Here is a 115343-nt window from a genome sequence, read left to right as displayed (position 1 = left end):
TTCCTTTTCCACCCGCCAAAATGATTCCCTTGTTAACCGGCACGCAATTCACCTTGGTCGAAGAACAATGAAGACGGATGAGTAAGTTGTGGTGGACGCCGCACCCTTGATGATCAAGTGGTTGGCGCAGTCGAACGCACGCCAATCCGGCGGTACTCGCCGTTGCGCACTCGTTGAACCCAACTCTGGTGGTCCAAGTACCAGCGTATTGTTTCTTCCAACGCTTGCTCGAACGAGTGTTTTGGTTCCCACCCCAGTTCGTTTTTGATTTTCGAAAAATCAATCGCGTAGCGTTTGTCGTGTCCTGGTCGATCGGCTACGCGCTGGATCAACTGTTTCAGCGGTCGGGATTGACAGGGGGCCTGCAAGCGGTCCAAGCAGTCACAGATGGCGTGCACAATTTCCAAGTTGGTGCGTTCGCAATCACCACCGATGTTGTAGGTCTGGCCACAGGTTCCGCTGCGTAACACCAGTTCGATTGCATCGCAGTGATCGTCCACGTACAACCAATCGCGGACTTGTTGTCCATCGCCGTAGATCGGCAATGGTTTGCCATCCAAGGCGTTCATGATCATCACCGGAATCAGTTTTTCCGGGAACTGATAGGGACCAAAATTATTGGAACAGTTGGTGATCAGCGTCGGCAATCCATAGGTGTGATGATAGGCGTTGACGAAGTGATCGCTGGACGCCTTTGACGCGCTGTAGGGGCTGTTTGGAGAGTACGCAGTGGATTCGGTGAACTTTCCTTGTGGGCCGAGCGATCCAAAAACTTCGTCTGTCGAGACGTGCAGAAAACGGAACGCATCACGGCGGTTACCTTCCAAGGCATCCCAGTACTGAAGGGCCGCGTGCAACATTTTGAACGTTCCCAAAACGTTGGTCACCACAAACGCCTCCGGCGAATCGATACTGCGATCGACGTGGCTTTCTGCAGCCAAATTGATCACAGCGTCAATCTGATGCTCGTTGAGAAGCTTTGCTACCAAGTGCTCGTCGCCGATGTCACCCTGAACAAAAACTACCCTTTCCGAACCGAGTTCCTGTTGGATCGATTCTAGATTTCCGGCGTACGTCAAACTGTCCAACACGACGAAGCGATGTTCCAAACGATGGTGCAACCGTCGTAGCAGTGCGCCGCCGATAAATCCCGCTCCGCCGGTGATTAGCCAAGTCTTCATCTTCGATTCCCGAAAGCGACATCAAACCAATTGCACGATGTCTGAAACAATGAAACGGCCAGCGAGTGTGGCCTAAGCGTACGTTCTTTGATACCGCCCGAGTAGGTACGGGCAAGACAAAAATTGTGGATGGTTGACGGTCCACACTCTGGAATCAAACGGACAAACCATCAATGATGTGGGCGAAAGCGTTGGGACTCTTTCTTTCCATCAACTCACTTGGGCAAACGTCGAATGATTATTTTACTAGGCGCAAGCGGATACGTCGGCCGGGCCATCGCCGGGGCGCTGCGCGACGCCAACGTACCGTTTGCCGGTCATGGACGGTCCACCGTCGATTTGGCGAACACCGATGCAATCGAAGCAATGTTGAAAGAAACCGAAGCCGATTTCGTGATCAACTGCGCCGGCTTCACCGGGAAACCAAATGTCGATGTCTGTGAGGTTCGAAAAACAGAATCGCTTGACGGCAATGCGGTCTTGCCCGGCCGAATTCGTCAAGCCTGTGAGCGGGTGGGGATCCCGTTCGGCCATGTATCTAGTGGATGTATTTTCACTGGTTCGCGGCCCGATGGCAGCGGATTCAACGAACAAGATCCGCCGAATTTTTCTTTTCGCACCAACAATTGCAGCTTCTATTCAGGCACCAAAGCGCTGGGTGAAGAATTGCTGGCTGATTGTGATTCGTGCTACGTTTGGCGACTGCGAATCCCCTTCAACCAAGTGGATTCACCCCGCAATTACCTGACTAAATTGATGAGCTATCCACGGTTGTTGCAAGCCACCAACAGCCTGACTCAGTTGGACGAATTCGCTCGAGTTTGTGTGCAATCTTGGCAAAATAGAATTCCATTTGGCACTTACAATGTCGTCAATTCGGGCAGCATCACGACTCAACAAGTGACGGAATTGATCCGCGATCATTTGGCTCCTGAACGCACCTTCGACTTCTTTGATAGCACGGAAGAGTTCATGCAATTGGCTGCGGTTGCGCCACGTTCGAATTGCATTTTGGACAATTCAAAATTGCTTGCGACCGGAATTGAAATGTCGACTGTCGAAGACGCGATTGTTGGCGCGCTGACCAATTGGCAGCCGCAGCAATCCGTTGCAGCACAGGTTTGATGCAAGTGTGCAGTCAAGCGACGGTGGAGTTGCCGGGCCGCTGCAGCCGGTCTGAGCTGATGACAGTCCATCGACGTGAGAAAAGAACTGAAAGTGTCAGCAATCACAGCTCAGATTTTTGATTTATTGCTGCAAGTCGTTTTGCTAATCGCGTCTTGTCGCCCGTTAGCGGTCGTTACGGGGACGCCGTGGCACCTGCAAGACCGCGTGTTACGGCTGTGCAGCTTGTGTGGTTGCAAGCCACTCCATACTATCTGGCCAGTATTTCCTGCTTCCACTTCTCAAATCTCTGGAGGGATTAGATGAGGAAATTCGTACTCGGGTTATCAATGTTGGTAACCCTCGCGATAGCCACGACTGCATCGGCGATGCCGGTTGTTGTGGGTACCGCAGCAGATAAAGCGAACGTGCTTGGCTTCCTGAACTTTGACTTCACCGGCGTATCGCCAGTGACCATTGACTCCGGAACGCTGACCATCAGTTCGTCGGTAATGGGCACTCCCACCGTGGTATCGGAAGAGGTCGATTTCGGCGCTCCCACCGCGACGGGGACTTTGGACCCAACCAGCGGCCAACCCCCCTTCACGTATGTCTTTGACATCGTGGGTGGATTGATCTCCGCGACGTCAGGCGGGATGTTCCAGCTGGACGCTGTTGGCGCAGCCGGGCAAACCTATCTGGCAATCATCACGGTTCCAGAATCTGGTGGCGGTGGCGGTTCAGTCGTTCCCGAACCCGGCACACTATCCATGCTCGCCTTGGGCGGTTTGGTTGGTTGTTGCGGGCTCGTCCGACGCCGACGCAATTAGAACTTTAACCACTGTTCACAGTGCGTTGATTGAATCTTGTCGAGACTGGCCCTGTTGGGGTCAGTCTCTTTTTTTGACTTATCGCTTGGTGGTTGGGAAGCATATCCCCCCACAACCAGCGCTGGTCACTGCGGTGCATCGGCATTCCCAAGTGTCGCGGAGTCAGCACGTTGGATGCGGTGTTGATAGCACAACTCCAAGGGCGTTGATCTGTTGATTAGTGTCTGTGAACGTTGATCTAGCGCACCGCATTTTGAAAGGCTTAGTGGACGAATTCGTAGTTGTGGACGATGCCCAGTTCGCTTCCTACATTTACCGACGATGCGATGAATGCGAGTGTCGAAACGACCCGGCAAGCGATTCATCAGGGGGGCATCGCTCCCACATCAGAAACCAATCCACGTTGCGCTTCTGGGGACCCATGCGGTCACCCAAGCGGACGAAGTCCAGACCCACAGACCCAATCGATTACTAGCACACCCGTTCAAGACGATGCGCGACTGAAAAGTCACACGCTGTGGTCAATCCCGATCGATGCCGTGACAATGCCTCAAGCCGTCTCACGAATTTTGGGTTGGGTTTACGATTCCAATGCCTGTTGTCGAATCGTGGTCACTCCCAATGTGGATCATGTGGTGCAACTTCATCTCCGTCCGGAGTTGAAGGAGATTTATCGGGCAGCCGACATGACGCTTGCTGATGGATGGCCGTTGGTGTCGATGTCACGCTTGTTCGGCCGACCGCTACCAGAACGCGTGGCCGGTTCGGACTTGCTGCCGGAGTTGTGTCAGGCGTGTGCGGTCAGCGGTTCACCGTTGCGGTTGTTTCTGTTGGGTGGCATGCCAGGCGTCGCTGAGCGGGCAAAGGTGGCAATTGAGTCGAAGTGGACCAACGTCAGCGTCGTCGGCCATTGCAGCCCGCCATTGGGATTTGAAGGTGACGCGGCGATCAATCGTTCGATCTGTGATCAAATCAACGATGCCCAGGCGGATCTTTTAATTGTCGGCCTTGGGTTTCCCAAACAAGAACTTTGGATGGCCGCGCACCGGTCTGAACTGAAGGTGCCCGTGGCATTGGGGTTGGGCGCGACGATTGATTTCTTGGCCGGCGAACAAGTTCGCGCGCCACGCTGGATGCAGCGATCGAAACTGGAGTGGTTGCATCGATTGGCGTCCAACCCGCGTCGTTTGGTAGCCCGCTATGCGACCGATGCGATTTACTTTCCCTGGATTTGCTGGGGCCAGTGGCGGGATCTGAAACGGGAATCGTCGCCGTCCCAACAGCAAGTTGGCGGCCCGCAACAAGATCCAGTCCAGCAACGAGGTAGCGTGTAGTGCCTGCGTTGATCCCGGTCGCACTGTTCGGTTGGATTCCAATCGTGCTGCTGATGTTTCTGTTGTTGCGTCCGCGACTGGCGACGGGAATCGCGTTTGCCGCCGGTTGGTGTTTTCTGCCGATGGCGACCTACGAGTTGCCGGGCCTGCCGGACTATTCCAAAACATTTGCCACGTCCGTTGGCGCGCTGCTGGGGTTGATCGCGTTTCATCCGCAGATGTTGTTTCGGCTACGATTTAGCTGGATGGACCTGCCGATTTCGGTTTGGTGTCTGTGTCCGTTTTTCAGCAGTTTGACAAACGGTCTGGGGCCCTATGACGGACTTGCGACGGTCGTGAATCAATCGATCAGTTGGGGATTGCCCTACTTGATCGGACGGGCGGTTTATCGAACGCCGCAGGACTTGGTGTCTTTGGCAATCGCAATTTTGATTTGCGGCATCTTGTATGTGCCGTTGTGTTTGTGGGAGATCCGGATGAGCCCCCATCTTCACCACAACATCTACGGGTTCCATCAACACAGTTTTGGCCAAGCCAAGCGATTCGGGGGCTGGCGTCCGACCGTGTTCATGCAACATGGTTTACAAGTTGCGCTGTGGATGGCCAGTTGCTTTGTGCTGGCGTTTGCCGGTTGGTACTGCGGGCGCATCCGTCGCTGGCGTGGCTACCCGACGTGGCCGGTTTTGTTGGCATTGGGATTCACACTGATGCTAAGCAAGTCGTTTGGCGCATGGCTGTTGGCTTTTGCAGCGCTGGGAACGTTGCTGATCATGTCGGTTTCGCGAAAGCCCTGGCCGCTGCTGCTAATGGTGTTGATGGTGCCGAGCTATTTCGTTGCTCGAACAACCGGTTTGTTTTCCGGTCGTGCGTTGGTCTCGTTTGTCGAAAACAATCTCAGCGCCGAAAAAGCGTCGTCGTTGGAGTTTCGGCTGGACAATGAAGACCTGTTGATCGAACACGCTTGGAAGCAACCGATTTTTGGCTGGGCCGGCTGGGGGCGCAACCGTGTTCGCGACGAAGCGGGGAACAACCAAACGGTCACGGACGGTTTGTGGATCATCACGTTTGGAATCAACGGTTGGGTCGGGCTGATCAGTCTGTATACCGCCCTGTTATGGGGGCCGTATCGGATGATTCGTCGGTCGTCTCCCAAGTATTGGCGCAAGCAACCGGAGTTGGCGGTCGCGGTGGGGTTGGCGACCGTCTGCATCATCAACACGATTGATTCATTGCCCAACGCAATGGTGATCCCGGTGTTTGTTACCGCCACCGGTGCGGTCACATCGGCCGCATTGTATTCAACCAAACGGCGTCGGCAGTTGGTCGCCAGCACACATTCCTCTCAGGCACCCAGCCCACAAGCTTCGATTCACCACGCGTACCCGAACAATCAAACGTGAGCACTCTTAAACGAATCTATTCACCTGAACCCGCGCTTCAGCATCCATCGATTTTGCTGGGTGATTTGATGGCCGATGTGGTGACCGGTCGTGAATTGGCATGGCGTCTGTTCATGCGTGATTTGAAAGCCCAGTACCGGCAAACCTATTTTGGCTATCTGTGGGCGTTTCTGCCCCCGTTGGTCGCCTCGCTGACGTTTATCTTTTTGCAAAGTCAAGGGATTACGAAAATCGAAGGAACGGGGATTCCATACGCCGCCTTCGCGATGATGGGAACGCTGTTGTGGCAAACCTTTGTCGAATCGATGCAAAGTCCCCTGGCAGCAGTGACCAAGGCCAAGCCAATGTTGGCCAAGATCAATTTTCCACGTGAAGCCATTTTGATGGCCGGCATGTACATGGTCGGCTTCAACTTTCTAATCCGATTGGTTTTGCTGTTCCTGGTGATGGCGGTGTGGAAGGTGGTCCCCACTGCGACGTTGTTGTTGTTTCCATTGCCGATGTTGGGATTGCTGATGGCAGGATTCTGTATCGGTCTGGCATTGGTTCCGGTGGGCGGTCTGTACGGGGACGTGGTCAAAGCGATTCCCATCGTCGCACAATTTTGGATGCTACTGACGCCGGTGGTCTATCCGGCACGTTCGAGCGGACTGGCGGGTGTGTTGGCGACCTGGAACCCGATCTCGCCGCTGATCACAACCGCCCGCGGTTGTCTAACCGGTCAACCGCTGGACCAACTGTTCGAGGCGATCGTTGTCACTTTGCTGTCGATTGTCGTTTCATTGATCGGGTTAATTGCGTTCCGCTTGATCATGCCGCACCTGATCGAACGGATGGGTGGTTAGTCAGCTGGTCCACGCGTCAGAAACCATGAAATCGATTTGTCATCTGTCGACTCGCGATGGTGGCGGTGGCGCTGCATTGGCGACCTACCGACTGCACCGTGGTATCCAACAGCACGGATGGAAGTCAACGATGCTGGTAGCCAAAGGTCCTTGCGAGGACACCACGGTCCAGCGTGTCCACCCGCAACGAAAATCACTGATCCGCCGCGTGATCTCGCGAATCCCTGGGTGTCGGCGGAAACCAGACCCCACGAAGACGTTTAACGTCACCCAAACGACCTCCTTTGAATTCTGTTCGTTACCAAAGTCGCCTTACACCAATTTGAGCGAATACATCGATCCCGATGTGGATCTGGTCCAATTGAATTGGGTCGCGGACTTGTTGGATTGGCAGTCGTTCTTCAAACAAGTTCGTTGGCCGCTTGTTTGGCGATTGGCGGATATGAATCCTTTCACCGGTGTCTGCCATTATTCAGTTGACTGTCGGCGGTTCGCCACGGGATGTAGTCAGTGCCCCCAATTGTTAGATCCTGGGTCCGGCAAAGCGGCTGAATCGCTTCGCATCAAACACGAGGCGTTAGCGCAGATACCCGACGACCAGATGACCGTTGTCACGCAAAGTCAATGGATGCGAGAACTGGTGTCGGAAAGTGTCCTGCGGCGATTCAAGCAAGTCACCATTTCCAACGGCGTGGACAAAAGTGTCTACCGCCCGCTGGATCGAATGCAGATGCGACAGAAACTGGGGATTGAAACGACGAAACCGATTGCGATGCTGTGTGGATTGGGGAAATCCGATCGGGGTGGCGTGAATCGATTGCTGAAGGAAATTGAACATCGTCTAGGTGATTCGATTTACCTGCTGTTGGTCGGTCGATCCACGATCGCCAAGCCGACGTTTACCGATTCGACAGTCACCGCTTCGATTCCCCAAGATCAACTTCCAATGTGGTATTCAGCAGCAGACGTGTTATTGTTTCCGTCACTGCAGGACAACTGCCCGAATGTGGTGCTGGAATCCCAGGCATGCGGATTACCCGTGTTGGCATTTGACGGAAGTGGAACGAGTGAATTGATCCGTGAAGGTGTCAACGGATGGCTCGCGCCATGTGGGGATTTTGCTGAATTCTGCACGCGCCTCGAAACGCTTCTTTCGACCGGTGATCTGGCGCGTGTTCGTCAGCGTCCTGATGAAATTTGTCGATCTGCACGCGACTATTCGGAGATGCTGTCTGACTATCTCGCCCTGTACGACACATTGGTTTGATCCCAATGCAGAACGAAATTGACCACCTGTCGACGGCGTTTCGCCTTGCTAGTTTGAGACCTTGTTTTTCAAGAAGTTGCCAACGATGCCAATGACCATTGCCCCTACAACGGAACGCACTTCAATCATGCCGATTGACCCGCCGCAGGAAGATCCGCTGGTGGTTGTCAGCAATGTGAAAAAGAAGTTCTGCCGCAGTTTGAAAAAAAGTCTGTGGTATGGAATGCAGGACATTGCGCATGAACTCAACCCATTTAGCCGGCGAACCGACCGCGCCGACCATTCATTTGTTGCCGAAGACAGCGATTTGCGTGCGGACGAATTCTGGGCGGTCAACGACGTTTCATTCGAACTCCGACGTGGCGAATGTTTGGGACTGATCGGCCACAATGGCGCCGGTAAAACGACGTTGCTAAAGATGTTAAACGGGTTGATCAAGCCCGATAGTGGCCGCATCGAGATGACCGGTCGCGTTGGCGCCCTGATCGCTTTGGGGGCCGGTTTCAATCCGATTCTCAGCGGGCGCGAAAACATCCATGTCAACGCTTCGGTGTTGGGTCTGAAGAAGGATGAAATCGAAGACAAGATGGAGGAGATCATCGATTTTGCAGAGATCGGCGAATTTATCGATGCTCCCGTACAAAGCTACAGCAGCGGGATGCAGGTGCGTCTTGGATTCGCGATTGCAACCACTGTTAAACCCGACATCCTAATTCTGGACGAGGTGTTGGCCGTTGGTGATGCAGCGTTCCGTGCCAAATGTGAGTTGGCGATTAGCGAGTTGATGGATGACGCCGCGGTGATACTCGTTTCTCACAATGCGTTGCATATTCGCCGCCTGTGCAATCGCGTGTTGTGGTTGCGAAGAGGCCAGACCGAGGGCCTGGGACCGACCGACGACTACTTGGATCGGTACGGAACATCCCTCAGCGAGGAGAAGAAAATTGAACAAACCCTCGTCTATTCTGATAGCGTGCGGCGAGTGGATCTAATCGATTCCCAGGTCCCAAACCAATTCAATCAGCCGTTGAAATTGCAGATCAAGATTGACGCGGCGGAAGAGATTGCGATCAATAACATCGTGATCGGTATTCATGAAGTTGGCGTTCGGCAAGTCGCTCAGTCCGCTATGAAGGTTGACTATCGTGTGGTGGGCGAGCGGATTTTGAACTTTGAAACCGAAGGAATTCGATTGAAGGACGGAAACTATTCGGTGACCATCGCAATGTATGGCGAGCAGTTTTCTGAATTGCATGCTCGCTGGGTAGGGGTGCTTGGATTCAAGCTTGAATCAGGAATCTACGGCGGCACTCCCTACCACTTTGAATCGGTTGTTCATTGATTTGGGGGGATTCGTTAACTTTTATGCAACATCTCAAATCCCAACAGCTGAAAGATTATACGACGTTGAAGGTCGGTGGCACGGCCGACAATCTGTTCATCCCATCCAACCTGGATGAACTGAAGGAGTTGGTCGGCGAGCACCAACGCAAGGGCTATCACTTACTGGGCAATGGGTCCAATATCTTCGTTGCCAGCCGTCGAATTCGTAAGCCGGTGATCTTGATCGGGCAAGCGCTTCAATCGATCGAAATCGATCAGACATCGGGAGTGGTGCGTGCTAATGCGGGCGCGGACATCCGCAAAATGATCACCGACAGTACACGCTGTGGTTTGCGAGCCCCTGTTGAACTGTTGACGATTCCGGCAACCGTTGGTGGCGCACTGTTTATGAATGCGGGCCGCAGCACGCTTAAGACCACGATCTCCGACCACCTGCATTCGGTCGAGGTGTTTGACGGGCGGAATACTTTCACATTGGACAAACAGCAGTGTGAATTTGGGCATCGTCATTCGCTGTTTCACCGGCGCCGTGATTGGACGATCCTGTCGGCTGAATTTCGATACCAGTCGATGCCGTCATCGGAGTTGCAAGCCATTCGCAGGTCGTCACTGGATGCTGCGAAAGACAAATGTTATCGACGGCACGCGAGTGCGGGCACAGTGTTCAAAATCTGTGATGATCGGCTGATCAAAAGAATGCGCGGTCGGCGCTTTTCAGATGCAGCATTTTCCGAATCGACGACCAACTGCATCTTGAACTACGGCTCGGCCAAACCGTGGCAAATCAGAGCTTTGATATCACTCGCGATCGCGTCCCATTGGATTCGTCGCAAGTCAATTCATTTGGAGTTGGAAATTTGGTAGTCACAAACTCACTGCAGAACGCTACCTGAAGTCATGTGGAACTACATCGATGGTGGCAACATCATGCCGGAAGATGGAAGTTTGCGGCAGCGACTGGCATTGTGGTTTGGACGCAAAATGGCGGTGCGCTATCCGCGAGTTGAAGTTCCCAAAAGTTGCAAAATACATCCGCAATCACGTTTTCATCCTCGTCAGGGTCGGATTGTGCTTGGAGAACGTTGTCAGATTGCACCCGGTGCCGCGATTCAGGGCAGCGTGACGATTGGCGACGATTGCTCGATCCAAATGAACTCAATCGTTGTCGGCTATGGATCCAAAACAGATCCAAACGGTCAGATCGAAATTGGAAATGACGTTCGCATTGCTGCACAGGTCATGATCATTGCCGCCAACCATGTTTTTGCCCAACGAGATATGCCGATCCGCAAACAGGGATTGGACCGTCGTGACATTCGAATTGAAGATGATGTTTGGATTGGTGGTGGCGTTTCAATTGCCGCTGGCGTTTCGATTGGAAAGGGTTCGGTGATTGGCGCTCGATCGGTTGTTACACGCGATATTCCACCTTATTCAGTGGCCGTTGGTGCGCCAGCGCGACGCATTGGTGAGCGTGGAGAGACGGTACTCAGTTACGCAATGTTAAACGAATCTAAATGACTAAAATCGGTGTCGTAACGTACCATTACGGTTACAACGAAGGGACGCTATTGCAGGCCTATTCGACCCAGCAACTGTTGGCTCGACATTGTCCCAGTGCAACGGTGCAGTTGGTGGATTGGCGTTGTGCGTCCAAAGAACCCCGCGTGTTCCCAGCGGCCACCGATGACCGTCAACGGGCTATGCGAGCCTTCTTTGACGAAAAACTCGTCCTCAGCGAACAGACACTGTACGACAGTGACCCTGATCTTGTGTTCCGCAAGCTCAAAGGCCAGTTTGATCTGCTCGTTTTAGGAAGTGATGAACTTTGGCGGCTGGATTATTGTCGGGGTCGCAAGTGGCGGATTCCGCGGTTGGTGCAGACCAACGTGATGGCGCCGCCATTTCCGAATGTGTATTGGGCCGATGCTCGAAAGGTCGGCTGCCCCTGTGTTTCTCTGGCATCGAGTATCAGTGAACGAAACCAACTGCAGTTGGTACCACGACGACACCGCTCTCAAATGCGGCATGCCCTCAAGAACTTGAGTGTATTGTCGGTACGCGATTCTCGCAGCCAAGACTTTGTCCGCCAGATTGTTGGAGACAGCACCAAAATTCAATGGTTGCCCGACCCAACGTTTGCGTTACAGTTCGACCGCAAGAGGAAAGCGGCTGATCTGAGGGCCGAAATTGCGCGTCATGCGCCGAATTCGGAGAGGCCGATTGCGTTGGTGATCTCTCACAGCGAATCTGACGCACTTGCCCAAACCGTCCGGATGTGCCGTGATCGGGGGATGCAAACTGTGGGACTGACGCATGCTCAGGCGGATTTGGATGTCGATCTGTCGAAGCAATTCATTGACCCGCTGACCTGGGCCGCTGCACCTGCGATCGCTGACGTCGTGATCACGGATCGATTTCACGGAGCATTATTCTCGCTTCAAGCTGGGACGCCCATCATTGCATTGGATTATCGGCCGCAGCGAAATGGTAGTGAATCGAAACTGGCGGATTTGTGTCGCCGGTTCGATGTAATGGATCGATGCCATCAGATTGCCCATTTCAATTCAGAAACCGAGGCTGTGATCCAGCGGCAACTGACCGGTGATGATTGGGACCGAACCAGGATTGATGAAGTGGTCAGAGAGTTCGGCACAAGATTGGATGAATTTGTTCGCACCCAAATTCTAACATTGTTGCCGGTAGCTCAATGCAATGCATGACACCATGAAACCACTCGAAGAAATCTTTCACCAATTGCCCGAGCCCCCGGAAGGCAAAACAGGTTGGCCGTGGACGTTGGATTCCGATGTTCCGCATCCGCCAACTTCGGCACTCGACGAACTGCCATCGATTTCCATCGTGACTCCTTCGTTTAACCAAGGCCGTTACATCGAAGAAACCATTCGAAGTGTTTTGCTACAAGGATATCCGAAACTGCAATTCATCGTCATCGACGGTGGCAGCACCGATCAAACGGTTGAAATCCTGCAAAAATATGGTTCCTGGATCGACTATTGGGTTAGTGAGTCTGACGAAGGCCAGTCCGATGCGATCAACAAAGGGTTTGCAAGGTGCAGCGGAGATGTCATCAATTGGCTTTGCAGCGACGATTCGTTGACACCCAACGCCGCATGGCACGTTGGGATTGCGATGCGTGATCCAACGGTAGATGTACTGTTAGGTGATTGCAAAAAGATCTTGATTTATGACGATGGTCATAGCGAACCAAAGCTTCATCAGCACACCGATGAAACGTTCGACCGGTTGCCTTATGACAACCAAATTGCGCAACCAAGTTGTTTTTACCGACGCAGCCTGATTTCCAGATCGCCAGCCGTTGATCGATCCCTGTACTACTGTATGGATCGTGAACTGTGGTGTTATTTGGCTGGCCAGTCGAAGCACTGGAAAGTCATCCACGAGGTGCTGAGCGTTTATCCACACTGGCCGGAATCGAAAACCGAGACGCGAGGCCGAGAGGCGGTGTTTGAGCACATTCGTGTGGCACGCCGCTATGGGTCAGCCCCTGTCTCGCTCTTGTACCTGCACGCCCTGACACGTTGGCCGGCGCAACGTCTGATCCACTGGACCGAGTCTGGTCGTGTGGCAAGGGCCAGCCGTTGGTATCTGAAAAATGTCTCACGCGTGCTGGCGAAAATCTACGGTATTCGTAGCGCTCACGCCCTCAGTTGGTGGGGCGGGATTTCATTCAAAAGCCGGCGACAACTGAAATAGTCATGGCAAAATACGTCTATATTTCAAGCGACTGGGACGACGGTTGGTACGTCGATCAAACGGCCGTGGCTTGGCTTTCGGTCCGGAAGATCGATCCAACAGCCCGGTGTGTCGTATTAACCGATGCCAAGACTGCGGAAATGGCACCGAAATCGATCCAACGCCTGCAATCCACCGGTGCCACGGTGCAGATTGAATCGACTGATTTGCCGACAGCAGTCGCGACCAGTCGCTTCTTAAAGACAGGTGTGGTGGGGCTGGTCGAGCCACCGTTTTGGACGCTCGACAGTGACACGTTGATGCTACGACCACTCGGTGAGGTGCGACTGGATCAAGGGCAAGCCATTGCCGCTGTTCATGATCGCAATCATAAATCGGGTGACCTGATCCGTCCGGAAGATGCGTTGTCCGCCATTGACCGGACGTCGTTCGATCAGATGCCACGCCACTATTACAACAGTGGCGTGATCTATTGGTCGTCAAATTCCATGGCAACGGAAATTGGGAATCGTTGGCATCATGATTGGATGGCCCAGTATCAGGCAACCGGTGAGCATCGGGACCAATACACATTTAATTTGTGTCTGGCTGATATGAACGATCCAGTGTGCTTGCTCGATCCGACGTTCAACAGTTTGGCAATCAACCAAGACAACTTTCGTGTTGACACAAAAATCTTGCACTTCTATGCGTCGTTGGCCAAGCGATCGAGTCGTTCGGTGATGAATGCACTGACCGAAACGTTCCGGCAGACCGGCAAGCTAGACGATTCCATTTTGCTGACGGCTACAAAGTCGCACTTGGTATGGGCGAGTGGAGTGCGGTGGGAGCTGGCGCGTCGAAATTGGCGTGGACTGGCCAAGGAATTGCAACGCAAGTATCTGCAGTCAACAGCTGCGACGTCCAACTAATCAGATCGCTTTAGCACGACAAAAATTTCGAAATGCGGATCACGTTTCTTTCTCCTCCACCGAATATGTCTGGTGGCGAACGCGTCGTTGCGATCTACACGCGCGAGTTGATTCGCATGGGGCATGATGTTGAAATCGTATGTTCTCAGCCGCGAACCTATTCGGCAATTGCGAAGATCAAATCAGTTGTTCGCGGGCGTGGGATTCCAGGTCGCAAGTCTGGGATGAATTCGCATTACTGCAATTACGATGTCCCCTTTCGAGTGGTCGATCATCAGGGGGATTTGACTGCCGCAGACGTTCCCGATGCCGATGTTTTGATTCCTACGTTTTGGACCACCGCACACTGGGCGGCCACCATGCCGCCACAAAAAGGGGCACGCGTCTATTTTCTGCAGGACTATGGCATCCCCGGTCAAACCTGGGAGCAAATTCAACCGACTCTTTCCATCTGTCCGCATATCATCACGCTGTGTGACTGGTTGGCCGAAGAAACGCGGCGTCGCTGTGATTCATCCCAGATCTCGATCGTCCGAAACGCTGTCGACTTGGATCATTTTGTGATGGGGGATGTCCAGCGGATTCCTAATCGGTTTGGAATGGTCTACCGAAGTGCGCCCAGCAAAGGTTGTAAAGACGCGTTTCTTGCGCTTGCCAAAGCTGCTGAGCAAACGTCGATTGAACTGCTGACGTTTGGACAACAGCCGTCTCGTGCTGAACGAGAACTGTTTGACAATGTGCAAGTCTTGGGAAGAGTTCCCGAGTCGGAATTGCCGGAAGTGTACGGTTCCTGTCGTGGCTGGATTTTCCCTAGCCGGTTGGAAGGATTTGGGTTGCCGATCTTGGAGGCGATGGCGTGTCACACGCCAGTGATCGGAACGACGGCGGGAGCCGGTCGCGATTTGATCAGCCAAGGCGGTGGCATTCTGGTACCCGTTGCGGACATTGATGCAACGGCGGATGCCATTGTGCGGATGAGCACGATGGACGATGCCGCCTGGAAAAAACTTTCGTCCGTCGCATATCAAACTGCGAGTGGCTACAGCTGGCAAGACGCTGCGACTCGGTTCGAGTCAGTCCTGTTGGCAGCCGCGGTCTGAGACCAAACTGTAATGACAAATCAATCTCTACCTACCGTCGCTGACCAAGTTGACGTTGCAGCCGATGATTCGGTCGCTTCTCAGACTCGGCTAGCGATTGTGATTTTGAACTATCGAACGCCCGCGTTGACCATTGATGCGCTGACGTCGATCGCCAGTGGTCAGGATTTGAATGACGTACAAGTGGTTGTCGTTGACAATCGCTCGGAAGACGGATCGGGCCAGCAGATTCAAACGGCGATCGAGCAAAACGAGTGGAATGATTGGTGCCGACTGGTCCAATCCCCAACCAACGATGGATTTTCTGCTGGCAACAACGTCGGTGTCCGAGCGGTGCACGCAGACGCCTATCTGCTGCTTAACAGTGACACCATTGTTCGTCCCGGTGCACTGGATCGTTTGCAAGCAGAGATGGATCGCAATCCAGATGTCGGTATGTTTTCGCCACGTTTGGAGTGGCTCGATGGAACTGCGCAAGTCAGTTGTTTCCGGTTCTTTCGGCCTGCGACCGAATTGGTCAGGTGTGCGGCGACGGGCTTTGTCACACGGCTGTTCAATTGGGCAGATGTGGCTTGGCAGACAAACGCTGACGGCGGACACGATCGTTGCTCACCGGATTGGACCAGTTTTGCCTGTGTACTGATTCGTCGCGAAGTGTTTGAGACCGTTGGATTAATGGACGACGGCTACTTCATGTATTACGACGACATTGATTTTTGCCAAACTGCAAATCAAAACGGAATTGTACTGTTGCATTGCCCCCAGGCCAGGGTCGTTCACTTGCGGGGCGGATCGTCAGCGGTGAAACAGCTGAAAGCGAAACGGAAACGCCGTCCACGCTATTACTTTGCCGCACGCAGTCGCTACTACGCAAAACACTTTGGGGGTCTGGGATTGCTGTTGGCGAATCTGTTCTGGTCGTTTGGGTTTGTCATTTCAGGGACGCGACATCTGATCACTGGACGGCCACCGAGACATTGCCAACATGAATGGCGTGACATTTGGACCAATTTCTTCCGTCCACTCTCGGGACCAAACCGATGAATCGAACGCCGGACTTTATCATCATCGGCGGCATGAAGTGCATGACCAGCACTCTGCATGAACAGTTGGCGGCGCAGCAGGGGTTCTGCATGTCGAATCCCAAGGAACCGTTTTACTTTAGTGATGATGCGGTCTATCAGCGCGGTCCGCAGTGGTATGCATCGATCTGGGAGGATCCCGCACCTGGTGACCTGTGCGGTGAATCATCCACTCACTACAGCAAACTGCCGACGTACCCTGACACGGTCCAGCGGATGGTGGATGCGGTTGCGGATGTGAAATTGATTTATGTGATGCGTCATCCGATTGATCGACTGGTTTCGCAGTACGTACACGAATGGTCGATGGGACTTGTGACGGATCCGATCGATCGAGCAATTGAAACGCTACCAATTTTGGTCGAGTACAGTCGCTATGCGATGCAACTGCAGCCCTACTTGAATGCATTCCCGCGTCAAAATCTCTTGCCGGTTTTTTTTGATCGTTTACGCAAACATCCCCAATCGGAACTGGAACGCATTGGCCGGTTTCTTGGTTCTGACCAAGTGCCGATCTGGCAACCTGAACTCGGGGCACAAAACATCGGAGCCCAACGGATGCGGACAAGTGTTTGGCGGGATCGAATTGCCTATGCACCAGGGATCAGTACTCTGCGCCGCGTCTGTGTCCCAAAATCCGTTCGCAACAGGGTGAAATCGTTCTGGCAAATGCAGAAACAGCCTACGTTGTCGGAGGAATCGATCACTTCGTTGACGAAGGTGTTTGATACAGACCTGGAACGACTGTCACGATTATTGGATTTGCCCGAGACGTTGTCCTGTGCCACGTTCAAACAAACAGTGGACTGGGATTTGTCCACTGTTCCGCCAGCGGAAACATCGCGTTGCTCGATGACGAGCGAGGTATCCGAATGAGTTCACCACAGCCTTTTTTTGTGGTTGGGTCAGTGCGTTCCGGTACGACATTGCTGAGGTTGATGCTGGACCACCACCCCCAAATCTGTTGTTTCGGCGAGTTCGAATATTCCATCGACCTGCTGAATGAACCCGATCAGTGGCCGACGGGACAACGCTATGCGGAGTGGTTGGCGGACGAGCGACGGTTTCAATCGAATCGATTGTCGGCCGATCCAAATTCCGACTACCAGACGATTGCAAAGGGAATGTTTACCGAGATGACTGGTCGCTGCGGCAAACAGTTGGTCGCCGCGGGAGCTTCGGTTCACCGTCACTTTGATCGGCTACAGCGTTTGTGGCCGAATGCAAAGTATGTCTACCTTTATCGCGACGGACGTGACGTTGCTCGGTCTTGCATGGCGATGGGATGGGCCGGAAACGTTTGGGCAGGCGCACGCTACTGGGAAGAAGCCGAGGACACGTGGGCGAAACTGAAAGGTACGATCCCTGCTGACCGTTGGATCGAAGTGCGGAACGAAGACTTGGTGACCGATACCGAGCATCAGCTGGATCGCATTTGCCAGTTGGTTGGCACCGATTTTGATCCAGCGATGCTGACCTATCCAGAAACGACGACCTATTCGTTGCCAGATCGGTCGCTGTTGGAACAGTGGCGTCGCAAGCTATCTCGACGCGAGCTGCAGCAATTGGAAACGCGGATCGGCGACCGATTGAAAGAACGCGGATACGCCGACAGCGACGTTCCGCCCAAACCAATTGGGCCACTGACAACGGCGCAGTTGAAGCTGCAAAACACGATTGGTAAACATCAGTTTCGCATCCACCGATTTGGAATGCGGCTTTGGGCGCAGGAACTGGCGGCTCGCAAACTGGGACTGCGTTCATTAGAGCGATCTGCAAAGCGGCAGACGCGGCAAATCGCGATCAAGCACCTGAAGTAATTGATGCGCATCGGAATCTTACTGACCGAATTCCCCAACCAGACCTCTGTTGCAATGTGGCGGGTTGCTGTCGCAATGCGGCAACTTGGAAACAAGGTGTTCCTGGTTTCGACGCGCGCGAATTCGAACCCCGAAACGTTTCGAGATACCTTTGGCGCCGACATCGACAATGTTTTCAATGCTTGGCCGCCGAACGTGGCTGCGTCATTGATTTGGATGTTGGCGCGACCTATCAAGTCCCTGCGCTGCTGGGGCTACATTCTGTCGCTTCACAGCGAAACGATTTCCGGGAAACTTAAATTGCTGGCAGTGATGTTGGGCAGTGCTTCGTTGGCACGCTATTGCCAACGCAACAGGATTCAGCATTTGTTAGTTCACTCGATGGCAAACGCGGCCCACTTGGTCTCGATGGCAAAATTGTTAGGCGGTTGTCCCTTCAGTTTGCGTCTGGGGGGAGACCTAGAAGTTTACGGTGGTGATCACAAACAAAAGGTCCGTCAGGCGAGCTTGATCGTTGCTGCGGCGGAAAACAATCGTCAGCAGGTGATCGCGGAATTAGGTGTTGATCCGGCGCGAGTGATTCAGTCCTCGTTGGGCGTTGACACGGAAACGTTCATTCCCATTGTCTCTGATAGAGATCCTCAGCAGCCCATCCGCTTGGTCACCGTTGCTCGATTGAACAAGAACAAAGGACATCAATACGCGATTCAGGCGGTGCGAGAGTTGACCGATCGTGGTGTTGCCTGTCATTACACGATTGTCGGACAGGGACCTTACCGCGAGTCCATTCAAACACAAATCGCAGAACTCGGACTACAGGATTCGATCACCTTGGCGGGAGTGGCAGACCAGGCTGCGGTAATCGGACAGTTGCAATCCGCTGATATTTTTCTATTGCCAAGTGTCGGGCTGGGCGAAGCCACGCCGGTTTCAGTCCTCGAAGCAATGGCGTGTGGATTGCCGGCGATCGTTTCGCGGATTGGCGGAACACCACAAATGATCAATGACTGGGTCGACGGAGTTTTGGTGGACCAAGCGGATGCGAGTCAGATCGCTGATGCGGTGCAGCGGTTGGAGATGGATTCCCCGTTGTATTCAAGCGTGGCGATGGCGGCCAGGCAAAAGGCGGTTGATACGTACGACTGCAAACAAGTCGCTGCAACGTTGTTGGCGTCAATTAAGTCGATCGGTCACGATGGCGAATGAAGTACATCATCCAATGAATTTAGGGATTGTTGCAATCGCGAGAAACGAAGGCGACCGATTACGTCGTTGCCTGAATTCGTTGTTGGATGAAGTCGAATCCGATCGGATTGTTTACGTCGACTCGGGATCGACTGACGGCAGCGTGGAGCTGGCGGAGCAGTTGGGTGTTGATGTCGTGAAACTGGATTTGTCGATCCCATTCACCGCCGCCAGGGCCCGCAACGCTGGGTTTGCGCGGTTGACGCAGCTGCACCCCGAATTGGAATTTGTGCAGTTTTTGGATGGTGATTGTCGTCTTCAGCCGGGCTGGTTGGATGCCGCCTGCTGTGCGATGGAGTCCAACCAAAAACTGGCAGCGGTCTGTGGAAGGCGTCGCGAATCGGCGCCGGAGGATTCGATCTATAACGCGTTGATCGATCGTGAGTGGAATTCTCCCATTGGAATTGCTCGTTCCTGTGGCGGCGATGCGCTTTTCCGTCGGGTTCCTCTAGAGGCCTGCGGCGGATTCAATGAGAGCATCATTGCCGGTGAAGAGCCCGAGTTGTGTTACCGGCTCCGCCAGCGTGACTGGCAAATCGAACGGATTGATTGTGAAATGACGTTGCATGACGCGGATCTACAATCGTTTGCCCAATGGTGGAGTCGTGCCAAGCGGTACGGGCATGCAGCGTTTGAAGGTGCGTGGCGATACGGTGCGACGCCGGAAAAATTCATGCGACGACAAGTTCGCGGGATCGTGTTGTGGGGTGGTGTGGTTTGGATTGCTGCGGCGTTTCTGTCGGTGTTGTTTTGGCCCTGGGGACTACTGGCGTGGGGCATCTTTCCGATTCAAGTGGCGCGGCATTCTATTAAGTTCCAACAGCACGGAGATCGCTGGGGTTTCGCGTTTCGTCGTTCCCTACTGCAATTGGTCTGCAAGCCTGCGGAGTTAGCCGGTGGCATTCGATTTTTGTCCAATCGTCTGTTGGGGCGGTCCAATACGTTGATTGAGTACAAAAGTAGCCCCGCTAGCTAAATCGTGACCGATCAAAATCCTATTGCTCAACACACCGTGTTGTATGTCGTCGCGGCCTATCCATCGGTCAGCGAGACCTTTGTTTGGCGCGAAGTCGAACACTTGCGCCGCTTAGGGATCCATGTGTTGGTTGCCACGCTACGCCCCGTGGATCAGCCAGCCAGTGGTGTCAGAGCAGCCGACATCACGGTCTATGGACCAGCAACAGCGGCGACATTGTGGGCCGCTGCGGGTGAGTTGGTGAGACATCCGATTGCGACCGCAAAGACCCTTCTCACCGCCGGCAAGGACGCGCTGTTTCCGGGAGAACCGACCGCATTGCTGCAGCGATTGAAATCGCTCGTGCAGGCGATCGCATCGATCGGACTTGTCGGTCGTTTGCGCAGCGAGTCCATCGATCACGTGCACGCGCACTTTGCGCATGCCCCAGCGTCGATTGCGATGTACAGTTCACTGCAACTCGGCAAACCCTGGTCCTTCACGGGACATGCCAATGATTTGTTTCAACGCCGCCATTTGCTGCGTCGCAAACTCGAGCGGGCGAGTGGCGTTGCCTGTATCAGTCGTTGGCATCGCGAGTTCTACCAACAGCAACTGGATAATCCGCGAAGCAACTTTGAAATCATTCGTTGTGGCGTCGATTTGCCGACAGCTTCTACGCGCGAGTTGTTCTCGGAGTCGTCCATCCGGATCGTTTCCGTCGGACGCTTGGTGGAAAAGAAGGGTTTTGCCACACTCGTCGATGCTTACTCGGATTTAGCCGTCCGTTTTCCAGGCAAGTTTAGATTGACGATAGCCGGTGATGGCCCGATGTCAGACGTGTTGCGACGCCAATCACAGGCATCCGGTGCACTGCCGCCGGTCGAGTTCACTGGGTCATTGGACCATGCAGAGGTCAAGGACTTGGTTGCCAGTAGCGATCTGTTTGTGTTGGCGTGCCAGCAAGATGCTTCGGGCGACAAGGATGGCATTCCCGTGGTGCTAATGGAAGCGATGGCCGCTGGGATACCAACCATTTCCGGAGACATCGAAACGATTCGCGAATTGATCCAGGATGGTGAAAACGGACGTTTGGTTCCAGGCAAAGACACCGCAGCATTAGCCGACGCGATCACAGATCTGGCATTTGCCCCGGACCGCGCAAGGGCATTGGCCAGCGCCGGTCGCCAGCGGGTGGCCACCGAATTTGCGACGGCTGTCAATCTTCGTCGTCTGCTGAATCTCTTCGATTTTCCAGCCGGTTCGGTGACTCCGCCACCGAGCGCACCATCAGAACAAATTGTCGACGATCTACAAAACCACATCGTCGAAACATCACACCACAGTCACAAGCTTGTCCCATGAACGGCGAATATTGCATCATTGTCCCCTGCCGCGACGAAGAGGCGTACGCGCGGACCACGCTGGACGCGTTGGTCAATCAATCGGTTCTGCCGGCACTGGTCTTGATCGTTGATGACGGGTCGACTGATTCGACACCAGAGATCCTTGCCGAATACGCCCAACGCTATGATTTTGTCCAGGTGATCACGCGGACCAATCGTGGGGCCCGGAAAGTTGGCCCCGGAGTGATCGATGCGTTTTACGCTGGATATGATTCGATTGATCCGCAGCAGTTCGAGTACGTTTGTAAACTCGACTTGGATTTGGACATACCGCACGACTATTTCGAGAACCTGATCCAGCGGATGCGTGACAACCCACGACTGGGTACCTGTAGCGGCAAACCGTTCTACCCGGGTCCGAGCAATCTCGAAAACTCGTTTACGGGTGAACTGATCTCGGAAGCCTGCGGAGACGAAATGTCGGTGGGCATGATCAAATTCTATCGACGCGAGTGTTTTGACGAGATTGGTGGCTTCGTGCGTGAGGTCATGTGGGATGGAATCGATTGTCATCGCTGTCGGATGTTGGGATGGATTGCGGAGTCGTACAACGACCCCGAATTGCGTTTCATCCATTTGCGTGCGATGGGATCAAGCCAATCGGGAATCTTGACCGGTAGAATGCGGCATGGATTTGGGCAATGGTTCATGGGCACCAGTTTGACCTACATGACCGCCAGTTCAATTTTTCGGATGACACGCCAGCCCTACGTGATCGGCGGAATGGCGATGTGGTGGGGCTATGTTCGTAGTCTGTTGAGTGGAAAAACGCGATACGGCGATCTGGAGTTCCGCCGCTACCTGCGGAACTACCAATGGAAATGTTTGATTCACGGAAAATCGCAAACCACAACCACTGTTGATCGTCGAAACGAAGACAGTTGGTGGCAGACACATGACGATGCGGGACGCCGGGTTGATCCGCGGCATGATCGCGCGACCGATCCGGTCAAACGTCTATCGAAGGACCACGTGACGGTACAGTGAACATGTCTAGTCTGTCCTCTGCAACACTCAATCCCAATCAACAACGGTCCAGGATGGTTCAACCCGAGAAGTCCAACTTGCGAGTTCTGCTGGTTGCTGAAGCATGCAATCCGGAAATGATCAGCGTGCCGCTGGAAGGTTGGTCGCATTCAACAGCCATCGCGGATTTGCCGCAGGTTGATGGATTGATCGTCACCCAAGTGCGAAACCGCGAAGCAATCTTGGCAACCGGCCGGCAGGAGCCGGCGGATTTTGTAGCGATCGACACCGAAAAAGTTGCCGTGCCCGCATGGAAATTGGCCAACGCGGTGCGTGGTGGTGCAAACAAGGGGTGGACCACAGTCGCCGCGATTCGATCGATCACCTATCCGTATTTCGAGTCCAAGATCTGGAAACAGTTTGGTGGTCAGATTCGGGGTGGTGAGTTCGATGTCGTGCATCGATTGACCCCGCTGTCGCCGACCACGTCCAGCCTGCTGGCGCGGAAATGTCGCCAAGCCAACGTGCCGTTCATTTTGGGACCGCTTAACGGTGGCGTTCCCTGGCCACGGGAATTTGATTCAGCCAGACGGCGCGAGCGAGAATGGTTGTCCTATGTTCGTGACGGATACAAGCTGTTGCCCGGATTTAAACAGACCCGCAAGAATTCCAGCGCGATCATCATCGGGTCGCAAGACACCTGGAAGCAGATGCCCGCGCGGTATCACGAAAAGTGTATTTACATTCCGGAAAATGGAATCGATCCGGCTCGGTTCACACACCGCCGCCAACGCCATACAGAGGGGCCGCTGAGAATTGTTTTTGTTGGACGATTGGTGCCTTACAAAGGCGCACACCTGTTGATCGAATCTGCGGCGCAACTGATGCGAGATGGGAAAGCGACGTTGACCATTGTAGGCGACGGACCGGAAATGGCGCGTCTAAAAGAGATTGCCGAGCGCGAGCAGGTGCAATCACAGGTTGAATTTGTGGGTCGTGTCCCCCATCAACAGGTCCAACAGCACTTGATCGAATCGGATCTGTTTGCATTCCCAAGTATCCGCGAGTTCGGAGGGGCCGTTGCGCTCGAGGCGATGGCCGTTGGACTGGTGCCCTTGGTCGTCCGCTACGGTGGTCTAGCCGAATTGGTCACCGAAGAGACTGGCTTTTTTGCAGAGATCGGATCCCGCGACGCAATCGTCGACAGTTTCCGCGACACACTTGAGCGGGTTGTGGCGGACAGAGAGTTGATTGAGTCACGAACGAAACCGGCAATCCGCCGCGCCAGCGAACAGTTCTCCTGGCAGGCTAAAGCACAGCAGGTCCGTGAGGTTTATCGCTGGGTCGTCGGGCAGCGGACCGAGAAACCGGACTGGGGAATGCCGCTGGCTCAGCTGTAACGTTCGAAGTTGCATTTTCGCGTTAGGCATTGGTTTTTTGGTAACCCGAAGCGTCAGCGAGGGATCCCGTCAACCGGCTAGATCCCTCGCCCACGCGTTTTGAAGTTGCGCTTTTATGGTAACCCGACCGGGCTGTTGATTTAATTAGCCGGTCGCTAGTTGGTGTGGAGGATTTATCCGACCGGCCTGATTCTTCGCAGAAAACCCTCACCCGAGTCGGATAAATCCTCCACACCAGCGCCGTTGAAGTGACGCGTCGGGTTACCAAAAAACAATGACTCAGGCGAAAGGGCAACTTCAAAACTCACGCGTCGGGTTACCATCCAAGGAAACGAATCACTCCAGGCCAGGCTGTCGCTCGCTCGGTGCATTGTTGCACGGTGCGAACGACCGCCTGGCCTTTACTTCATCCAATCCCAATCACATCATGAAATTCTCGTACCGCAACGTGTCGATACTGGTTGCGATGTTGGTCGCCCTGTCGTTGATCGTCGTGGCGTTTCTGTCACTGCGGTCTGGTTTCCTGTTTGCCGACGATGGCGCGATCGGAAAATCGCAACCGTCCGGCGATGCGATTGCAACCCCGGCGCAAGCCTCGACGCAGATCACCGCAGCAGTGCAAACAGCACCACGACAATCCGCGGCTGAACCGTCTGATCTGAACTTGGAACTGTTGCCGGCCGAGCAAGAACCGACATGGGATCAGGAGAGTGCGGTGATCCACAACGGGCTAGCGCTCTCGCTGGTCTTTCGCTTTCGCTCAGTGCCAGCGAACTACTCTCAGCCGCAGTGGACCGGTCAAGAATTGCGAGTCGTCGTCGGCAGGACCGAGATCTCTGCGCATTTGCATCCGGTTCATTGCCGTTTGCACGACACCGATCCGAAAAACATTCGCTGGGTGTTGGATTGGTACATTGATCCCGAACACCGTATTCAACGTGGACAAAAGGTCTATGTGCGCTGGACCAACCCATTGGCGGCTGACGGCAACGGCAATTCAATCGTCGCCAAAGGCACGCACGAAATCGTCAATCGATCGTTATTGAATGGTTCCGGGACCTACAGTTTTGACGTCCAATCGCAGAGTGAGGCTGTCGTTGCCAAACCCTGGTCAGAGGTTGGCGCTGATGCATTAGTCTCCTTCTTAGATGCTAACCACTGCCAGGGCGACAGTGAAGCATCACTGGTGAGCGGTCAATCGCGGCCGAGTCGTTGGTCGGCAGTTGCCGGACTGGACGCGCCCGCGGAAAACCTGCAAGACAATTCGGTCGAGCGTGGACCGGTCTGGTTTGCTGGCGAGAGCGAGTATGGGATTCATGGCAATGCGGTCTTTGCCGGCGGCGGTGGGAATTCTAGTGACGAAGGGGTGTTCACGCTGAAAAGTAAGCAATCGCCCGAAACGGGATTCACTCGTATGTGGGTCTGTCGGCAAATGGGCAAGGCCTTTCGTCCGCTTAACGCGGTCAATGAGTATGACCCCAAGGGACGCACCATCTCTCAGCATCCAGACGAGTATATCGAAGGGGTCTACGCGGATGGTAGTGTGGTGTTGTTGACGCAGTCCGTGGATGCCGACCGCAAGATGCACTGGCGGTTGAACGGCGAACCACTGGCGTCCATTCGTTTGGATCGAGTGCGTCCAAGTGCAGGGGTATCGCTATTGGCCGGATACAACGGCCGTGATGCAACGCGAGACCATCTGGCGTGTTTTGCACAGTGGAATCGGCCTCTGACCGGCGATGAACTGGCATCCGCTGAACAGTGGGCGATCGATCGCTACGGACTCTCCCGTCATCGTGATCTGTATGTCGCCAACGATGGAGATGATGCCAACGACGGATTGAGCCCAGCGACGGCGAAGAAAACACTGAAAGCGGTCCATGAATTGATTCCGAGATCAGCCGACAAAACGCGTGGAGCGGTCGGTACCTTTGCTCGAGTGTTGCTCAAACGAGGCAGCACATTCCGCGAGCAATTGATTTTCCCCAATTCGGATCAGTTCATTGGCGGCGGAATTTCTTGGGACAAACCGCTCTACTACGGCGCCTACGGCGAAGGTGCCAAGCCTCGCGTGGTCACCGTGAATCACACCGACCGATCCGCGTACATCGTCGTTTCGGACTTGGATATCGTCGACATGCAACGTGTACCACCGGAAGCAAACGGTGGCAGCAATCCACGGTTTCTGGGCGTTAAGGCACCGGATCGAGTGGGGATTCGAATTGGCGACGAACTGTGTCGGGTGCTGTTCACCCACTGTGATATCCGCCATCACGCCGATGGCATCATCATCACCGGCAAATCGTCAGATCGAGCTAGCGAAGTCGTCTTTTCTAGGAACCGAATTCATGGCACGGCGAAGTATCGAAATGTGAATGGGCGCAACGGGCGAGCGTCAGGTATTTTTGTTTCCTTTGAATCGCTGCGATGCGTTTTAAGCGAAAACGTCTGGGACATGAATGGCCACATCGATCCCTCTCGCTATCCGGATCTGGACCAAAGCCCGGCAACGATCTACAGCCACCATCAGTACCTTTCCTCTGCCAACCAAGGCTGCCGGATTGATTCGATCGGTGAGTACCTGACGTCCGCGAGCAACAACGCAACAATGATGCGAACCGCTGGAGGACGGGTTTGGCTGAACTGCTACGAGCGTAATACCATTGATGGCTATTGTGGCGACGGACAACCCGAGCACGTCGACTATGGTGCTCCCGGATCGGTATGGCGGACAATGCATTGGGCCGGAGAAAAACCTATCAATGCGGACGTGAAATCGGGGGCCGTGACCGCGATCAATCAAGGCTTTCATATCAAAATCGGTTCCGATCACCGGCTCAGTGAATGTGTCTTTGATAAAGGTCAGGCGGCGGAATCCGTGGCTGCCAAGTCACTGTTTGTGGAGAACGAATACGGAGCCGACGGGATCTCGCGGGCTGATGTCAGTCGCTGTCTGGTACTCAATGCTCCCGGCACGGCGTTTTCAATCTTCAGTGATTCCAATTACAAACGCGGCACGATTCATGCTCACGGATTAGCGGTTTCCTGCCAGCCAGGGTTTCAAACGGTTCAAACCAATTCGAGTGATCTGATTCATCTGGACGAGAACCTTGAGAGTGGATTCAAGATCGTACAGCGCCGCACTCCGATGGATTTTGAATCGCATCTTGGTGGTTCAGGATCGGTCACGAGAGATAGTTTCCGCGATCGAGTTTCACAGTTGGAATTCGATGATTCGAACAGTCCCATTGCCCTGTCCAACTGGGCCCGACAAGGATATGTCTTGCAGGAACAAAGTGACCACTACGGTGTCCCCAAACTATAGGCTTTGAAGTCGCGCTTTTTTAAGCCCAGCGGGCGACAAAATAGCTGCCGGCGGCGTAAGTCGCCGGATGCGGAAGGAAATGCCGCTACTGGTCCGGAGGGCGACACAATGATGCAAGTGCCCTTGTGCCAGGCTGTCAAAAGCACAACCTCAAAACTCACGCGTCGGGTTGGGATAAAACAACGCCTCAAGCTGCCGGACCGGGCTCACAGAGGCCAGCGAATGACGACGTTTCGCCGCGACCAGTCGTAGGGCGTCGGATTCAGTAACACATTACAATCAGTGGGCGTTTCTGTTGACAACGAACCCTTCCGCTGCATTTGATCTTTTGTGATGCGTACCTGGCCCTGCCTATTTGCCCTACTGTTGCTGTTTCAAATTGATCGCGTTTGTAATGCGACAACCACTTGGGACGGGGCACACGATACCAGCGAGATTGAGGTCACGATGGTCTATTTTGTGCCTTCGGACCGTCAGGCGTTGCCGGACTGGAAAGAGCGACTGGAATATTACGCGAGTCGGATTTCGGCATTTCATGGTCGCGAGTTTCAAGGGCAATCGAAACTGAAGACCGTCATTCATCCGCAACCATTTCGATCGCCGCAAACGACCACGCAGCTGCGGCAGGGGGATGCAAACCGGATTTTCTTTCGCACATTGGGTCAGGTCGATCGCGAATTGGAATTCGCTGCGGAAAAATCATCGGCGTTTCCGATTCTGTTGGTCCTGAGCGAAATCAATTGGAAGCCGTTGGACGATTTCTATCGCCTACATCCTGAAAATGGACAATTGGTTTTCGAAGGGAACTACAACGATGGCCAACATTTTCCCGGCGCGACTTCCGGTGGCGCAAGAGCGACGTACTTGGCCGATCGCGGCGTGGGATGGGGTTTGGTGAGTGCCGATGGTTGGCGGGTGCCGTATCGCGGATCGGATTGTGTGGTCTATCACGAAGGCTGTGGTCACACGGTTGGCCTGCCTCATCCCGAACCTGGAAACGGGTCAGTGATGAGTCTGGGACAGTACCGGGGCTGGATCAGCGAGTCATGGTTGGACCGGGATCAGAAAGCCAAAATGGGTTGGCAGCCTGAAACATCCGAGCCATCAGAGGATGCATTCGCATTGTTTTCAAAGTTCCGAGCGATCCCACAGCCAACTATCCCGCGCCCCGGTCAAACCGTCACGTTGAAGCTCGACTGGCCGCATGATGCCAAATTGAAATCGATGCGGGTTTGTTATCAGACGGCCGTCTCGGGACCCTGGGTCGACGTCCAGCAGCCGGATGATTCCAGTCTATCCGCATCGGTTTCACTCGCCAGTTTTGATCGTCCGACGCCGGTCAGCTACCGAGTTGATGTGGAACTGGAAAATGGTCAATCGACACAGCTGTGGGGCTACTTCCAGGTTCGTGAAGACGACCAAACCGTTCCTCAACCGTTTGACCGATCGATCGATTTGGTGGACCGATCGCAGGACGCCGTGGCAGGTGTTGTTGCGCCACTTCCAGCCGGAACGATCGATTTGTTGGCAAAGTTGGACGTTGATCGGGCATGGTCGGTGGGGGAGTGGACGACCAGCAACGGCCAACTGACATCGCCTAAACAATACGGTGCCAGGGTGGAATTGCCCTTTCAACCAGCGTCGGAATACCAGTTGACGTTGATCGTCCAACCGCTCGATGAACCCAATGGATTGATCGTGGGCGGACGCAGCGGTTCGCATCGTTTCCTCAGCCTGTTTAGCTATCGCCAAGGCGAGTCTCGATTGAGCGCGATCGAAAATGTCGATGGACGAAACGTGGGCAATCAGACGACGTTCACAGGAGACGTTTTTCAGAAGGACCGCCTGTCCGAAGTGATCGTGACGGTCAACCACGACCGGGTGCGGATGCTGGTTGATGGGCATCTGATCGCCGATTGGAAAGGACGCCCCGAGCAGTTGTCATTGGGCGACTACTGGAAGACGCCCAATGAACAGTCGTTGTTCTTGGGGAGTTACGATTGCCGGTATCGGTTTCACCGCATCACGGTGACACCACTCGTTGGTCGAGCAACCGAGCGGGTAAAATGACACCCCATCTACTGTATGGTCGCTCCCAGATCCCGGTCACGATTCCCAGCGATGCCAATGTCACGGTGATTCGCAAACCAAGCATGCCAACGCTGACCGATCCGATTGCGGCAGTGCATGCGGCACTTGGTTCGCCCGTTGCAGCACTGGGGTCCCACGTCTCGCCGTCGTTGATGGAATTGGCACGCGGATCGACGATCGCTTGCATCGCGATTTGTGACATCACCCGTCCAGTTCCCAACGGGCTTTTTCTGAGACCGATGATTGAAACACTGGTCAAGGGAGGGATTTCAATTAGCAACATCACGGTGTTGGTGGCCACTGGATTGCACCGACCCAACCTGGATGACGAACTATTGCAATTGGTTGGCGATCCCTGGGTGATTGAAAACGTCCGTGTGGTCAATCACGACGCCCGCAACGACGCGGACCATGTGGAGTTGGGAGTCACGCCGACTCGGGGCACCGTGGTCAAACTGGATCGCCGCTTCGTGGAAGCCGACATCCGCATTGCCACCGGTTTGGTTGAACCACACTTTATGGCCGGTTATTCCGGAGGCCGCAAAGTGATCGCGCCCGGTTTGGCGCACGCGGAAACGATCACCACCTTTCACAATTGCCGATTCATGGCGGATGCCAAAGCGTCCAATTGCAATTTGGCGGGAAATCCGTTGCACGAAGAACAATTGGAGATCGTCAAACTTTTGGGCGGTGCGTTAGCGCTGAACACTGTGATCGACGAAGATCGCAATCTGGCGATGGTGAACTTTGGCGAGATCCTACACAGTCACGCGCAAGCCGTCGAATTCGTTCAGCAGTATTGCCGTGTCGGTATTGATCAGCGATTTGAAACGGTCGTGACCAGCGCCGCGGGGTACCCGTTGGACAAAACGTATTACCAAACGATCAAGGGAATGGTCGGTGCAATTGGTGCTCTTCAACCCGGCGGCAATCTGATCATTGTTTCAGAGTGTGAAGAAGGATTAGGATCAGACGAATTCGTGTTGGCCCAGCAACGACTGATTCGAGAGGGTGTCGCCGGATTCATGGATTTGATCCGCGACAAATCGCATGCAGCGATTGATGAATGGCAAACCCAGATGCAGATCAAGGCGATGGAGGCCGGATCGATTTACCTGTATTCATCCCTGCCGCCGGATCAGATCCAATTGACGGGAGTGACACCGGTAGATGACTTGGAAGAGACGATCGCGAACTGTGTTGCAACGAGTGCCGAGAAAACGCTGGCGATCATTCCGGAAGGCCCGTATGTGATCCCGTTTTACGATCCGGAGCGTGTTCGGGGTCTGGGATGAGTGGAGAGCAGTGGGTCTGGCACGCTGAAGCGTTAACTCGGGCGGTGGGGAGATGATGGGACGGCGACGCGACGCGAAGAGATCGAAGTGGCAATTTGCTGGTTCGTCTGAAGTTGCGCTTTCGCGTGAGGCATTGTTTCTTGGTAACCCGCCGCGTCAGCGAGGGATCCCGTCAACTGGCTAGATCCCTCGCTGACGCGTCGGGTTGCGATAAAAGCGCAACTTCGAAACGGACCGGCGGGGTAGGATGAATTTGTCGAGGGTCGCCTGAATCGGCGATCGAGCAAATTGAATTCATTGAGGACTAGATCGATGAGTCGTATCAAGTGGAAAGACTCTCCCCATGAAAAACTCTTCTGGGTCGCTGCGATTGTGATCGCCATCGTTTCACTGTTGATCTTTGCCCGGCGAGTCACCGGGTTGTGAAATCGTTCTGTAGCCACATCGTTCGCAATGGCTTGCGAAAAGACGAACCGCTATAGCCGCGGTTTAGGCGCTGTGACAGCGGGTTGCCAAGGTGCGATGCCGGTCATGTTGGTTTTACGTCGATAGACTTCGCCGCCGATCGTGACAAACAGAGTCTTGAAATCGTCACCGGCAAACACGCAATTGGTGAGTTTGGCAGTGGATGGCGGTCGACTGGTGATCACGTGCACACGACCCGGTTGGTCAAAAATCTGCAGCCCTAATTGGGATGCCACGACTAACTGTCCGTCCGCCGTCATCGTGGTGCCATCGGCGCGACTGAGAATTTCATCGGCTGGAAGGTGCAAGTAGCCGTAGGGTTGGCCGGCGGAGAGCGTGCCGTCGGTTTCAATTCGGTAGGACCAAACGTAATGCCCTTCGGAATCGACAACGTTCAGAAATCGTCGGTCTGGCGAAACGATGATGCCGTTGGGTTTGGTGGGACCTTCACCGACTTTGACGGCTGAATAGTTCGTCTTGTCAGCGAGCGAGACATAGTAGATCGCTTTCTCCGGTGGGCAGGTGAAGTAGATGCCGTGGTCGACGACGACCAGGTCATTGCAGCCCAATCCCTCCACAAGTGTGGTTTGATTGCCGCTGGGATCGATCCGAACCAGCGTGGCCTGCTCGTTTCCGGCGCAATACAGATTGCCGTCGGCGTCGAACATCAATCCGCTGCCGCCTTTGATTTTGGCAAACGAGGTCACAACGGGCGTCTCAGAGGTCGGCTCACTGATCTTGAATATTTCGCCACCGCCACCGGCATCAATAAAGTACACGTCCCCGTTGGGAGCCACCGCGGGGCCTTCGTTGTAGCGATGTCCACTGCTAATTCTCTGCCACGTCTCACCGGCCACCAAGCGGTCTTTGAGTTCTGGATGACTGGAGAAGTCGACGGTGATCGGTTTGTCAAAATCTTGCCACAGCCAGCGCATGGCGTCCGGTAAGATGGCGGTTCCGTGCTTGCTGTTGTGGCCGCCGGTCCCCCAAACATGTTGGACCGGATATCCGGCCCACTCCAGTGCGGACAACATTGTGAGGTTTGCGTTCCACCAACTGCCGCCGTAAATATTCAAGTCGTTTTCACCGTCTTGCAAGAAGACCCGCAACGGTTTGGGTTCGCATTTGCGAATCAGGGTCGGATACTCGTTCCCGCCACGCAGCCCCACGAATGTGCCGACGGTGCTGAAGACGCGGCGGAACTGATCGGGACGATGCCAAGCCACCCCAAACGCCGCGATCGCGCCGCTGCTGCTGCCGCCGATGCCATGCAGATTGGGGTCCTCACTGATCGCATAGTTCGCTTTGACTTCGGGCAATAGTTCGTCGATCAGAAACGTCGCGTACCGATCGCTGAGCGTGTCATATTCAAAACTGCGGTTGAAGCGGTCTTGAGCACCGTCGCCGCCCGGAACCACACCGGGATTCACACAGACGGCGATCGTGACCGGCATTTCGCCAGACGCGATCAAGTTGTCGAACACCACCGGAACTTGCCAGCCACCTTTTTCACGCACATAGTTGCGTCCATCTTGAAAAACCATCAGCGCAGCGGGCTGGTCGGCTTTGTACTGGTCGGGGACGTAAACAAAATATTCCCGCTCGGTGCCAGGAAAGACTTTGCTTGATGCAAACGTGAACGATTCAACGGTGCCTTGGGGGACACCGGGTTTCCGCAGCGAATCTGGATGATCGGGATAAGATTCCTGGGCGATCGCGGATCCACAGGATCCGAAAGAGAACGCGATCAAGACCAGCAGTAGCAGACGCAGTGGTTGGCGCATGGTAAAGGTGTGCAACAGAGAGGAGGGAAAGAACCGGCGGATAGGAAAGCGCCATATTCTAGATGCTCCGTCGTGCAGCGACCAGCAACCGCGACTGCGCTATCGATCAAACCATTTTTTGATGGTGTGAATCGTGGTGGCACGTCCGGCCCGAGCGATCGAGGTGGTCAACGGAATTTCTTTGGGACAGACCGCGACGCAGTTTTGGGCGTTCCCGCAACCTTGAACACCACCAGGACTGGTCAATGCATCCAATCGTTCGCCCGCAAGGGCTTTGCCGGTGGGGTGATTGTTGAACAACATTGCCTGTGAAAGTGCATGAGCTCCGACGAAGGCCTGATCAAATTCTCGATCTTGCCGGGCCGCAAACTGCTCATCCGTTTCACCGCTCTCCTGAGTCAGTTCGATCTTGGTGTATTGCGGGCAGGCGTCCAAGCAGCAACCGCAACTCATGCATTGGCTGAGCGGGTAGTTTTGTTCTTGGGTGGCACGCAACTGTCGCTCGCCGGATCCCATGTTGTAGTAGCTGTCCACCGGCACCCAGGCTTTGACCCGTTCCAGGCCGCGGAACAAACGTTTGCGATCGACGATTAGGTCGCGGACCACGGGGAACTTGGACATCGGTTCGAGCACCAGCTCGTCGGCGTTGTCTTCTAACAATCGATCGACCAGTGCGCTACAGCTTTGTCGCACGCGACCGTTGATTTGCATGGTGCAAGATCCACAGACTTCCTCCAGACAACCACAGTCCCAGGAAACCGGCGCGACTTTTTTGCCGTCGACGTTCTCGGCGAGTGCAGCAATTCGTTGCAGCACGCTGATCACGTTCAATTCCGGCTCGTATTCAATCTTGAAAAGTTGCCAATACGGTTGTTTGCCGGGGGCGTCCTGTCGTTTGACGCGAACGTTGATAAATTCGGGGCGTTTCTTGTTGGCGGAATCCATGGCAATCATTCGTTGATTATTGAATGTTATCGAAGCTGTGGTTGGGCAGTGGTCAGTGAGCGCCGTGGGGCATCAATTGGAAGCCATTGCGGGCGCGGCTTTCTTGGCCGCGGCACGTTCTTTCCAGACTTGTTCGATGATGTCGGCACCGACCAATCCGTACAGACGTGGGCGCGGGGGTTCCAGCGACGTATCAACCTGTTCGTAAGAAAGTTGAGGCTGCATGCTGGCCGAGTCCCATTGGGCGATCGTACTTTTCAGATACTTTTCGTTGTTGGCTTCAAAGGCATCGCACCACTCTTCGGCCTGGCGGCGACGTGCCGCGGGATCCTGTTCGGTCAACGATGGTTTTTCGAAGTTCGGTTTGTAGTGTGCACCACGGCATTCGTCGCGTGCTAACGCGCCGGCCAAGATCGATTTGGCGATCGGGAACATGTCCTGGAGTGATTTGGCAAAGATCACGTTCTGGTTGGACCAGCTGCCGGTGTCCGATAGGCTGACCTTCATCGCCCGCTCGTGCAGATCGCTGACTTTGCCAATCGCGTCGGTCAATTGATCGTTGCGGCGAACGACGGTCGCGGCTCGCGTCATGATGTCACCGAGTTCTTGGTGAATCAGATAGGGGTTTTCATCGCTGCCGGGATTGCCGGTCAACAGATCGTCGTGGCGTTTCTGTTGTTGATTGACTGCATCGGCGACCACCGACGATTCCAATTCGGCGTGTCCGCTGGATTGGTTTTCGACATAGTTCAAAATCGACGAACCGGTAAACAATCCGGTGAAGATGCACGACAACAAAGAATTGGCACCCAGTCGGTTGGCACCGTGGTAGTGATAGTCACACTCACCGATTGCATACAAACCTTCGATGTTGGTCATGTGATTGCGAGGGGCGCCTGCTTCCAAACCGCCGTCGGCTGATTTGACATAGTCAGCCCACAGACCGCCCATACTGTAGTGCACCGCGGGGAAGATCCGCATCGGTTCGATACGCGGATCGACGCCCTGGAATTTCTCGTAAATTTCCAGGATGCCGCCCAGTTTGCGGTCGAGTTCGGCTTTGGGGATATGCGTCAAATCCAGGTACACGCACATCTGCTGGTCATCGACGCTAAGTCCGTCATTGACACAGATGTCAAAAATTTCACGTGTCGCAATATCGCGCGGGACCAAGTTGCCGTATTCCGGGTACCGTTCTTCCAGGAAGTAATAACGTTCGCTGGCCGGAATGTCGCGAGGTGCACGGTGGTCGTGAGGTTTACGTGGGACCCAAACGCGTCCACCTTCGCCACGCGCCGATTCGCTCATCAACCGCAGTTTGTCACTGCCTGGGATGGCGGTCGGGTGAACCTGGATGAATTCGGCGTTGCCGTATTTTGCACCGGCTTGAAAGCAGCGACTGGCGGCACTGCCGGTACAGAACACACTCATTGTGCTGCGACCGTAAACCAATCCACAGCCACCGGTGGCGACCACCACCGCGTCGGCGGGAAAGGATCGAATTTCCATCGACACCATGTCTTGGGCGACCGCACCGCGGCAGCGTCCGGTTTCGTCCTGAATCAGACCCAGGAAATCCCAGAATTCAAACTTTCGCACCAGGCCTTCTGATTCACGGCGTCGAACTTGTTCGTCCAACGCGTAGAGCAACTGCTGGCCGGTCGTTGCGCCGGCAAATGCCGTGCGTTTGTAGAGCGTGCCGCCAAACCGGCGACGATCAATAAAGCCTTCGCCGGTGCGGTTAAACGGAACACCCAGACGGTCCATCAACTCGATGACCTTGGGCGCCCAAAACGCCATCTCTTTGACCGGTGGTTGATGATTCAAAAAATCGCCACCGTAGACGGTATCGTCAAAGTGTTTCCACTCGTCATCACCGAGTTGGCGGGTTTGATCATTACAGCTATTGATGCCACCTTGGGCACAAACACTGTGAGACCGTTTGACGGGGGTCAGGCTGATCAAGTCGACTTCGACGCCCAACTCAGTCAGTTTCATCGTGGACGACAGACCTGCGAGTCCACCACCGATGACTACGACACGATGCTTTGACATGACGGATATGATTTTGCGTGGAGAGTTAAATGGATTGTCAGTAGCGGTCGGCGTTAGGAAGCCGGGACCAGGTCGACGTTGGAAACTTGAAGGCCATCGGCTGGTTCGTCGACCGATTCCCCGGGCCGCAGATCACGCTTGTGCGGGTTGTTGGGAACCATGCCGCCTTCGACTGCGCTGTCATACATGCGGTCTTCCACCGCACGCATCTCGGCGATGTCTTCGTCACTGTTGAAAACGGCGGCCGACCAGGCGGACAGCGAGACGATGGTCAGCAGTGCGCCCAGTACCAAGCAGACCTTCGTCGCTCTCGATTGGGCTTTGGGTGTGATCCATAATCCCCAAGTGATCCCCGCGGTCCACAAACCGTTAATGAAGTGGTAGACACAGCACAGGACACCGACCAGGTAAATTGCCGGCCAGAGAACACCAAAACCCACTTTCATGGCCGCAGCCAGCGTGCTGCCGGCATTGTAGGGTCGAAACTGTCCCAGACCGACGCGATTGAGCGCGCTCAGCCAGCCATCGGCGTGAAAACCACCGTGCAGGTGCATGATGTGCAAGAACAGATAGATCAGTGCCGCGAAACCCGTCCAACGCTGCCAGCTGTAGCGTTTATTGCTGGTGAATGGGTATTGGCTACTGTTGATTCGAGCGGATCGGGCGATCCAGATACCAACAGCGGCATGAAAAATCAGGGGCGCAAAGATCCCGCCCCACTCGATCAACGGCAGCAATTGGCCGGGGCTGTGAATCAGATACACCGCCCACTGAAAGGTTTCGACACCGTTTAGCAGACTCGCGTTGGTCGTCAGGTGAATCACCATGTACAGACCGAGCGGGATGATTCCGGTCAGCGAATGCAGCCGCCGGATTGCGAATTCGTGTTTAGTAAAAAACGACAGCTCGCTGGTAGAATCAGTGCTGGAGTCGGACACGTGACTGTTTGTTCGTTACGTTTGGGGGTGACGGACGGCATTTTCGACGCGAAAGGGTTGTGTTCACGCCGCTGCGATGATTTTGCTAAGGTTTCACTTCACTACTTTAGGCTTCAATGGCCCGATCGCCTAGATCGACCAATTGACGCATGGAACTTGCGGGATGCAAAGTCGCAGATGAACATTTGGTGGATCGTGGGCCTGTCGGTCGCTGTCGTGCTGGTCTGTATTTTGGTCTTTCGACTGCACGCGTTTTTGACCCTGTTGTTGGCTGGTTTGTTGGTGGCCGGACTGACCAGCCGCCAAGCATTGGAACAATACGCCGAATCTGAGGTTGCTGCGGAAAGTTTTACCGCCAAGCAGGCAACTGGGTTTACCAATTCGTTGGCGGTGTCTCGGTTAACCACTGCGTTCGGATCGACGGCCGGAAAGATTGGAATTCTAATCGCTTTGGCCAGCGTCATCGGCGGCTGTTTATCAGAATCCGGCGCCGCAGCCACGATCGTCGACCGAATGTTGAAACTGACCGGTCCGAAACGCTCTCCCGAGGCGTTGGCGGTCAGTTCCTTCATCATTGGCATCCCGGTGTTTTTCGACACGGTGTTTTACCTGATGGTGCCCCTGGCCAGGTCGCTCCGCCGTGCGGTCGGCAAAGATTATGTGCTGTTCCTGATGGCGATCATGGCGGGTGGATCGATTGCCCACTCCTTGATCCCTCCCACGCCAGGCCCGTTGCAGGTCGCTGAGATCTTGGACGTTGATGTCGGCGTGATGCTTGGGGTGGGGCTGATCGTCGGTGGGTTCAGCAGTGTGTTGTCGCTGGCGGCCGCCAGAGTGATCAACCATTTCGTTGAAGTTCCGCTGCGAGAATTGCAGGGAGATTCCGAATCGGATTCCGAGCCAAATGCCGCGGCGGCGGGGCTTGCCGAAGGAGATCGCAAGTCCCCGGGGCTAATGGAGTCGCTGTGGCCGATTATTGTGCCCGTGGTCTTGATCACCATCGGATCGGTGGTTTCCTACCTGACCAAATCCGGTCGAATCGAGACCACAGAGATGACACGTTTGCTATTGCTGGTGGGAGACAAAAACATCGCAATCGCGATCGGATTGGCGTTTGCGATGTCGCTGCTGCGATACATTCCCACGGGACCGCGAAGTTCGTTGGTCGGTCGTTCATTGGCATCTGGCGGCAATATCATTCTGATCACCGCCGCCGGCGGGGCGTTTGGAGCGATGCTGCGCCAAGCCGGAATCGCTTCTGCGGTCAGCGATTTGGTCGATGCTGACGCAGGACTGATTCTGTTGCCGTTGGCATTCGCAGTCACCGCGGCGATCCGAACGCTGCAGGGTTCCGCGACGGTGGCAATGATCACCTCGGCCGGCGTGTTGCAAGGGTTTGCCCTGGCCGATGATCTGCCCTTTCACCCGGTTTACTTGGCGATGGCGATCGGGGCTGGCAGCAAGCCAATTTCTTGGATGACCGACAGCGGGTTCTGGATCATGACAAAAATGAGCGGGATGACCGAAGCGGAAGGGCTGAAGGTGATTTCACCGATGACCACCGCTATGGGCCTGGCGACATTGTCGGTGAGTGTTGTGCTGGCCTGGTTGGCACCGGGAATTTAGCCACTTTCGGCCGAAACACGCTATAATTCAGTTCCCTGCCTCTGTTCGTATCCCACCTGTATCAACTCTATGAAACGCCATCACTGTGGTCGCTTTCGCGATTCTGGATTGTCACGTCGTGAAATGTTGGCGTCTGTCGGCAGCGGGCTTGGCAGTCTGGCGGTTGCCAGTTTGCTCGCTGATGATGCCGATGCAGCCACAACGTCGCCACTGGCGCCCAAACCGACACATTTTCAGCCGCGCGCCAAACATGTCATTTTCTTGTACATGGACGGTGGCCCCAGCCAGGTCGACACGTTTGATCACAAACCGCTGTTGGACAAGTACAACGGTGCGGACCCAGCCCAAACGATCGGCAACCTGGCCCCGACACAGTTCGACAACGTCGGCAAAGTGCTGGCCAGTCCCTGGAAATTCAAACGTCATGGGCAAAGCGGCGCGGCTGTGAGCAGTCTGTTTCCGTACCTCGCCGAAGTGGTCGATGACCTGGCATTCGTCCGTTCAATGACCAGCGAGTTTTCCGAACACACCTCCGCGAACTACTTTTTGCACACCGGCAACGGGCTGCAGGGTCGTCCCAGCATGGGGGCCTGGATGGGCTATGGTTTAGGCACCGAAAACGCCCAACTGCCTGGTTTCGTTGTTCTCAATGGCGGTCTGATTCCCCCCGGCGGTTTAGATTGTTTCGGCAGCGGTTTTTTACCCTCGGCCTATCAAGGCAGCGTCTTTTTGCCGGGAAAAAATCCCGTTGCCAATATTCGTCCCCACGAACCAAACGACCGGCTGCAACGCAATAAATTGGATTTGATTGCGTCGTTCGATCAAGGCTTCCTGGCAGAGTCTGATGATGACCCCGAAGTCGAAGCGGCGATCCAAAATTATGAAACCGCCTATCAGATGCAGTCGGCTGTCCCAGAGCTGATGGAGCTGTCCGACGAAGACGCGGCGACCCAGCGAATGTACGGTTTGGAGTCCAGTTTCAAAAACACGAACGTCTTTGGCCGTCAGTGTTTGATCGCGCGGCGATTGGTCGAACGCGGCGTGCGTTTCATCGAATTGACCTGTCCGTCTGGAAACGGCGATCGATGGGACCAACACCACAGTCTGGTCGATGGCCACGAGAAAAATTGCCGCACCGTGGATCAACCGATCGCGGCATTGCTAAAAGATCTCAAACGTCGCGGACTGTTGGATTCCACACTCGTCGTCTGGGCGGGTGAATTCGGCCGCACCCCTTTTGCTCAAGGCAGCAATGGGCGAGATCACAACCCGTTCGGATTCACGATCTGGATGGCCGGCGGTGGCGTTCGTGGCGGCGCGTCGGTCGGGGAAACCGATGAATGGGGATACCATGCCATCCGAGACCGATTTGAAATTCATGACTTGCACGCGACCATGTTGCATTTGTTGGGGATTGATCACACGCGTTCGACGTTTCGATTCAGTGGCCGCGACATGCGTCTGACCGATGTACATGGCCGACTGATCGAAGGGGTGCTGGCATGAGAGGGATCGCGCTGACTTCATTGATGACCTGCGTGTTTTGCGTGTTGCTGACGTCGGCCGGCGCTGCGGAAACGCCTGAAAATAAATCCGGCACTCCAGTTCCTGACGCCGCTGACTCTGGAGGCGCTGACGACACTCAAAACGAGGCCGCCCAAGCCGAGTTTTTTGAGACTCAGATTCGTCCGCTGTTGGTCGAGCACTGCTACGATTGCCATAGCGGTGATGATGTCGAGGCGAGTCTATGGCTGGACTCGCGGCACGGTTGGCAGACCGGTGGCGATTCGGGGGCAGCGATTGTCGCCGGCGATGTCGAGAACAGCATCCTGATCGATGCGGTTCGCTACACGGAAAATGTCATTCCGGGGATGCCTCCCGATTCAAAACTCTCCGACCAGCAGATCAAACTGTTGGAACGATGGGTGGAAATGGGAGCTTTTGATCCACGCGAACCGGAATCCGATTCGGCCTCCGCAGCAATCAAATTTGACCTGGAAGGCCGCCGTCAATCCCATTGGTCATGGCAACCGATCACATCGCCAGCGGTTCCTGATGTTAACGACGCGAGTTGGCCCCGCGATGATCTTGATCGATTTATTCAAGCCAGATTGGATTCAGCCGGACTGGTTCCGGCCGCTGACGCCGACAAGTTGACCTGGCTGCGGCGGGTCAGTTTTGATTTGACGGGGCTGCCGCCGACTATCGATCAGATCCATGCCTTTGAGAATGATGATTCCCAGCATGCCAAAACAACGGTGGTCGATCGGCTAATCGGATCGATGCACTTTGGCGAGAAATGGGCTCGACATTGGATGGATCTGACGCGTTACGCAGACAGCTATGGCCATGAATTCGACTATGCGATTGACCATGCCTATGAATATCGCGACTACCTGATTCGCGCCTTCAACGCAGACGTTCCCTACGACCAGTTGGTGCGTGAGCACATCGCCGGCGACCTGATGACCGACCCTCGGATGAATCCCACCGAATCGTTCAATGAATCGATCATCGGCACGGGGTTCTGGTATCTGCACGAAGCCACACACGCGCCGACAGACGTTTTACAAAACGAAGCGGACATTGCATCGAACCAAATCGACGTGTTTGGCAAAACATTCCTGGGGCTGACGATTGCCTGCGCCCGATGCCACGATCACAAATTCGATGCGATTTCCACGGCTGACTACTATGCCATGTTCTCGCACCTGCAGAGCTCCTGTCGCCAAGATTACCCTCTGGATCCCGGTCAGATCAACGCAGGTAAATTCCAGCAGATCGATGCCCTCCGCGATCAGATTGCCGACAGGTTAAGCGAGTCCTCGGAATCACCGCGACGGCGGGACAGGGAACTCGCCAGCGCCCCAGATTGGCCGCGATTTGAATCGAAGTCCGTTTTGTTGGCCGATTTTAGAGGTGACCGATTACCGACCGATTGGCAGACCAACGGCCATGCGTTTGCACCGATCGATGACAGTCTGCGCTACGCTGTTTCAACCACCGATTCCGAACTGGTTCCTGACACCGTCGATAGCGGTGCCAGAGGCGCTAAAGCGGCAGGGACGTTGCGGTCACCGAGTTTCGAACTGACTGACACTCGGATTCACATTCGACTGCGATCCGACGCCCATCAAATGGTTCGGTTGGTGATTGACAACTATGAAATGAACAAGGTTCAGCAGTTGTTATTTGCCGGCACGATCTTGCAGAAGAAGAACATTGATACGCAAGGGAAGTGGCGCTGGATGACATTGTCCGGTGACATCAAAAAATACATTGGGCATCGCGCCTATTTGGAAATCGTTGATTCCGGGCCCGGTTCGATCGCTGTTGACCAGATTTGGATGTCCGGCAGTGACGCCCCCGCAGACCAACCAACAAAGGTCGTTCCACAAATTGATCTTGCAGCGATCAGCAGTAAAATCCAACAGCTGAAGCAACTCGCAAAATCACTGCGACCGCCTCGTTTCGTGATCGCGATCGCCGAAGGGACTCGCCGGGAGATGCCGATTTACATCCGTGGCAGCCACACCAACCAGGGTGCCAAGGTGCCGCCGCGCATTTTAGAAGCACTTGGTGGACAAACCGGCTCGCGTTTGGATTTGGCCGATCGAATCGCCTCGTTAGACAATCCGCTGACGGCGCGGGTGATGGTCAATCGCATTTGGCATCATCTGTTGGGGAAAGGAATTGTTGCTTCGGTCGATGATTTTGGCCCTCAAGGTATCGCGCCCACTCACCCCGAGTTGCTGGACCATTTAGCGACTGAATTTGCCCGTGATGGTTGGTCCATCCAAAACCTGGTGCGGCGAATTGTGCTCTCACGTACGTACGGTCAATCAAGTGTTGCCAATCCCGCCAACTCGGCGGATCAAATTGCCAACTCGGATCCGACCAATGCACTGTTGCATCGGATGAACATTCGCCGGTTGCCGGCTGAATCCATCCGCGATGGCATCCTGGTGGTGGCGGGAACGCTTGACCCAAAACCGTTTGGTCCGGGTGTGCCGACGCACCGCACGCCGTTCATGACCGGACGAGGCGCTCGCGAAAGCGGGCCACTGGATGGTGATCGCCGCCGAACCGTTTATTTAACGGTGTATCGAAACTTCTTGAACCCGTTCCTGATGACGTTTGACATGCCCAACCCGTTCGGGCCTCAGGGGCGTCGCAGTCGGTCCAATGTTCCCGCACAATCGCTGGCGATGATGAATGATCCGTTTGTGATTGAACAAGCGGAACAGTGGGTGAAACAGTCCATCGCCGCGGACAGGAATTTCGACCAACATCCCAAGCGAGTGATTTCCGACATGGTATTGCGAGCTCACGGTCACCACGCCTCGGACGCGCAAATCGAGCAACTTTGGCAATTTGTGCATTCACAGACCGCTGCACGAGGCGGTGATCAACAGGCCGCCTGGCAAGACTTGGCACAGTCGCTGTGGAATATGAAAGCGTATCTGTTTCTGCGTTAGCCGGGCCACTCGCTTGATTTTCACTGACACGTTATGCTGCGGAGGTTTTATCTCACGCCCCTTCACGCTCAAACTAGCTGCCACTTTCCAAAATGACTGCTCTCGCAAAACTCGCACTCGAAGACGGCACGATCTACACGGGAAACGGTTTCGGAGCTCAAGGCGAGATCACCGGCGAGGTGGTCTTTAATACCTCGATGACCGGGTACCAGGAAATTTTAACGGATCCCAGTTATCGCGGCCAAATTGTGGCGATGACCTATCCCGAAATCGGCAACTATGGCGTCAATTCAATCGACGTCGAACACGAAAAACCGTCCTTGTCGGGATTCATTGTTCGCGAGGAAAGCCGTGTGTTTAGTAACTACCGCGCCGAAGGGCCGCTGGGTGGTTATTTAGCCGATCATGGGATCGTCGCAATTTCTGGTATCGACACCCGAGCCCTGGTGCGACGGATTCGCGAAAAGGGAGCGATGCGAGGCATCTTGTCGACCATCGATTTAGACGACAATTCGTTGATCCAAAAAGCCAAACAGTCCGAGGGATTGGTGGGTCGTGACCTGGTTCGCGAAGTGATGCCGAAACAATCCATTCAATGGGACGGAAAGCTAGACGATTGGACGGCGGTCGAAATCAGCCGTCGCGGCGACGCGATCAAGCCTAACGCATCGCATGTGGTTTGCATGGATTTTGGAATGAAATGGAACATTCCACGCCATTTCGTGTCCCGCGGAAATCAGGTCACCGTGGTTCCTGGTGACACCAGCGCCCAAGCGATTTTGGACCTGGCACCGGATGGTGTGTTCCTCTCCAACGGCCCCGGCGATCCGGAACCGTTGGAATACGCACAAAAAACCATTGCTGAACTGATCGGCAAAACACCGGTGTTCGGCATCTGTTTGGGCCATCAATTGTTGTCACTGGCTTGCGGAGCGAAAACGTTCAAACTGAAATTTGGTCACCGCGGTGCCAACCAGCCCGTGTTGGATTTGGAAACCGGCAAAGTAGAAATCACGACGCAAAACCATGGCTTTGCCGTCGAAGAGGCTTCGTTGCCGGACTGTCTGGAAATCACCCACCGCAATTTGAACGACGACACGATTGCCGGCTTGCGGCATCGCGAATCCGCAGCGTTTGGCGTCCAGCATCACCCCGAAGCTTCGTCAGGGCCGCACGACAGCCACTATCTGTTTGATCGCTTCCAAGCGACGATCAGTGCCTAATTCGCAGCCGATCAATCCCTACCAACCGCCTCGCGATGCGTCGGTTGGGCGGGACTCGGGTTCGCAATTTGATCTGGGCGGTGACAACGATCCACCGCTTCGTTTCCAATCTGATTGGTCCCCTGATGGTCTTCGGGCCAGACGCTCGGTGGGCAGCGCACCCTACATCACATCGCTGGCGCTGCTGTGTCTGCTTTCACTACCGATTGCGATCGGAATGAAGGGTGTGCTGGTGATCACGATCCCGGTCGGTTTGGGTGTGCTGATGTCCTGGATCTTTCAGTCGACGTTTCGTCGTGGGACGCAGTTTCCGAAATTGTTTCCTGCGTTTGACGGCCCGGTTTCTGGATGGGTGAAATCAGACTTTGTTGCCGTCAAGGGTCCGGCCGGATCGCTGACCGCCAAACTGACTCCGGTGCAGGTCCAAACCGACCAGCAATCCATCGACCTGCTGCTGCCGTTCGCGTTCGAACCGGTTCAAATCACGTTGTCGGATCAATTGGGCTCGCTTGCCCCTGATCAGCAACCGGCGAATTGGATTCCACTGGACGTGATGCATCAGTTTTCCAATTTGCAACCGTGCATCGAAGTGTCCGGCCGATTGCTTTCAGGTGATTTGCGTGGCACCCGCTATCACAGCGATTCGGTGTGGTTCAGTCTGGGGATGGGATTCATTTCAGTTTGTTTTTTTGCCGCCGCAGTGTTCCGCTGGGACATGTTGCTGGCGCTGTTAGGCGTCTGCGCCGCATTACCGGCCGGGTGGCGAGTTTTGACGCGACGAGCCGATCTGGGCGAGTTTAAAATCGTTGTTAGTCCCAGCGCTGTGGTGATCACGACCAAGCCCTATCGGACCTGTTACGCCTATCATGGCGATGGCGCCAAACACTTCCGCTGGTCCGATCAAGGGCTGCAAGCAGTCCTGCGTCGCGGAAAATTGGTGATGTTGGTTCCTCGTCAATGGTTCAGTGAATCTGAGCAACAGCAGGTACAACAATGGTATCCGCGTAGCAACTCGGCCGATCGCGATTTCTACATCGAACCGCGAATTTAGCGATCAACGTTTTCAAATGATCCACTGCCGTGGTCGCCACAACACCGATTGCAGTTGAGTTCAAACATGATTGCAGAAAAAACGGATCTCGAAACCTATGTCGTAACGCAACTGCGACGGCGGGAGCGACCAATCGAATCTTATTTTATGACCGGGGCCGTGTCTGGAAGCCTGTGTTACTTGGTGCCATCGCTCATTTTCCTTTGTCTTCCGGAAGTCTATCTCACGCTAAGAAACGGCGGCTACTTCTACTTTTTTCCAGTGAATGCTCTGTGCTTGCTTGCCTTCGGCGGAGCCTGCTTCGGCGTCACCGTGTTCTGGGTCTTATCGATCTCTGTTGCAAAGCTCCGCGTGACATTTGACGGTTCGCGAACCGGTTTCTATGTCGGCTATCTTGCTGGTGCGTTGTTCGGCGCGGTTGTGTTGGCGATTCCACTGCTGGCAACGAATCGCTGGAGTTTTGAGTGGGTGATGTCACTCTACACGCGTGAGATCAACGGTTCCGCCATCCTCTGCGGCTCGCTAGGCGCGGTGCTGGGTTCAATTTTCGGTGGGCTCCTCACTCGCCCCGTTGCTTCGGCTGCACAAACGCCGAAGCCATACTTCGTTGACAATACCGGTCAATGGAGAGAATTAATTCTGCCGTTTTCCCAATCCGATGAACCAATGCGTCGCCAATCTGAGGAGCGGTTCCAATTCAGCATCTGTCGAATATTGTTTCTCACAGCCGCAATCGCTTTGATGTTTTCCATTCCACGATTGATCCGTCTCCAAATGATGGCGATTCCGGCTTTGTCTAGCCTTGCCAATCTAGACCTGATTCTGGCCGTACACTCGGTAGCAGTCTCACTTTTGATCCTGCCCTACCTGGTTTGGGTCACCTTTCGTGGTCCGCAGGCTTTCGCGCGACTGGCATGTGCATGGACCCAGTGCCGGCGCCGTCGCCAAGAATTTTGGACAGGGCCTTTGGGGCGTGACGCTCCCAATCCTTAATGATTTCATGCGCTGGTGAAACTACGCCATAGGGATCGGCAGTTCCATCGGTTTAGTGCCGAGTGGCGCCATCGACGGTTGAAGCCCATATAGAAGACCGTGGCCTGTGCTGGAAACGTTTTACAGTTTCGGCACCGGACGCGTCGGCGCTTTCTTTAACATGCGTTTCATGTCGTCCTTGGGAGGACGGGGGTTGTTGTTATTGCCCGGATTTCGTTGTGCGGGCGGTGACAGATCGGTGAAATCCTCGGTCCACTTCCAGCCAATCGGAACTTCCAGTTCCTTTTCAGCCAATAGTTGCCACGGCGTGCCGGGGTGCTCTTGGACGACCGCTTCTAACAACATCCGCGCGGTTTCCGCTTCGCGTTTCCACTTGCTGCCGACGGTGACTTCATCGCTCGGTTCCAAGATCCAAGTGTTGTTCTTTTCTTTTTCAAACGCCATTCCCAGTTTGGCTTTGGCCAGCATTGCGTTGTAGGTTTCCGTCCGGACCTTTTGTGCCAAGACGCGGCCCATGGCCAGATCGTAGCCCGCGCGCCAGCGTGGACTGGTTTCATTCTCACGCTGTTTCATGCCGGGTTGCAACGTCAACGCCATTTGCATCAGCGGTTGTTCCAGCCGCGCGGCGTCCTGTTGAGCGCGTGTTAGATCCGCAGCCAAACGCGCTTGTTCGGTGCCGATGAAACGCAGACGCGGACGGGTGATGCCGGTCACCGGCTTCATTTGTGCTGCGGTGACCAAGGCATTGCGGAGCGGGCTGGATTTGACTTTGGTGACATAATCGCGAGGCGATAGATAATCCGGTCGGTAGCGAGCCATTGCGACCGGGTCAAAGAAGTATTCCATCTCGGATGCATAGGCCGCGACGTCGCGCTTTTGCACGCGTCGAGCGACGTTCCGGTTGGGGTGAACGTTAAAGTAGATTCCGCCGGTTTCGTAACTCAATCGGGTCAGCGCATAGGGGCCGAAACCACTATCAATCGTCGGTTCTTCTTCAAAGTTCGCGGTGAACGGCAAATTCACCCGTTCCGGCAAAAACGATTCCGGCCCTTGATCGACCGAAGCCCACTGGGGTGTTTGGTCAAATTTGGGGTCCGGGTCGATGTATTTGACCAACGTTTCGCGACGGCCAAATGGGGCGGGGACTCCGATCACATGAACTGGCATACCATACTTGCGACAGACCTCGATCGCGTCTTCGACTTGGTTTTCGTCATCACCTCGTTCGTCGGTCACGACAATCAGCATCACGTTTCGCTGGGGGCCGTTTCCGCCGCGACTTTGACGCAGTGATTTGTAGTTGTCAGCGGCGCTCTTTACAGCCGCAAACACACGTTCGACGCCCGAGGAATCGGTTTCGATATTATCGACGATCTCTTTGACCTCTTGAACGTCTTCGGTCGGCGTTTCCGTGTACAGCGTGATTTTGTCGCCGAAGCCGATCACTGAGTTCAGTAGGCGAGCGTCATGATTCATGCCACGACGTTTGGCAGCGGCCTGTTGGTCATCTTTCGAATGGGCGTCGGCCACGATTCCCAGTTCATCGTAGATGCGATCAAATCGATCGCGAATCTCACGCCGTTGGCGGTGCAACGATCCACTTTGGTCGAACAACCAGACAACCAGGGTCGGGCGTTCTTCCATCGATTTAAGAATTTCAAATGTCAATCGATCCACTGCACCGGCTGCACCGGTTGCCCCTTCGCCGACGGTGCCTTTTTGATTGGTCAGCCGATCCATCGGAGCCATTGGCTGTGAAAAGATCCGATTGACTTCGATCTTGCCTAAATCACTTTGCTCCAGCTCGACCGGGCTGGGGATTTCAGCGACTTCGGCAAACATTTCTGCCGACGCGTCTGCCATGTCAGAATCTGCGGTGCTGTTGGCACCGACTTCGATTTCCGGAATCTCGCTGTAGACGACTTCTTCGATCAGCGGTTCGGACTGTGTTTCCACCGGGGGCGAGACCAACACCACGGCTTGTTCGTCCTTGAACGTCCGCGTCGGCATGATGGCCAGCGAGACGATGATCAAGACGTGCACGGCCATACTACCGAAAAAGGCCGCCGATTCATCGGTCTGTAGAACCGGCTCCTCCTCCATTTCCTCCTCGTCCCAGGCATCGACCGGCTGGGCTTCGGCCGCTGGAATATTTGCGTCAGCGGGCACAGGCGAACCGGCAGACTCCGACGGATTTCCGTCGCGATTGGACCTGGGAGGTTCAGTGCTGCTCATGCTAATATCCGATCCTGGAAGACTTGCCGAGAACATTTGAAACAGTGTTCGCGTGTAAACCTAGTGTGGCTCACTAGACAGTGTCGCTGAGCTTTCACTAACTTTCAACGCAGAAAAGGGTTAATCGACGGCTCACCAGCCCCTCCCTCTGTCGATTGAACGTCGACAAGGGGCGATTTGTACCCATTTTATCGCATTTGGGGGGGCACGGCGATTTGGCCGCTCCATTTGGTTCAACACACCGGCTTGGTAGGAAGATTTGTGACGCATCGATTGATCGCAATTGGAGACATTCACGGGTGTCGTACCGCTTTGGAGACGTTGCTGGAGGCAATTAATCCGGCCAGTTCCGACACGATCGTTACCCTGGGTGACTACGTCGACCGCGGGCCCGATTCCAAAGGCGTCATTGACACCTTGATTGACCTAGGCAATCGCACCCAATTGGTAGGGATTATTGGCAATCACGAAGAAATGATGTTCGAAGTGCTGCAGCGCGGCGGTTCCCACCATGCCTGGTTGCGATACGGCGGTCTGGAAACGCTGGAGAGCTATGGATTCAACGGTGATTTGAATTTTTTGCCGCCGGATCACCAGAGTTTTTTCGATTCACTTGGTGATTATTACTCGGTCGAAGACTTCTTTTTCACCCACGCCGCCTACGACCCCGAGGTGCCGCTGCCCGAACAAGAGATTGAAATGTTGCGCTGGCACTCGTTGACCGATGGCATCCCACCGCAACACCAGGACGGGCAAACCGCTGTCGTCGGACACACGGCGAATCGCGAGGGAGAAATCGTCGATTCTGGCCACCTGATCTGTCTGGACACCTATTGCTATGGCGGCGGTTGGTTGACCGCAATGGAAATGAATTCCAGGCAAGTCTGGCAAGCCAACCAGAAAGGTCAATTGCGGCAGTGAAACCAGCAATCTTCCTGTCGCTGGGCTCTGTGAGCCCGGACCATTGACGATCCATCACATTAGCGACGACGACGCAGGCAAGCTCCGCCGGCGAGAATCGTCAGCAACGCCACGGACGCCGGCTCGGGAATCGCAACCGCACCGACTGTGATGGATCCGGTGTTCGTACTCCAGTCAGTCTCTTCCAAAAATTCATTAAGAAAAACTGAATCATCAGTGTTGACTGAAACTTCGAACTGGTTTCCTGCGGCGTCGGCGGCGGTAGCTGAACCCAAACTGTGCGACAGATCGAAGGATGCCAGTAGCTTTGAAGTGGCTATGGGGACGCCGTTGAGGTCCTCGTCGAAATCATACAGAGTGAGTGTGTTGCCACCGTTAAAGTCAACGGTGCTTCCTCCACTGGCAATTGCATCGCTAGTTAGTGCGAACACATAATCTGTGTCCATCAAGAACGCTTCTGATTGAAGAGCGGCGAACTGCAAGGTCGTACCCACGGTTGCGGCGACCGGGGTGATCTCCAAAAACAATTCAAAATACGACAACGATTCGCTGGGATCGTCGTTCTCAATCATCACATCCAGCGTCAAATTCCCATCGGCTGTGATCGTGCCACTGCCAATGGTCAGCACGAAGTCCGCTCGTGCAGCGGGCGCGGTGAATAAGAATCCGATCGCGACTGTGGCGAGCAGACGAGAGAAAAGTGGTGAGGGCATCTGTGTTATTCCGACGAAAGCGTGACCGTTGACTGCCCCCGCGCAGAACCGACCAATACGAATCTCAACCACGTCAGACTAGTCACTGTCGGCCCCTGAATCGAACGGATTCTGCGGCTCAGGCAAATGTTTCTGCGGCCGGTGGTCGCTAAAATCGATTCTGTTCGTCCCGACACTCACGTCGACGCACTGCTGGCGATTGCGGCGCGCTACACTGGTGAAGCCCTTACGCCCCCGTTTTCACGTTGCGTTTTTATCACAACCCCACGCGACAGCGAGGGATTTAGGGTGTTAACGGGATCCCCCGCCTCCAATTTCCGGTCGTCACGAATGAGTCTCCTTTTGGCACACGCTCTGACGCTTCGCTCTGCCGGTAGAGGTCGGGTCCCCCCTTTGGTGCGGCAGATGAGCGTCGCCGCTGTCGTCCGTGGCTGTTATTTGGCGACGGCCATCGTGCTCGGACTAGGCCAGACGGCGCTGGCTGGGATGAGCAGTGAAAATGTCGTTGTGGTGGTCAACGGTGGCTCAGCCGTCTCGCGCACGCTGGCGAACCACTACGCCGATTTGCGACAGATTCCGACCAAGAACGTGATCGTTTTGAATCAGGTTCCCGAGGGGCTGGTGATCGATTTGGACCCGTTCCGCGATCAGATTTTGAAACCGGTGTTGGCTGAGATCAATGCGCGTGGGATCGCGTCGAGTGCTCGCGTGATCGCTTACTCGGCAGATTTCCCCACTGCCGTGCGGATCCCCACTCATACCGAAAAAATCACCGACGAAGCGACCAAGAAGTACCAGGGGGCGGCGGCATCAATCACCGGGCTGACCTACTTTTATCGCTATGTCTTGTCGGACGAACCAGGGTACCTCAGTTTTGGCGCGAACCTGTATGCCCGCGGGAAATTCATCCGCCACTTTATCAATCCGTTTAGCGGAGAAACGAAAGCGGAATTCGAGCAAGCGAATCAGTTGCTGGAGGAACAAAAGTTTGCCGAGTCAGCAGTGATTTGGCAAAAGCTGCAACAGGCACATCCCGATATGCCTGCGATCGCAATCCGCGCCGCCGAGGCGTTGTCGCAAGACGACCAGTCCGCCAAAGCCGTCGAAATGATTCGCGCGGCGATCAAAGCCGGTTGGTGGTCGGCAAGATACTTGCAAGAAACCCCGTCGTTGCAATCGCATCTGGATGATCCAGCAATCGCCAAAACAATGCCGCTGTTGGATGATAGCCCCACCATCTGGCAGGGACCCGAAGCGTTTTCAGCGAGTGTCGGGTGGACGTTGTCCGGCAGCCGAGTCTCGCTGAAACAAGGCGGCATTCCCTACCTGTTGTCCTGCACCCTTGCCGTTGTCGATCCGCGCGGTTCGACCCTCAGCGGCGCGGTGAGAATCTTGCAGCGATCCAGTGGTTGTGATCGCACCTTCCCCGCCGGACGGTTCGCGTTCGCCGGCGGCAAAGGCGTGCGCGCGACGACTCGCTTTCCCAGCGTGGTCGATGCAATCGTGTATCTGCAAGAGCATCAATTCGAAACCGAGATCTTTCGCGGTGGGTTGCCTACCAAAGCGGGGCCAATCGCTGGACTAATGGTGGGCGCGGCAACCGTCGACGTCTACGCAGCGCCCTGGACGATGGTGCCTGGCGCAATTGCCGACAACCTGACCAGCTATGGCGGAGCTTTCAACGTCGCCGGGCAAACCAAGCTGACGGATTTTCTGAGTGCCGGTGCGGCCATGTCCAGCGGTGCTGTGGCCGAACCCTATTCGTTGCCATTTAAATTCCCGACGCCGATGATGTACGGTTACTATGCACGCGGACTCTCCGCAATCGAATCGTTCTACCAATCGATCGCATCGCCCTACCAACTGTTGATCGTCGGTGATCCGCTGGCCCAGCCGTTTAGTCGTGTTCCCGACGAAATTGTCGACTTTCAATTGATCACCGAAGGCACCAAGCGAATCCGGATGTCTCGTCGGTCGCTGGGTTTGAAGGTTCCCAAAACACCAACGCGGACGATCGAAGTTTCCATCGATGATCGCCGGTTTAAAACCACGCCACCGGTTCCCAACATCGAAGTCAATTGGCCCCCCGATTCGTCCGGTGTTTTTGATTTGCGAGTCACTCTGACGGGGCTAGACCGTACCGAGCCGCGAGTGTCGTTTGTCGCTGAAATCGATGTTCAGGGCGATCATCCCGCGCCGGTTGCCGAACTCGCGCAGCCACCGCAGCGCTCCGAAACTGACGCCGACGACGGCAGCAACGCAGCGCCGATCGAAATTCAGCTCCGCTGTCCTGGGGCTAACAAAATTGACATTCTGCACTGGGGAACAACCGTCGCCACACTGGATGGTGACGATGGAACCGTCACAGTCGAAACCAAATCACTAGGCGGCGGGCCATTGCGGTTTCAACCGCTGGCGCATTTTGATCAGACCAAAGTACGCGGCGCAACCCTCGTCGCACGCTAACTGTAGCTGGCCTGCTGCGTTTTGAAGCCAGCGCTTTTAGCAGGCAGGAGCGACGGTGCTGTGGTCGCCTCCGTTCTTTTAGGCAACCACCTCGGCTGTCCGCCGGTTCTCAATCGCGGCGCGATGGCATTCGTTAGCCAGGGGTGAAACCCCTGGATTTAGCGACGACATACCGCGCAGTCGCGGAGCGAACGACATTCTCTACCGCCCCTCCGGGGCTCGTTGATATTCTTTGACGATCAAGGCCTGGGGCTGACGCCACCAGGCTATCGACTCCCGTCGCTCCGCGACTCAATCACGCTGAATCCGGCGACTAACGCCGCCGGCAGTACATGTGCCGCCCGCTGGGATTAAGAAAGCGCTGGCTTCAAATCCTCTACAGCCAGGCAATTCATTCGATCTCGTTGGATCGACGCAGCGATCGGCGACAATGATTTCAGGCGCCATCTAAATAAGATTTCACGGCGGCACGCAAATCGGCTTGGACTTGTTCCAACGGCTGATCCGCGTTGACCACTGCCGTGCAGCGGCTTGCTGAGGGCAATTGGGTCAAATAGGCTTGGCGGACCGCTTCCATGTACTCTGCGCCACGGGACTCCATCCGATCGGCTGGACGTCCGATGCGTTGCAATGCGGCCGCAGCGGGCATGTCCAGCAAAATCGTTAAATTCGGTCGCAGGCCACCATTGGCCAAATCACCCATTTGCCACAGCAATTCGGGCGAAATCGTCTGCTCCGTTTCACTGACGCTTTGATACACCACGTTTGCCAGCAAAAACCGGTCTGAGATCACGCTGGTGCCTGCCGCAAGCGTGGGTTTGATGGTGCTTTCGACCATCTCACAGCGACTGGCCATAAACAGCATCGCCTCGGTTCGGCGGTGCATACTCAGCCGACTATCGAGCAATAATTCCCGCAATTTGGCTCCAATTTCCGAACTTCCAGGGTCTCTCGTGCGAACATGACTCAGTCCCAGACTGTCCAGATAGTCAGCCAAACCGTCGATTTGGGTTGTTTTTCCAACGCCGTCGATACCGTCGATTGCGATGAAATGGGCGGGTTGTTTTGGCATGTGGCAGCGGGAAAACGACAGAAAAAGAAGTATCACCTCGGCAGCCGCACAATTGCACACTTGCCAGCACGCGATGATAGGGGTTAATGGAGCGTAGCCGGCTTCGGAAATGAAGTGGGCTTATCCAGATGTGGTCAAACAATGGGTTTTGGTAACCCGAAGCGTCAGCGAGGGATCCCGTTAACACCCAAAATCCCTCGCTCACGCGTCGGGTCACAACAAAAGCGAAGCTTCAATATGGAACAACTGCGGTGCTTTTCCAGCCAAACACAAATTTCTCTGTAAACGGCTCATTTTGGTGCCTTTGTAAATTTAAGCTTGATTAATGCCGACTGAAGGGATAGATTCTTTCCCTTGGGGCCGCTCGTCTAAGAATTCTTCTAATCAGGAGTGGGTGATGAATTCAACTAGTCTCGTTCGCTTTATACGATCCTGTCCGACCTGCGGACGCCGAATTCAAATTCGTGGATCACTGTTAGGTCGCATGGTGGCGTGCCGACATTGCAACGCCGAGTTTGTCGCCTCGGCCTCTGATGAGCTAGTCGGTTGCGTTGACGACGCACAACGATTGATGGATCGCGTGGAATCGATGTTGCTCCGCACGGACCCAGGTGCAACTGGCACGACCGACGCGCCTCAAATGACAGGTTGTGATCACTGATCGGTGTGATTTTGCTGATACGTTTCGGCCATCAATCGCACCGCGTCGGCGATGGTGGTACGAAATTCTGCTGGTTCAATCACCTCTGCATCCGCCCCAAGCGACAGCACTTTGGGCAACAACTCCCGCGGATGCGATGCGGGGACCGTCAGGATGGATGATTGATCGTCTGCGTCTTCTAGTAGTTGCTCGGGGTGCCAAGGGTCCTCGCGAACGTAGGCGGCACTGCGTTTGCCCAATTTGATCCGCACCAGAGTCGGGGAGTCGCCAGAAAAGATGCCGATGCTACGACCCAGGTATTTCGACAGATCAATTTCCGGATCGGGTTTGAAGTAATCGTCCAGCAGCGTGGCGTGTTGGAATCGATCGAGCTTCCAGTTTCTTAGCCGTTGATCGCTCTCGGTCACCTCCGGCGCAGCTGCGATCACGTAGATGCTGCTTTGATACACCGCCAAGCCATACGGCTCGATTTTCCGCGTCGAAACCGGTTTGCCGATCGACTGGTATTCGATTTCGACCACTCGGTGCTCCAGAATCGCCCGATTGATCGTTTTCAACATGCCTTCTTGGCGTTCATACGATTTTGTGGGTGACCCAAACACGTGCAGCGCTGCCCGGTAACGCGCGTAATGGTCAAAGACTCCGTTGGGCACGGCTTCCTGAACTTTATTCCAGAAAGTCTCGATTCCCCGCCAATATTGCGTGCCCATCAGTGGATACAGCAGCTCGCGGCCGATCGACAGGGCGATCAATTCGGTTGCCGAAATACCGATTTCGTGGACGTCGGTCGTATTCTGCCCCAGTTTAAAAACGCGTCCGCGTTGCACGGTTTCCGACTGGATGTCAAAACCGGCCGCTTGCAGCGCTTCCAAGTCACGCCGCACCGTTCGTTCATGCAGTTTGGTCAGCCCCAGATCGGCGACCAGGTCCCCGCGCAGCTCTTCCAAAGTGCGGCCGAAGCGCGACAGTTCCAAAAGCTGGAGCAATTTGTGTTGACGAATGAGTTGTTCGTTACGAGCCATCTGGGATTCGTTTCCGTACGTTTCGTGACCGCAAAATGGCTGCGGCTATGGAGATACTGATTTTATCGGTGCAGCGATTCTACGCGGCACAGACCTGGCGGAGCAGTGGTGTGTGCGTCTGAGACCTCAATTCGCTTGCCGTCAATTCGCTTCGGCGTGTTCCCAAACGACTGCAATTACATCATCATGCATCTGACAAAAAGTTTTATTCATTTACGACAGCTAGCCCATGCCACTGGATCCCGATTTCGCCGCAGCCTTGGAAAACCACTCCGTTGAGTTGGATGAGAGTGTTGCCGAGCAGTTGCAAGCCTACGCTTTGGCGATGTGGCGGTGGAACGAGCAATTGAACCTGACGCGTCATACGACCTGGGATCTGTTCGTCGGGCGTGATCTGCGGGATTGTTTGCAGCTGGCGCCGATCTTGGATCCGGCCGAAGAGGTTTTGGATTTGGGCAGTGGAAACGGTATCCCCGGCATTCCATTAGCCATTTTGCGTCGCGACATCGACGTTTCGTTGGCCGAATCGGTGGCCAAGCGTGCCAGCGTCTTAGGTGAAATCATTGCCGAACTTGATTTGCCGGTGCCGGTCTATTCCGCGCGCGGCGAAGATCTGTTGACGGACTTTCGTTTCAGCAGCCTGGTGTGCCGCGCCGTCGGTAGCATCACCAAACTCTGTCGCTGGATCGAACCGCACTGGTCCAGCGTCGATCGGATGCTGTTGATCAAAGGCCCCAAGTGGGTCGAAGAACGAAGCGAAGCACGCCATCACGGGTTGATGGGTAATTTGCAATTACGCAAGATCGCATCGTACCCGTTGGGTGATGACGCCGAAGAAGACCAGGGGGCGATCGTCCAGATCTGGCCCAAGAGTCGCGAACTGCCCATGAAAATCAGCTAAATCGCTTTGGCAGTTCAGCTGTAGTTCGGCGTCGGTGGTCGGTAGTCGCCCAAATCGATCGATTGGAACCACTCAATCGTTTGTTTCAATCCATCGGCCAACTTGATTTTAGGTTCCCAACCCAGTTCTCGTTTGGCCAACGAAATATCTGGGCGTCGACGTGTCGGGTCGTCCGAGGGCAACGGTCGTTGCACCAACTTGCTAGAGGAACCCGAGAGCTCGATCACCAATTCGGCCAGTTCGCGAATCGTGAATTCATCGGGGTTGCCAATGTTCACGGGGCCGACAAAGTCGTCATGGTTCATCATCGCAATGATTGCGGTCACCAGGTCATCGCGATAGCAGAACGATCGCGTTTGTGATCCGTCGCCAAAGATCGTGATGTCTTCGCCGACCAGTGCTTGGCGAATGAAATTACTGACCACGCGACCATCAAAAGGATGCATTCGCGGTCCATAGGTGTTGAAGATTCGCACGATGCGAACGTCAACCCGGTTGCTGCGGTGATAATCCATAAACAAGGTTTCCGCCGCCCGCTTGCCTTCGTCATAGCAAGCACGGATGCCGATCGGATTGACACTGCCGCGATACGATTCGACCTGTGGATGAATTTCAGGGTCGCCGTAAACTTCACTGGTGCTGGCTTGCAAAATTCTGGCACCACAGCGTTTAGCGATGCCCAGCATATTGATCGCCCCCATCACGCTGGTCTTCATCGTCTTGATCGGGTTGTATTGGTAATGTCCCGGCGCGGCCGGACAAGCCATGTTGTAGACCTGGTCGACTTCCAAAAAAATCGGCAGCGTGATGTCGTGCCGAATCAATTCGAAATTGGGACGATCCAGCAGATGGGCGACGTTGGACTTTTGACTGGTAAAGAAATTATCCAAACAAATCACGTCGTGTCCTTGGTCGACCAAGCGTTCACACAGATGTGAGCCGAGGAACCCTGCGCCGCCGGTGACCAAGATGCGTTCAATCATCAATTCAAACAAGTTAGAAGGAGACGAATTTGTTGATCAGGTTGTACGCGGCCAGAGGCGATTGTCAATCAACCGAGTCGATCCGACATGCGCCGCGATCAAGGCCACCACGGCGCCACTAATCTTGTCGACTGGTTGCAAAGATCGCCAATCCACCACCGTCGCATAGTCAATTGAATCGACACCTTGGTGGGAATCGCCACCGTCCAAGACCGACCGCATTTGTTGTTCAATGATCCTAGGATCGGTTTCACCTGTGGCCAGTTGCGATTCGGCTCGATCCAGAGCCTGGCTCAACCGCAACGCTCGGGATCGCTCGGAAGGATTCAAGTATCGATTTCGACTGCTCATTGCCAGCCCATCGGGATCGCGCACAATCGGACAACCAATGATTTCGATGGGCACATTTAAATCGCGTACCATCGACTCGATCACACGCAACTGTTGATAGTCTTTTTGGCCAAAGAAAGCATGTGTCGCCGGAATCAAATGAAACAGTTTCAGCACGATCGTCGCGACGCCTTGAAAGTGTTCCGGACGATACTGGCCTTCCAAACATCGTGCGACGTCCGGTGGTAACACCGCTGTGCTATATCCAGGCGGGTAGATGACTTGCGGTTCGGGTAGAAACACTGCGGCCGCGCCCGATGCCGCCAATCCTTCCAAGTCCGCCTCCAATGTCCGCGGGTACTTGTCCAGATCCTCACCCGGAGCGAACTGAGTCGGATTGACAAAAATCGTAGCGACGCTGTGATCGCAATACTGCTGGCTCGCGTTGACCAACGAAAGGTGTCCCGCATGCAGCGCGCCCATCGTCGGCACCACTCCCACGCTCGCCCCTTGGCGACGCAGCCCCCAAACAAACGCATAGACTTGTTCGGGGGTCTTTAAGATCTGCATGTCGATGTTGCGGTAAAAAACGTGGGACAGGCCAGCGCGTCTCGAAGCTGTGATTTTATCGCAACCCGACGCGTGAGTTTAGAAGTTGCGCTTTGATGGTAGCCCGACGCGTCAGCGAGGGATTTAAGGTGTTAACGGGATCCCTCGCTGACGCGTCGGGTTACCCAAAAAAATGCCTGACGCGAAAGCGCAACTTCACAACGCGGGTGCGGCACCACTAGGGCATGCTGGAGGTGGCTTCGTCCAGCACATGTTCGGCGACAAAGATTGGCAGCGGCGGCGAGAAGGTCACCGCGACCGCAATCGCATCACTCGGCCGCGAATCGATTTCGATCATCTCCCCATCATCGGTTTCTAACTTCAAATGGGCATAGTAGGTCTGATCACTCAGATCGCTGATCACCACGCTATGCACTGTCGCCCCAAGTGCTTCGGCCGTTCGGACCACCAAGTCATGCGTTAACGGCCGCGGTGGTTGATAACCATCTTCTTTGACACGGCGATCGATGTTGGTCGCTTCAAAAATTCCGATCAAAATCGGAAACTCGCGTTCGCCATCGACCTCGCGCAAATAAATGACTTGGCTTTCGGTGAGCTCGGAAATAATGATCCGAGCAAGTTGCATTTGGACTGGCATCTGTAAAACCGGTCGGGACTCAAAGCCGTGTGACGTGACGCAGCTGATGATTTTAACATTGATTGCTGGGCAGATGCACGGGTGGGGGCACCACTAGTTTTCCAACCGGAACATGGTCACGCCCAGTGGCGGCAAGTCAATGGTGATGCTGTCGGGACGGCTGTGGTGTTCGACGCCGGTCGTTGTACAGCCCGGGTAGTTCCCAACATTGCTGCCGCCGTAGCGGTCCGAGTCGCTATTGAAAATTTCTTTCCAAAATCCGCTTTTCGGGACACCGATTCGGTAGCCTCGGCGGACGACGGGGGTGAAATTGCAGCAGACCAAAATGGGATCGGTTCCCTCCAGTCCCTTTCGCAGGTACACCAGCGTGCTCTCTTGCCAGTTCATGCAATCGACCCACTCAAAACCGTCGCCGCTGAAATCCAGTTGATGCAGCGCTGGATGAGTCACCACCAATTGATTCAGATCCGAGACCAGTTCTTGGATGCCGCGATGCGTTTCAAAATCCAGCAGCAACCAATCGGGACCATCGTCATGGTTCCATTCGTTCCACTGAGCCAGTTCGCCCCCCATGAACAACAGTTTTTTGCCCGGATGAGTCCACATGTAGGAATACAGCAGTCGCAGGTTTGCGAACTTTTGCCACATGTCGCCAGGCATCTGGCTGATCAATGACCCTTTGCCGTGGACGACTTCATCGTGCGACAGTGGCAGCATGAAATTTTCTGTGAACGCATAAATCATGCTGAACGTCAGTTCATTCTGATGATGACCGCGGTGAATCGGCTCTTTATGCATGTAGTCCAAGGTGTCATTCATCCAACCCATGTTCCACTTGTAGGTGAAACCGAGCCCGCCGTCATAAATCGGACGCGATACGCCCGGCCAAGCCGTCGATTCTTCGGCGATCGTCACCACGCCGGGATGGTGTTCGTGAACGGCGACGTTGAATTCGCGCAGAAACTCGATCGCTTCTAAGTTTTCTCGACCGCCGTATTGGTTGGGAATCCATTCATCGGCTTCGCGACTGTAGTCCAGGTACAACATCGATGCCACCGCGTCGACACGCATCCCGTCGATGTGATACTTTTCCAACCAGAACATCGCGTTGGCGATCAGAAAGTTCCGGACTTCATTTCGTCCGAAGTTGAAGATCATCGTGCCCCAGTCCGGATGTTCGCCTTGTCGCGGGTCGGCGTGTTCGTACAACGCGCTGCCATCGAATCGGCGCAATCCATGTGCATCTTTGGGGAAGTGAGCCGGTACCCAATCGACTAACACACCGATGTTGTTTTGGTGCAGGTAGTCGACGAAGAACATGAAGTCTTCGGGGGTTCCGTGGCGACTGGTGGGAGCAAAGTAGCCGACGGTCTGGTAGCCCCATGATCCGGTGAAGGGGTGCTCGGTCACCGGCAATAATTCGACGTGAGTGAAATTCATGCGGTGACAGTAGTCGACCAAGCGGCGCGCCAGGTCACGGTAATCCAGCCAACCGTGAGTGCGACCGCGGCCTTTCTGCCAACTTCCCAAGTGGCATTCGTAAACGTTCATCGGAGCATGCATCGGATCGACGCCGGCACGTTTCTCCATCCACTCGCTGTCGTCCCATTTGTGTTTGCCCAGGTCGGTGATGATCGACGCGGTCAACGGCGGCAGTTCTGCGGCAAAGCCACAGGGGTCGGTCTTGTCGACCCAGTGTCCGTTACAATCAAGAATCCGGAACTTGTACTTCTGGCCCTCTTTGGCGTTGGGGATGAACAATTCCCAGATGCCCACCGACTGATCCAGTTTGGCTTGATGGGCGCGGCCGTCCCAGCCATTGAAATCGCCGACGACTTGGACGATTCGTGCATTGGGAGCCCAAACGGCGAAATTAACGCCGTCGGTTTTGTCGACCGTACGCAGTTGGGCGCCCAGGGATTCGAACAGCCGGTGATGCTTTCCCTCGCCCAGCAGATAGCGGTCATAGTCGGTCAAAATCGAGGGAACGGAGTAGGGATCCTGCGTCTCAATTACTTTGCCGGTCTTGTCAGCCATTTGAATTCGATAATTGGGGTGCGGCGGTGATGTCGTTGCATCATTATGCCCGATTGTCGAGCCGTCGACCGACAAGTCGCATATGGCTTCGAAAAATCCCGCTGGATGCAGTTTACGCATCGGACGACGCTTTCCGCTGGCCCGGTCGACCACCCAAGCCGACTGCGCCTCCGGCAGGAAGCTGCGAATCGCCGTGGCCGGCGTGCCTCGATAATCGACGCGGTGAGCGCCCAAAATGGAACCGGGATTCTCCATGTCACCGCCCACGAGTCGTCCGAGATCGGTGAGTGAAAGTTGGGTTTGCATGGTCAAGCGAAAACTGGATCCGAGAGAAAATGGAGCAAGCACGGGCCGCAGATTGGCACAGGGACTGCGAACCTGTGGGTGAATTCGAGGGCGACGTTCGCCCCGCAAAAAACAGGCGTGTGACCGTCGGCGGAAGATCGATTCAAGTCGATTCCAGATCTTCCGCCGTAAACCGCCCGCGTCGTCGTGGCACCCGCGGCGAGGGTGATGCCGCGCCGCGACCGAGCAGCAAACCACGCAATCGGTCACTCGGTGCCGGCACTGCTCCCGAATGGCCTGCTCCAGTAGGCAGGCTGGGGCGGTCCACCCGCAACTGTGGCGATTCAGCCGCTGGAGCTGCCGGTTCGCGTTGGCCGTGGCTGACCAGACAGGAACTGACCAGACAGGCTTGCACGCGGTGGATCGCCAAGGCGTGATCAATCCGACGCCACAAATCCGCGTGCTGAACATCGATCCGACGACCGAAGTGTTCCCACATGAAATTGTTTTGCCGCCAGCGTGGTAACGAGTTTGACAGTGAACGAATCAAGTAACGATTGTTACTCAACAACGTCACACCACTGGGGCCTTCGACGGCCTCCAGCCCACGCACGGCGGCCAACAGAGTCAAGCGGTTTAAATCGCCAACCTCGTGATCGTCCGCTTCCAAAATCAATTCCCCGTCGGCAGCCTCAAGCGTGAAGTGCCAGCGTCCATCGACCAGTGTGGTCGAGTGGGCATTGCATACCAGCAAGTAATCCGTTTTGATCGCGGCGGTCTGGTGGGAGGGGAGTCCAGGTTTGGGCACGGCAATCGGCGGATTATGAAGGGCTCGGTTATGCGACATCAGCGAACTGCCGACGGGGTCCAACGGGTAGGAAAGCTTCACGGCAATTAGCTCCGTTAGCGTTGCTTTGAAAATGCACGTCGGACGATCGCCGAAAACAAGGCACGACTGCGGGCGTTGGGGAGGGAGACCTGCAGTCGAGCTTGCCGTGCAAGAGTTGAACTCGTCAAACTCTGCCGCACCGCCAAAGTTTGTCCAGTGGTTTTTCCTTCGCCTGTTTAAAGACGGGTGATATGATTCGGCGATCCGTTACAATCGGCGCGTGATCGCGTTTGACGGTTCGGTTTTCTGCTGACTTCGTCCGACATCGCACGCCGATGCAACGCACACTCGCGCCGCCCCTATCCGTCACCCCCCTGATACCGATTTCTAACCCGCAACATGGCCGGCAAAAAATCAGCCTCTCGCTCTCGCGCCCCGTGGTACAAAAACGGCTTGCGATTCGAATGCACCCAGTGCGGTGCCTGTTGTAGCGGCGAACCCGGTTTCGTCTGGGTGGATGAAGACGAAATCAGCGGCATGGCCGCTGCGATGAACCTGTCGATCGATCAGTTCGAGTCGAAGTTTATCCGACGCGTCGGTGCGCAAAAGAGTTTGATGGAATACCCCGACGGCGATTGCATCCTGCTGGATCCGGAGAACCGCACCTGTCTGGTCTACCAAGCCCGTCCGGTCCAATGCCGGACATGGCCGTTTTGGGATTCCACGCTGGAATCAAAAACCGCGTGGAAAGAAACCTGCGAGGAATGCCCGGGTGCCGGCAACGGCAAGCTGTATTCGTTGGCCGAGATCGAAGTCCAACGGAAAGAAAAAAGCGTTTAGGATCACGCCGGGAGTTTCCCCTGCGGTGTCGCATCGTTGCAGGCCCCGCCAAGGATCCGACCGACGTTGCCCCAGCCGGGGCCTGCCATTAGCCTTGCTGCGCTTCGGCCTGTCGCAGCGCCTCGACCAAGGCTTGGATTTGTGCGACCGTCAACTCCTCGGCTCGAGCGGTCTCGCCATGCCCCAGCGATTGTAGAACCTGATCGACCTGGTTCTTGTTCAACCGATTTTTCATCGCGCTAATGACATTGCTACGCAAGTATTTCCGACGGTGAAAAAACAGCGCGCGGACGGTTTGATGGAAATAATCCAGGTCCGGAATCGCGTCGCGCCGCTCGCGGTCGAGCACCAGTCGAATCACCGCGGAATCGACTTTGGGACGAGGCCAAAACACCTTGGGGCCAAGTACTCGGACGATTTCGGCATCACACAGCGACTGAATCCAGATGCTTAGCGCGCTGTAATCCTTGGTGCTGGGTACGGCAACGATTCGATCTGCCAACTCCTTCTGGATGGTCACCACCATCGCGTCCGGTGTCGGGGTTTCGTGCAACAAGTTGGAGATGATCGGAGTGGCGACGTTGTAGGGCAGATTGGCAACCAACAAGAACCGTGCTTCGTCACCGATTCGGGCCATCGCGTCTGCGATCAGTTCCATCAAATCACCGCGAAGGGCATTTTTGTTTCGCAGTGCATCGCCTTGGATCAGTTTGACGTTTAGCCGCCCGGCCAATTCTTCGCTGGCCAACTGGTGTAGGTTCAAATCAATCTCAACCGATAACACCGCGCCGGCCAGGTCCGACAATCGCGATGTCAAAGAACCGACGCCGGTCCCGATTTCCAACACCACATCCGTTTTTCGCAGTTCGGCGGAATTCGCAATCAGATCGACCAGGTTCAGATCAATCAAAAAGTTCTGGCCATATTTCGAAACCGGGCGCAAACCGGCTGCGGCCAGTCGCTTTGAAAGGTAAGACGCCGTTTGACGGGGTTCATTCACGAGTGAGCTGTATCAGGTAGATGGTTGCGGTTGGTCGTGCAGCAATCCGAGTGAGCGCTGCACATATTTGGCCAATAGATCGGTTTCCAGATTCACCGCGTCGCCGATTTTTCGCTGCCCCAACGTCGTCACCGATAGTGTGTGCGGGATTAACGCGACGGAAAATGAATCCTGATCAACGTCCACGACAGTCAAACTGATTCCATCGATGGCGATGCTGCCTTTGGCGGCGACCTGCGACGCGTATTGTGGCGGTAGTGAAAATCGCAGATTGGCCCACGGCGGGTCTTCGGATCTTTCGACCAGGCGGCCAAGCGTGTCCACATGTCCGCTGACATAGTGGCCGCCCATCCGGCTGCCGACCGCCAGCGACCGTTCCAAATTGACTTGGTTGCCGGTGACAAGTTGGCCCAAATTGGTCCGCGAAAGCGTTTCTTGGCCGGCTTCGAAATCAAGTGTTTCACCGTCGATGGCGACGACGGTTAGACAGCACCCATTGATACAGATGCTGTCGCCCAAGGATGCATCGGTGGCGACCAATTCAGATCGGACGCGGATGCGTTTTCCCGGTGGATCGTCGACTATTTCAACGATTTCGCCCATCGATTCGACCAGGCCAGTGAACATTGCAGAGTGTGGAACGGCGTAAAAGGCGTCAAAAATACTGGGCGGGTAGCCACTTTGGTCCGCATTGGACAGAATGCCGCCCAATTGGACAAGCGCAGGCGCGCCCGTGTCGTCGCAAAACTGTCCCCACAAAACAATTTCCCGTCTCAACCCACTGATAATCTCGAGAGGTCCTCTGATGACGCTGATCGAAGCGATCCACGCCCGACAAATTTTGGACAGCCGCGGCAATCCCACCATTGAATGCGAAGTCCTGTTGGAAGACGGCGCGCACGGACGGGCCGCCGTTCCCAGTGGTGCCAGCACCGGTGCTCACGAAGCCTGGGAGCTACGTGACGGGGATAAATCCGTGTACATGGGCAAAGGCGTGCAAACCGCTGTGTCCAATGTCAACGAAAAGATTGCCGAAACGTTGCAAGGGATGGACGCGCTGGACCAAGCCGAAATCGACGGTGCAATGTTGTCGCTGGACGGTACCGACAACAAAAGCAACCTTGGTGCCAACGCGATTTTGGGGGTTTCGCTAGCCACCGCACACGCCGCTGCGGCTTCGACCGGCCAGCCTCTGTATCGCTATTTGGGTGGTGTCGGGGCCCGTCTGTTGCCCGCTCCGATGATGAACATCATCAACGGTGGCGAACATGCCGACAACTCGGTCGACATCCAAGAATTCATGGTCATGCCACTGGGCTTTGACCGTTTCAGCGACGCGCTCCGCTGCGGCACCGAGATCTTCCACAATCTGAAAAAGGTCTTGAGCAGCAAAGGCTACAACACGGCCGTCGGTGATGAAGGTGGTTTTGCTCCCGATTTGAAGAGCAACCAAGAAGCCTTGGATGTGATCATGCAAGCGATCGACCAAGCGGGCTACAAAGCCGGCGAACAGGTTTGGATCGCGTTGGATGCTGCATCGACCGAATTCTACGACCGAGACAAGCAAAAGTACTCGATCGACGGCAAGCAGCTTTCCGGCGACGAAATGGTCGACTTCTTGGCCGATTGGTGCGACAAGTACCCGATCTGCAGCATCGAAGATGGCTGTGACGAAGACGACTGGGACACCTGGAAGAAATTGACCCAGCGTGTCGGTGACAAAGTCCAACTGGTCGGCGACGACTTGTTCGTCACCAACGTCACACGTCTGCAAAAAGGCATCGACGAGGGAATTGCCAACAGCATTCTGATCAAAGTCAACCAAATTGGTTCACTGACCGAAACGATCGACGCGATTCAATTGGCCGGTCGCAACGGATACACCGCAGTGACCAGTCACCGTAGCGGCGAAACCGAAGACAGCACCATCGCTGACTTGGCTGTGGCACTGTCCACCGGCCAAATCAAAACCGGTTCGGCTAGTCGTAGTGACCGCATGGCCAAGTACAACCAGTTGCTACGCATCGAAGAAATGCTAGGCGACGCGGCCTTGTACGGCGGACCGGACTTCGCAGCTAAACTCAAGTCGTAAGCTGACTTTTTAGACGCCAACAGCGGAATAGAATCCGCTGCGGACCAAAACGAAACGCGACCGGGGAATGCCCGGTCGCGTTTTTTGTTTTCTGCACGTAATTCGATGCTATTCCAATTCAGCCAAGTAACGCTCGGCGTCCAGCGCGGCCATGCAACCGGTTCCGGCCGACGTGATCGCCTGGCGGTAATAGTCGTCGGCGACGTCACCGGCGGCAAACACTCCGGTCACCGACGTGTGGGTGCGGAACGCTTTCGTCCAGCGGATGTAGCCGGATTCATTCATCTCCACCGCGCCGTCTAGGAAGCTGGTGTTCGGGGTGTGGCCGATCGCCACAAACATTCCGCCAACTGGCAAATCACGAACCGAATCATCCAGTGTGCTTTTGACCCGCAAGTTGTTGACCAGTTTTCCGTCACCCTGAACTTCATCCACCACGGTGTTCCATAACACTTCGATGTTCGGATGGTTCAGTGCGCGATCCTGCATCACTTTACTGGCACGCATTTCGTCACGTCGGATCAACAGGCTGATCGTTGCGGCGCCTTTCAGATTGGCCAAATAGGTGGCTTCTTCCACCGCGGAATCACCCCCGCCGACGACGGCCAATGGTTTGCCACGGTAAATCGGTAGCGCCCCGTCACAGACCGCACAAGCGCTGACACCTTTATTCTTGTAATCTTCTTCGCTGGGCAGCCCCAAATAGTTGGCTCGTGCACCGGTTGCGATGATCACCGTTTTGGCTTGCACCGTGTCGCCGCCACTGGTGGTCAGCTTGTGCACATCCGATCCAAAATCAACGCTAACGATATCTTCACCGATCACACGGGTCCCAAAGTTCAACGCTTGTTGTTTCATCAACTCCATCAACTCCACCCCTTGCACCGCATAGTGGGGCTGGCCGTCTTTTTCATGGCCTTGCGGTGCCGGCGGTAGATTCCAATGACGGTCTTTATCCACCGCGGATTCGACGAACGCGCGAACGTTTCCCGCTGGAAAACCTGCGTAATTCTCGACTTCAGTGGTGAATGCGAGTTGCCCCAGTGGAATCATCTCGGGTTTCACCGTGCCCTCGTAAACGACGGGGTTCAAATTGGCACGGGCAGCATAGATGGCGGCTGACCAGCCGGCAGGTCCACTGCCGATGATGATTGTTTTTTCGATCTCGTTGCTCACCGGATGAGAACTCCTTGAAGATGATTTGTGCCCGCTAGGGCTGGTGCATTGTGCGCTTCGGCAGGGGATTATAGGACTCGGCTAGCAAGGCTTCCATGCCAGGCAATTCAGGTTCTTCGGAGGGCAGGTGAGCAATCTCATCCAGAACGCGGCGCCGGCGAACGAACTGCCACTGTCCCGCTACGGCTTGCCCGACATCCAGATCGATTCGATTTCAGAATCGTCGAACACACGGTTGGCGATCAGGACTTCGTCGATCGCGCCATAGAAACGCCGCTGCGAGCGTCCGGAACTGCGTCGGATTTCGTCTGCAGAGGCTCCGAAGTTGCCGAGTTCCATAAAGTCCAGCAACAGCGCTGACGTGTTCGTCAGATTGCCGGTTCCAGTTCGAACGCCATTGACATAGTGAACGATATCCCCTGTTTTCACGTTTGCCGTCACAGCAAAACATGACCATTGCCCCCAGTTGTTGGGGTGGATGGCTGAATTAGGGGCGACGGATGTGTGGTACGTCCAGTTTTTGGGGACGTTGCTGCCGTAGCCGACGTTGAAGGCGCTGTTGGTCTGCTGTTGCGTTAATTCCCAACGAACCGTTTGGACATTCGATGTCGACCGTCGTCTCAATGCCTGCTCAATCATCCGATTTCCCGCTGGAGCAAAGCGGGCACGACGAAGTGGAGATTCGGTCATCAGCAGAGACGTGGTTTGTTGCGTCAAAGCGTCGACGCGCGCCCAAACAAGCAGGGTCAGTGCTTGATAGGCACCTGGGACCTGAAACAGGACCCGATCACCGGCGTTGCGATAAAGGATCGCTCGCTTCGACGCCCATCGTCCAGCCGTCCAGTCGCAACCGATGATGACGCCGTCAGTCACATCGTCGCCGTCAGTGGCAATGTTGCGGACTTCCAGAGAGCCCGGATCAGAATCTTCAAAGGTGTAGTGCAGTAGCACCGCGGGGTCATCCGTCAAATCACGAGCCTGTTGCTGCCACCGTTCGTACCGGCGTTTTCCACTTTCAAGCTGTTGTCTCCTTAGGTCAGCGGGCTGCGGAAAACGGTTTGGCGAATAAGCAACCCGCTCTGGACCGACGGCAGTCATCCGTATTGCCTGATGCTCGTTCAAGGCCAGCATGTCTGTCTGCGGGGCGACGATCTCAACCGAACCTTCTAAAACGTGCACTTCAGGCGGTCGGTCACTTCCAACGTCAATGCTAAATGCCGTCCCCACGTCGATCACATCCATGTCTTTGGTAATGATTCGAAATCCACGCCCCATTTCAGTCACAAAGCAACTTGCCGATCCTTCTCGCAGCACCATTTCGTCGGCCGCACGCAACTCAACTTCGGCCGGCCCGCGTAGCAGCAGCCTGACTCCCGAGAGAAATTCAATCTGAACGGTGCCTGCCAAAAGGCGCAAATCGCCTACTGCGAGCGGGTCGCCGATGACCGGTCGCGTTGATCCATGCCACTTTGCATCGACCGATTGACTGAGCACGGCTACCGCTCCAACAGAATCCTCCGACAGCACTGACTCGGTATTACGCGTTGTGTCCACACGAGTTGCAATTTGGTTCGGCACAGGTTCCGCGGGCACGCTGTGCTGGTTTTGCCAATAGAAAACCGTCACCAACAGAAGTGCTGCGACCGCCCCGGCAGCCAGAACGATTGGTTGAAACATGTTTCCGGACATCGATGTTCGCACACGTGGCTCGTTGGCAATCCCGTCCATCACGCGCGATTCAAAATCGGATTCATTCGCGAGACTGCCTATCGGCGCACCGATCAAGTCCTCCAGTTCAAGCCATCGAGGCTCGCTGGACTGCACGGCTTTCAGCTGTCCCAACAGACTGATTTCAGCGACAAACGCACGACGAAAGGTTTCATCCGTGCGAAGTCTTTCTAACGGTGGGGCCAATGCGGTGTCGTCGACGTCTCCCGTCAGCCACGCGCTCAACAGTTTCTGCAGGTCCGCGTCCATCAGCTTATCTCCTTCTGCACGCACTGACGCAATAGCTCATTGGCTCGATAGTGCAGGTTATAAACTGCTCCCACTGAACTGGACATTTCAGCTGCGACGGACTTCGCCTTTTGCCCGTCCAATCCGGCTCGAACGACGCGCCGCATGCGTTCCGGCAAACGACTCACACAACGCAACAGCGATTCGATTGCCGCGTCGGTTTGCTGTTGTGCATGGTGTTCGAGATCCTGCTGGATCACCCTCGAAACCGCTTCGCGAAAGTTCGCTTCGTTGCTGTGGCGACGGACGGCGGCTCGAAAGTGCATCCGAAGTTCATTGCGGGCGATGCCACGAAGCCACGCCCGAAAGTTGCTGCCGGATTCGTATTGTTCCAAATTGCGAAACGCCTTGAGAAAGACTTCCTGAGCCAGATCGTCCATCTCGTCAACGCGATGCAGCTGGCTGCCAAGGTAGCTGCGAATCATCAGGCTATGTTCGCGCACCAGTAAACGGAAAGCTTCACGGTCACCCGATCGAACTTTCTGTAATGCCTGCTGTGTTTCGATTGAATCAGACAACGATGCTCTGCTGTCGAAAGTCCTGTTGACGATGGGACCTCAACTAAAATGCCGGCACCCATTGATTCTCACAACGAAACCACCGATTTTCTAAATTTCGCCAAACTCTTCATTTCTTATGGTTTCGCTGTGAGATCGCTCTTTGGTCGGCATATTGAGTTGGAAAAGCGGCGTTTTCGACATCCGTGTTGGATTGTTTCCGCTTTAAAAAAGACCGGAAACTTCGTGAACACCCATTCTGAAATGACACACCGCTCAATGCTTCCCCCGTCGTTACGCCTTGCGATTCTGATCTGCATGATCGTTGTCGGTATTCTACCAGCTCCGGTGCATGCTGAATCAAAACCCAATGTCGTTTTAATCCTCGCTGATGATCTGGGGTGGAGCGACACGACGCTGTTCGGCACGACATCGTTTTACAAGACGCCGAACATCGAACGTCTGGCCAAACGTGGCATGACCTTCACACGAGCCTACTCGTCCAGTCCCTTGTGCTCGCCGACCCGGGCCAGCGTGCTAACCGGACTCAGTCCCGCGCGCCATGGAATCACTTCGCCAAACTGTCACCTGCCCAAAGTCACTCTGGCGGCAACCGCCACCGATACTGGCCCCCCAAATCAGAAATGCACGATCCCAAGTTCGGTGTCGCGTTTGAATACCGACTATTACACGTTGGCCGAAATGTTCCATGACAACGGCTACGCAACGGGGCACTTTGGCAAGTGGCATCTAGGGGCCGAACCCTATTCGCCGCTGGAACAGGGGTTCGATGTCGACGTTCCACACCACCCCGGTCCAGGACCGGCTGGAAGCTACGTCGCGCCCTGGAAGTTCAAAGATTTTGATCATGACCCTGATATCCCCAACGAACACATCGAAGACCGCATGGCGAAAGAAGCCGTCGCGTTCATCGAACAACACACCGACAAACCATTCTTTCTGAACTATTGGATGTTCAGCGTCCACGCACCGTTTGATGCCAAACGCTCTCTGATCGACAAGTATCGACAGCAGGTGGACCCTGACAACACACAGCGCAGCCCCACATATGCCGCGATGGTCGAGAGCATGGATGACGCGGTCGGGACGCTGCTGGATACGCTCGATCGGATGGGTGTCGCAGAGAACACGATCATCGTTTTTGCCTCGGACAACGGCGGCAATATGTACAACGAAATCGATGGAACGTCGCCAACGAGCAATACTCCACTACGCGGCGGCAAGGCCACAATGTACGAAGGTGGGGTGCGCGGGCCGGCAATCGTTGTCTATCCGGATCACATCAAACCCGGATCACGCAGCGACGAAGTCATTCAAAGCAGTGATTTCTACCCCACGCTGTTAGAACTTTTAAAGATCGATGCCCAGCCGGGACAGAATTTCGACGGCATCAGCATCGTGCCCGCTCTCGAGGGCCAGACACTCGATCGTGAAGCGATCTTCACCTACTTTCCACATGCGCCGGGCGTCCCCGATTGGCTGCCCCCATCGGTCAGTGTCCACGCAGGCGACTGGAAACTAATCCGTATCTTCTATGGCGGCGACAAAGGCCGGCACGATTACAAATTGTTCAATCTGACGAACGACATTGGTGAAGTCGATAACCTCGCTGATCGTCAGCCTGATCGAGTACGTGAGCTGGACGAGTTGATCGAACAATTTTTGACCGACACCAACGCGATCGTTCCGCTGCCCAATCCCAAGTTTGATCCATCGAAGTTTCGTCCCGAATTGATCGGCAAAGCTTCGTTGAAAGGTACCGGAAAGAACTCAAAGAGCCCTGCTCGTTCTCGACAAAAAACTGTCGCCGGGTGGCAAGCCGGTGGGACCTGCCAACTCTCGCTGAAAGACGGTTTGCTGCGTGTCGCGAGTGACGGTGGCGATCCGCATCTAAGCTACAAGCTACCCGTTGCCGTGACCGATCGGTCACTGGTGCTGACATTCACGATGAGTTCTAACGCAGCGGGGGCAGGGCAAGTGTTCTGGCAGGAGCAAGGTGTTACGCCGACATTCTTCCGTGATCGTAGCAAGCCATTCGATGTCCAGCACGATGGCATTTCGCATGAGTACAGCATTGCTTGGTCAGCCGAACACCCCGTACTCGCTGTCCGCATCGATCCCGCCACCGCAAAAGGTCAGATCACGCTGTCCAACATTCGACTCACGACCGGCGACGGGCGAGAGGTTTATCGTTGGAAAGTCCAGGGAACCGGACGCTAGCGATCACGTCACATCACTCGCTTGCGTTTCTAGCTGGTATGGCTGCAAAGAGGCATGCCAGTCAACCTGCGCCGATCCTCTTTTGAATAAGCATGAAAACACTCTTTCAATTCGTTCTGCTTTTTGTCGTCGCGATCACGTCGCTGGCCGAGGCGTCCGAGCGTCCCAATGTTGTCATCATTCTGGCGGACGACATGGGCTATTCCGATCTGGGTTGTTACGGCAGTGAAATTGCAACGCCGAATCTGGACGCCTTGGCGACTCAGGGCCTGCGATTCACTCAGTTCTACAACGCCGCCAAGTGTGAACCGACACGGGCCTGTCTGATGAGTGGTCACTATTGGCAGAACGCAGGATTTGGCGTCAAACGTGGGCAGACGATGGGTGAATTGATGAAGTCCGCTGGTTACGCGACGTTCGCGGTGGGCAAGTGGCATTTGGACGGGAATCCGGTCGATCGCGGGTTTGACCGTTATTTCGGTCATTTGGGCGGAGGCAGCCACTACTTCCGGTGCACGCCAACGCAACGACTTGATAAAAAACCGTACAAGGAGAACCCCGAAGAGCCTTTCTACATGACTGATGCGAATGCGGACTTCGCGATTCAGTTCCTGGACGAACATCAGACTCAGAATACGGACACACCGTTCTTTCTTTATCTCGCCTTCAACGCACCGCATTCCCCGCTGCACGCTTTGCCGCAAGACATTGCGAAATACCGGCACGCCTATCGAGTCGGATGGGACGAAATCCGCAAGCGGCGCTATCAGAAGCAGCTTGAACTGGGAATCACACGCCCGCAATGGAAGTTGTCGCCAAGACAGTCCAGCGTGCCCGCATGGGATTCACTGCGTGATGACGAGCAGGAATACGAAGCGACTCGTATGGCGATCTATGCGGCAATGGTTGACCGAATGGATCAAGCCATTGGACGAGTCTTAGGCAAAGTTCGTCAAATGGGTGCTGAAGACAACACGCTGGTCATTTTTCTTAGCGACAACGGAGGCAGTGCCGAAGACGTCACAAACGTCCCGCAGACGCCCGCCGCCCTGCTCGGTCCCTCGGGAGCCGGCAAAGACGGTTATTGGGTGGGACTCGGTTGGGCGAACGCAAGCAACACTCCGTTCCACAGCCATAAGGTTGAAATGGGAAACGGCGGTGTCTTAACTTCCTGCATCGCCTCATGGCCGGCGGTCGTAAGGCAACCGAACAGCATCACCGATCAGCCGTGCCACATCATTGACTTGATGGCGACCTGCATGGACGTTGGCAAGGGCGACAATATTTCGCAACCCAACTTTAAAACGGAACAATCGCTCGGACCGCTGCCCGGAATCAGTCTTCGGCCACTGTTGACCGATCAGAAACGCCAATCACACCAGGCGCTTTATTTTCATCTTTTTCACAATCGGGCGATCGTCAGCGAGGGCTGGAAATTGACCACCGATTGGGACCAAGCCTGGCAATTATTTAACCTGACGACAGATCGCACGGAACTCAATGATGTCAGCAAGCAATACCCGCGAATTGCGTCGCGACTTCAACGACAATGGGAGACCTGGTACGCGACCGTGCGCGAGAAACATTTTACAGCCGCCCACGGCGATCCTCAGTATCGGCGTCTCGATGACCCCGAGGAATCGTATCTCCGTCGAACTGGCAACCGCAACGAAACAGAATTGATCTGGCGTTCGCAAGCGGAATCGCTGAAAGGACGCAAGCGAAAGTGACGTTCAGCCTGCTGCGAAGTGAGGGGCGGAACATAGCAAAGACGAAAATCATCGTCGAACGCTAATCATGCGACGTCAAAGCCGCTGATGAACCAACGTCAAGCACGTCCGAAACAATGCTTAAAAACGACGGTTCCTGCGTCGGGAAATGAATCGGATTGGATTGAGATGTGCGAGCAGCCGGAGAATGCGCAACCGGCGCTGACGAATTCCGCAGGTGAAATGAGCCTTTGCAAATTTGTCTTTGGCGCCGAAACGTCTACAAAAAAAGCCGCCAATCGTTTCGATCAACGGCTTTTCGCTTTTTAGTGGAGGTAGACGGACTTGAACCGACGACCTACGCGCTGCCAGCGCGTCGCTCTCCCAACTGAGCTATACCCCCATTTTTGTCTGGCTGTCACGCCAGGGGATCTGTGACGCGGCGACCGACTGAGCGGTCGATGTTGCTGTCACAGGGGCGGTATTATCAGTGCGTCGGCGGATTCGTCAAGCTGTGTTTAGGCATCCGCGAATTTTCCTTGAAATTGGCTGTGCGGTCATGACCTCCGTCCCCCTGTAACGCGCGCGACCGCTACCACACGCTGTGCAGTGCTAGGGGGCGGCAAACCGCGGTAAACGGCAATTTTTGTTGGGTCAGTCGGCGCGGCGGCGGGGCGGGCTTACAATCGCAGCAACAAACCCATCTCCGTCCGAAAATTCCCGTGCGTTTCGCTCGACCTAGCGAACGAGTCCTGCATGTCCACCCGCCGTCGCGCTCGTGAAATCGTTCTACAACTGCTCTATGAAGCCGATATCAACGGGTCTCGCGATGAGGTTTCGGCGCGTCGTTTCATCAAATCCCGCTTGCAGGGCCGCAAAGCCCTCACGGCGTTTTCCGAAAGCCTGTTGTTCGGGACGCTCAAACACCGCGACGAAATTGACCGCCATTTGGGACGTTTGGCCAAAGGTTGGGCGCTCGGACGGATGGCCGTCACCGACCGCAATGTGATGCGGATGAGCGGTTATGAAATCTTGCACAGCGAGACGCCCGGACGCGTCGCGGTCAATGAAGCGGTCGTGCTGATCAAACGCTACGGCGACAAAAATAGTCCGCGGTTCGTCAACGGGATATTGGACCGGCTGCTGAAGGAATTCGAAGCCGGACAATTGGACGCGGCCGCAACAGCGGGCCAACCTTCCGGTGGTGATACGGCCTCGTCAGACGACGCCTAACGGAGCGTTCTGTGGTTCAAACGAGGATGAGTGGATGCCTGAATTGATTCCCTGGCTGGGCGTCACGGCGGTCCTCGCAATCGGGGTGTTTGTTCAGGCTGCGGCCGGGTTTGCCGCAGGAATGTTGATCGTGCCCACGTTACTGTGGATGGGCTATGCCATTCCCGAAGCCAGTATGGCGCTGCTGGTTGCGACGATCCCGCAAAACCTGTTTGGCGTGTATTCGTTGCGTGATTCGATCGTTCCCAAACGTTTGCTATGGCCTGGCCTGGGCCGGTTGATGTTCTTTCCCATCGGCATTGTGGCGTTGATTGCTATCGAGCACTCGTTCCCGACCGAGCGAATTCGCCAGTTTGTCGGCGGTGTCGTTTTGGTCGCCACACTGGCCACGATTTTTTACCGCCCGGTGCCCCGAGAAAAACTGTCGCCGATTTGGAGCTGGATTGCATTCCCGTTGTCTGGTTTTTTGCAGGGCTTGGTCGGCATGGGCGGGCCGGCAATGGTGTTTTGGGTTTCCGCGCACGATTGGAACACTCGCCAAATCCGCGGATTTTTGTTTGCTATGTATCTGATCAGTTTGGCGCCGGCGATCGTGATGTTGTTCCTGTTTTTTGGAACAAGACTGATTGATCCTGCGGTCGGGGCTTTGGCGGCGATCCCGATCCTGTTACTGGTCACCTCGGTCGGACTTAAATTCGGCAACTGGCTGGGACGGGAACGATTGCGAGGCGTTACGCTGGTGCTGTTGATGTTGATGGGGGTCGTCGGGTTGGCGTCCCCGTGGATTCGTGCGAATTGATGGACTGACGGAGTCAAAACATGGTGGTCGCGGAGATGAGTGCGCTTTGGAGCGGCGATGCTTTGATCGCGTTGTTAACGTTGACGCTGATGGAGATTGTCCTCGGCATCGACAACATTGTCTTCATCGCCATCGTGACAGGGCGACTGCCCGAGGAAAAACGATCGTTCGCCAGACGGTTCGGATTGCTGTTGGCGATGGGAATGCGGATTCTGTTGCTGTTGGGCATCGGATACCTGATGCAATTGGTCGACCCGCTGTTCTATTTATCGGACCTGATGCCATTTGAGTCGGTGGCCGAGTACCTTCACGAGAATGAAGAGGCCAATGAGGTCAGCGGCAAGGACCTGATTTTGATGACCGGCGGACTGTTTCTGATGTGGACCGCCGTCCGTGAAATCCATCACAAGATCGAAGGCGGCGAAGAGGAATCAGAACTGGGCAACCTGCCGGGCGACGAAGGCGGCGGGAGCGATGGAATCGATCCTGTCACAAGTTCCAATCGTGGGCAAATCACCATCGGCGGTGTGCTGTTTCGCATCGCGTTGATGGACGTCATTTTTTCGCTTGATTCGGTGATCACCGCCGTTGGAATGGCCAAACACATTCCGATCATGGTCGCCGCGGTTGTGATCAGCGTCGGCGTGATGATCGCGTTCGCAAATCAAATCAGTGAATTCGTCCAAAACCACCCGACCGTAAAGATGTTGGCTCTCTCGTTTTTAATCCTCATCAGCGTGGTGCTGGTCAGTGAGGCCGTCGGCACACCGATCAGTAAAGGATACATCTACTTTGCAATGGCATTTAGTCTGATGGTGGAGTTTCTGAACCTAAGAATGATGACAAAACGTGTCCGTCCCAGCCAGGGCGAAGGTGAGATGGGCAGCATCGGGAAGTGAGAACGTTATTCGTTCACTCGGCTGCCAATTCGGGAAACACGCTGTCGTCCAATTCCGCACGCTTGATAATGGCTTTCAAACGAATCTGAAAATCACTTTTGTAGTTTGCCACCTGTTGTTCGCTCAATCCCAGTGATTCGGCGACTTGTTTGTTCCCCCAACCGCGAACAATCATCAATTCGATCGCCTGCAATTTGCTCCAATTGGAAGAGTGTTTCCAACGATCAATCTGTTCACCGATGGCATCACGGATCAGGTGCTCCTCCAGTCGTTTTCGTTCGACCGAACGAGCGATGGAACTGGCGACGCGGGCGCTGCCGGGCATCTCGAACTCGCCCATCGAACTACTGCGGCCATGCATTTGCATCGCCGGGCGTCGTCCTTCGCGTCGCAAATGGTCCGTCAGTTTGTAGGCACAGATGGAAAACAGGTAGCTTTCCAGTGGTCGCGCTCCGTCATAGTTAGGCAAACTGATCAGGAAGCCGACAAACGCCTCCTGGACAATGTCTTCAGCAGCGGCAGAGTCGCGAATCCGACTGCGGGTGTAGGCCAATAGACGGCCTTCGTATCGATCGATCAACGCTTGCCAGGCGTCGGAGTCACCGTCTCGGATTTGTTGAACCAGCCGCTCGTCAGCGGAGGGTAAATCGGATGAATTAGGAATGCTCATGCGATCTCGTCGCTCGGTTGAAGGTTGTCGATCACACGTTTCACACGTTCGATCGCGTTTTCGCCAGCTTGACGTCCCGCGTCGATTAGCGGATCAACGGCATGGAAATCCTCGATACGGTAATCGCTGGTCTGCGGAATAATAATCAGGTCGCTTTCTTCACGGTGCAGGGCGCTGGAATGTCGTCGACTGATGTCCATGGTTCGCAGCAATGTTGACAGGTAGCTGGGGGTTTTCAGATTTCCGTGTCGGTCTTTGGCGTAGTCTGTCGTCAGTGTCGATCCGACGTCAATTGAAATCACATGGTCACAGCCTTCGCCGCGCAGCACTGATGCGGGGACATTCATCAGCACGCCTCCATCGACCAGCATCTGATCGTGGTGGATGATCGGCCGACCGAAAACGGGATGGTTGATACTTTGCAGTACCGATTGCACCAAATCTCCAGAACGACGAATTTGTTGTTCCCCGCTGATCAAGTCCAACGTAGTGATGGCCAACGGCAAATCGGCTTGGGCAAAGGTCATCTCGTGCAGATAGCGGCGCAGTTTGGTTTCAAATCGGCCGCCACGAAAGCTGTGCAACAAAAACATTCGACGGGTTGATGCCCGCCTGGCCATGAACTTTGGCGGGACCATTTCGTCGCGAAAGAAGTTGCCGACCTCTGTCGGCGCGAATCCGGCGCCGTACGCCGCGGCGACAATCGCGCCGGCGCTGGTGCCAGCAATCGAATCAAACACGACCGCGTGTTTTCGTAGGACTTCTAGAACTCCGATGTGTGCGATGCCCCGAGCGCCACCACCGCCCAATGCCAGTCCAATGCGTTTTCCCACTAATGAACGATGCAGTCGCGTGATCGATGCGGGGTCAAACACGCTGTCGGTACCCCGGCCACGGTATCGGCAGCGAACGGTCAAGGTGTCCGCGATTTCCATTTCAGGCCGTTGGTCCGATTCACCGTCAAACATCAACGCGACGATCGGACGCTGATGTGCTGCGATCGAGTGCAATTGTTCGTCGGCAGTGCTGGAAAGCCCTTGGTTGGCATTGGCAGCAAAGATCACGCGGTTGGAGTCTTTGACCGCCGCGTGGCAGGCTTGCGGACCGCTGGCGATGGTCACAGCGAGCGCCTGATTGCTGCGTCCAGCGATCGTGTAACCAAGTTCGCTGGGGGGCACACAAATCGCGTCGCGATCGAATTCCTGTGCAGGGATCGGCAGATCAGAATCCGTCACCAAGATCGGTTGGACCAGTTGTTGTTCGCGCCGCAATTGGCCCAGCAGGCCTTCTGCGAGCCGCCAGCCACTGGGATCGTCGATCACGATCGCCAGCGAATGCACCCCGCGTTTAGTCACCGCGGGTTGAGCCGAGGCCGAATTCATATGGATCAGCCGGCGGGTCAGGCTACGGCTAAGGTTTTCCAGCAATTCAGGGTAGCTTTTCACCAATCGTCGGTAGTCGTCGCCCGAGAGGACCAGCGTTTCCAAATAGGTCACCGCCGTCACCGTGGCTGTCCGCGGGGATTGGGAGATCACCGAAGCCTCGCCAAAATGTTCACCGGGCCCCATCACACTCAGGGTGCGTTCGACGATGGAGGGACCATCTCCCGACCACACGCGGACTTTACCGGCCGTGATCAGAAACAGTTCGTCACCGGTTTCGCCGACCGTGATGACTGTTGCCCCGGCTTCGTAACTACGCGGCTCGAATGCCGACAAGACATTTTCCAGGCCATCACTGCTTAGTCCCATCAACAAGGAACGTGTTACCGATACTTCGCGATCCATCCCAATTGGTCCTGATGAGCAAGGTTCTTTTCCGCCGGAGGGAACGAGACGACCGCAGAAAACCATTGGCTGCAGACGGATCAGTCTAGCAGGTTGCTCCGGAATCATCCCAGGTGTGGAAACACGGCCCCCGAGAGCTGGGACGTGATCCATCACCAGGCCATTGATGGGGGGAAGCGAAATTTCGTTAAACTGGTGGATTCTACTCTGGCACTCGTCTACCTAGCTCGGAAACGATTGGCCTATCTAAATGGATTGCCTGAGACGGAACGAACTCGAGCCGAACGAAGACTGCTGGCTCCTGGATGCGTATCATGAAAATGGCTTTGTCAGCTGGCTAGACGAGGATATTCATCAGCCGTTGAACGCTAACTCACGGTTCCCTGCCAATATCATGAAACACCCTCGCCTCATCCTGTCCCCTCCAAACGCTCCACTCCATTGAGTTTCCAATCATGTATCGTAGGCTGATTTCTCGACTTTCATTTGTGGGTGGCATGCTGATGCTGCTAGGTCCGTGGGCAGGCTTCACCAGTGCAGTGGTCGACGATGTCGCGTTGACTGCCCAGACGCGCCAACAGATCACTGCAATTGAGTCCATCCCACTCACACTGCCTGTGATGGTTGGGTCGGCTGCCAGCCCGATTGTCAAAATGGAGATCACGGCGACGGGATCACAAAAACCACTTTCGATCACCAAAGTCACTGCTTCTATAGTCGGCGAGGGGGCCGAGACGGAATTCCACAGCGTTCAACTCTTTTGTAGCGGCAGTGATTCGACGTTTCGCAATGCGACGCAGTTTGGCGAGTCCCAAGCAACTGGCACTGGCAAACTGCACGCCTTCAATGGGAAGCAGCAACTCGCCGAAGGGCAGAATTACATCTGGCTGGCAGGCCAATTGAAGGAAAACGTTGACATCGACCGTATGGTGGCTGCAGAAATTGATTCGATCACATTTTCAAATGGCGAAATTAAATCGTTCGCTGTCGATCCATCGGTTCAACGATTGGCCGTCTCGGTGCGCGACGCTGGTGATGACGGAGTCCACACCTATCGAATCCCGGGTCTTGCAACGACAAACCAGGGAACATTGATCGCTGTCTATGACGTCCGGCGGCGTTCTGGGGGTGACTTGCCGGGTGACATTGACGTCGGGATGTCGCGCTCGATTGACGGCGGACGCACCTGGCAGCCGATGAAGATCATCATGGACATGGGCGACGATCCGGATTGGCGTTATGACGGCGTGGGAGATCCGGCGGTGTTGGTTGATAGAAACACCGGCACCCTTTGGGTTGCGGGGACGTGGAGTCACGGCAACCGATCGTGGCACGGTTCAGGTCCCGGGTTAACGCCCGATCAAACCGGTCAATTGATGCTTGTTCGCAGCGATGATGATGGAGTCACCTGGTCGGAACCGATCAATATCACGCACCAAGTGAAACGTCCCGAATGGTGTTTCTTGCTGCAAGGGCCGGGGAAAGGAATTACCTTGCACGACGGCACGCTGGTCTTTGCAGCTCAATATCAAGACCCACCAAACCCCGACGATGCGAAAGCCCACCGTCTGCCACACTCGACGATTATTTACTCCAAGGATCACGGCAACACCTGGCATGTTGGTGCCGGTGCGTTCGACGACACGACCGAATCTCAAGTCATCGAAATCGAACCGGGCGTGTTGATGTTGAATTGCCGCTACAACCGTGGCTCTGTGCGGGTCGTGATGACCACAGACGACCTTGGTAAAACTTGGCGTCAACACTCGACGTCGCAGCGATCACTGATTGAACCTGGTTCGTGCATGGCCAGCCTGATTGATGTTGATCGAGAAGTTGGTGCGGATGTGGGGAATTGGCTGCTCTTTTCCAATCCTGACAGCACACGCGGACGTCACCATCTGACCATCAAGGCATCGCCGGATCGCGGGCTCACCTGGCCGGATTCCCATCGCCTGCTGTTGGACGAGGGCGCCAGCGCGGGCTACTCATGCATGTCAATGATCGATAACAAGACGGTGGGGATTCTGTACGAAGGCAGTCGCTCGCAGCTGACATTCCAACGAATTGCCATCAGTGATCTTGTCAGCGAACAGTCGCCTTCCCCGTAGCCCGGATCGGGTTACTTTTCAAACTCTCCCATCAGTCGCAGGTAGTCACTTTCACTGATCTGATCGGTTAGAAACTGATAGGAGAGCGCGTAGCGATGCATCCTTGCCGAATCTTGGTCAAACGAGTTCGCTTGCAATCGGAGTCGTGAAAGATTGGCATTGTCGCGTAGGTCGGATAGTTTGACGTCGCGTGACACGGCGTCGGATTTACACTGGACGACGTATTGTGCGTAGGTTTGGCCATCCTGGTGGGTCACCCGCTTGAGCGACTCGATGACCTGTGCTGAAAAGCCTTCGCTGCGCAGCTCGTCAAGTGTCACCGCCGTGTCTTCGACCACGTCGTGCAAGATGCCAACGATTCGAGCCGCTTCGTCTTGGACTCCCATCATCACACGGATCGGGTGCAAAATGTACGGTTGCCCTTGGCGGTCGGTTTGTCCGGCGTGCGCCTTTGCGGCGATTTCTAGAGCTTTATCAAGTGTCGCCATGTGAGCTACCCTCGGTTCTTCTGTTGCCAATTGACGACCGATTGTTGAAACCGTTTGGGTTCATCGGTCACATACCATCGTATGCCGAGATCCAACAGTTGGTGCACGTCACTGGCATCGAAGTGGAATGGAAAAACTTGGAAATCGATTCCCGCATCATTCGTGACTTTCAGGGCCTGTTTTAAAAACTCGGGACTAATCTGATAGCGACCGGATTGTCGATCATCGGAATCGTGTAAATGGAGCTGGACTTGATCGACTCCGGTGAATTTAGAATCGACCACACGCTGGAATTTAGTTTTGATATCCTCTGGCGATCCGCCGATCCAGATCATGCTTCGTATGTCTTTGCTAATCTGTTTTAACGTCGTGCAATCCGATTGGCGGGGGCTGCAAATCAAGACCTGTTTGTTGACGGCATAGCGATCGATCAGTGCCCCTAGCTGCTTCAGTTGAACGTCTTTGATGTCCAAATAGACTTGGCGATCCGGTTGACCCTGCATTTTCTGAAACACCTCTTCCAGCGAGGGCACCGTTTCACCCGAATAGTCTGGACTGAATTTTATACCGGCGTCCCAGTTGCGAACTTCAGCGAAGGTCAATTGTTTGACGTTGCGGTCGGCGATTGATTTGGGCGCCGTTGTCGTGCGTGCAAGTGTGGCGTCGTGCAAGCACAGGATCACCCCGTCAGTCGTCGTCCGTAGATCCGCTTCTGGAATCCCACCCAGTTCCCAAGTTGTTGTGAACGCCCGCATCGTGTTATCGGGCGCATCATTGGCACCACCGCCACGATGCGCCTGCCAGAACACAGGTTCCGTCGCCATCACGTCAGAGGACTGGCCGCCACATAGCAAAACGATTGACGTAAAAAGACACAGTGCCAACAGGTTTGGTTTCATTTGATATCGATAGGAAAGCGTCACAATAGCCAGTAGTTCAGTTGAATTTGCGGATCAATCGAGTGTTCCATGTCAGCTTGTTCCTTGGGTGATCCACTACCCGCAAACCAGGGTGCGGGGGAATACTAGCCTGCAGTGCGACTGACGTCATCCGTCACCTGGCACTCTCGGTTGGCCGTCACAGAAACTTCATGATTGATAGCATTGCGGGCTCCCTGGGGGCAGTGGCATTCGTGCAGCCCTTGAAAAAAGCGATTTTCAATTTTTGCAGTGATACGTCATACTGTGCGACTCGATTCGTTGTGGGGGCAATTGTTTCAAGGAGGATCTGCGATGGACGTATTGTCACCAAATCATTCGGAATTCGGATTCGGGGTCGATCCGTTTAACCCGCGTGGTCCGCGACCGATTGAAGCGATCGGCGGCACAACCAAGCAGGAACTGAAGCTGCAATTGATGCAGTCTTGTCCGCGAGTTCCCGGTGTCTATGGAATGCTCGACCGCAGCGGCGATTTGATCTATGTCGGCAAGAGCAAGTCCTTGCGATCGCGGTTGCTAAGTTATTTCAGTGCATCCAGCGAAGACGAAAAGGGCGGCAGAATCATTGAGAACACCCGTGCGATTCAGTGGGAAACCCAGCCGAGTGAGTTTGCGGCCTTGTTACGCGAACAGCAGCTGATCCGCTTGTTCACACCGCGCTGGAATGTGCAGGGAATCCCCAAACGCCAGCGTCCGGTGTATCTGTGTTTGGGCCGACCGCCGGCCGCCCAGTTTTTTCTCTCGGCGAAAGTTCCCGCGGAATATGTGTCCCTACAAGGGCCCTTCTATGGGGCAAGGCGGATGAGCAACGCCGTCGACACGCTGAACAAAGTATTCGGGCTGCGCGATTGCTCTCAGCAACAAACGTTTGAATTTGCCGAACAGATGTCGTTATTCGAGATCGACCATCGGCCGGGCTGTTTGCGACTGGAACTTGGGACTTGTTTGGGCCCCTGCGCTGCCGCTTGCACTCGGGCACAGTACAACGAACGGGTTAGTGCGGCAGAGAGTTTCATGGATGGGTTCAATGACGAACCATTGACCAAGTTGCAGGATCAAATCCAGACCGCTGCTGACAATCGCCAGTACGAATTGGCAGGTCGTGCGCATGAAACATTGAAGTCAATGCAGTACGTCTGTCGGAAACTCTCGATGCTGGCTGGTGCGCGACGTCGGTTTAGTTTTGTCTATGCCGTGCCTGGCTACGACGGTTGTCATAACTGGTATTTGATTCACTGTGGAGAAATCAGTGCCGTAGCGGCGACTCCGATTGGGCGCGATGGCTATCACGCGTTGAAGCCCACGATCAACGCGTGGCGCGCCACACTGGAAAGCAGCGCGGATCGAGGCCACGGCCCGTTTCCCTACACTCTCGGAACCGTTGCGCCTTGGTTTCGCAAAAACAAAGACGAATTGCAGCGGACGTTTGCTCCCGCACAAGCCGGGCGAAAGTACTATCGAAAATCAATGACCGCTTGATCCGACGATCCTGTTTGCTGCACTGTTCACCACTTGATCACGCGCATGGATCGACGGCTGAATTGAGCGTAGTCCAACGAGTCGACATCGCCATCACCGTCAAAATCGTAGGCAGCGTCGAACGACGAACTGGCAAGCGGTTGCAGGAAGGTCATGGCGATACGAACCGCGTCTTGTCCGTCGACGTCACCGTCACCGTCGCCGTCACCAAAATAACGAAAGAATCGATCGTTTGCTGAATTGCCAAATTCCGCCGCCGACAACATTGAAGTGCCGCCCTCACTTGCATGGACAGCGTCTCCAGAGATTCGTAATTCATAGTATCCGTCGACCAGCGAATTCCCGCTGTCGCGTGAGACGACGTCGGCGCTCTCGTCAAACGTCATTTGTGCGATCGTCTTGCCCGACACCGCTGAAGTGCTGATTAGCAGGCCACTGACGATCTGACCATCGGAGCGCCGTACGAGCTGAACGTTGGACGGATCAAGATCGACAAGACGATCGAACGTCGCGTGGATCGACGTCAGACTCGATCGCTGGTCTTGCCCATCATTGATGGTGATTGATTCGACCGCGGGGCGATATCCGAGCATACCCGGTGTTGGAACGGCGGCGTACCAACTGTCTGCCGCATTGCCATAGGCGGATTCGGAAATCCGTTGTAGCGATTGACCATCCCCATCAGCAGCAGTCGGCCAGGGGGCCAAATCATCGTAAACAACTTCGTCAATTGTGACCCGCGGCATCACCGTGGGGTCATCGGCGGGGGCGTCATCGGGTTGCTGCAGTTCGACCCGACCAAAGCTATTGCCCAGCGAGCTAGAAAAGGGTCCGGCAAGTGGCACGCTGGGATCAATCCCAAAGTGGTTGCGAAATGCTGCGACACGGTTCGCATCGGTCGGGCTGGCGGGGTCAAATGAAACCAACACCAATCGCCCATTCTCGGCCAGCAAGGTTCCGGCGGGAAAGTCGAAATCGACGTCTCCACGCAAACGCCAGTTGGTCAAGTTCTTTGTCTCTGTGCCCCAATGGTGGATTTCCACAAACTCCAGATCTTGTGAAGTCATTTCGGGGGCAAGCAGTAAATCAGCTGGTGACGGTTCCGAGGGGTGGTAGTGAATCTCACTGATCAACACCTCGGCGGTTTGATGGGGGCCATTGGGAAATCCGAGCGACGGTGATTGCAGGGGCGCCAAACGTCCCTGGCCATTGGGAACTCGACCAAATGATTGACCGTTAAACGTCGCCCCGATCGAGACCTGGTCAACCATCTCAATCACCGTGTTGCCCAGTGGATCCGCGATCACCAACCAGACTTCATCCCCTTGAGAACCACTCAGTGCAAAATCGTTTGGTCCGGGATTCTCCGGCGTGGGATTAAAGTCGGATTCGTCAAAGGTCAGGTAGCCGCCGGAGACCAGTACGGTGCCAGCAGGGATCTTGAACTTCAACAGATGGTTGGCCGAATCGCTTAGGAACCATCCTCCGATGGGGATGTCATTGTCAGTCGGATTGTAAAGTTCGATCGCATCGCTTTGCGGAGGATCGGTGTGAGTCAGCAATTCGTTGATCACAACTCCTCGCAGATTTGCGGTGACCGATGCGGGGGTTCCGCCCGGTTCGGCACTACCGCGCCAACTGTATGGTTTCGCCAATCGATTCAGCGGAGTTCCGGCGGGATCCTCCAGCACAAGCGATGCGCCGGTGCCATCGGCCGACATCGGCCAGGGATCGCTGTCGCCGTACTCAAGATCCACAATTGTTTCACCTCCTGCGTCAATCACCTTCAACTGTTCACCACCGTTACTCAGATTTCCCAAATAGACACCGGCGATCGAATTCGCATCAACGGCGGGATAGGCCGCCTGGAATGCATCGCTATCCTGGACGACCAATAGTCGCTCGCCGGGGGCCAGTGTCGTGCCAGCGGGAAACACAAATGGCGAACTGGGACCGTCGGTGATGGTCACGCCGGCCAAGTCCAAGGTGGTCGGTACTGCGCTGTGACTGATGTTGGCAAACTCAATAAACTCTGTGTCATCAACCAGCGGGTTGTACTGGATTTCGGTGATGCGCAAAAACTGTTGGTTGAAAGTTGGTGCGCCAACCGGAGTCTGCAGGGTGTCGACCAAAGTACCATCGGCGGCAATCAGCTCGACCGTTTCTCCGTTGAACGTCAATTGACCGTTGTAATTGCCTTGGATGAACAAATCTTGGCCGCCGCCCGGGCCGCTCGTTCGATTCAAAAATGCCACGACATCTTTGACCACGTACAACGCACCGCCAGCCGGCAACACCGTCCCGCCTTTGAAGGTGTGATCGATTCCACCGTCCAATCGCCAACCGGACAGATCCACCGAAAAGCCATTGGGGTTATTCAAACGCACATATTCTTCGCTCTGCAACCCAGATAGCGGGTCGGCATCGTAGTCCACGTCATCAAACGAAAGAGTAGGGGCTCCCGATTGCGATGATGGGACATCCGCGTGATTGTCCAAGAAACTGCGGCGAAGCGGGATGAATTCGTCAATGAGTTGATCGGCGGCTTCAGCAGGAGTGTGTGTGAAATTCGGATGAATTCCCCACAACGATGCATCTTGGATCGCTTCGTCCGCGATCAGTGCTTCCAACTCGATAATGTGTTGTGCCAAATAGCTTTCGGTAGCGTCGCTTCCGGGAACACCATAAAACTGGTCGGCCAAGGTCCGCACACGGCGAACGTACATTTCCCGGAATGTCGGATTGGCGTACAGACGTTGGAATACGCTATTGCCACCCCGATAGATGTTTAAATCCGTGACCAGATCATCTTTGAAATAGGGTGGTGAAACGCTTGCATCCCACTGATGCCCCAGTGACAGATCTTGGTCCCATGGCAGGGCAGACCACAATCCGGTTCCATTGGTATCGCGGTACCAATACATGTTTTTATGACCAAAATCACTGCTGGATCCAACATTGTGAATGGCCAAGTAATTGACCATGTCGGCGATATCCAGATGGTCGAAATCCCAGGTCCGTGCAGCCGCACCGGAAAGATTTTGAGCGGCGTTGACGACCGCTTGGAAATCTGAATGGTCCTCGTATTCGCGACTTTTCTTTTCAACGTTGGTGTAAGCGTTGTTCAATCCGTTGTTGACTTTGTACAGCGGATTATCAGGATCCATCCCCAGTCGATCCAGGTACTCGGTGTCGCCTTCTTCGACGATGTCAAATAGTCCGTAGAAGCTGCCGTTTTGATAGACAACGGTGGAAAATGCAAAATGATGCGCATAGTCGGCTTGTGCGAACAGGTCGTACATCAGCGAATGACGCAACTTGGTTTGATCGGCATAGTTGGTCAGCAAATTGAAGTCGCTGACTCGATCGAGGTCGTCGCGGACTCGAAATTTGTCACCGGAATTAGCATCAAAATCGAACGACTTCTTTGGAAACGCTGACCCCCGCGTGGACTGTCCGTGATTATTGACATTGATATTGTCGTAAAACTGGCCACCGGTGAACAACGACGCCCGCGTGCCGGCATTGGTGGATGCCGCCGACGGGTTCTCCAGGAACCACTGCATCACTGGCAAGTCCGTTGTGATGCCCGGGTCGGCCACCACGGTGCCAAAATACTGTGCCGAATCGACCGCATCGAGAAACCGCGGTTCGTTTGTTTCGACTCCCAAAGTGTCTTCAGCGGTGACACGCCAACGCACCATTTCACCGGCATTGAGTACTGCGGCTGGAACCGTGGCGCTAAACACGCCGTCGCCCGCCGTCGCATCAGCGCCTTGACCGTCGTCAGTCATTACGACTTCGACTTCGTTTTGATACATCACCCGATAGTGCAATCGCACGCTACTGGGTACCAGCGGCGACGTGAAATCACTCACGTTTGCGGTGATGGTCAGCGATTGGTTCTGGACAGCCAATTCGGGGGTTGATTGGACATCAGTCACCGTCGGCCCAAGGGGCAAGTCCAACGCATTCGCAGCACCTGGGGTAGGGCTCGTCAGGTAGCCTGTCTCGCCAGCAATCGATTGAGAAAGCAGTTGTGGTGCGATCAAGAAATCGCTGCTGCCAGGCCGATTGAGCGCGTGGATTGCCAGCGTATTGGTGCCGTCGACCAACAGTCCGGCAACGGCCTCTAAGTTGAAACTAAATCCTGCCAACACCTGTGTGTCGGGATGGTCAGCAACTGCCGGCGTGTTGTATCCGAGAGGTGTCGGTGCGTTTTGATTGACGACCTCTATCCCGTTCAGATAAACAACCACACCATCGTCATAGTACAAGTTCAACTGCAGGTCATTGACTTGGCTCGAATCATCGATTTCGAATTGAATCCGCTGGTAAAGATTGGTGGTGCCGGCGGGAACGGTCGTTTCAATTTGACTGGCATAGCTGGTCACGCTGCCCGTATTGTTTTCGTATCCCGCTGCGGCGCGTCCCAACGAGAACCCATTGGCTGCGGCATCAAAAGCATTCTCGATCCAAGACAGACCCAAACTATCATCCGTCGGTACGAGGTAGCGGGCGACACTGCGATGTCCCACCAATTCAGCGCCTGCAATGCCGTACGAGATGTTTGTGACTTGGGGCGGGTAATCAACACCGTCGTCACCAAATTCGCTGATCACCGTCTGGTCCGGTGCGGTCAGTGCCAGATAACCGCCCGATTTGCTCAATGAAAAATTGGTGTGTTCATTACCGGCCGGGTCAATCAACCCGCGTGACGATGCAAAAACCACCAGATACTCGCCTGGCGCCAGGACTCGCGACGTGGCGAATTCCCATTGATTCAAGTCGTTCGGATCGTCTGTCAAATGGTACCCGGCAAGATCAACTGCAGCGTCACCATCATTGCGGATTTCAATCCAGTCTGAATCTTCTCCGTAGCCGTCTTTCAAACCAGAGGAATTACTGGCGACAAATTCGGTGATGACCGGATTGGCCGCCAACACTCGACGCGATTCGAGGGTTTGAAATCTCAATCGACGTTGTGCAGGTGTTAGCAGACGGCGGGCTTGGCGAGAACGCAAACGAGGTGATTTTTTCAACGACGGTCAACCGAAAGGAGGAAAAGCTGCCCCGCAAAGAGTTTAACCAAAACAAATGCGCGCTGCCTGCTGTTGGCGCTCCACCAAAACTGATCATTGCAATTTTACCGTTGACGGGGGGGCTGGTTTTGTCGATGTCGCCTCGGACGGCCAGTGTTCAACCGCGTCCGCCATTTGGTGCAGCATCCGGTCCAGTTCGCTGCCAAGATTTGCGTTCGCCGAACTGACCCGGGTATTCAACAATGCAACAAAATTCTTGCCGTCATGACGGCGAATCATGATCGTCAACGTACCTGGCAATGATCCGGTATGCCAATGATTGAGTTGGCCTTGGCTGACAACACGATTGCTCCAGCCGAGTGAATAAAATCGCTTTTTGGGAGCTCCCTCCGAATCAAAGCCGGCACCGCCGGATGGCCGTTGGTACATGCGTTCGATACTTTGTCGCAACAAGATCGGACAATGGTCCGGGTCATCAAAGGCTGCGGCAAATTTTGCCAAATCGCTGGCCGATGCGATCCATCCTCCGTGCGAATCCATTGCCTGTAGATACCAGGCACCATAGGGTGTCAGCACTTCGTCGCCAAGTTCCGACTGAAACACGGACCTGCCCTTTTCAGGATGGTAGTAACGGACTTCACCCTCGGTTCGCCCAGCCAAGTGGGTCGCTCCAATTTTCATTCCTGTTACGCCAATCGGCGCCAGGACGTTCTCCTGGACATAGGATTCATAGGATTGCCCAGACACTTTTTCAATCACGCGTCCCAGCAAGCAATAGCCAAAATTGGAATAGGCGTAGCGTTGACCGGGATCAAAATCCAATGGCTGGGACAGCATGCATTGGATCACTGTTGCGGGTTCCGCCGGTGCGTCAACGCCAGCCAGCTTGGCCCAGCGAATCGATTGAAACATTGGGTCAAATGACTGATCACGGTCCCATCCGCCACGATGCTCCAACAATTGGCCAATTGTGATTTGCGAAACCCGCGGATCGGCGTTTTCAATCGACGCCAATGATTGATCCAACTGCAGCGTTTCAATGACAGTGTCTTCCAAATGTAATTCGCCGCGTTCAACCAATTGCATGATTGCAACTGCGGTGATCGGTTTTGAAAGACTGGCAATCCGAAACAGGCTGTCTGGTTCAACCGCTTCGTTGGTTCCCAAGTCGGCCAGTCCGTAACCTCTGGCCAACACCAATCGTCCCCCATCGGTAACGGCAATTGACGCACCCGGTACGCCATGCCTTCGCAGGAACTGACGCATGGATCGGTCGTAGTTTACAAACGGATCGGATTCATCGAGCCGTTCCCCATCGTTGGCCGAAACCTGGTCAAAGGTCACGTTGCCGATGCGGTATTTTTTCCAATCCTGGTAGTCGAAGTGCCACCATTCGTATTCGTACACCGCAAACCCTTCGAGCTGCATGTTTTGACGCAGCAAGTCACGGTACCAGCGCTGACGTGAACTGCCACCGGGATACAACGGGAATGATCGCTGTGAGAATTCATCGTAGCCCGCCACCATTGGAATCGGTGCCCCGGTATCAAGGTCGTACAGCCCCAAATCGACTGCACATCCTCGATTGTGACGTGACCCGCGTTGGGGATCGGCGACAAAGTCTTTCAGATCTTGGGGCGTAGCATCCCAGAACATTTTGGTCACGTACCAGGGGCGGTATGCATCGTAAACGACCAACCCCAGCCCTCTCGATTTCAATCGTGCATTGACGCGCGCGACGGCTTCTGCGGCGGGTCGCTGCATCAGTGCCCTGGGTTGTTTGTAAAAAACAGCGCCGGTGAAGTTGTTGTCCGTGGCATAGCGGATGTCTAAACGGATACTGGGGTCGATTGAAACCAGGTCGACAAGATCGGCGTCACGGAAGTCGCCCGATTCCTTGGGTGGCGAGGCCTCGAGTGCCTGTTGCCGGAGCTCAGCAATCGGCTTGACCGGGGTGATCTTGAACGTTTCTCCCTCTCTTGTTCCGACATCGCGGCGCGTAAAAGTCACTTCTGCGGCGACCACCTGTGTCGCAACTGCATTTTCCCCACGACTGAATTTCAGTTGCTCACCATGGTACAAACCCGTCTCTGGAAACGCGTATGTATCTCGACTGACCTTTTTCAGCGGGTAATAGTAGAACCATTCGATCAATGCGTAGAGTTGATTGTCCTTTTCCAAGATGTACAGCGTGTTGTGATCGGGACCGTATTCTCCAATCAAACCTTTCCATGAATCATCGATCGAATTTGGTGGATTATCCGGCAGCCGTACATAGTCGGTGTCGCCGATGGTGAGTTGATCTCCTCCCTTCATTTCGACTCGGGTTCCATACCCCAGCACATCGTCGGTGACCAACGCAGCACCATCGTGACTGGTCCGCAATCGGTATCGAAACACACCACGCTGCAAATAGACACGCCCATCCAATTCGTTGACATGGACTTGTTGGTCGCCATCAACTTGACGATACGATCCGACGATCTGGTCGGCGCGTGACTGCGGAATAGCGGACGTGGTTTGATATTCTGGAAGCGGTTGTTGATCCTGCGACGCGATCATTAAACGCAGGGCATAGTCTGACAACCGGCTGACCACGCCATTGCTTCCGTCCAGCGACGCGATAGCTGCGACGCCAAGTTGTCGCTCGGGCAGAGCCTCGAGCTGAGTCGAGAATCCGTACACTGCGCCGCCGTGACCGAGTTTGGTGTAACCATCCAAGTCTTGAATTCGAAACCCCAACCCATAGCCTGTCGAGTTTCCATCACGATTCTTGACCGCTGTTTTCATCTGCGTCAACGTTTGTGGCTTCAACAGGTTGGTTCCATCGATGTCGTTTCCACCAAGCAGCCAAAGTAGGAATTTGGAAAGGTCCGCAACGCTTGAGTACAAATTGCCAGCCGGACCGGTGCCCAGTAAAAACTCGGGTGCGACAAAACGACGACCGTCGTAAGTCCACATCCATCCGCTGGCGCGAAGCGATTCTGACTTTGCCGATGCGATAAAATCACTGTCGGACATTTGCAGCGGTTCTAAAATGGTCTCGCGAACCCGCTCTGGATGGGTTTGATCCAACTGTGATTCCAGGACCGAGCCAACGACCGCGAGAGCGGCATTTGAGTACTTCGTTTTCGTGCCAGGCTCATAAACAAGCGTTGTCTCATTCAAACTGGCGACCGTTTCATCAAGAGTCGGCTGGCTTGCATCAAAATAGTTTCCGATGGGTGACTCACGGACTAATCCAGAAGTGTGCGTCATCAACTCTCGAAGCGTGATCGCAGTGCCAAATGGATTCTGTGGATGGAATTCAGGCAGATAGGTTTGGACCGGCAGATTTAGATCTAATTTGCCGGATTCGACCAACTGCATCACGGCAATGTCGGTGAACAGCTTTGAAATTGATCCAACTCGATAGACCGTGTTTTCGGTTGCCCGAACACCCCTGTCGGAATCTTGGAATCCGAATCCGTCCGCCCAAACAACTCGGTTTTCTGCCACGACAGAAATTGAAAATGCAGGCAGTTGCTTTTGTTCAACTTCGTAGGCCACCGCAGTTCGTAGCCGATCAATCGCTGGCTGGTAGTCGATAACAGGCGAGGATTCCTCGGTTTGTGCATCAGCCGGAACACAGCACAATCCCAGCAATACTCCAGTCGTCAGTAGACAATGTTGCAACGGATAGTTCATTGGCTCAATTCTTCGATGACGTGATCTCGTACCGTAAACTCATTTAGCCGCAGATGGTCAATCTGGCCGCCACATCCGAATCCGTTCGACAACACCACTTTGCCTTTGTCGACGGTGACTCCGGTGGCCGGCTGATCTCGCAACAAATTGGCGCCGTCCAAATCAGCAAAGTCCAAGAGAGGCAATAGCTGTGCAGCTCCACTGATTCCGATCGAGGTTTCGACCATGCACCCGATCATTGTTTTTAGCCCAAGCGAACGAGCTTGACGTAACATTTGACGGGCAACGGTCAGTCCTCCACATTTACACAATTTGATGTTGATCCCGTGATACATTCCGGAACAGGCGACGACATCTGCGGCGGTTTGACAATCTTCATCCGCAATCAATGGCAGCGCAGAATGTTGGAAAACGGCCTTTTTATCTGCCTCCGACGCGGTGATCGGCAGCGGCTGCTCGATGAATTCCACGCCAAGGTCAGCTAGTCGTTTTGAAATCTTGATTGTTTGCTCGACCGACCAGCCACAATTGGCATCCACACGCAGCACGGCGTCGGTGTGTCGACGCAACTCGGTCACGATTTCCAGGTCGTTCCCTGTACCAAGTTTGATCTTGTAGATGTTCCAGCCGGATTCTTCGTGCAGTTTGGCGACCATGGTTTCAACACTGTCGATCCCAATCGTAAAACTAGATTCAGGCACAGCGTTCCATTGCAAACCCCAATCCTTCCATGTCGCGACGCCAAGTCGTTTGCCGCGCAGATCATGCGCGGCCATATCGAGTGCTGACAGGGCGAATGGATCCTGTGCCAAAGCCACTTGCATGGGCTGCCATGCCTGCGTGGGTGATTGTGTCCGATACAGGTCCAGCTGGGGGATAATCGTTTGCAACGACTGTCGGATCGATTCAAAGGTACGTCCATAGAACCTATTCTCAGTCACTTCACCGTATCCGCAGACGCCGTCCTGTTCCAATTCCACCAGCATGCTGGTTTGAGTTTGGATTGATTCTCGGGCGATCGTGAAGGAATGCTTCAGTGGCAATTCGACTTGAACGACTCTGATTTTCACTGGCCGAGAGACTCCGGATAAAGTTCTGCGCGTCGTTTCAAGCAAGCGTCAACCAATCGGTCGGCACCCGTACGAAACACGTCACAGGTTGGCAGTCCCAGCCGGGATTGCGTTGTCTCGATTTCTCGCAGCGCTTCGTTCGTGTCCAGTTTCCGCGTGTTGATCGCAACCCCAATGAATTTGCAGGGGTGTCGCAGATTTGCGAGCGCGAGGCAGGCCGCCATTTGGTCTTCCATCGCCGGAATGTCGACGTGATCGAGTCCCTTGACCTGAGTCCGACCGGCTTCGTAGCAAAAAATCAAACCGTCCGCAGCGACCCCGTGAAGCAACCCCAAAGTGACCGCCGAGAAGGCCGGATGAGAAATGCTGCCCTGTCCTTCGACCAATAAGAAATCGTGATGCTCATTTGCAATCGCCAACTGTTCGGCGGCACCGCTGACAAAATCCGCCACCACACAATCGATCGGAACACCTTGGCCAGAAATCATAATACCAGTCTGTCCGGTGGCCAAAAACGCTGCATCATGGCCGGCGCTGACCAGACCACGCTGCGTTTCCAGCGATGTCACCATTTTTCCAATGCTGCAGTCGTGTCCGACCGTATGAATCCGCACGCATCCGGGACGAAAGCGATGTGCCGTAGCAGTCTCTTTCAGTCGATTGCGGCGGACATCGATCAGACGACTCCCAGACCGAGCTGCGGCCTGACGGTAGGCTTCATCATCAGTCAAGAAGTCGTGTAGTCCACTGACCACATCCATTCCACGGTGAAGCGCTTCCAGAATGATCGGGCGCCAAGCAACGGGCAGTTTTCCGCCGGGAGGTGCAATGCCAATGTACAGCGAGTCGACATCCTTCAGTTCGGCCAAACCGTTTACGACCGGGATCTGACCGCCGACACCAAACAACGCCTCAGCGTTTCTCTGTTCGACTGATTGATCAATCACAGCGACTACGTCCGCTGTTCGGTAGCGCAGCAGACTGATGGCGGTCTTGGCCACAAACGGGGTCGAGTAACCGTCGGTGAGTACGGCAATCTTGCGGTGGTTCAAATTTAACGAATCGACCGATGCGGCGGTCACTAGGGTATTGTCAGAATCCTGGGACATCAGTTGGCTGTTGGTGGGGCATGGGAAATCAAAGAGCGCCGACGCATGAATCTAATGGATTCCAGTTCAAATTGTCTGCGTCGGTGCGCAAATAAGTTATCATTCTGCGCATCAAATCAGCTGAACTTCCGATGATTGGATCGCACGTCCGTTTGTTCCCAACCCGAGCTGTCATGGCGTGTTGAGTTAATCCCGGTCAAACCTGTAGAGCCGCTTTTCGCTCCGCGAAAGCAAGGTCCAGTTTGGGACTTTCGCGGAGCGAAAGGCGACCATCGCTAAATCCCTCGCATTCGTGTCACGTTTGCAATAGAAACGAAACGAGAAAACACCTGATCAAGGTTCTGATGTGATCCCTTCATCTCGTATCCAGAGTCATTCGATGAACGTCCTGAACTTTGCTTTGGCATTGGCATTTTTATCCTTGGCATCGATTGGTTCGACGCTCGAGGCTGTGGAGCCATTGCCAATGATTCGTGTCAGTGATGACGGAAAGGGATTTGTGCAATCGGAATCTGGGCAACGCTTCATCGTCTGGGGCGTCAACTATGATCACGACAGTGATGGCCGGCTGTTGGACGAATACTGGATCGAGGAATGGGACACGGTGGTCCAGGACTTCGACGAAATGAAACAGTTGGGCGTGAATGTGGTTCGCGTGCATTTACAGTTCGGCAAATTCATGATCAAAGCCGACAAACCGAACCCGCTTGCACTGGGACAACTGGCAAAACTGGTCGAATTAGCGGAAGAAAAGCGGCTGTATTTGGACATCACCGGACTGGCGTGTTACCACAAACAGAATATTCCCGATTGGTACGTCGCGCTCGATGAAAGTCAGCGTTGGAGGACGCAAAGCGTTTTTTGGCAAGCGGTTGCCAAAGTCTGCGCGGGCAGCCCGGCCGTGTTCTGCTACGACCTGATGAATGAACCCGTCCTTCCTGGTAAAGAGGTGGAAACCGAATGGTTGGGTGGTGAATTAGGTGGCAAATTCTTTGTTCAACGACTTTCCCTGGATGCCAAGGGGCGCGACCGTCAGCAGATTGCGGCAGCATGGGTTCGACAGATGACCGATGCCATTCGCCGAGTGGACGCCGATCACATGATCACCGTTGGCGTGATCCCCTGGGTATTTGCATTTGGTGGGGGGAAACCACTGTTCTATTCTCCCGAAGTCGGTGAGCCGTTGGATTTTGTGGCTGTGCACTTCTACCCCGAAAAGGGAAAGATCGACGCGGCCGTTGAGGCACTCAAAAAATACGAAGTCGGCAAACCGTTAGTGATCGAAGAGATGTTCCCGCTAAAATCTGGCGTCGAGGGCATGCGAGAATTTGTAATTCGATCGGCTAGCCACGCCGATGGTTGGATCAGTTTCTATTGGGGCACACCCGCTGCGGAACTCAAACAGAAACCGAACGCAACCTTCTCCGATGCGTTTGTGGCAACTTGGTTGGAGATGTTTCAAACGATGGCCGAGGATGCAAAATCAGGAACTTTGGCGGACTAAAGTTTCAAAGCTGCCTTCATTGGCTGTGGTTTTCTGTAGCTGAAACCGCCGGGGTTCAGACCAACAGAAGCCTGGCGGAATCTGCGACGAGGATTGATGCAATTTTGGGGGGCGCGTCGGTTTAGGGAGCGCCGCGAATGACAAAATAGCACGCGATCGTGATCAAACAGGTTGCGACACACCGCTGGAACAACTGTGTCGACAAGCGGCGACTTGCTATGGCACCGATTTGGATGCCCACGATCGCAACGGGTGCCAACAGGGCAGCGTGCAACAAGATCGGCTGGTCGACATATCCACGAACGGCCAGACCCGCAACTCGGTAGATCGAGACGAACACGAGGAACTGGTTTAAGAACGATTTAAAACGGGCTTGTTCCCAGCCTTGACCGAGTGCAAAAGCGGCAATCGGTGGTCCGGCGATGCTGACAGCGCCGGCCAAAAAACCGCCGATTGCACCGGCCAACCAAGCTGAACCGTCACGCTTGGGTTCACTGCCGGCGGCCAGCCGCCGATTATGAAAGCTGATCCAGACCATCACCAGAATTGCGATGCCAGTGCCGCGCACCAAAAGGTCGCCTGAGAGCCCTTCGAAGGCAAATTGCCCGAGCGGCAAACAGATTGCCGCGCCGACGATTGCCCGCCACAACGACGGCCAATCCGCACCTTTGCGATAGGTCCAAGCCGCCATCAGCAACACCGGCACGCCCGCTGTTGAAATGATGATATGAGCTAGGTGTACGTCCAGCACCAGCGGTAGCAGGGTAACCGCCACAATTCCAAAACCGAACCCGATCGCACTATGGATGAATCCAGCGGCCAAGCCGATCGCTGCGATTTGAACAAGCAGCGTCAGGTCATCCATTATCATGCGTCGTCGATCAAATCACGTTGTTTGGTTTCAGGCAAAGTCAGCATAATGAAGATACCAAGCACAAACAGTGATGACATCCCGGTCACTGCATACGGAAGCGCCACGTCCTCCCGCCCTTTCAACCATCCTGAAAAGAGCAACACGGGGACAGCCATCAAACGGCCGCCGTTGAAACAAAAACTGGCTCCAGTCGCCCGAATATGCGTGGGAAACAGTTCGGGGAAATAGATTGCGTAACCCGAATGCATCCCCAGAGTTAAAAATCCAAAAACGGGCAAGATGTATAGCATTTGTGTGTAGGTCTGGGGCAGAAAGCAGACGACTGGAACGATCATCAAAGCCAGCGCGTGGAAACCGATGAAAGTAGGCTTGCGCCCAAACCGTGCGCACAGCGGGCCGAATGAAAGCAGGCCCAATCCCCCGCCGCCGGCCTGTAGAATTCCGTACGCAAATTTACTTTTGCTGCCGGCCTGTTCCGGGGTTGCACCCAACGAAAGCAGCAGCTCACGCACCAGGTCTTGACCGGCAACGGTGACCGACCAAAACGTCCCCAGTCCCACCGCGGCCAATAACATGCCGCGAATGGCCAATCCATTCCATTTTGGGTTCAACAGCAAATCTCGAAAGCTGCCCGATTTTCGGTTGATCGCGCTGGAGCGTGTTGCCTGCCATCGTTCCGGTTCCTTCACACTGGCGCGAACCCAAACGATTAGCAGCGCCGGCAGCACGCCCAACAAATACGCATAGCGCCAATTGGTCCCCACCAAGATGCCTGACAGTGCGGCCAACCACGTCCCCAAAATACTAGACGCATGAAAGATCCCGGCGGCGTGGGCGCGAGCACGTTTGGGAAACACTTCTGCGACCAAACTGGCCGCCACCGCCCATTCACCACCAATGCCCAATGCCACTAAAAAACGTAACACGCCGATGACATAGATGTCGTTGGCAAAGTAGGTCAAACCAGAAAACAGCGAATACATCAGGATCGTCGTGATCATTACCGGTCGTCGACCAATTCGATCCGCCAACGATCCGAAAAACAGACCACCGATGGTCCCACCAGCCAAGAAGATCGCCAGAAAGTTATCGCCCCATGTCTTTACGGCCGCTTCATCGCCATTCAATATCTCCAGCAGCATGTCGTTGCGAGTGATGTTGAAGATCTGGCCTTCGTAAACATCAAACAGCCACCCCGCGCATGCGATCACCAGAATCAACCATTGGTACCGAGTGACGCCTCGGTACCATGGTCCTTGGTTCTGAGCCACGTCTGGTCCGGGATTTCCCGATGAGTCGTTTGAATCGACCATGAAAGATATTTCCTGACTCGGGAATTAGGCGAAGCGGTGTGTCTGCATTTCAGCCAGCGAGGCAAGGACCTTGCGCGTGCCTTGGAACGGGCGCCGCGCATGCATGGCAACGGTATTGTCCAGCAACACAATGTCACCGGCTTGCCATTGATGGTCGTAGGCAAGTTCTTCGGCTAGTTCGACTGCAACATTCACCGCTTCGGCATCCAACTTGGAACCGTCGCCATGTCGAATCGCATCCGAGGGATCGTTTCGAGGGTCTTTCCAACCGCAATAAGCAGCGATCAGTTGATTGAAAAACGTTTTTTGACCTGGCGAAACCTCCATCACGGCGGGCAACTGGGGAGTCGTTGCTTTTAAACAGTCATCCGCGAGCCACTGGAACGTGTACCCCAGATCACTCAGCCGTTTTTCCGCAGCCGTCTTGGATTCGACTCCGAGCGTACTTTGCCAACTTCGCCCCATCCCAGATTTTGGATCGTCCACCCCCGGCATCACATTGGTGTAACGCAATCCGGTTTGTTCACATTTAGCGGCAAATTCAGGACACCTTTCTGACAGCTGCGTGAACAAAATATCGCTTCGGCACAACGGAGTCGCGCCACCGGATAGCGGTGCAATCTCACAGAAGAACAAAATGTATTTCGGATAGAGCGGCGTTTGCGCCATTTCGTGATGAAAGTAGATTTTGACTTCCGGCGGGGCTTCATTGGCGGAAAAAACACGTGGCGTACGATTGACACGTACCGCATTGGACAACGATTTTGCGTAGGGAAAATTGGCGATGTTCAGCGCAGCAATGAATTGGTCAAAGTCCTCTCCGGTCGGAGTCGGGAATCCGCGAAAGGCGACTGCTCCATGCCGGCTGGATTGGGCCAGAAACAGATCGCGATTATCGCTGACCCATTGAACCACTTCCTCCAACGACAAATCTGGATTCTCACATCCGTACGCATAGGGAAACAGCGAGTCACCATCGCTTCGCTGATGCTCAATCGAGGTGGGGACAATGCCGGGCAATGGTTTCATTGTGATTGCAACCAACCTAGGTGGGAAAGGGACTGACGGGATTCAAGCGCGGATCGCCAGTCTAGCGAACTGAACAGACATCATGTGACATGGGATTGTCGGAAGCGGAGTAAACACAACTCGGATGCGGTCTGGTAAATTGGTTCGGTAGATCACGTTCTCGCTGAAACTCAAGCGACTGCATGGTTGATCCTGTCGACCTCCCCACCCAAATCCGAATCTTATGTTTCAATCTCGGCGAACGTTTTTAGCACGCGGTGCGACTGGGGCTGCGGCCACCGTCGCTTGCTCCGCGACAAATCTGATTGCAGCAAAGAATGATCGGCCCACGTTAGGGTTGATCGGTGCGGGCTGGCAACCGGACACTCGGCGGCAAGGGCGTGGCATCGCAATCGGACGACAGGCCGCCGAACTGACGGACGTGTCGGTGATCTGTGAACTGGACAGCGTGGCCGCGGCATTTGCCAACAAGACTGTCAGTGGCGGTCGCGCCAAAATCGTTGATGACTACCGCACGGTGCTGGACGACCAAGCGATCAATGCTGTTTTGATCGCGACGCCCGACCATTGGCATGCAAAAATCGCGATCGAAGCCATGCGGGCTGGCAAAGACGTTTACTGCGAAAAACCGGTCGCGGTAACGATCCAAGAAGGACAGTGGCTGCGAAAGGTTGCCCAAGAAACCGGACGCGTCTTTCAAGTCGGTACTCAGCAACGAAGCGAATACGACCAACGGTTCTTGAAAGCGATTGCATTGGTTCGGAACGGTCGTGTCGGCAAATTGAATCGAATTCAGATCGGTTTGGGGCCGGGATGGAAAGGTGGTCCATTCCAAACCGAAGCGGCTCCCAAGACACTCAACTGGGAACGCTGGCTCGGTCCCGCGCCGATGACTGAATACATCAAACAGCGGACCCACCGAACATTTCGCTGGTGGTACGAATACGCCGGCGGCCAATTGTGTGACTGGGGGGCGCACCATGTTGACATCGCCCAATGGGCGATCGGTCAAGAAAACGGCGGTCCGCTGTCAGTCGGTGGCGCCGCCGAGATGAATCAGCCATTGATCGCAGGTATGCCGACCCGCAGCGATACCTACAACACGCCGGTCGAGTTTTCGGTCAAGTGCCAGTTTCCCGGTGAGGTAGAAATGGTGATCGATTCGTCTCGCAACGGAATCACTTTCGAAGGCGACCAAGGTCGTTTTTTTGTCAACCGCGGAACGTTGGAAGGAAAGCCGGTTGATGGTTTGCAAGATAATCCGCTTCCAGAAAATGCCATCGAAGACCTTTACCGTGGAAAGACTCCCACCACCCATATGCAGAATTTCGTTGATTCACTGGCGTCGCGAGAGTTACCGATCTCCGACATTGCGACTCATCACCGGATTTTGACAACTTGTCACCTAGCAAACCTCTCGTTGCGACTCGGGCGAACACTCCAGTGGGACGCCCAGGCCGAGCAGGTGGTCGGCGACGCAGAGGCCAACGGATTGATGGCACGCCGCTATCGTCGCGGTTATGAAATTCAAAACGTTTGAATCCGCTGCGGCGGTTGTCGGTTGCCGCACACAATCAAAGTCATGCAAATTGGAAAACAATGAATCAGGTTCGATACGGATTAATCGGTTTCGGCGCATGGGGAAAACACCATGCGGATGCGATTCGAAAAGCCGGGAATGCTCAGCTAGTCGGGATTGCCGCCCATAGTGATGCCACAGCGTCCCAGGCCACCGAAGCATACCCGGATGCGTTTGTGACCACGAACTACCAGGAACTTCTGTCCCGGTCCGACATGGACGTGATCGATGTAGTGGTGCCTAGCTATTTGCACCACGAAGTCGCAACGGCGGTGTTGAATTCGGGGAAACATCTGTTGTTGGAAAAACCGATGGGGATCACGCTCCAAGAATGTGATTCGATGATCCAACTCGCTGAAAATCAGAATCGTCTGCTATGTGTCGGTCACGAATTGCGTCTTTCATCGATGTGGGGGAAAGTCAAACAAATGATCGACGACGGCTACATCGGTGACCCACAGTATTGTTTGGTCGAATTGTCGCGGAATCCGTATCGACAGGGTGCAGGTGGCTGGCGTTACGACATCAACCGGGTCGGCAACTGGATCTTGGAAGAACCAATCCACTTTTTCGACTTGGCTCGCTGGTACCTGGAATCCGCCGGGCTTCCCGAGTCGGTTTATGCCACGGCCAATTCGCGTGATCCAGATCGCCCCGAGTTGCAAGATAACTTTAGCGCGATCGTACACTTCAGTGGGAATGCTTATGCCGTGGTTTCACAGACGTTGAGCGCCTTTGAGCACCATCAAACCGTCAAGGTCACTGGCAGTCAAGGCGCGCTTTGGGCTTCCTGGAGTGGGGCGATGGACCGAACGCGGCACCCAACCTACAAACTACGTGCATTCGACGGTGCGGAAGTGGTTGATGTTCCGATTGAAAAACCGACCGGAGAGCTGTTCGAATTAGAAGACCAGATCGAACGTGTTGCCGAAGCGGTCCAAGACGGACGGCCGCTGCACTGTACCGCCCAAGATGGTCGCTGGTCGGTCGCGATGTGTTTAGCCGCCTCGGAATCCGTGCACCGCCACGCCACCGTGCAAATCGATCAAAGCTAGACCCAATCGCACCTCCTGTTCAGCCGGTGTGGGCCAGCTGGCGATCTAAACAGAGAAGCTTTCAATCGTAGCTGATCCCGCCAGGGTTCAGTCGGTTTGTGGCTGTGGGAAATCTGAACCGTGGCCGGCCCAGCTACCGTTGAAAAAAACCCTTCCCCATTTAGGTCGCTCGTAGCTGATCCCGCCAGGGTTCAGTCGGTTTGTGGCTGTGGGAAATCTGAACCGTGGCCGGCCCAGCTACCGTTAAAAAACCCCTTTCCCCATTTAGGTCGCTCGTAGCTGATCCCGCCAGGGTTCAGTCGGTTTGTGGCTGTGGGGAATCTGAACCGTGGCCGGTCCCGCTACCACTGAAAAAACCCCTTTCCCCTTTTTGGCTGCGGTCGGTGGTGGGGACAGTTTTTGATACACCTTGTCGGCGGTTAAACCGGCCAATAGACAGGAAACCAGGAACCCAACCATGGCCAACACAAGGATCCAACGCGGGACCTTTCTTGCACCCGTCAATTCTTTGCGTGTGCCCAGATAGATTAACGCCGCAGCAAGCGCCGGGATTCCCAACACCGTGCAGGCCTGAGCGATCGTGATCAGGTGCACGGTGCTTCCCTCTTGGGCAACCGATGCGATTGCCACACCCATTCCAACCAACAATGCAGCCGTTGTGAGATGCAGCGGCCACTTGTCGTCCAGTTTCGATCCCTTGCCCAGTGAATCCGACATCACCGTTCCGCCAATCAAGGCGTTGACTAAAAACGAACTCAACCCACCGGCAAGGATCCCAATACAGAAAATGGCTTTGGCGGACGACCCGAACAATGGTTCGAGCTGCCGCGCGACATCGCCGACGGACAGCAGCGCGACTGCGTCTGGATTGCCATAAAAAACGCGCCAAGACGTCAACAAGATCATCGCGGTGACCATTCCCAACATAGAAATGCTGACGACTGAATCGATCACTCCCTGGCGAACTTGTCCCAGTCCCCAACCTTTTTCTTTGACCAGATAGGCTTGGTAGAACGCTCCCCCCACTGAAAACGTGGTCCCAATCATTCCCAACAACGCGAACCAGTCCGGCGGAGTGTCAGGAACCACTCGCTGAAAATCGGTTGGGCTGGAAAAGATCACGACAAAATTGAACAGAAACGCCAATGTCATCATACCGATCAACAACTTCATCAGTGATTCGACGCTGCCGTACAGGTTCTTCAACAGGTACAAGCTCGCGATGACCAGTCCGTTGACGACCAACAAGAACACGGTTCGCAACGGGAACGAGAGTGGTTGATCGCCGAACAGCGGCTCAATTCCGCCCAGCAAGGCGATGTTATTCGACGATTGAAAGAACGCAACGATGGTGAATAGGGTCAAACCGATCGCGACCGCGACGGGGCGCCCGAGTCGACTGGCCAGTTCGTCGCAGGGACTGTTTTCATAGACTGCCCCCAAACGCGCCGAAAGCGCGACCATCGCAATCATCAACACCGACGCCACGGCCACCACCGGCAACCCAAGCAATCCGAGCGAGGCACCCACTTTGGAGCTGGTCAGAATCGAACCGGGCCCCAGCACAACCGCCGCCACAATGATGGCTGGTCCAATGGCATTCAAAATCCGTTTCATGGGTTCATTGACGCTTTGTAAGCGAGTCGAATTGTGATCGTTCCAGGACGTGTAGATCAGATTTTTTGAGACCCTTGTTGATCGCCGATTGGAACATTTCATCAGCAACAGCCTGATTCCCTTGTTCCTTCGCAGCCCAAGCAAGGTGGAATAAGGTGATCGGATGAGGCTGCATCTTGTAGGCTTGATCAAAGTCTGCAAACGCCGCCGTTGGATCACCAAGTTTCAATTTGCAGACACCCCGTGTGTCCAGCAAAAACATTTGGGGGCCATGTGCGTCAATCAACTTGTTGCAGATTTCTATGCCGCGTGCGGGGTCTTTGCCAGTCAGTGCGAGCAATGATGCCAAGTTGTTGGCGGCGGCCAAATCGTTGCCATCATTTTTGACGATGCGTTGGTAAATTTCGATCGCTTGTTCATAGTCACCACGCGTCTCCAGCAAACGAGCCACGATCACAATCAGCGTCGCCTGTTGTTTGCGTTCGGACACCAATTCGCGGTAAACCGCTTCGATCCGCTCCAGGTCCGAGGCGATACAGTCTGCGGCCGCAAAAACCGACTCGGCAAACTGTACCAGTTCATCGTCGGTAGCGTTTGACGCTGATTTTTCAAACGCCGCCGTCGCCGCGCTGCACTGCCCGCGTTTGATCAATTCGTGAGCGTAGAACATTCCTGGGAATTCACTGCTCTGATTCAAATCCTTGGCCATCGCTTGCGCCGCGGCATCGAAACGTTTGGCCGTTTCGTTTTCCCCGGCCTCTACCAATCGGGTCGTCAACGTCGACAGAATTCGAAAACGACTTGAGAAACTTGCCGCGTCGGCGAACCATTTGGCCTCTTCAGAAAGTTCCTGCCGATCTTGATTGGGCGACACAGAAAGATCAGTGAGCAGCCGGTCAAATTGTTTGCGGCGAAACCGAACCTCGGCCAGTAATTCCGCAGTCTGCTCGTCTTTAACTCCTTGTTCGATCAGTCGGTTGACCCACAACTCGGCTTCGCCGCTGTAATCTGACCGCTCCATCTGTAGAAGTAGATTGGCGTACATTTTCAGGTGCGCCGGTTGACGGGCCGATTCATTGCCCAGCAACGGTAACATCGAACGAGTTCCCAGGGTCCATTGTCCGTTGGCAATCAACAAACGTCCGATCAGAAACTGATCACTCAGCGTCGGCGTCCAGCCCGATTTCTGCAGAGCTTGAAACATTGCCAATGGCCGCTCTGGATTTGATTCGCCCAGGAAATAGGCGTTGACGATTGCCAGCGCCCGCTTATCCTCCAACGACTCGGGATCTAGCTTCAGATTCTGTTGGATCAATCCAGTCGCGATCGAAAAATTCTCTTGTTGACCTGTTTCAGCCAGTTGAAGCGCCAATTGACGTTTCGCCCAAACCGCGACCTCCTTCTTTTGGTCGTCACTGTCAGTCGACAAAGACCGCAAAAATTCAGTTGACTCAGCCGCAGGACGCAACGTTTTGATCAGCGCAAACAGCTGTTCGAATTGCTTGACGGAGACCAATCGTTGTTGGTCAATCTTCTTCAGCACTCGTGCTGCGTCGTTGGTTTCTTCTAACTCTAAATAGCCTTGCGCAACGGCAATCAGACCGGCCTGATCGGTCGTCGGATCCAGGGTTTTCTCAAATCCATCGAGCGCTTGCTTGGCTTCCCCGAGCCGTGCATTTCGGTTTAGAAAACCGATCCAAGCGAGGCGAACGGAGTCATCGATTTGATCGTCTTGAAGCGCTCTCTGGTAGGCATCTTCGGCCTGTTGCATGTTTCCGTTGAGTTCACTCAAACGGGCCAACCAGACCCAGTCGCCGGTTTTTCCTGAATCGTTGGCCGCCTGCGCCGCGAGGCGTTCGGCGCGTTGCATTTCGGACATCTGCGCGCTGACTTCGGATGCGATCCGCGCCATATCCGAACTAAACGGTTGATTCCCGCTGCGTGATTGTCGGATCACTTGATCCGCTTCGCTAAACCGCTGATTGCTGGTCAATAATGACACCAAGCGGCGCACCAGTGTCGGTGTGCGCATCCCCAAATCGACGGCTTCTTTGTATTTGACGATGGCTCGTTCGACATCATTCTGACGGTCGTTGAGGTGTCCTGAAAGTGCTGGTATCGCAGCCATCGCTGGACGCAGCACCGCGGCTTCGGCCAAAAAAGTTTGGGCAGCATCGTTTTGTTGATCAGTCAACAATTCATCGCCGGCTTGCAACTCGATCAACAACGCCTGCCCATAATTCCAACGGGCCGTTTTGCCGGCGCGAGCAAGAATCTGATCCAGCGTCTCGCGCAGCGTGTCCACGTCCTTCGATCGATAGGCGATCTCCATCCGCTGATACTGAGCACTCAAGTCTGATGGTTGCTGGCTGATTTGGAAATCCACCAATTGACCGGCCAGTTCGTAATGCTGGCTCGAAATCAACAAGGGCACCATCACATGGCAGAGTTCCAACCGCTGTTGAGTGGTCCAATCAGGCGGGAATGTGCAGAGCGCAGTCAATTGATCTTGAACGTCGTTGTCAATCGCACCCTGGGTTAATACCAAGGCGGCCTCGGCATAACGTACCCGTGGGGTGCGTCCGATTTCTGCTACAGCCTGTTCAACAAGCTGTTTTGCGCTGTCCCACTGCCGACGACTGATAGCCAACAGCACCCGCGCCGACCAAACCGCGTCTGTACCGTTGGCCTCAGCAAGTGCCGCATCCGCCGCGTCAGCTTTTCCCTGAGCCAACAACATTTCGGCTCGCAGGATGGCAACCTCCGCCATCACATCACTGTTTTCGCCTTGTCGCTCGGTCAAGGTCTGCAAAATTTGTTCGACTTGCCGCCAGTCGCGTCGCGGTTCATCGCGGCCAAGGTTTTGTAGCAACAACAGCCGAGCAAAATTGAGCGGCGCTGCGATCGGCACACCGGGTCGCGCAGCAATCGACCGGTATTGCTGGACCGCTTCGTCAATCCGGCCAACCTGCAACAGTGCCGACGCCAATCGCTCGCGCCCCGGCAACCAAGTCGGATCATTTGAGATAATCCGTTGCAATGCGGCAATTTGAGCTTCATGTTCACCCAAAGCACCGTAGGTCGACGCCAGTTCCAAATCGACCAGACGCACCAGTTCAGCTTGTTCGATGACCTCCGATCGAACTTCCTCCAGTCGCTGCACTGCCTTTAGCCGTTCACCGCTGAGCGCCAACTGCCTGGCTTCGGCAAATTTCAACAACGGTTGCGAAAACCCAATCTGTTTCAATTTGGTGAGTTGCTCTTTTGCGCCCTCGGCATCTTGCCGATCGAGCAAGCTGTTGATCTTTTGCCAATACAGAGGCCCCGATTTCGGCATCCGCGCGAGCCCGGAATCCAGGTAATCGAGTGCCTGCTTTTGATACGACTGTTGTTTCGTTGGATCCTCACTGTTTTTTGCCAGCGAGTCGGCTGCGGCTGACGCGTAGCGATAAAAGTCGGCTTCCAGCGGATAGCGCTGGATACCAGACTCTGCAATCGTGATTGCACCCTGATAATCCTCACGCCGTCCCGCGACCAGAGATGCAAACCGCAATGCCTCGGCGCTCTGCTCGGAAAGCTCGATCGCACGCTCGGCATCACTTTGCGCACGTTGCAGATATTCCCCAAGGTTGTTTTTTTGGTCGTCGGTGGCGGAAAGCAAGCGGCCTTTGGTTTGCCCAATGTAGTACGACCCTCGAGCGATGTAGGCGCGCGCGTTGTCAGGATTCTGGCGAATCAAGTCATCGACCACTGCAACGGCTTCGTTTGGCTTGTTCAATCGATCGGCCAACAATCCAGCCAACTTGGCAAAGGTTGCGATGTCAGCGTCACCGGTTTCGATCGCCTTGGAATAAGACTGTTCTGCAGCGTCGTAATCCAAAATGCCGGTGTATGCATCACCTTGCAAGGAATACAGAACTGCGGATTGATCGCTTGATTCTTTCTGCAGTTTTGAAATCCGCTGGATCGCATCCTCGTAGCGACGAATGGGGATCGCCAACCGTGCCAATCGCATTTGGTTTTCTCGGTCTGCACTGTCCAGACGGTCGATCCGCAGTGAAGTCAGAAAAGCCGGCTCGATCTGGCCCAATGATTCTTGGGTCACGGCCAACTCATTCAAGATATCCAATCGATCCGGTTCGATCTGTAACGCTTGTTTCAAGAATCGTATCGACCCGGCAGGCGAACCTTCGTCGCGCGCCAAATGGGCTTGCCGAACCAAGAAATCAGTTTGTCGGCTGACTTGATAATGGTGGATAGCCGCGATGCCAAGACAAAGGGCAACTATCAAGACCAGGCCGATGATCAATACGCGTCGATTCAGTCGCCGCATCAGACTCTATGGGGGGGAAGAGCAGGGAGTTCGAATCTGCGGCAGAGCGAGCCGCAAAGTCGTGGACGTTTGTAGATTAGCAGATTTAGCGACGAAACACGGCGCCCCCTGACACGCCCAGGCGACTTATCTGACTGGCCTGGCAGGGCCCGCCCTGTCTGCGTTCATTCCGGCCATGCAGCTGGCGGCAGGGATTTGAAATTTCGCCTTCGCGTCAGGCAATGTTTTTGGGTTACCAAAAGGCGCTGGCTTCAAAACTCACGCGTCGGGTTGTGAGCAATGCCAGAGTTTCTCGCATCGAAAGCGACAAAGTCGCTCTTTGGCGCTGCCTAGATGGATGCTGGTCTCGACGCTGTCGCATTCCAACCGATCAATCCGGCCAGTAGGGGGCGAACCGTTTCAAACCCTTCGTCGATCGACGGAGCGGCCGTTTGCACCAAGAATTTTGTCACCGGAGGCCAGGTGTGCCGTGAAAGCAATTGCATCTGGACGGCCCGGGCGCCTCGATCGGTGGTGAAGTGGAATTCCCCAATTTCGTAGGTGAAGGCGACAACCACACGCACTTTTTCGCGTGAAAGTAGCAGCAATTGGACGGGCACCAATCCAACCTCGGGGACATCCAACTCGATCAGTTTTTCATCGACTGCCGTCCATCCTGTGTTGCGATAGCAAACCGTCGGATGGTGCGGGCAGACTTCGGCGACGTAATCTGGATTGTCCCAGACCGCAGTGTGCACATACGCAATTCGTCCCGCATCGTCAGTGAACTGCACACTCGCCACGTCCAGCGCGTCGAGTACCTCATACTCTTGGTCCGTGAGCGCTAGTTCGGTTCCGTGCCAACCGCCGATTTCGGCGGGCAGTTCGGCGAAACTGACTTGAGGCGCCGCGATGACCGGTGCTGCGCCGATGCCGTACCAAGACAAACCCAGCGTAAAACAACCGACCAAGGTCAAACTGATCAATCCGATCCAAGATCGACTGAGGGGTGAAAGATTCATCGGAGACCGATCAACTGTAATCGTAGTAAGTTGCGTCGGATGATTTACCGCTGCATTTGTTGACCACCACGCCCATGATTGGTGTGCCGTGAGCTTTGAGCGTTTCTGCAGCCGCAGCAACCTGTGGCGTTCGGCTACGATCTCGCATCACTGCCAACACACACCCATCGACGTGTTCGCCGATCACTCGCGAATCGACCACGGGCAGAATCGGAGGGGTATCGACGATCACAAAATCAAAATGGATGCGCAACTCATCGAACAATTGCGGCAGCGTGTTTTGTGCGGCCGCAGCGAGGTTGAGGTCCTTGCATGATCCAGCCGTCATGAAGAATTTGGAATCGCTGTGTTTGCGAATGCATTTTTTCCATGAAACGCCATCACCGACGATATCGGAAACACCCAGTCCGGCGTCGATTCCCAAATCACGGTGCAAGGTTGGACGGCGGAGATCAAAGTCGACGATCAGTGTTCGGTATTTGGCATCGGCCAACCCACGCCACAAGCTATTTGAAAGCGTGCTTTTGCCTTCGCCCGACACCGCGCTACTGACCATGATGATATTTGCATCATCAAACTTGGCCTTGTTGACCAGGATTGCGACAATCGAACCGACAGAATTTCCGAAGGCTCCGTCGACAATTCGATTCGATTCAAATTGGCGTGCCAAATTACGTTCATTGGGGACACTGCCCAACAGTGGCACCGACAGCTCACGTGAAATCGAATCCGAACCGTTGACCAATTTGCTGCGGGCGTCGTAACCGACAAACGCCAACAGGGGAATGCACAGTCCGGCAAACGCAGCCATCCCGGTCGCCAAGAAACGTTTCTTGGAACCGCCGTCACTGATTTTGGACGACTCGGAGATCACAGACACTCGCGACCCGGTTTTCAGCTCAATCCGAGTCCGCTCGATTTCACTGGACAATCGTGCCAACACATCATCTAGCGATGCGATCTCGGCACGCATCATTTCGACATCGACGGATGAGCGGCCCAATTTCTTGGCTTCGGCACCCAATTCTTTCAAGTCGTTTTCGATGCGTTTGGTCTGTTGCTGTAGCACACCAACGCCGATCTCACGATTCGCCATCAATTGTTTCTGGGCTTTGATTTGCTGTTCGATTTCGGCAATCTTGATGGCGATCTGTCGTTGCTCGACCGTCAAATCGGCGTAAACGTCCATCTCGCCCGACTGTAGCTGCTTAATTTTTTCCGCTTGTGCAATACGAACAATCTCTTCCTTGCGGCGCTGGATTTCGCTCTTCAGTCGTTGCAGTTGGGCACGGCGATGACGAATCATGCCTTCCCCGAATTCGGATTTGTAAAGCTCAATTTCGTCGTACAACCTGCGGCCCTCGCCGTAGAGTCGTTGATAGATTGCGTCTGCGGAGACGACGGCGGTGATTTCGACATCGGTCAACTCATAGCCGTCTGGCAATTCTTCACTATCTGCCGACAGCTCTTGATCGTTGGCAGATGCATTGGCTGCCAAAGGCTGGGATGATGTTGCCACCACGGTTTTCTCGCCGTCGCCGGACTCGCTGGTTGCGGGCTGCTCGGCCTTTGATTTTTCGAGTGCCGCGACCAATTCCGTTCGTGTGACTTCAAGTTTCTCCAGCACTTTTCCGAAGGCTTCCAACTCGCCTTGGCCACGCATCAAATCAAATTCGACTTTGCCTAACTCCGATTGGATTTGGCCGTAGCGTTGGATCGACATCTGTTGGGCGATGCTTAGTGATTCGCTATCGCTGGTTCCCAATGTGTCCGCCAATTTTCGAATGTCGGCGCGTTTGTCGCGAACCTTGCTTTCCGTTTCTGAGAACACCCGTTCCAGATTATCCAGACGCAGACGTCGCTCGTTGACCTCATCGAGCACCGCTTCGTTCATGTAGGCGTCGACGATTGCGTCCAATACCGCCAGCGATGCCGCGGCATCGCCGGATTCGAACGTAATCGACATCACTTCGCTGCGGCCCGGAAAGTCGACCGTTAAACCATCTTTCATCCATTCGCTTGGATCCGGATTGGTTTTGATAATTTCCAGCGATTTGACGCGATCATCCGACAGGGCTTTGTTTAGAACGAATGGCGTTTTAATCAGCTGGCTTTGAGTGCTCTTGTATAGGTCGAACGAGCCACGGCCGCCGCCACTGCGGTCGGCTGTTTGAAACGCCAGTGGAGCATCAACGGCATCGATTCGTAGAAAGGCGACGGCGGCAAATTTCGGTTGCAGGGCGAACCAAGCTGCAGCGGCCAAAACCGGCGCGATCAATACACCACACAGACAAGCAATCGGCCAGCGACGGCGAACCGAATGGCCGATCACCGATGGATCAAAATGAGGCTCATCGTCATCGCCACCGCGAGGTGGCAGTCCCGAACCACCGATCGGGCTCGATTGAGTTTCGACGATCCCAGCCCGTCGGACCCGCGCCGGCCGAGGACCGCTCAGCGACGTTTCTTCGTCGTGAGACTCAGTTTGATTTTGTTCAATACATTCCATCGGAGGGTCCTATAGAACTGCCCGCGCCGCAGGGCTGGGGCGGGCGGGTTGTGAAGGAGCAAGCAAAGCATCCATGAATTTCAACAACAACCAAATCAGAGCGATTGCAACCAGGATCATCGCCATGCCGGCAATGTCGTGGACGCCATGCTCCCACGTCGGTTGATATTGTGCTGTCGCGGCAACCAATGCAATTCGTCCGGCATTGATCAGTATCGCGATGGGAATAATGGAAGCAAACAGAAAGAATTTCTCGGTCGGTCCGCGATCGATAAACATCGCGATTGCTGAAACCAATGCCGCCAGCGAAACCAAGATTCGTAACCCCGAACAGGCTTCGGCGACCCCCACTTCTGTATCCGGCAGCAAGATCACGTTGCCACGCGAAGCCGCGGGAATCCCAGTGGTCTGTAATGCGAATACGCTGACCGATGTAGCGGTTTGTTGCAACCGGTCGCGCAGGGGGCCAATGATCTGACCGGGAATCGGAATCATGAACAGCAGGAATAAAAATGCCGGGAACAACCGCCGGAAAGCCGACACGCCGCACCACACCAGCACGGCCCCGGCCAGCAAAACAATCAACGAAAAAAGCTCCACCGCCAAGATTCGCAGGTACATGCCGGCCCCGTGCAGAATCGCCGACAAAACGATCAATCCGATTCCTAACGCGACCGCTCCGCCCGACTGGTTGCGAAACACTTGTGCGCTGATCGCAGGCCACTTCTGCCAACAGTAAACCAAGGCAACCAGCGGCACGATGAATCCGTGGGAATAATCCAGGTCGGACGACCAAGCATGCATGGCCTGGCCGAGCGTCGATGCATACGTCGCCAGAACGATGACACTTGCCGCCAGCACCAAACCCACGAGCGTCAATGAACGCTGTTCAGGCATCATGCTGTTCCGTTCAGTAGTGGCCCGTTGAAACATATTTCTCGCTGGCTCAGGATCCGTTGCTCGCCAATCCGCAAACTTGCGGGCAACACTGAATCGCTTCCGATCAGGGCGATTGTTGCGTTGGTCGGGGTGAAATAAAAGCGATCAAATGTCTATTGGGGTCACACAACCATTGAAGCCCAAGCTGAGTGAAAGATTTCACCCTACGCAACCGGATCGATTTTGCGGACGGTTAGTTCTTGGTGACCGGCGACCCAACGCTGTCGACAGATCGCTGAGACGTTCTTTGGGCAGGCTAGCAACTGCGTCTCACCGCGTTGTGGTCAACCACTGACCAAGTGTTCGTCGGTCTGTTGGGGTGACACCAGACGCTGCAGAGTGACCTCGCCCACACGAACCATTGCCGTTTCCAAATAGATTCCCAGTCTGCCTTTGCCGAAACTTTGATCCGCCAGCGAGAGCACCACACGGCCGTCAATCGACAGCTCGACGTAGCTGCCAAAGACAATCAATTGAATCTCTGCTTGCGGACCGCAATCCGAATACCAGTAGCCCGACTGTAGCGATCGAAATTGCATCATGTTTTCCCCGCTGCCGGCTTCACCGGTCCCCCAGGCACGCAATTGGGCCACCCCCTTCAACAAATCCAGTGACAGGTAGTAGCCATCGCGTGTTTCCGGATCCATCCGAAACACGACCCCACATTTGCCGATGCCTTGCATTTCCAATTTGGCCGCAAAACAGAAATGGTCCAAGGTTTCATCGAACAGGAAAATTTGAAAGCCACACTCACTTGCCAATTCCAAGTGCGAGTTGGCCGCTTGGCAGATGTCGACCTGTGGCGTCACATCATCGATCAAACTGTGAATACACCGTGCGTCCAAAGTTTCCGACACGCAGTCTTGGATGCCTTCAAAACTAACGGCCCGCAGCAATCCAGATTCGGTTCGCACCAATCGTTTGGGCGGGGGCATCATATTGTCGGCGGTGCGGTCGTCGAGATCCATCGAAAAGAAGTTCCACAACAGCCAGCCCTTGTCGTCTTTGCAGACCCGGCCGGCATAATTGCCTTGGGCCAACAGCACGTTGTCTTGGTAGCTGCTCCATTGGTTGCCGATGGAATCGGTGTGCCAATAACGGATCTTGGCGTCTTCGCGAATGCTGCCGATCAGGTAGTGGTCCTGTTCGATTTTGATCAAATTGGGGACTTCGACGTCGTCATAGAGACGCGGATGATGCAGAGCCGGCAGCGCTTGAAAATGGTGTGGCGAGACCTCCTTCATCAACGCGACACAGCCACGGCGTACGATTGGGCCTCGATTGATGCGGCCCGCCGCTAACAGCCAACCGTCGGTGCCGTCATGATAGAAGAATGGGTCGCGGAAGCTGACCCAGTTGCGGCCTTCGTCCAACGACGCTTCGTAGTACTGCGGATCTGGCTCGAGCGGGAAACAGCTGTCAGGATCAATCATTGCGTGCCGACTATCGGCCTGATCCGAACGACTTTGGCGCACCGCCTGACGAACCCGTTGCGGGTCCTGACGGCCGCGATGATCTTCCCAGTTTACGGGGGCTTTGTGCCAATGAAATAGATCCCGGCTAGTCGCCAGCCCCAGGCGTTGGTATTTGCCCCGGTCGCGGCGGGAGAGTCCGGTGTAGAACATTCGCCATTGTCCGCTTTGATACGGATCCGGCGAAATGTGCATCGTCCACAGCATCAAATCGTCCCAGCTGCCGGGATCACCGATGAACAAGGCATTGTTGACGCGACGCCAATTCAATGCATCGGTACTCACCGCGTGCGCGATGAAATCGTGATTGGGCAAAACCAAATGAAACAGGTGATACAACCCGTCATGAAACAGCACGTCGACGTCGCCAATCGCTTTCCGGCTACCAGCGGTTTCAGCAAACATTCAACATCCAGGGTTTAAACAGTTTGACGAGCAATCAACCAACAACCGATGGCCCAGACCAGTCCGGCAGCCCATCCGGCCAACACATCGGTCGGGTAGTGTACTCCCATGTAAACACGACTGACCCCAATCAGTCCTGTGATCACAATTGCGAGTGTCAAAACATAAAACCGCAACCAAAACCGCTGCAGGACGGGTGCGATCAAGGCCCCCAAGGTTAAATACACCAAGGCCGACATCATCGAATGGCCACTCGGGAAACTGCTGGTATAGACCTGGTCCAGATGCGGCACCACGTCAGGGCGTGGACGCGAAAAAAAATGTTTGAGCAACATGCTGGCGGTGATGCCGGTCGTCGTCGAAAGCACCAACACAACCATCGTCCGGTAAGACCGATTGACGACCAGAAAGCCCGCCGACGCAATGATCACCAAGGTCAGGACCGCTACCCCGCCAAGCGCCGTCAGGTCACGCCCGATCGAAGCCATCCAGGGCGGTCCGATCGGCCGCGAAGGCTCGTCCGGGTCACGCATTTTTTCCACCGCCCAGCGATCAAAGTCTCCGGTGCTGCCCTCGATCACTTCGTCGGCCAGTTCGATAAAACCCCAGGTCCCCAAAACCACGACCAACAATCCGGCCATCATGATCGGTTCACGCCCACGCAAGAACCGAATCGAGACGGAAATCCAGTCCCGTAACTTTTGAAACGAATGCGAGGTCATTGGGCGGTGAGTTCCTTTCAGTTTCGAAAACCAATCGTTCTGACGACGTCACAGCGCAGACGATAGCCACACGAGACACCCTGTCGTGGGATATTGAGCGCGGAAAACCAACGCCAGCGGCTAAGTTTAGCGGAATGGTAGCCAACGCGGTGAGCCGCGCGATCGTTGACCGCCAACAATGTTCGTTTCGTCCCGCCGCGCCATCACACTCCGGCGCTACACTACGACAGCAGCGGCCCAGGCAGTAAG

The 115343-nt window shown here is 54.8% G+C and carries 84 protein-coding genes, 1 tRNA gene and 1 pseudogene (1 of these 86 only partly in view); 47 read left to right on the top strand and 39 right to left on the bottom strand.

The features are described 5' to 3' along the window. Together rfbA and rfbB are read right to left on the bottom strand one after the other, a co-directional pair. Nucleotides 1–43 carry the start of a glucose-1-phosphate thymidylyltransferase RfbA gene (gene rfbA, locus NHH03_RS02990; protein WP_253154253.1) on the bottom strand. 833 nt of this gene lie to the left of the window's left edge, so the window shows 43 of its 876 coding nt (coding positions 1–43); it begins with the start codon at nt 41–43; its stop codon lies off the left edge, out of view. 70 nt (nt 44–113) lie between these two features. Continuing rightward, nucleotides 114–1181, bottom strand: coding sequence for a dTDP-glucose 4,6-dehydratase (gene rfbB / locus NHH03_RS02985; protein WP_253154252.1), 1068 nt, complete (start codon nt 1179–1181; stop codon nt 114–116). Nucleotides 1182–1415: 234 nt separating this feature from the next. Here rfbB and NHH03_RS02980 point away from each other — a divergent pair, with 234 nt between their 5' ends. The 25 genes and pseudogenes from NHH03_RS02980 (at nt 1416) to larA (ending at nt 30639) form a co-directional block, all read left to right on the top strand. After that, entirely contained in the window at nt 1416–2306 is an 891-nt protein-coding gene (locus NHH03_RS02980) for a sugar nucleotide-binding protein (RefSeq protein WP_253154251.1), read from the top strand. A 368-nt stretch (nt 2307–2674) separates the two neighbouring features. Continuing rightward, the gene (locus tag NHH03_RS02975) at nt 2675–3115 is read left to right on the top strand and encodes a PEP-CTERM sorting domain-containing protein (protein WP_253154250.1); all 441 of its coding nucleotides are present in this window, start codon (nt 2675–2677) and stop codon (nt 3113–3115) included. A gap of 545 nt (nt 3116–3660) precedes the next feature. Beyond that, a complete protein-coding gene (locus NHH03_RS02970; RefSeq protein WP_253154249.1) occupies nt 3661–4449 on the top strand; it encodes a WecB/TagA/CpsF family glycosyltransferase in 789 nt (262 codons plus the stop codon). Beyond that, nucleotides 4449–5849: an O-antigen ligase family protein gene (locus NHH03_RS02965; protein WP_253154248.1), complete on the top strand. Its 1401-nt coding sequence runs from the start codon at nt 4449–4451 to the stop codon at nt 5847–5849. The genes NHH03_RS02970 and NHH03_RS02965 overlap by 1 nt, the downstream gene beginning before the upstream one ends. Next, complete coding sequence (locus NHH03_RS02960; protein ID WP_253154247.1) at nt 5846–6694, top strand: ABC transporter permease; 849 nt, start codon at nt 5846–5848, stop codon at nt 6692–6694. Before NHH03_RS02965 ends, NHH03_RS02960 begins: the two co-directional genes overlap by 4 nt. Before the next feature lie 25 nt (nt 6695–6719). Then, nucleotides 6720–7961, top strand: coding sequence for a glycosyltransferase (locus tag NHH03_RS02955; RefSeq protein ID WP_253154246.1), 1242 nt, complete (start codon nt 6720–6722; stop codon nt 7959–7961). A gap of 91 nt (nt 7962–8052) precedes the next feature. Next, nucleotides 8053–9303 (top strand): ABC transporter ATP-binding protein, encoded by a 1251-nt coding sequence (locus tag NHH03_RS02950; RefSeq protein WP_253154245.1) that lies wholly within the window; start codon nt 8053–8055, stop codon nt 9301–9303. 23 nt (nt 9304–9326) lie between these two features. Next, a complete protein-coding gene (locus tag NHH03_RS02945) occupies nt 9327–10169 on the top strand; it encodes an FAD-binding protein (protein ID WP_253154244.1) in 843 nt (280 codons plus the stop codon). A gap of 33 nt (nt 10170–10202) precedes the next feature. Continuing rightward, nucleotides 10203–10457, top strand: a pseudogene (locus tag NHH03_RS28315) (hypothetical protein); the annotation flags it as partial. Between the two features lie 87 nt (nt 10458–10544). Next, nucleotides 10545–10826 carry an acyltransferase gene (locus tag NHH03_RS28090; RefSeq protein WP_315861419.1) on the top strand — a complete coding sequence of 94 codons (282 nt, stop codon included), beginning with the start codon at nt 10545–10547 and terminating at the stop codon, nt 10824–10826. After that, nucleotides 10823–12028 carry a polysaccharide pyruvyl transferase family protein gene (locus tag NHH03_RS02935; RefSeq protein WP_253154243.1) on the top strand — a complete coding sequence of 402 codons (1206 nt, stop codon included), beginning with the start codon at nt 10823–10825 and terminating at the stop codon, nt 12026–12028. The genes NHH03_RS28090 and NHH03_RS02935 overlap by 4 nt, the downstream gene beginning before the upstream one ends. A gap of 4 nt (nt 12029–12032) precedes the next feature. Further along, entirely contained in the window at nt 12033–13043 is a 1011-nt protein-coding gene (locus NHH03_RS02930) for a glycosyltransferase family 2 protein (protein WP_253154242.1), read from the top strand. A gap of 2 nt (nt 13044–13045) precedes the next feature. Next, nucleotides 13046–13954 (top strand): hypothetical protein, encoded by a 909-nt coding sequence (locus NHH03_RS02925; protein WP_253154241.1) that lies wholly within the window; start codon nt 13046–13048, stop codon nt 13952–13954. 32 nt (nt 13955–13986) lie between these two features. Continuing rightward, nucleotides 13987–15054 (top strand): glycosyltransferase family 4 protein, encoded by a 1068-nt coding sequence (locus NHH03_RS02920; RefSeq protein WP_315861418.1) that lies wholly within the window; start codon nt 13987–13989, stop codon nt 15052–15054. A 12-nt stretch (nt 15055–15066) separates the two neighbouring features. Next, nucleotides 15067–16098, top strand: coding sequence for a glycosyltransferase family 2 protein (locus NHH03_RS02915; RefSeq protein ID WP_253154240.1), 1032 nt, complete (start codon nt 15067–15069; stop codon nt 16096–16098). Beyond that, a complete protein-coding gene (locus tag NHH03_RS02910) occupies nt 16095–17012 on the top strand; it encodes a sulfotransferase domain-containing protein (protein ID WP_253154239.1) in 918 nt (305 codons plus the stop codon). Before NHH03_RS02915 ends, NHH03_RS02910 begins: the two co-directional genes overlap by 4 nt. Beyond that, a complete protein-coding gene (locus tag NHH03_RS02905; RefSeq protein ID WP_253154238.1) occupies nt 17009–17956 on the top strand; it encodes a sulfotransferase family protein in 948 nt (315 codons plus the stop codon). The genes NHH03_RS02910 and NHH03_RS02905 overlap by 4 nt, the downstream gene beginning before the upstream one ends. Nucleotides 17957–17959: 3 nt before the next feature. Beyond that, nucleotides 17960–19162, top strand: coding sequence for a glycosyltransferase (locus NHH03_RS02900; protein WP_253154237.1), 1203 nt, complete (start codon nt 17960–17962; stop codon nt 19160–19162). Next, nucleotides 19152–20177, top strand: coding sequence for a glycosyltransferase (locus NHH03_RS02895; protein WP_253154236.1), 1026 nt, complete (start codon nt 19152–19154; stop codon nt 20175–20177). The genes NHH03_RS02900 and NHH03_RS02895 overlap by 11 nt, the downstream gene beginning before the upstream one ends. 3 nt (nt 20178–20180) lie before the next feature. Then, a complete protein-coding gene (locus NHH03_RS02890; protein WP_253154235.1) occupies nt 20181–21521 on the top strand; it encodes a glycosyltransferase family 4 protein in 1341 nt (446 codons plus the stop codon). Further along, nucleotides 21518–22549 (top strand): glycosyltransferase, encoded by a 1032-nt coding sequence (locus NHH03_RS02885; protein WP_253154234.1) that lies wholly within the window; start codon nt 21518–21520, stop codon nt 22547–22549. The genes NHH03_RS02890 and NHH03_RS02885 overlap by 4 nt, the downstream gene beginning before the upstream one ends. Nucleotides 22550–22551: 2 nt before the next feature. Further along, entirely contained in the window at nt 22552–23928 is a 1377-nt protein-coding gene (locus NHH03_RS02880; protein WP_253154233.1) for a glycosyltransferase family 4 protein, read from the top strand. A gap of 427 nt (nt 23929–24355) precedes the next feature. Next, nucleotides 24356–27253, top strand: a complete 2898-nt coding sequence (locus NHH03_RS02875; protein WP_253154232.1) for a hypothetical protein — start codon at nt 24356–24358, stop codon at nt 27251–27253. Nucleotides 27254–27586: 333 nt separating this feature from the next. After that, nucleotides 27587–29323, top strand: a complete 1737-nt coding sequence (locus NHH03_RS02870; RefSeq protein WP_253154231.1) for a hypothetical protein — start codon at nt 27587–27589, stop codon at nt 29321–29323. After that, entirely contained in the window at nt 29320–30639 is a 1320-nt protein-coding gene (gene larA / locus NHH03_RS02865; RefSeq protein ID WP_253154230.1) for a nickel-dependent lactate racemase, read from the top strand. The genes NHH03_RS02870 and larA overlap by 4 nt, the downstream gene beginning before the upstream one ends. 476 nt (nt 30640–31115) lie before the next feature. Here larA and NHH03_RS02860 read toward each other — a convergent pair whose 3' ends face one another. The 4 genes from NHH03_RS02860 to NHH03_RS02845 all read right to left on the bottom strand — a co-directional run bounded on the left by NHH03_RS02860 (nt 31116) and on the right by NHH03_RS02845 (nt 36826). Further along, entirely contained in the window at nt 31116–32888 is a 1773-nt protein-coding gene (locus NHH03_RS02860; RefSeq protein ID WP_253154229.1) for an SMP-30/gluconolactonase/LRE family protein, read from the bottom strand. Between the two features lie 99 nt (nt 32889–32987). After that, on the bottom strand, nt 32988–33833 hold the full coding sequence (sdhB, locus tag NHH03_RS02855) for a succinate dehydrogenase iron-sulfur subunit (RefSeq protein ID WP_390895480.1): 846 nt from the start codon (nt 33831–33833) through the stop codon (nt 32988–32990). A 72-nt stretch (nt 33834–33905) separates the two neighbouring features. Then, the gene (gene sdhA / locus NHH03_RS02850) at nt 33906–35888 is read right to left on the bottom strand and encodes a succinate dehydrogenase flavoprotein subunit (protein ID WP_253154227.1); all 1983 of its coding nucleotides are present in this window, start codon (nt 35886–35888) and stop codon (nt 33906–33908) included. Between the two features lie 53 nt (nt 35889–35941). After that, nucleotides 35942–36826: a succinate dehydrogenase cytochrome b558 subunit gene (locus NHH03_RS02845; RefSeq protein ID WP_253154226.1), complete on the bottom strand. Its 885-nt coding sequence runs from the start codon at nt 36824–36826 to the stop codon at nt 35942–35944. 177 nt (nt 36827–37003) lie between these two features. Here NHH03_RS02845 and NHH03_RS02840 point away from each other — a divergent pair, with 177 nt between their 5' ends. The 6 genes from NHH03_RS02840 to NHH03_RS02815 all read left to right on the top strand — a co-directional run bounded on the left by NHH03_RS02840 (nt 37004) and on the right by NHH03_RS02815 (nt 46197). Then, a complete protein-coding gene (locus NHH03_RS02840) occupies nt 37004–38452 on the top strand; it encodes a GntP family permease (protein ID WP_253154225.1) in 1449 nt (482 codons plus the stop codon). A 123-nt stretch (nt 38453–38575) separates the two neighbouring features. After that, nucleotides 38576–39958, top strand: a complete 1383-nt coding sequence (locus NHH03_RS02835) for a DUF1501 domain-containing protein (protein WP_253154258.1) — start codon at nt 38576–38578, stop codon at nt 39956–39958. Then, a complete protein-coding gene (locus tag NHH03_RS02830) occupies nt 39955–42930 on the top strand; it encodes a PSD1 and planctomycete cytochrome C domain-containing protein (protein ID WP_253154224.1) in 2976 nt (991 codons plus the stop codon). Before NHH03_RS02835 ends, NHH03_RS02830 begins: the two co-directional genes overlap by 4 nt. Nucleotides 42931–43022: 92 nt before the next feature. After that, nucleotides 43023–44153, top strand: a complete 1131-nt coding sequence (gene carA / locus NHH03_RS02825) for a glutamine-hydrolyzing carbamoyl-phosphate synthase small subunit (protein ID WP_253154223.1) — start codon at nt 43023–43025, stop codon at nt 44151–44153. Then, nucleotides 44146–45204, top strand: coding sequence for a hypothetical protein (locus NHH03_RS02820; RefSeq protein ID WP_253154222.1), 1059 nt, complete (start codon nt 44146–44148; stop codon nt 45202–45204). Before carA ends, NHH03_RS02820 begins: the two co-directional genes overlap by 8 nt. A 66-nt stretch (nt 45205–45270) precedes the next feature. Then, nucleotides 45271–46197: a hypothetical protein gene (locus tag NHH03_RS02815; RefSeq protein WP_253154221.1), complete on the top strand. Its 927-nt coding sequence runs from the start codon at nt 45271–45273 to the stop codon at nt 46195–46197. A gap of 120 nt (nt 46198–46317) precedes the next feature. On the opposite strand, the gene NHH03_RS02810 is transcribed toward NHH03_RS02815, so the two are convergent. Then, nucleotides 46318–48432, bottom strand: coding sequence for a vWA domain-containing protein (locus tag NHH03_RS02810; protein WP_253154220.1), 2115 nt, complete (start codon nt 48430–48432; stop codon nt 46318–46320). A 261-nt stretch (nt 48433–48693) separates the two neighbouring features. On the opposite strand from NHH03_RS02810, the gene NHH03_RS02805 reads away from it, so the two are divergent. Beyond that, on the top strand, nt 48694–49353 hold the full coding sequence (locus NHH03_RS02805; protein WP_253154219.1) for a metallophosphoesterase family protein: 660 nt from the start codon (nt 48694–48696) through the stop codon (nt 49351–49353). Between the two features lie 59 nt (nt 49354–49412). Here the strand turns inward: NHH03_RS02805 and NHH03_RS02800 are convergent, their stop codons facing one another. Then, a complete protein-coding gene (locus NHH03_RS02800; protein WP_253154218.1) occupies nt 49413–50066 on the bottom strand; it encodes a PEP-CTERM sorting domain-containing protein in 654 nt (217 codons plus the stop codon). 405 nt (nt 50067–50471) lie between these two features. On the opposite strand from NHH03_RS02800, the gene NHH03_RS02795 reads away from it, so the two are divergent. Beyond that, nucleotides 50472–52532, top strand: coding sequence for a hypothetical protein (locus NHH03_RS02795; protein ID WP_253154217.1), 2061 nt, complete (start codon nt 50472–50474; stop codon nt 52530–52532). Nucleotides 52533–52968: 436 nt separating this feature from the next. On the opposite strand, the gene tmk is transcribed toward NHH03_RS02795, so the two are convergent. Continuing rightward, nucleotides 52969–53604, bottom strand: a complete 636-nt coding sequence (gene tmk / locus NHH03_RS02790; protein ID WP_253154216.1) for a dTMP kinase — start codon at nt 53602–53604, stop codon at nt 52969–52971. A 654-nt stretch (nt 53605–54258) separates the two neighbouring features. Next, entirely contained in the window at nt 54259–55287 is a 1029-nt protein-coding gene (locus NHH03_RS02785; RefSeq protein WP_253154215.1) for a helix-turn-helix transcriptional regulator, read from the bottom strand. Nucleotides 55288–55516: 229 nt separating this feature from the next. Between NHH03_RS02785 and rsmG the strand changes: the two genes are divergently transcribed. Next, nucleotides 55517–56188, top strand: coding sequence for a 16S rRNA (guanine(527)-N(7))-methyltransferase RsmG (rsmG, locus tag NHH03_RS02780; protein WP_253154214.1), 672 nt, complete (start codon nt 55517–55519; stop codon nt 56186–56188). A gap of 14 nt (nt 56189–56202) precedes the next feature. Here rsmG and NHH03_RS02775 read toward each other — a convergent pair whose 3' ends face one another. The 5 genes from NHH03_RS02775 to NHH03_RS02755 all read right to left on the bottom strand — a co-directional run bounded on the left by NHH03_RS02775 (nt 56203) and on the right by NHH03_RS02755 (nt 61919). Beyond that, nucleotides 56203–57171, bottom strand: a complete 969-nt coding sequence (locus tag NHH03_RS02775) for a UDP-glucuronic acid decarboxylase family protein (protein WP_253154213.1) — start codon at nt 57169–57171, stop codon at nt 56203–56205. A 36-nt stretch (nt 57172–57207) separates the two neighbouring features. Then, nucleotides 57208–58071, bottom strand: a complete 864-nt coding sequence (panC, locus tag NHH03_RS02770; RefSeq protein WP_253154212.1) for a pantoate--beta-alanine ligase — start codon at nt 58069–58071, stop codon at nt 57208–57210. Nucleotides 58072–58288: 217 nt separating this feature from the next. Next, a complete protein-coding gene (locus NHH03_RS02765; RefSeq protein ID WP_253154211.1) occupies nt 58289–58708 on the bottom strand; it encodes a bifunctional nuclease family protein in 420 nt (139 codons plus the stop codon). A 93-nt stretch (nt 58709–58801) separates the two neighbouring features. Then, nucleotides 58802–61051 carry a 1,4-alpha-glucan branching protein GlgB gene (gene glgB / locus NHH03_RS02760; protein WP_253154257.1) on the bottom strand — a complete coding sequence of 750 codons (2250 nt, stop codon included), beginning with the start codon at nt 61049–61051 and terminating at the stop codon, nt 58802–58804. A gap of 142 nt (nt 61052–61193) precedes the next feature. Beyond that, entirely contained in the window at nt 61194–61919 is a 726-nt protein-coding gene (locus NHH03_RS02755; RefSeq protein WP_253154210.1) for a ribonuclease HI, read from the bottom strand. Between the two features lie 393 nt (nt 61920–62312). On the opposite strand from NHH03_RS02755, the gene NHH03_RS02750 reads away from it, so the two are divergent. Then, nucleotides 62313–62699, top strand: a complete 387-nt coding sequence (locus NHH03_RS02750; protein WP_253154209.1) for a YkgJ family cysteine cluster protein — start codon at nt 62313–62315, stop codon at nt 62697–62699. Nucleotides 62700–62787: 88 nt separating this feature from the next. On the opposite strand, the gene rsmA is transcribed toward NHH03_RS02750, so the two are convergent. Continuing rightward, complete coding sequence (gene rsmA, locus NHH03_RS02745) at nt 62788–63699, bottom strand: 16S rRNA (adenine(1518)-N(6)/adenine(1519)-N(6))-dimethyltransferase RsmA (RefSeq protein ID WP_253154208.1); 912 nt, start codon at nt 63697–63699, stop codon at nt 62788–62790. Nucleotides 63700–63711: 12 nt separating this feature from the next. Beyond that, a complete protein-coding gene (locus NHH03_RS02740; RefSeq protein WP_315861421.1) occupies nt 63712–64326 on the bottom strand; it encodes a riboflavin synthase in 615 nt (204 codons plus the stop codon). Nucleotides 64327–64504: 178 nt separating this feature from the next. On the opposite strand from NHH03_RS02740, the gene eno reads away from it, so the two are divergent. Then, complete coding sequence (gene eno, locus NHH03_RS02735) at nt 64505–65791, top strand: phosphopyruvate hydratase (protein ID WP_253154206.1); 1287 nt, start codon at nt 64505–64507, stop codon at nt 65789–65791. Between the two features lie 108 nt (nt 65792–65899). Here eno and NHH03_RS02730 read toward each other — a convergent pair whose 3' ends face one another. From NHH03_RS02730 to NHH03_RS02720, 3 genes are all read right to left on the bottom strand, one after another. Continuing rightward, entirely contained in the window at nt 65900–66967 is a 1068-nt protein-coding gene (locus NHH03_RS02730) for an NAD(P)/FAD-dependent oxidoreductase (protein ID WP_253154205.1), read from the bottom strand. 180 nt (nt 66968–67147) lie between these two features. Then, complete coding sequence (locus NHH03_RS02725) at nt 67148–68944, bottom strand: LamG-like jellyroll fold domain-containing protein (protein ID WP_253154204.1); 1797 nt, start codon at nt 68942–68944, stop codon at nt 67148–67150. Then, entirely contained in the window at nt 68944–69501 is a 558-nt protein-coding gene (locus tag NHH03_RS02720; RefSeq protein WP_253154203.1) for an RNA polymerase sigma factor, read from the bottom strand. The genes NHH03_RS02725 and NHH03_RS02720 overlap by 1 nt, the downstream gene beginning before the upstream one ends. Nucleotides 69502–69744: 243 nt before the next feature. Between NHH03_RS02720 and NHH03_RS02715 the strand changes: the two genes are divergently transcribed. From NHH03_RS02715 to NHH03_RS02705, 3 genes are all read left to right on the top strand, one after another. Continuing rightward, nucleotides 69745–71721, top strand: coding sequence for a sulfatase (locus NHH03_RS02715; RefSeq protein ID WP_253154202.1), 1977 nt, complete (start codon nt 69745–69747; stop codon nt 71719–71721). Nucleotides 71722–71813: 92 nt separating this feature from the next. Beyond that, a complete protein-coding gene (locus NHH03_RS02710; RefSeq protein WP_253154201.1) occupies nt 71814–73451 on the top strand; it encodes an arylsulfatase in 1638 nt (545 codons plus the stop codon). A gap of 87 nt (nt 73452–73538) precedes the next feature. Beyond that, nucleotides 73539–73760 carry a hypothetical protein gene (locus NHH03_RS02705; RefSeq protein ID WP_253154200.1) on the top strand — a complete coding sequence of 74 codons (222 nt, stop codon included), beginning with the start codon at nt 73539–73541 and terminating at the stop codon, nt 73758–73760. Here the strand turns inward: NHH03_RS02705 and NHH03_RS02700 are convergent. Beyond that, nucleotides 73761–73833, bottom strand: a tRNA-Ala gene (locus tag NHH03_RS02700). It abuts the gene before it with no gap. Between the two features lie 353 nt (nt 73834–74186). On the opposite strand from NHH03_RS02700, the gene nusB reads away from it, so the two are divergent. Genes nusB through NHH03_RS02685 form a run of 3 tightly spaced genes read left to right on the top strand, consistent with a single transcriptional unit; the run spans nt 74187 to nt 76361 of the window. Continuing rightward, nucleotides 74187–74663, top strand: a complete 477-nt coding sequence (nusB, locus tag NHH03_RS02695) for a transcription antitermination factor NusB (RefSeq protein ID WP_253154199.1) — start codon at nt 74187–74189, stop codon at nt 74661–74663. 34 nt (nt 74664–74697) lie between these two features. Further along, nucleotides 74698–75462, top strand: a complete 765-nt coding sequence (locus NHH03_RS02690; protein ID WP_253154198.1) for a sulfite exporter TauE/SafE family protein — start codon at nt 74698–74700, stop codon at nt 75460–75462. A gap of 35 nt (nt 75463–75497) precedes the next feature. Next, nucleotides 75498–76361 (top strand): TerC family protein, encoded by an 864-nt coding sequence (locus tag NHH03_RS02685; protein ID WP_253154197.1) that lies wholly within the window; start codon nt 75498–75500, stop codon nt 76359–76361. 13 nt (nt 76362–76374) lie between these two features. Here the strand turns inward: NHH03_RS02685 and NHH03_RS02680 are convergent, their stop codons facing one another. Together NHH03_RS02680 and NHH03_RS02675 are read right to left on the bottom strand one after the other, a co-directional pair. Further along, entirely contained in the window at nt 76375–77031 is a 657-nt protein-coding gene (locus NHH03_RS02680; RefSeq protein ID WP_253154196.1) for an RNA polymerase sigma factor, read from the bottom strand. Continuing rightward, nucleotides 77028–78818, bottom strand: coding sequence for a patatin-like phospholipase family protein (locus NHH03_RS02675; RefSeq protein ID WP_253154195.1), 1791 nt, complete (start codon nt 78816–78818; stop codon nt 77028–77030). The genes NHH03_RS02680 and NHH03_RS02675 overlap by 4 nt, the downstream gene beginning before the upstream one ends. 455 nt (nt 78819–79273) lie before the next feature. Here NHH03_RS02675 and NHH03_RS02670 point away from each other — a divergent pair, with 455 nt between their 5' ends. After that, on the top strand, nt 79274–80929 hold the full coding sequence (locus tag NHH03_RS02670; RefSeq protein ID WP_253154194.1) for a sialidase family protein: 1656 nt from the start codon (nt 79274–79276) through the stop codon (nt 80927–80929). An 11-nt stretch (nt 80930–80940) separates the two neighbouring features. Here NHH03_RS02670 and NHH03_RS02665 read toward each other — a convergent pair whose 3' ends face one another. Together NHH03_RS02665 and NHH03_RS02660 are read right to left on the bottom strand one after the other, a co-directional pair. Then, nucleotides 80941–81417: an HD domain-containing protein gene (locus tag NHH03_RS02665; protein ID WP_253154193.1), complete on the bottom strand. Its 477-nt coding sequence runs from the start codon at nt 81415–81417 to the stop codon at nt 80941–80943. 5 nt (nt 81418–81422) lie between these two features. Beyond that, nucleotides 81423–82316: a glycerophosphodiester phosphodiesterase gene (locus NHH03_RS02660; protein WP_253154192.1), complete on the bottom strand. Its 894-nt coding sequence runs from the start codon at nt 82314–82316 to the stop codon at nt 81423–81425. Nucleotides 82317–82649: 333 nt separating this feature from the next. Between NHH03_RS02660 and NHH03_RS02655 the strand changes: the two genes are divergently transcribed. After that, nucleotides 82650–83834 carry a GIY-YIG nuclease family protein gene (locus NHH03_RS02655; protein ID WP_253154191.1) on the top strand — a complete coding sequence of 395 codons (1185 nt, stop codon included), beginning with the start codon at nt 82650–82652 and terminating at the stop codon, nt 83832–83834. A gap of 26 nt (nt 83835–83860) precedes the next feature. Here NHH03_RS02655 and NHH03_RS02650 read toward each other — a convergent pair whose 3' ends face one another. The 4 genes from NHH03_RS02650 to NHH03_RS02635 form a co-directional block, all read right to left on the bottom strand. Then, nucleotides 83861–88810 carry a lamin tail domain-containing protein gene (locus NHH03_RS02650; protein ID WP_253154190.1) on the bottom strand — a complete coding sequence of 1650 codons (4950 nt, stop codon included), beginning with the start codon at nt 88808–88810 and terminating at the stop codon, nt 83861–83863. Nucleotides 88811–88969: 159 nt separating this feature from the next. Beyond that, nucleotides 88970–92563, bottom strand: a complete 3594-nt coding sequence (locus tag NHH03_RS02645) for a serine hydrolase (RefSeq protein ID WP_253154189.1) — start codon at nt 92561–92563, stop codon at nt 88970–88972. Then, entirely contained in the window at nt 92560–93633 is a 1074-nt protein-coding gene (locus NHH03_RS02640) for a dipeptide epimerase (protein WP_253154188.1), read from the bottom strand. The genes NHH03_RS02645 and NHH03_RS02640 overlap by 4 nt, the downstream gene beginning before the upstream one ends. Then, nucleotides 93630–94742, bottom strand: a complete 1113-nt coding sequence (locus NHH03_RS02635; RefSeq protein ID WP_253154187.1) for a DUF1611 domain-containing protein — start codon at nt 94740–94742, stop codon at nt 93630–93632. Before NHH03_RS02635 ends, NHH03_RS02640 begins: the two co-directional genes overlap by 4 nt. A gap of 379 nt (nt 94743–95121) precedes the next feature. Here NHH03_RS02635 and NHH03_RS02630 point away from each other — a divergent pair, with 379 nt between their 5' ends. Next, nucleotides 95122–96246 (top strand): cellulase family glycosylhydrolase, encoded by a 1125-nt coding sequence (locus tag NHH03_RS02630; RefSeq protein ID WP_253154186.1) that lies wholly within the window; start codon nt 95122–95124, stop codon nt 96244–96246. 121 nt (nt 96247–96367) lie between these two features. On the opposite strand, the gene NHH03_RS02625 is transcribed toward NHH03_RS02630, so the two are convergent. The 3 genes from NHH03_RS02625 to NHH03_RS02615 are packed head-to-tail and all read right to left on the bottom strand — an operon-like array spanning nt 96368 to nt 99462. After that, nucleotides 96368–97117, bottom strand: coding sequence for a sulfite exporter TauE/SafE family protein (locus NHH03_RS02625; protein WP_253154185.1), 750 nt, complete (start codon nt 97115–97117; stop codon nt 96368–96370). Next, nucleotides 97114–98433 carry an MFS transporter gene (locus NHH03_RS02620; protein WP_253154184.1) on the bottom strand — a complete coding sequence of 440 codons (1320 nt, stop codon included), beginning with the start codon at nt 98431–98433 and terminating at the stop codon, nt 97114–97116. The genes NHH03_RS02625 and NHH03_RS02620 overlap by 4 nt, the downstream gene beginning before the upstream one ends. 24 nt (nt 98434–98457) lie before the next feature. Further along, the gene (locus NHH03_RS02615; protein ID WP_253154183.1) at nt 98458–99462 is read right to left on the bottom strand and encodes a TauD/TfdA family dioxygenase; all 1005 of its coding nucleotides are present in this window, start codon (nt 99460–99462) and stop codon (nt 98458–98460) included. A 223-nt stretch (nt 99463–99685) separates the two neighbouring features. On the opposite strand from NHH03_RS02615, the gene NHH03_RS02610 reads away from it, so the two are divergent. Next, nucleotides 99686–101002: a Gfo/Idh/MocA family protein gene (locus NHH03_RS02610; RefSeq protein ID WP_253154182.1), complete on the top strand. Its 1317-nt coding sequence runs from the start codon at nt 99686–99688 to the stop codon at nt 101000–101002. A gap of 59 nt (nt 101003–101061) precedes the next feature. Next, nucleotides 101062–102096 carry a Gfo/Idh/MocA family protein gene (locus tag NHH03_RS02605; protein WP_253154181.1) on the top strand — a complete coding sequence of 345 codons (1035 nt, stop codon included), beginning with the start codon at nt 101062–101064 and terminating at the stop codon, nt 102094–102096. A 264-nt stretch (nt 102097–102360) separates the two neighbouring features. Here the strand turns inward: NHH03_RS02605 and NHH03_RS02600 are convergent, their stop codons facing one another. From NHH03_RS02600 to NHH03_RS02570, 7 genes are all read right to left on the bottom strand, one after another. Continuing rightward, complete coding sequence (locus tag NHH03_RS02600) at nt 102361–103713, bottom strand: NRAMP family divalent metal transporter (protein ID WP_253154180.1); 1353 nt, start codon at nt 103711–103713, stop codon at nt 102361–102363. 4 nt (nt 103714–103717) lie between these two features. Next, nucleotides 103718–108046 (bottom strand): tetratricopeptide repeat protein, encoded by a 4329-nt coding sequence (locus NHH03_RS02595; protein WP_253154179.1) that lies wholly within the window; start codon nt 108044–108046, stop codon nt 103718–103720. Between the two features lie 329 nt (nt 108047–108375). Then, nucleotides 108376–109047, bottom strand: a complete 672-nt coding sequence (locus NHH03_RS02590; RefSeq protein WP_253154178.1) for an exosortase C-terminal domain/associated protein EpsI — start codon at nt 109045–109047, stop codon at nt 108376–108378. 10 nt (nt 109048–109057) lie between these two features. After that, on the bottom strand, nt 109058–111556 hold the full coding sequence (locus NHH03_RS02585) for a polysaccharide biosynthesis tyrosine autokinase (RefSeq protein ID WP_253154177.1): 2499 nt from the start codon (nt 111554–111556) through the stop codon (nt 109058–109060). Between the two features lie 9 nt (nt 111557–111565). Continuing rightward, nucleotides 111566–112456, bottom strand: coding sequence for an exosortase/archaeosortase family protein (locus tag NHH03_RS02580; protein ID WP_253154176.1), 891 nt, complete (start codon nt 112454–112456; stop codon nt 111566–111568). A 323-nt stretch (nt 112457–112779) separates the two neighbouring features. Beyond that, nucleotides 112780–114372, bottom strand: coding sequence for a glycosyl hydrolase (locus tag NHH03_RS02575; protein WP_253154175.1), 1593 nt, complete (start codon nt 114370–114372; stop codon nt 112780–112782). 14 nt (nt 114373–114386) lie between these two features. Beyond that, entirely contained in the window at nt 114387–115094 is a 708-nt protein-coding gene (locus tag NHH03_RS02570) for a phosphatase PAP2 family protein (protein WP_253154174.1), read from the bottom strand. Nucleotides 115095–115343: the final 249 nt, after the last annotated feature.

It is taken from the genome of Stieleria tagensis, from assembly GCF_024129865.1.
In the GTDB taxonomy this organism is placed as follows: Bacteria; Planctomycetota; Planctomycetia; order Pirellulales; family Pirellulaceae; genus Stieleria; species Stieleria tagensis.
This window is presented reverse-complemented; position numbering and strand designations above follow the sequence as displayed.

What these genes read in the sequence shown, in the direction of transcription:
- NHH03_RS28090 (WP_315861419.1), top strand. Translation starts at nt 10,545, where the DNA reads ATGATCATTGCCGCCAACCATGTTTTTGCCCAACGAGATATGCCGATC.
- NHH03_RS02835 (WP_253154258.1), top strand. Translation starts at nt 38,576, where the DNA reads ATGTTGGCGTCTGTCGGCAGCGGGCTTGGCAGTCTGGCGGTTGCCAGT.
- sdhB (WP_390895480.1), bottom strand. Translation starts at nt 33,833, where the DNA reads ATGGATTCCGCCAACAAGAAACGCCCCGAATTTATCAACGTTCGCGTC.
- eno (WP_253154206.1), top strand. Translation starts at nt 64,505, where the DNA reads ATGACGCTGATCGAAGCGATCCACGCCCGACAAATTTTGGACAGCCGC.
- NHH03_RS02795 (WP_253154217.1), top strand. Translation starts at nt 50,472, where the DNA reads ATGAGCGTCGCCGCTGTCGTCCGTGGCTGTTATTTGGCGACGGCCATC.
- NHH03_RS02685 (WP_253154197.1), top strand. Translation starts at nt 75,498, where the DNA reads ATGAGTGCGCTTTGGAGCGGCGATGCTTTGATCGCGTTGTTAACGTTG.
- NHH03_RS02880 (WP_253154233.1), top strand. Translation starts at nt 22,552, where the DNA reads ATGTCTAGTCTGTCCTCTGCAACACTCAATCCCAATCAACAACGGTCC.
- NHH03_RS02630 (WP_253154186.1), top strand. Translation starts at nt 95,122, where the DNA reads ATGAACGTCCTGAACTTTGCTTTGGCATTGGCATTTTTATCCTTGGCA.
- NHH03_RS02635 (WP_253154187.1), bottom strand. Translation starts at nt 94,742, where the DNA reads ATGTCCCAGGATTCTGACAATACCCTAGTGACCGCCGCATCGGTCGAT.
- NHH03_RS02660 (WP_253154192.1), bottom strand. Translation starts at nt 82,316, where the DNA reads ATGAAACCAAACCTGTTGGCACTGTGTCTTTTTACGTCAATCGTTTTG.
- NHH03_RS02975 (WP_253154250.1), top strand. Translation starts at nt 2,675, where the DNA reads ATGCCGGTTGTTGTGGGTACCGCAGCAGATAAAGCGAACGTGCTTGGC.
- NHH03_RS02875 (WP_253154232.1), top strand. Translation starts at nt 24,356, where the DNA reads ATGAAATTCTCGTACCGCAACGTGTCGATACTGGTTGCGATGTTGGTC.
- NHH03_RS02980 (WP_253154251.1), top strand. Translation starts at nt 1,416, where the DNA reads ATGATTATTTTACTAGGCGCAAGCGGATACGTCGGCCGGGCCATCGCC.
- NHH03_RS02950 (WP_253154245.1), top strand. Translation starts at nt 8,053, where the DNA reads ATGACCATTGCCCCTACAACGGAACGCACTTCAATCATGCCGATTGAC.
- NHH03_RS02625 (WP_253154185.1), bottom strand. Translation starts at nt 97,117, where the DNA reads ATGATAATGGATGACCTGACGCTGCTTGTTCAAATCGCAGCGATCGGC.
- NHH03_RS02580 (WP_253154176.1), bottom strand. Translation starts at nt 112,456, where the DNA reads ATGATGCCTGAACAGCGTTCATTGACGCTCGTGGGTTTGGTGCTGGCG.
- NHH03_RS02740 (WP_315861421.1), bottom strand. Translation starts at nt 64,326, where the DNA reads ATGTTCACTGGCCTGGTCGAATCGATGGGCGAAATCGTTGAAATAGTC.
- NHH03_RS02915 (WP_253154240.1), top strand. Translation starts at nt 15,067, where the DNA reads ATGACAAATCAATCTCTACCTACCGTCGCTGACCAAGTTGACGTTGCA.
- NHH03_RS02955 (WP_253154246.1), top strand. Translation starts at nt 6,720, where the DNA reads ATGAAATCGATTTGTCATCTGTCGACTCGCGATGGTGGCGGTGGCGCT.
- NHH03_RS02710 (WP_253154201.1), top strand. Translation starts at nt 71,814, where the DNA reads ATGAAAACACTCTTTCAATTCGTTCTGCTTTTTGTCGTCGCGATCACG.
- NHH03_RS02595 (WP_253154179.1), bottom strand. Translation starts at nt 108,046, where the DNA reads ATGCGGCGACTGAATCGACGCGTATTGATCATCGGCCTGGTCTTGATA.
- NHH03_RS02620 (WP_253154184.1), bottom strand. Translation starts at nt 98,433, where the DNA reads ATGGTCGATTCAAACGACTCATCGGGAAATCCCGGACCAGACGTGGCT.
- NHH03_RS02870 (WP_253154231.1), top strand. Translation starts at nt 27,587, where the DNA reads ATGCGTACCTGGCCCTGCCTATTTGCCCTACTGTTGCTGTTTCAAATT.
- NHH03_RS02690 (WP_253154198.1), top strand. Translation starts at nt 74,698, where the DNA reads ATGCCTGAATTGATTCCCTGGCTGGGCGTCACGGCGGTCCTCGCAATC.
- NHH03_RS02610 (WP_253154182.1), top strand. Translation starts at nt 99,686, where the DNA reads ATGTTTCAATCTCGGCGAACGTTTTTAGCACGCGGTGCGACTGGGGCT.
- rsmG (WP_253154214.1), top strand. Translation starts at nt 55,517, where the DNA reads ATGCCACTGGATCCCGATTTCGCCGCAGCCTTGGAAAACCACTCCGTT.
- carA (WP_253154223.1), top strand. Translation starts at nt 43,023, where the DNA reads ATGACTGCTCTCGCAAAACTCGCACTCGAAGACGGCACGATCTACACG.
- NHH03_RS02925 (WP_253154241.1), top strand. Translation starts at nt 13,046, where the DNA reads ATGGCAAAATACGTCTATATTTCAAGCGACTGGGACGACGGTTGGTAC.
- sdhA (WP_253154227.1), bottom strand. Translation starts at nt 35,888, where the DNA reads ATGTCAAAGCATCGTGTCGTAGTCATCGGTGGTGGACTCGCAGGTCTG.
- NHH03_RS02815 (WP_253154221.1), top strand. Translation starts at nt 45,271, where the DNA reads ATGATTGCAGAAAAAACGGATCTCGAAACCTATGTCGTAACGCAACTG.
- NHH03_RS02810 (WP_253154220.1), bottom strand. Translation starts at nt 48,432, where the DNA reads ATGAGCAGCACTGAACCTCCCAGGTCCAATCGCGACGGAAATCCGTCG.
- NHH03_RS02585 (WP_253154177.1), bottom strand. Translation starts at nt 111,556, where the DNA reads ATGGAATGTATTGAACAAAATCAAACTGAGTCTCACGACGAAGAAACG.
- NHH03_RS02715 (WP_253154202.1), top strand. Translation starts at nt 69,745, where the DNA reads ATGACACACCGCTCAATGCTTCCCCCGTCGTTACGCCTTGCGATTCTG.
- tmk (WP_253154216.1), bottom strand. Translation starts at nt 53,604, where the DNA reads ATGCCAAAACAACCCGCCCATTTCATCGCAATCGACGGTATCGACGGC.
- NHH03_RS02910 (WP_253154239.1), top strand. Translation starts at nt 16,095, where the DNA reads ATGAATCGAACGCCGGACTTTATCATCATCGGCGGCATGAAGTGCATG.
- NHH03_RS02840 (WP_253154225.1), top strand. Translation starts at nt 37,004, where the DNA reads ATGAACATTTGGTGGATCGTGGGCCTGTCGGTCGCTGTCGTGCTGGTC.
- NHH03_RS02895 (WP_253154236.1), top strand. Translation starts at nt 19,152, where the DNA reads ATGGCGAATGAAGTACATCATCCAATGAATTTAGGGATTGTTGCAATC.
- NHH03_RS02570 (WP_253154174.1), bottom strand. Translation starts at nt 115,094, where the DNA reads ATGACCTCGCATTCGTTTCAAAAGTTACGGGACTGGATTTCCGTCTCG.
- NHH03_RS02775 (WP_253154213.1), bottom strand. Translation starts at nt 57,171, where the DNA reads ATGATTGAACGCATCTTGGTCACCGGCGGCGCAGGGTTCCTCGGCTCA.
- NHH03_RS02590 (WP_253154178.1), bottom strand. Translation starts at nt 109,047, where the DNA reads ATGAATCTTTCACCCCTCAGTCGATCTTGGATCGGATTGATCAGTTTG.
- NHH03_RS02930 (WP_253154242.1), top strand. Translation starts at nt 12,033, where the DNA reads ATGAAACCACTCGAAGAAATCTTTCACCAATTGCCCGAGCCCCCGGAA.
- NHH03_RS02765 (WP_253154211.1), bottom strand. Translation starts at nt 58,708, where the DNA reads ATGCCAGTCCAAATGCAACTTGCTCGGATCATTATTTCCGAGCTCACC.
- NHH03_RS02905 (WP_253154238.1), top strand. Translation starts at nt 17,009, where the DNA reads ATGAGTTCACCACAGCCTTTTTTTGTGGTTGGGTCAGTGCGTTCCGGT.
- NHH03_RS02670 (WP_253154194.1), top strand. Translation starts at nt 79,274, where the DNA reads ATGTATCGTAGGCTGATTTCTCGACTTTCATTTGTGGGTGGCATGCTG.
- NHH03_RS02800 (WP_253154218.1), bottom strand. Translation starts at nt 50,066, where the DNA reads ATGCCCTCACCACTTTTCTCTCGTCTGCTCGCCACAGTCGCGATCGGA.
- NHH03_RS02830 (WP_253154224.1), top strand. Translation starts at nt 39,955, where the DNA reads ATGAGAGGGATCGCGCTGACTTCATTGATGACCTGCGTGTTTTGCGTG.
- NHH03_RS02665 (WP_253154193.1), bottom strand. Translation starts at nt 81,417, where the DNA reads ATGGCGACACTTGATAAAGCTCTAGAAATCGCCGCAAAGGCGCACGCC.
- NHH03_RS02970 (WP_253154249.1), top strand. Translation starts at nt 3,661, where the DNA reads ATGCCTCAAGCCGTCTCACGAATTTTGGGTTGGGTTTACGATTCCAAT.
- rfbB (WP_253154252.1), bottom strand. Translation starts at nt 1,181, where the DNA reads ATGAAGACTTGGCTAATCACCGGCGGAGCGGGATTTATCGGCGGCGCA.
- NHH03_RS02645 (WP_253154189.1), bottom strand. Translation starts at nt 92,563, where the DNA reads ATGAACTATCCGTTGCAACATTGTCTACTGACGACTGGAGTATTGCTG.
- panC (WP_253154212.1), bottom strand. Translation starts at nt 58,071, where the DNA reads ATGCAGATCTTAAAGACCCCCGAACAAGTCTATGCGTTTGTTTGGGGG.
- NHH03_RS02605 (WP_253154181.1), top strand. Translation starts at nt 101,062, where the DNA reads ATGAATCAGGTTCGATACGGATTAATCGGTTTCGGCGCATGGGGAAAA.
- NHH03_RS02935 (WP_253154243.1), top strand. Translation starts at nt 10,823, where the DNA reads ATGACTAAAATCGGTGTCGTAACGTACCATTACGGTTACAACGAAGGG.
- NHH03_RS02900 (WP_253154237.1), top strand. Translation starts at nt 17,960, where the DNA reads ATGCGCATCGGAATCTTACTGACCGAATTCCCCAACCAGACCTCTGTT.
- NHH03_RS02680 (WP_253154196.1), bottom strand. Translation starts at nt 77,031, where the DNA reads ATGAGCATTCCTAATTCATCCGATTTACCCTCCGCTGACGAGCGGCTG.
- glgB (WP_253154257.1), bottom strand. Translation starts at nt 61,051, where the DNA reads ATGCAAACCCAACTTTCACTCACCGATCTCGGACGACTCGTGGGCGGT.
- NHH03_RS02885 (WP_253154234.1), top strand. Translation starts at nt 21,518, where the DNA reads ATGAACGGCGAATATTGCATCATTGTCCCCTGCCGCGACGAAGAGGCG.
- NHH03_RS02785 (WP_253154215.1), bottom strand. Translation starts at nt 55,287, where the DNA reads ATGGCTCGTAACGAACAACTCATTCGTCAACACAAATTGCTCCAGCTT.
- larA (WP_253154230.1), top strand. Translation starts at nt 29,320, where the DNA reads ATGACACCCCATCTACTGTATGGTCGCTCCCAGATCCCGGTCACGATT.
- NHH03_RS02575 (WP_253154175.1), bottom strand. Translation starts at nt 114,372, where the DNA reads ATGTTTGCTGAAACCGCTGGTAGCCGGAAAGCGATTGGCGACGTCGAC.
- NHH03_RS02860 (WP_253154229.1), bottom strand. Translation starts at nt 32,888, where the DNA reads ATGCGCCAACCACTGCGTCTGCTACTGCTGGTCTTGATCGCGTTCTCT.
- nusB (WP_253154199.1), top strand. Translation starts at nt 74,187, where the DNA reads ATGTCCACCCGCCGTCGCGCTCGTGAAATCGTTCTACAACTGCTCTAT.
- NHH03_RS02600 (WP_253154180.1), bottom strand. Translation starts at nt 103,713, where the DNA reads ATGAAACGGATTTTGAATGCCATTGGACCAGCCATCATTGTGGCGGCG.
- NHH03_RS02945 (WP_253154244.1), top strand. Translation starts at nt 9,327, where the DNA reads ATGCAACATCTCAAATCCCAACAGCTGAAAGATTATACGACGTTGAAG.
- NHH03_RS02615 (WP_253154183.1), bottom strand. Translation starts at nt 99,462, where the DNA reads ATGAAACCATTGCCCGGCATTGTCCCCACCTCGATTGAGCATCAGCGA.
- NHH03_RS02725 (WP_253154204.1), bottom strand. Translation starts at nt 68,944, where the DNA reads ATGGACGCGGACCTGCAGAAACTGTTGAGCGCGTGGCTGACGGGAGAC.
- NHH03_RS02675 (WP_253154195.1), bottom strand. Translation starts at nt 78,818, where the DNA reads ATGGATCGCGAAGTATCGGTAACACGTTCCTTGTTGATGGGACTAAGC.
- NHH03_RS02705 (WP_253154200.1), top strand. Translation starts at nt 73,539, where the DNA reads ATGAACCAACGTCAAGCACGTCCGAAACAATGCTTAAAAACGACGGTT.
- NHH03_RS02655 (WP_253154191.1), top strand. Translation starts at nt 82,650, where the DNA reads ATGGACGTATTGTCACCAAATCATTCGGAATTCGGATTCGGGGTCGAT.
- NHH03_RS02920 (WP_315861418.1), top strand. Translation starts at nt 13,987, where the DNA reads ATGCGGATCACGTTTCTTTCTCCTCCACCGAATATGTCTGGTGGCGAA.